Raw genomic sequence first — 90,186 nt, 5'->3', positions numbered from 1 at the left:
AAATATCGCTAAAATTCCGGCAACCACTTTATTATTTCTTAATAAGTCTAACATTTTACTCCATCTCCTTAAGATTAGTTATCTGATTATATTGTTCACTATTTCACATTTTTACAAGATCTTGTTTGTTTCTTACTACACTTATATAATATCACCATTTCCAACGTAATAAAGATGTTTGTGATTTAATTCACATTCAGTTCACAAAGTTATGTCTGATTGGTGAACTATTTACATTAATATCACTTCCTATAGGGAAACATGATTCATTTACCATTTCCTAACACGTAAAAAAAGGGTACTGAAAAGTTAACAGCACCCTTTTCTGATATTCTGTTTATAACTCATCATACTTAAAGTATGGAAAATAACTTGGTTTCTTTTGCCCACTTAAATCTTGTGTACATACCCCCACAAAGGTTCCTGTGAAGCGGATATAATCTGCATCATCATCCGACAAATAACTAATATCGATTTTACTGCCGATATCCTTCCATTCACTGTCTCCTTCTGCATAAGCAAACTGTAGCCATTGATGATTGACTTTTGCCTTTAACTTAATCTCCCCAATGGATTTTAACGAGATATCTTGATCCAATAGTTCATCATAAACGCCATGTTTGGATTCAATTATTCCGATACACTTTCCTAACGTTTCATGTGTCGTAATTCGGAGGTACACATAATCATCAGTATCATAATAAAAAATTAATCCAGCCATTTGTTGAAAGTTTTCTGGTGTATAATCAACAGCTGTTTCCACTTCCGCTGTGAAAGTCTCTAGTCTGCGCGCAAGCAGGCTTTGATGATGAAGAGAACTCATTGATTCCCCACCTTTTAAAGTTAAATATCCTGGTCGTTCCGTTAAGGAAAGCCATTCTTCACTAAATATTCTTCTTAAAGAGTTCCAGTACTTCTTTAAAGAATGACCTTGGAAATCATCATAGTTGCTCTCTTTTTCAAAAGGATGTGGCTTTAAATGAGGCGCCTCCACAATGGTCGATGGATTTGGTCCTCCTACAACGCGCAGCCAGTCATCTTCCGTCCAATAACATTTTTGGATCGCCGTTTCTCTCCCCAGTGTACATTTTTTATCAACTACTGGTCTTCCGCATAGATGTGCCATATACCACTCACCATTTTGTGTTTCCACTAAACTTCCATGACCTGCTTTTTGTAGTTGATTCTTATCGTCTTCGTTTGAAGTTAAAATTGGATTGGTTGGATCAATTTCGTATGGCCCGAATAAAGAGGTTGATCTAGCTACTGTTGCCGCATGCGTATACCAAGTTCCCCCTTCAGCTGTCACTAAATAGTAGAAGCCATTTCGCTTATATAAATGAGGCGCCTCTGTTAAACCAATCTCTGAGCCTTTAAAGATGTTGTGAATCGGCCCAACTAATCTTTTTTCTTCTACTGAATATTCTTGTAGCGCAATTCCAGCAAATGAATTGGTCCCTTTACGAAAATCCCAAATCATATTAAGTAACCACTTTCTACCATCCTCATCATGAAATAAGGATGGATCAAAACCACTGCTATTAAGGTAAACCGGCTCAGACCATGGTCCTTCCACATTTTCAGCTGTCACTAAATAGTTATGAGTATCCTTAAAAGCTCCCACTCTACTTTTCACATCTGTATAGATTAAATAAAACAAGCCATCTGAATAACTCAAACATGGTGCCCACACACCACCTGAATTGACATTCCCAATCATATTTAATTGGGATTCCCTTGTTAATGGATATGTTAGCAGTCGCCAATTAATCATGTCTTTTGAATGATAAATCTGTACGCCTGGAAACCATTCAAAAGTAGAGACAGCTAGATAATAGTCATCTTCGACTCTTAAAATAGAAGGATCAGGATGATAACCTGGCAAGACTGGATTGATTATTTTACTCATTTTATAACCCCTTTTCTTATAGATTCGTACATTCTTCAGATAATTGGAAAGGAATCTACAAATCTAGTACATTCCTTTACCTATTCTTTCTACTAAACTTATTTTTTCTCCGGCTGGTGTTGCTTGTGTCGGCGTAACCTCTTCCCTTTGTAAATTCGACGACATCTTAATTCCTCCAATCGTTTATTTTTGTTTACGCTTACAACGAATCAAAAATAAAACTATGTTACACCATTAATCCTTTCGCTTTCTTACCAATTTTATCTGGAGAAAGAACCTGCTTCTTTCGCTAACGCCTTCTTTCCTGCCTCCAATACTTCAATAATTCGGTCGACATCGTACACACTGCCTCGCCAAGTACCGCCACTAACTGCTTGTAGTGCTGCCCAAAGCCTTGTATCATCTGGCAAATCCGGGTCTGGTTTAAGATCTGGATGAACTTCTCGTGTTTCTAAAACATGTGTTGCTTCTTCTTTTGATAATCGCTGATCTCCTGTGCCAATAAAATTAACAGATCCTACCAAGTTTTCACAATCAACCATAATTTCGATTAAGTCTCCATCACGAAGTTTTCCGATTGGTCCATCGCTCAATGCTTCTGGGCCAATATGCCCGATGCAGGCCCCTGTTGAAACACCTGAAAAACGAGCGTCAGTTATTAGGGACACATATTTGCCAAAAGGTAAATATTTCAATGCCGAAGTTAATTGATAGGTTTCTTCCATCCCTGTTCCAGATGGTCCTCCACCCATTACAACCATTACATCTCCTGCTTTTATTCCACCAGTTTTTATCGCAGTAATAGCAGATTTCTCAGATGTAAATACCTTTGCTACTCCTGTATGTCTATAGATTCCATCTTCTCCTACTACCGATCGATCAATAGAAGTTGATTTGATAACAGATCCTTCAGGAGCAATATTCCCTTTTGGAAAAGTAATTGTAGAAGTAAGCCCTCTTGCTTTTGCTGTGTCTGGATCCATAATTACTTGGTCAGGATTGACTCCATCTGCTTCTAATAAACGTTTTCTTAATAGCGCTCTCCGTTCGGATTTTTCCCACCAATCTAAGTTTTCTCCTAAAGTCTGGCCAGTAACGGTAAGGACATCTTCGTGTAAAAGTCCTAATTTTCGCAAATGAAGCATCACTTCTGGTACACCTCCAGCAAGAAAAACACGTACTGTTGGATGATGATCTGGTCCATTAGGCAAAACACTTACTAAACGTGGAGTTTTGCGATTAATTCTTGCCCAATCATCAACTGTAGGTATTTTACATTTAGCAGCATATGCAAGTGCTGGAATATGTAATAAAAGATTGGTTGATCCACCAAATGCAGCGTGAAGAACCATTGCATTTTCGATTGCTTTATCTGTAATAATATCCTTTGTTGTAATATGATTCTTTTCCATTTCTAAAACTGCTCTTGCTGACTGCCTTGCCATTTCCGCCCAAATCTTTTGTCCAGATGGAGCAAGTGCGGAATGTGTGATGGCAATGCCTAATGCTTCTGCAATTACTTGAGAAGTTGCAGCAGTACCAAGAAATTGACAGCCTCCTCCTGGTGTAGCACATGCCAAACAGCCAAGCTCTGCAGCTTCTTTCAAGGTAATTTCTTTATTGGCAAATCGTGCACCAATTGTTTGGATTTTCCCTGCATCTTCCCCGATTGTTGGAGGTAAAGTAACGCCACCAGGCACAATGATGGTTGGTAGATCATGCATAGAACTAAGCGCAATCATCATGGCAGGAAGTCCCTTATCGCAGGTCGCAACGCCTATTACTGCTTCTCTAGTTGGCAATGAACGGATTAAACGTCGATAAACAATTGCTGCATCGTTTCGATAGGGAAAAGAATCAAACATCCCTAGTGTTCCTTGAGAACGACCGTCACAAGGGTCACTAACAAATCCAGCAAAAGGAACCCCTTTATGCACTCGAATTTCTTCTGCTGCCTCTGCCATTAAAATATCTACTTCCCAATGCCCTGTATGATACCCTAATGCAATTGGCTCTCCATTGTGATCCCGTATACCGCCTTTTGTGCCTAGAATCAGGACTTCTGTTCCTAATAGATCTTTCGGTTTCCATCCCATCCCTACATTTTGACTAAGTCCGAATAAATCCCCACTTGGCGAATCCTCCAACATTTGTGCAATAAGTGGCAGTGTTCCAGTCGGCCCCTTCGCATTCGTTCTTACTTCATAAAGGGATTCATTCTCGTTTTCAAAAATAAATGGTAATGTCATAACTTTATCCCTCCATCTTGTGTTTGTTTAGTAAACAAATAATCATTCCAAAAAGAAAAACTTGACCTTCTATTATAATAGTTTTGCCTGCTGCAAAATTTCTTTCACTTGCTGTTTCTTCTCTGCGCTTAGTGTTTTTGTAGGAGGCAAAACCTCTGTTGTAATATCAATACCACATAATTCGGATGCTTCCTTCACTACATTTACAAATGGGCTATCAATTTTATATAGTTGTGGCAAAATGGATAAATGTTTTTGGAAAGAAACTGCTTTTTCAAAATCTCCTGTTAAAAAGGCATTGTATATACCAACCGATAATTGTGGAGCAAAATTTGCACTAGCTGATATTGCTCCGTCTCCACCTAGCAGTAATGTATTAAATAGATGATCATCAAACCCGCAAAATACGGAGAAATTAGGATTCACCTTTTTGACCTTATCAATCATTTCGCGAATATGTCCGATAGAATCAATCGTTTCTTTAATGCCAACTATATTTTTATGGTTTAAAACAAGCTCTCCCACAAAATCAGGTGTTAAATCCTGTCCTGTTAGCGTTGGAAAATTATAAAGTAGAACCGGTAACTTTACAGATTTCGCAATGTCACTGAAGTATGTATATAAATTCTCTTCGGTCAAATTCCAGTAATACGGATTAATGGCAACAATTCCATCTGCACCTATTTGTTCCGCATGTTGACTGAGCTGGAGTGCCTCCCTAGTATTCGCACTGCCAATTCCAATTAACACAGGAACTCTTTTGTCAACATACTTAACAGCAAACTCAGCTATTGCTTTTCTTTCCTCTATAAACATTTGCGAAAATTCTCCACCAGTACCTAAAAAGAATAAACCGTTTACTTTTTCCTCTATTAGTTTGTCAATTAATAGCGCCATTTCTTTTTCTTTCAGATTTCCTTCTTTATCAACAATACTTGAAACTGGCGGAATAATTCCTTTAAAGTAATTTAGTTCGGTCATATTTCCCTCTCCACTCTTTTTTTGTTTTATATTATAAAACCCAATCCTACTATTTAGTCTATTCGAGTTGATTATAACATACAGCCCTCAAAAGTAAACACTTACATATAATTAATTTCGAATTTTTAATAATTTTAAAATAGACATTGCTATTTTCATATGGCTATATTAATGTAAAATTACTAGATTAGTTTGTTATAATAGCAATTAGTTAAATATTATAAAACGAATACGGAGAAGATATTATGCCAATCATTCAATCTGTGGAACGTGCCCTGCAAATACTAGACCTATTTAATGAGCACACGATCGAATTAAAAATCACGGAAATTAGTGACCAAATGGGATTACATAAAAGTACTGTACATTCCCTATTAAAGACGCTCCAGCAATCTCGCTATATTGATCAAAATCCCGAAAACGGAAAATACCGTTTAGGCTTAAAGCTCGTGGAAAGAGGTAATTTAGTTATCAATACTTTAAATATCAGGCAAATCGCCAATAAATATCTCGTTGAATTGGCACTAAGAACTGGCCAAACATGTCATCTAGGTATTTTAGACGGGAATGCAGGTGTATACATTGACAAGGAAGAAGGGGCTAATTCTGTTATTCGTTACTCTCGAATTGGACGGAGAATTCCCCTTCATTGTACTGCAATCGGAAAATTACTGTTATCCTATCAAAAACAAGAAATAATTGATTCCCTATTAGACGGCTATCCGTTTACGCAAGCTACAAACCGGACTATTACGAAGAAAGAAGATTTTCTTATTGAATTAGAAAAGGTGAGACATAACGAGTATGCTGTGGATGATCAAGAAAACGAACTAGGTGTCCGCTGTATCGCAGTACCAATTATTAATCAGCATGGACAAATACTAGCAGCACTTAGCATTTCTACATTAGTTTCTAGAGTAGGAGATGACATCCTTGAAGACTATATACAACTATTGAAAAAAACGGGAAAAGAGTTATCAGAAGAAATGCGGTATGGGGTTGCGATGAAATAAGAGACAGGCAGTTATTCCTGTCTCTTCCTTTTTATCCAAATAACTGTTTCTCTTTTTCTAACGCTTTTTTCATCCACTTCTTCGTTAAAGTAGCTGCTTTTACTTTTAAATTTAGATTTTCAGAGATGTGGATTTTATATTGTTCAGAAACAATGGATGCCTTCAATTGTTCCACTGAATCACATTCATTTTGAAACTCATTATATATGCAGCCATATTGTAAAAAATGATGTGTATCACTTCCGCCAACAACTGGAAGTCCTAATTTCCCCGCAAAATCCTCTAGTTTTTCTCGATAAGCTTTTTGACCTTGAGCATAAAGATCTTTTCCATTTAGATCAAGGGCATCCAAACGCTTAAGCTGTTCTGCCTTCAAATGATAAAGAGGGGTACTATCACGGAAAGCATGGGCACCAATTTTTAGAATATCATAATGTTCTGCTATATCCATTAACTTATCAAAGGCAAGAAAATTATCCTCACTCGTGTTAGTTTCTAATAAGCTTCTGATGGATAAAACATCCTTTCGATTACCAATAAGCAAAATATGACCAATCTCTTTCACATCTACTTCTATTCCTGGAAATAGCTTTAACCCATCTATCATGTAATAGTTATTCTCATATGGATAATGCGTATCCAGAAAATTATAAATATCTGTATATCTCCTTGTATTGAAATGCTCTGTCATCGCTATTCCTGTTAACCCAGCTTCTCTTGCCTCTTTCATCATTTCTTGAAAATATTCTGGCATAAAATCAGTTTTTTTGGAAATTTTCACATGACTATGTAAATCGATTCTCATTTATAACCCCTCCTACAGAAATAAAAAGACGAATGTATATAAAAATAATAGATAAAGCACAGACACCATTAAAAACAAATAATCTCTATATTGAAAATGAAGATGTGCAAGTTTGATTTTCTTTATCTCCGGCCGACTAAATGCATAAAAACTTCCTTTTGTTTCTAATGCTTCTACTGTTGTACGTGCTCTTTTTGCAGTACTAAGTAGTAAGGGATAAAAGGAAAGAACGGCTATCTTTGAAAAATAAATGATAGATCGCCAATAAAGAATTCCATGCTTCTCCGGTGCCTTTCCACGCAAACGAAAGGAAAGAAATACGTGGTGATATTCTTCTAGAAGACTAGGAAGCATACGATAGCCATAGGCAATACTAAAGGACACTTGTCCGGGAACTCCAATTTTCAAAAGTCCATTGCTTAATTTTTCAGGATCCATGGAGCAAAACACTGTGATACTAGCTAAAGAAATAATAGAGAGCTTTAAAGTCAGTGTTAATAGAGGAACAATGACTTGTAAATCCCCACCAAAAAACCAAGAGGCAATCAGTAGATATCCTCCCTGGCCAAGTAAACCGAGACAAAGAATGATAATTACTAAAGGTGTAACCTTGGACATAAAGGTTGTAATGGCCATAAATACAAACAACCCTATTAATATACTCTGATTATGAATAAACCACGGAGCAATTCCGAAATATAAATACCAGATAAATAGCGTCCGAGGATCAAGCTTTGCGAGAAACGTTTCATTATTTCCATAAGCAGTATGAAGCAGCTCAATCTTCACTTGCTCTACAGACAGTTTTTCCGTTAATTTTCTAGTATACTCCATTTAACAAGCGCTCCTTTGTATCGATTGATTGCACAAAGTCTGTGACAGTATAAGCTAAGTTTTTCTGCTTCATTCTTCTGCTCAATTCCAGAATTTGCGGAGGCTTGAGACCTGCTTTTTCTAGGAGGGTATGGTTACTAAATACGGATTCACGATTGCCATCATGGATAATCTCTCCTTCATGGAGAACGATAATTCGATTGGCCCATTCTGTGACAAGCTGCATATCATGTGTAGCAATAAGGACTGCTCCCACTTGCGCCTGTAAGGAATCAATTAATTTTGTAATATGCTTACGTGTCGCTATATCAAGATTTGCCGTTGGTTCGTCTAACAAAATAATAGATGGATTCATCGCTACTCCAATCGCAAGGGATGCTCTTCTTTGCTGACCACCACTCATTAATCGACTGTCCTTGTCCTGCAACTCTGTCAATTCAAATTGCTTCAACACTCGATCAACCTGTTCCTCGAATCCAGGAACCTTTCGCGCTTTTAAAAAGAACTCTACATCTCTTCTCACACAGTCTTCAATAAACATCTCTTCTGGATTTTGATAAATATATGTTACGACATCTGCCAGTTTTTCTGGCGAACAATGGCGAGTATTTTGACCTTGAACAAGTATTTCTCCTGTCTCTGGTTTTACAAGTCCTGTTAATAAACGCATAAGCGTAGATTTTCCTGCTCCATTGTTGCCGACAAATGCAATTAAATCATTTTTATAAATATCAATGTTTATGCCTTTCACTACTTGCTTTTTGGAGCGATCAACAAGTTTATGTGAAAAGCTTGCATCTCTTATTTGTATCAACCTTTCACGCTTCGTGAATTCCTTGTCATTTTCTATGTTATTCTTCCTCTCTCTTTGTGAAACGGTCTGAAAAAAAACTTCTGCCTCTTCCACTGTAACTGGCAATACCTCTTTTGAATATCCTAATTGATAGGCTGCTAACGTTACTTGTGGCGGATAAATTTGCCGTTGTAGCAACTCATTTACTTCTGTTAAAGCTTCTTTTGTTTCCTTATTCCAGACAACTTTCCCCTTATCCATCAGAACTACTTTGTTGCAATAATCCGCAATAAATTCGGTATGATGCTCAATAACAATGATTGTTTTCCCATACTCTTGATTTAATTTTTTTAAAATAGCATAGATTTGTGTAGCATGCTCTGGATCAAGCTGTGCAATTGGTTCATCAATAATAAGAATATCCGGGTCCAACGCCAATGCACCAGCTAAGGCTAACTGATGTTTCTGCCCTCCGCTTAATTGCCAAATAAATTCATCGTCATGATTCTTTAGACCAACTAAATCCAGGGCTTTTTTACCCCTTTCAAGATAATCCGCATACCCGAAGTTAAGAGGGGCAAAGCTCGCGTCCTCCAATACACGCGGACTAACAAGCTGATTTTCAAAATCTTGATAAACATATCCAACATGGGAAGAAAAATCAGTTACTTTATGCTCTGTCGTAACCAGTCCATTAACGGTAACTTTTCCAGAATAATCTCCTACATAATAATGAGGAATAAGGCCATTTATTAATTTACATAGAGTGGATTTCCCACTCCCATTACTACCAATAATGCCAAGGAAATCGCCTTGATGAACCGATAACGAAACATTATCTAATACTGGCTCCTCAACACCTGGATATTGAAAGGAAACTTTCTCTATTTCAATTTGAATGGTCATAACTGAATCCTTTCTTCATTACTTGCATTATTTTTCTTTTTCATTTTCTGCATGATACCTATAGTAATACCAGCTATGCATGCCGCAGCAGCAATGCTTACCCAAATAAACCAATCACCGTATGACTTTAGAAAATCTGCTTCCCACTCGACATTAAATCCTGCTTCTGATAAATATTCAAAGAAAAAGGCGAAACAAGCTAACACAATACCAACAAGAATCAATTTAGGCGTTACAATACTGCCCATAGAGTACTTCATTTTATTATTTCTCGGCTTCATGCCTAATAATGGCTCCATTTTCCCATATAAACGTGGCACTAAATATAAGGTTGGCAAGAGAGCAAAAAGGATTCCGGAAAATAATACATCATTTAAGAAAGCAAACCCTTCCACAATCACAACACTTTCCGCTAATCCAGGAACCGCCTCCAGCTCTTCTACACCTATCCATACTTTTCCAATATCAACCATTGAGCTTAATGCTTGATGAATGATGACACCTGTTATTGCAGCAATTCCAACCTGCCTTTTATTCTTTGGATCATTCACAAGGGATCCAGCAATAAACATGGCAAGAGAAAAAGTAATAAATTTTTCTAATTCCCCAAAACCACCAAATTGTCCTAGCATTATCTCACCAAAAACAACTTCTCCTAAAGCAGCTCCAATTGCAGCATATAAAGGATGAAATAGCATACATAAAGTCAATGGAATAAATGCAAAATACTCAACGGAAAATTCGACAGGACCAAGGTGAAAAGCAGGAATAAGTTCTGTAATCATGTTGGAGAGTCCATATAAGGACATAGATAAAATGAATACCATCATCTTTTGAGACTGTGTTAAAACATACCTATCTTTTAATTGATTCATATTATTTGCCTCCTTTATTTGAATACCTTTATCATAAAGCACAGAATTTAATGGAATATGGTAGACAAGTAAAAGGAACGTAAATTTATTATCGTTTTTTAACATTATGTAAAAAAATTATCAGGAATAATTTGTGAAGAAAAAAATGTGCTATATTAAGGTCAAATAAAGACGGAGGTTAGAGGTTATGTTTAAATGGAATACAAAATCAATGTCGCCAAGCCAATACAAAATTGCAGATTATCTTCAAAAAAACACGCATCAAGTTCTATTATTAACGGAACAGGAAATAGCTGAAGCAGTTAATGTTAGCATTGCATCTGTGTCTAGATTTTGGCGTATAGTCGGCTTTAAAAATTTAAAGGAATTTAAAGGAGAAATTGCTGCCCAGCTAAAGCCATCCCCTGCCAAGAAAATAGCAAAACTAATAAATACGGTCGATAAACAAGCTTTCCCATACCATACACTTAATGCTTCTATCCAACATCTCTATAAAACAATAGAGCAGTTTCGAGAAGATACTTTTAAAAATGCTGTTCACTCGATTATTTCCGCAAGAAAAGTCTATTTATATTGTCCTGGCCCTTCCTTAGGACTTGGAGAATTACTGAAGTATCGAATAGTTAGATATGGATTAAACTTTTCTATCCTTCATAAAGGAGGAAGTGAATTACTAGAAGACTTTACCCATTTTTCCAAAGAGGATGTAATCATTATATTTGGCTTTATCCGTTTGCTTCCAGAAGCACAGGCGCTTATGGATTATCGTAAGCAAATTGGCTATAAAATCATTATCATTACAGACCAGCTTATTTCAGAATTTACGACACAAGCTGATATTGTTTTATTTGCAAGTAGAGGAGATATCCGTGAGTTCCATTCGATGATTGGTCCAACCTATTTAATCGAGAATCTTGTCCTTGCAGTTGGAGCGGAGAATGAAGCAGCAAATCTACAAAGACTTGAGAAAATTAGTGAATTGAGGACTCAATATGATTATTTGCTGCCGAGATAAGCCTGCTATTACCAACATTAAAGCATTGTTATTCGCCGCCATTGCTTTTATTCCCTTTTATCTTTTGGAAAAGACCCCCATAAATCATTGACGCGGATTAGCATTCTTTCGATTTTCTGCTCATCATTTAAATCAGCTTGCCCGGTTATATTTTTTACTTCTTGTGATTTTCCCTCTTTCTGATACTGTAATTGGATGGAAAAATTATATATATTCTCTTTAGAATGTGTTCTTTCATATTCAATATTTTCTACCGCAAGTATATAGTTGTTTTTATGCGATTCTGTCATAAATACTGTTCCATATCTTGAAATGAAATCTTTGTATGCTGTTTCACTTGCAAAATAATCTTTATATAAACTCTCTTCATATTCAGTCAAGGCTGTGGATCTTTCTTTTCCGTCCTCCAGCTCTAGTATTTCTTTCAATGTATCATCTGGCCCTGTTAAGGCATTATGTAAAACAGCATCTACTGCCTGTATGTATTCATCTGTTTTCTCATCTACTTTTTCTGTACAGCCAATTAATAATAAAATAATAGGAAATAAAGCGATACTGAAAGCTTTATAATGAATTCTTTTCATCTCAACCCCTCCATGCTATTAACATATACGAATAGACAGATTATAAAGTTTCAAATATTTTCCTTTCTACGATTATTTAAGATGGTTAAAATAAAAAAGAGGAGTATTCATATTGAATTCCCCCTCTCATTACATTAGTTTTTATATTTTCTTAAAACGAAATATCAATTTCTTCTTATTATATAGAAAACGCGTGATTACCTATTCGTTTAACTACTGTTCTTGAGAAAATCCAATCACTTGTTGCAGTGTCTGGATTATAAAAATAGAGAAGCTCTTTGTTCTCTTTTCCATTTTTTAACGCTTCTTCTACTGCTTTACGTGACTCTTTATCTGCTTTTTTTTGGATTGAACCGTTCTGTACAGGTTGAAAGGCATTCTTTTCATAAATGACACTTTCTACTGAATCAGGAAACTGCTTATTTTCCACACGATTTAATACTACATCAGCTACTGCCACTTTACCGGCAAACGGCTCACCCTTCGCTTCTGCATGAACAAGACGGGCCAGTAAATTCTTTTCATTGTTCGTTAGATTTGCTGATTCATCAGAAGCTTTTACATTCTCCTTCTTATCAACAGCAAATTTTCTTGTTGATACATTTTTTGTTTCTTCTGTATTAATTGATGCTGCTACGGCAAAAGATGGAACATATATATAAGAACCAATAACTAAAGTAATGGTAGTTGCTATAAATAATAACTGTTTCATTTTTGTATACCTCCTGTTTTAACAGGCCCATATACAAGGCTAACAGGTTTGCAAGCAAAACTCATTACATAATTGTTGGAAAAGCTGTAAGATTTCACGGGATAATTGGGAGAAATAACTATATATTTACAATTAGATATTACTCGATATGACCATTTGCTCTGTTTTCCCGGATAAAATTGTGTAAATAGGAGAAGTTAAATGATTAGTACAACTTATTAAAAGTTAATTCTTTTCCCAATGGTTCTTCTACCCGCACCTTAAGAATTAATTCTCCTGTAAAAAAGAAAACTGATATCAGAAAAAAGCCGATATCAGTTTTCAATCTTAACTATTTCGAACTAATAATGCACAGCATTCTACATGAACCGTATGTGGGAATAAGTCCACAGGCTGTACTACTTTTAATGTATAGCCGAATGGCTCAAGCTGTTTGATGTCTGTTGCAAACGTATCTGGATTACAAGATACATAAACGATACGTTCTGGCTGAGAGCGTCCGATACGTCTCATTACTTTTCCACCTGCTCCAGACCGTGGTGGATCTAGCAATAGTAATTCTGGTCTGCCAAATGTTTCTAAAACTTGGGCTAATCCAGTTCTTGCATCTTGTGCTAAGAATGTAGCATTATCAATGCCATTATCGCCAGCATTACGTTTGGCTGATTCAATCGAGCTTTCTACAATTTCAATTCCTACAAGCTTGCCAACTCTGCTTGCAAAAGGAAGGGAGAAAGTACCTACACCACAAAAAAGGTCAATCATATTCTCTGATTTTTTTGGTTCTGCCATATCTACAGCTAAATCAACTAATTTTTGTGCTTGTGTTGGGTTCGTTTGGAAGAATGTATCAAACCAAACTCGGAAACGGTATCCATCCATTTCATCATATATAAAGTCTCTGCCTGCTAATGTATGGCTTTTTTCTGATTGTGTACGATCTGCCCAATCCGTATTTTCTAGCCACATAAAGCTTTTTACTTGTGGGAATTTTTCTGTAATGCGAGCAACTAAAATGTCCACTGCATTTTTTAAAGATCCATCTGGAGCTTCTGTTGCAAATAAAGCCAACATCATTTCCCCTGTAGCAAAAGACTGTCTCACCATCAAGTGACGAAGAAGTCCCTCGTGTGTATCTTTGTTATAGCCTTTTAATTCATGTTCTTTTACCCATGTAGCTACTTCAAGTGCTGCTTCCACCATTTCTTTTCCAGCAATAAGGCAAGTTTCTAAAGAAATGATTTTTCTAAAATTCCCTTGCTCATGTAAACCAAGAGAACCATCTGTAGCAAAGGTGAATTCCATTTTATTACGATATCTCCAAGGCTCGTCCATTCCGATAGTATCTTTTACTAGGCTGGGGTCAAATCCTTGCTCCTCAATTACATGTTTCACATGATTTGTTTTTTGTTGTAATTGTCCATTATATTCCCAATGCTGCCAGACACAACCGCCACATTTTTCAAAATGAGGGCATTCTGGTCCAATTCTTTCCGCATGGGCAGCTAATATTTCTTCTGGCATTGCCTTTCTATGCCTTCTTTGTGGCTGATCAACAGTAACTCTTACCTTTTCGCCAGGTAATGTTTGCGGAATTGTTAGCTTTAGTTTCTTCTTGTTTCCTAATTCATTTTCGCGCCAAACAACCGCCTGTCCAGCACCTTTTTCATCCACATTCTTAATATCTACAATCATTGTTTCCTTTTCAATTGTCGTCAAACGTTTTTTCCTCCTTAAACAATTTCACTAATCAAATGTATTTTAAAATGATTTATTTTTCATTGTTAGTTTACCTATTATATTTTTAACATACTTCCCTAGTATAAAGGACAATCATACATATGAAAATAATTTTTATTTTGTAGATATTAGGAAATTCCCACCAAGGCATATAGGAATTTAAAAGGGACGTTGCTCTTATCACAACGTCCCTCTTTCAAAACTATTTCAAGTTTCACTCCAATACTAACACATCATAACCCTTCAATCTTACCTTCTGATAAACCTTCTCTCCTGTTAAAATATCTGTCATTTCTTGTTTCACGTTAATTTCCTGAGACAAATGAGAATAATTCAACAAGAAGACAAATTCCTGCCCTTCTTTCTTGCGAATAGATAACTCTACACTTTCAGGTAACTCAAATTTATTTCGATAATCATTTATTTGTGTTTCTTCCATTAGTTTTTCAGCAAGCTCGATTGTAAAAACCCCACCAAAGTAATAACAAGTACCCTCGCCAAATTGTCGTTTAACTAGGCTAGGCTTTCCCTCAAAATAGCAGTTTGAAAATTCCCCAATCACTTCAGCATTTTCTGTTTCTACTATTAAAACCTCATAAAAATTGGTTGTTGTGATTTCCGTTTTTTCTTTATAAATTATCTTAGGAGTAGCTTCAAATTGCGCTTCCCTTGTAAAGTCTTCTACTGTAATTCCAGTAAGCTCTGCTAGATAACCAGGAAAAGCTTTCATATAAGTTTGACCCGTTTCATCCTTATATCCACTTCGACATCCTAGAATTAATTTGCCCCCTTGTTTTACGTACTCTTTCAACAATTCTGCTGTTGCCTCTGACACAATTGCTGCATGGGGATACACTAGTACTTTGTATTTTTTCAACTCCTGTATAGTAGAGTTTCTATTTAAATTATAAGCATCTACAGGTACGTGATTGTACTGCAACGCTTTAAACCAAGCATCTTTGCTTATGGAAGTAAATGGCCCACTCCACTTATCAAATTCCCCGTCCCACTCATTATCATAGTTGGTGACAATCGCTATCTCAGCTTGATAATTTGCTCCTACTACCTTCTCTCCAATTAGTTGAATCTCCTTGCTTACTTGCTCCACTTCTTTTATACGGCGGTTAGGCAAATTATGATAATCATTAATACCATGCCAATAAATTTCTGTTCCTTTTGTTGCCGTTCTCCAGCGGAAATACATCACTAAATCTGCACCATGAGCAATCGATTGATATGTCCAAAGGCGGAGCTGTCCAGGATTAGGTGACGGTTGTTCTAGTCTTGTTACCCAGCCACCGGGACCAGACTGCTGTTCAAAAATCGCGAAATTAGGTGAAATACTGCGCACAACACTTAAATTCCAGCTCCATTTTCGGTCGCGTAAAGGCTTCTCACTTTTATCTTCTAGCACCCTTCCAAAATTAGGGTAAGAATCATATGCATAGAAGTCTAGCACTTCGTTCGTTAGTTTATGATTATCGAGATGCTTAAACATTCCATTTGTTGTAACCCATTGATTAGGAGTTAATTTGCGAATGATGTCGCCTTGCATTTTTGCATAGGAAATGGCACTATCAGAAATGAATCTCTTTTCATCTAGCATTTGATGTGGATTCGGTGAATTTGAAACAGTTGACCTTGTTAAATAGACTTGATCCCAGTCTGTATACGTCTGATTCCAAAAAACCGTACCCCACGCCTCATTTAATTGATCTAACGTTTTATACTTTTCCTTCGTCCATTTTCTAAAAGCAAGATGATCTGCTTCCGAATAAAAAACATCTATTTCACAATTTAATTCATTATCAATCTGCCAACCCACAACTCCTGGATTACCACAATAATGTTTAGCCATTTCTGTAACGATAGCCGAACTCAATCTTCGATAGTTTTCCGAATTATAGTTATAATGTCGACGTGCTCCATGCTGGTATGGAATACCTGTTTGTGAGACATTCAACACATCCGGATACTTCTGTGTGAGCCATGCTGGTGGTGTTGCCGTCGGAGTACCAAGCACTGTTTTTAATCCAAATTTATGTGCCTTTCCAATCGCCCGATCAAATAAATCAAAGGAAAAAACGCCTTCTTCTGGCTCAAATATCGTCCATGCAAATTCTCCCATTCGAACATAGGTAAATCCTAAATCCTTCATTCGTTGAAAATCATCTTCCCACAGTTCCTCTGGCCAATGCTCTGGATAATAACAAACTCCAAGTGTTAATTTTTCTGCTGTCCATTTTTTTGTCATGACTTCATCTCCTATCTATTTCATTTATTCTTTTATCGAACCACCTAAAATACCGGAAATAAAGTGCTTTTGCAGGATGAGAAAAACGGCCATTACTGGGATTACCGAAATAGCTGTCCCTAACATTAATTGCCCGTAATCAATAGAATTAAGACCAGCTAAAGTGGATAAAGCTACTGGTAAAGTATAATTTTCCTGTGTCGTCATCACTATTAATGGCCACATAAAATTATTCCATTGATGGGTAAAAAGAAAAATCCCAACAGCTGCCAAAGCCGGCTTCATTGTAGGTAAAGCAATTTTGAAAAAGATAAAGAATTCACCTGCACCATCTATTCTCGCCGCCTCTATTAAGGAATCTGGTATCCCTTGCATATTTTGCCTAATCAGAAAGATAGCAAATGGATAGCATATTTGCGGCAATATAATCGCTTGATACGTATTAATCCAATCTATCGCTCCAAAAATCTGAAACAGGGGAATAATCGTAGCCTGATACGGGATCATCATCGCCAATAAAAAGGATGCAAAAATCAGATTACTACCCTTAAATGTAAATTTCGCAAAAGCATAGCCAGCTGCCGAGCATATTAATAAACTTACTACCACAAACACAATGGCAATGATAGATGAATTCGTTACTGCTTTCATAATATCGATGGAATTACTCAAATTTCGTAAGTTCTCCAGCAAATAATCACCAGGAATCAACTTAGGAGGAAAGGCTAATACATCGCCTGAAGGATTGGTTGCACCTACAACCATCCAATAAAAAGGTCCAATCGAAATGACAACACCAATAAGTAAAAATAGATGCATCAATATTTTTTGAATACGTTTCTGTTTTGCCATTAGTCATTTCTCACCACCTTAAATTGAATCCATGATAGAACGGCGATAAAGAGCACGATTACATAAGCAATGGCAGATGCATAGCCAAAGTTAAAGAAACTGAACCCTTGATTATATAGATAGTAGGTAATCGTTATCGTCGCATTATTTGGACCACCATTTGTTAAGTTGTACGGCTCATCAAATACTTGAAAGGATCCAATTGTAGACATAACAAAAGTAAATAATAGGACTGGCTTCAGCTGAGGAATTGTGATATAAAAGAATTTCTTTATCGTACTGGCACCATCTATACTAGCTGCTTCGTACAAGCTATGCGGAATATTTTGTAAACCAGCTAATAAAATAACCATATTATACCCGGTCCATCTCCATGTTGTTACAAGAATAAGAGAAACCTTCGCCCAAAATGGGTCTGTTAGCCAACGAACCTTCTCAAGTCCGATTGATGTTAACAAATAATTGATTAATCCATAATCGGTATTCAGTAATAATACAAAGATGATGGAGGCGGCAACTAATGAAGTAATTGCAGGTGTAAAAAATGCAACTCGATAAAAACCTTTCATTCTTAATAACCCAGAATTCAATACACTGGCTAAAATGACAGCAAGAAATAACATGATCGGAACCTGCACTAACAAAATAATAAAGGTATTGCCTAGCGCCTTATAAAAGAGCGGGTCACTGAAAAGCCGTGTATAATTTTCAAACCCAGAGAAAGTATAAACACCTGCTACCTTTGTTTGAAAGCTTAATAGAAAAGATGCAATAATAGGATAAACGGTAAAAGCAATAAACAATAAAAGAGCAGGACCAACAAATATATAAGGAACTGTCTTAGGCGTGATAAACTGTTTCTTCTTTTTTATTGTTATAGGATTCGTTCCTGTTTCCAGCATTTTATTATCCGCCACACTTATTCCCTCCTTTTTTAGAGGCTGCTTCAAAAATAGGTTCTATCTCTCAGCTAGCCTCTAATTTTGTATCAAGAATAGTTTTTAATTGCTTGATACCAATCCAGTTTGCTGTTCTGCTTGTTTTTTCCCATCTTCTAATATTTGTGCTGCTGGTTTGTCTTCTAGCAAAAATGCTTCCATTTGACTTGTCATAATGGATCTAAGCTCTAACTCTGCACTGCTGTGATTAACAGAAGGAATATCTATTACTGTATCAGCAAAATCTTTAAAGAATGTTTGGTTGTTAAAATATTCTTGTTCTTCGCTGAAAATAGGCTCTTCATATGCCGCTAATAAAGCTGGGAATAAACCTCTATTCGTAAGCGCCTTAATTTGTGAATCTACATCTGTTGATGCAAATTCAGCAAACACATATGCTGCAACTTTATTATCCGATTTACTTGGAATCGCCAAGGCTGATCCTCCATCATTAGAAGCTCTTCCTCCCCCTTCTTCAAAAGCAGGAAGTTGGAACATGCCCCACTTACCTGACAGCTCAGGCATTTGTTCAATCATCGTTCCACTCCACCAGACAGCACCAGGCTGTGTCGCAACCTCTCCATTTTTCATTGCTGCTACCTGTCCATCCCAGTTATTTGTATAGATAATTAATCCAGCATCTTTCATTTTTTGTAAAACATCAACTGCCTTTTTGGCGGCGTCTGAAGTAAGATCTAATTTATCATCCTCTGTAAAATAATAGCTTCCTTGCTGTTGTAACATGATTCGAAGCAGTCCATCACTATCTGTTCCTAAAAAAGCCTTGCCTGTATGGGCAACAACTTTTTTCCCTGCTTCAATATAGTCATCCCAAGTCTCAATACTTGCCGGATCTATTCCAACCTCTTCAAAAATATCTGTACGGTAAATGACACCAACTGGTCCTAAATCTCTTGGTGCTGCGATTATATTTCCATCCTTATCCTTTAACCCATCAATTTTTGATTTAGAAAATTCACTTTCATGTTTATCAAAACCTAGCGAACTTAAATTCGTAAATGCATCAGGAAAATCATCTGTGAATGAATGAATGCGGTTATTTTCTACCTGTACGACATCTGGTAATCCACTTCCGCCTGCTGAAAGACCTGCACTTACTTTTTGGTATACTTGATCAACACCAATATGCTCAACCTTTACATTTACATTCGGATATTTCTTATTAAATGCCGGAAGTACATCCTTTTCTAAATAGTTTGCTTCTAAGGCCCAAGCCCAAACTGTAATTTCCCCTTTTACATCTTCTGGATTATCTGGAATAGTTAAATCTTCTGTGCTCGTCGAAGAACTATTACTACATGCCCCTAACACCATTGTAAATAGGAAGAATAAAATAAAAGCATACTTTTTCCTCATAAAATCCACTCCCTTTAAGAAAATTATTTTACAAACTATTAATCTGCTTGTATATTTAAGAATGAGCAGATCATTAGTAAGCGCTTACTTTCTTAGTCCAAGTATATAATGATATCCAGCTTTGTTATGGTATAATTTCTATTATTATGGGATTTTAACTACCTTATCACTCTCTAAATTTTGACAATATTCAAGTGAATGGAGGAGAATCTAGTGGAAAATCGTCTAAATCTGAAGAATTTGGAGTATGTATGTAGCTTAATGAAAGATATATTAAATGTCTCTTTTCATGTACTTGATAAGAAAGGAACCTTAATCATAGACATTTCACCAAATGAATCATTTAACCCCCTTTATCCCTCTAAACAATCTTTTTTTAGACAAGTCTTTCGTAGGGAGGAAAAGAGAAGTCCTGGTCCCACTATAAGAAGCACTCCATTTTATGAAACCGTATTCTTTATTCCTATTGGCAACTTAGGAACCGTTATATTAGGTCCGGTATTATCTTCTCGACCAACTCAAGTGCTAATCGATGAATTGATTTCTAGCTATGGCAAAAAAGAGATGGAAGAGTCATTAAGGAAGTATTATCATTCTCTTCCTGTAATAAACCGCTCAAAATTAATTCAAGTTTCCAAGCTTTTTTACTTTTTATACCATAAAAAGATAGAAGACCAGGATATTATTGCTCCCGAAATGCAAATGGACAATCAATTAATCGATGAAAAAATGTGTAATAAACATATGTTAGAAATACATCAAAACTCCTCTTTTCACCATGATCCTATTGCTGAAAAAAAAGTCTATCAATATATAATGGATGGACATAAAGAAAAGCTTCTTCCTTATTGGAAAGCATTTAAAGAAAACACTTCTTTTGATTTTGGAAAACTTTCCAAAAAAAATGAAGTAAGAAACCAAAAAAATTTATCCATTGCAACCATTACACTTGCTACTCGTGCAGCCATTTCAGGTGGACTTCATCCAGAGATTGCTTATTCTTTAGGAGACAGTTTTATTCAAGACTTGGAAGAATTGCAAGATATAGAGGACATTCATCTTTTCACAGAAAATATTTTATATGAGTTTGCAAGTAGGGTAGAAAAAGCCAAAAGAGAAAATCACTCGAGACCCATCTTTCAATGTAAAAATTATATTTACAAGCATATCTATGAACCACTATCTTTACAGTCCATCGCAGAACATTTGAATATGAGCCCCAAATATTTGTCCAATTTATTTAAAAAAGAAGTGGGAATCCCAATCAGTGAATATATTCAGCAAACCAAAATTGAAGAAGCTAAAAAACTCATGACATTCGGCGAACACTCCTTATCCGATATTCACTCCCTATTAAATTTTACCGATCAAAGCTATTTCACGAAGGTGTTTAAAAGGAATACAGGAATTACACCTAAACAATTTATGAAGAAACCTGTTAGTTTTTAAAAAAATATAAAACGAAGGTTTGTCTATAAGTCGGCTATCTGACCTATTTGACAAACCTTATTTGTTCTTCCCTTTCTCTATGAAATCTTTTTTTTATCATTTTTTTCTCCCTAATGGGAATAATAATTTCACAAATACTTTCTCACATAAGTCAAAAACTTATTTATCTACAAGAGCCATTCCCATAACAATCCCTTTTCGGACCCATTTTTCCGAAAATAATGTTATACTAGTTAATGGCTGTAAGATAAATTTTAAAAAAAGTTGGTTATTTAGTTAGCAAAATCGGGTAGTTAGTTTTAAAGAAAAGTCTGGAGGTGTTCGTAGAAATTGATCCAATTTAAAGAAGTTACTAAAACGTTTCAAGATGGATTTAAAGCACTTAAAAATATTTCATTTCAAGTGAATGAAGGTGAATTGCTTGTTCTAATTGGACCAAGTGGTTCTGGTAAAACAACAACAATGAGGATGATCAATCGACTAATTGAACCTTCCAGTGGTTCCATTACCATTGAAGGAAAAGATATTTCCACTGAAGATCCGGTAAAACTCCGCAGAACTATTGGCTATGTCATTCAGCAAATAGGTTTGTTACCCCATATGACGATTAAAGAAAACGTCTCGCTCGTTCCGCGACTTCAAAAATGGAAAAAAGAACAATACATGGATAAAATCAATGATTTAATGAACATGGTTGGGCTTGATCCAGAAATTTTCGGTGATCGCTATCCGTCTGAACTAAGTGGTGGACAGCAACAAAGAATTGGTGTTATCAGGGCACTTGCTGCTGAGCCAAAAATAATCCTGATGGATGAACCATTCAGCGCCTTGGACCCTATCAGTCGAGAGCAGCTTCAGGATGAATTAGTTCGATTACAGCAAGAAATTCAAAAAACGATAGTCTTTGTAACACATGATATGGATGAGGCCTTAAAAATTGCGGATCGCATTTGTATTATGAAAGACGGAGAAGTCGTGCAACTGGATCGACCGGAAAATATTTTGCGTCATCCAGCAAATGAGTTTGTTCGTAATTTTATCGGAGAAGATCGATTACAAGAAAATATTTCTTTACCAAAATTGAAAAAGTTAATGATTACCCCCGTAAGTGCCGGCCAATCACGTGGTCTTGCTGAATCATTGAAATTAATGAGAAGAAAACGGGTAGATAGTCTTGTTGTGTCAGACAATGCTAATACCTTCCTTGGTATTGCTACTGTTTGGGAAGTACAAAAACGATACAATGAAGAGGAATTAACATTAAAAGATATAATGGACACCAATGTAAACACACTCAAACTGGATGAACCGACAGAAAAGGCTTTTCAACTAGTAAATGAATCCAAATATGGTTTTGTGCCAGTAATTGATAAGGATTCAAAAATTGTTGGGATTGTCAATCGTGCAAGCCTTGTTGAGTACATCGCTGATCAAATTGGTGAAGGAGGTTTGAACCATTCCTAATATAATTACAGAGACAATAGATGTCTTTATAAACCGTTGGCCAACAATTTGGAACTTAATTTTAGAGCATATGTACTTATCTCTTCTTTCGATTGCCATTGCAATTGTGATTTCCGTTCCTCTAGGAATTTATTTAACTCGCCATAGAAAAATCGCAGACTCCATCATCGGAGTAGCTGGCGTCTTTCAAACAATACCAAGTCTTGCGCTACTAGTGTTTTTAGTGCCATTCATCGGAACTGGTAAGCTTCCAGCCATTATTGCTTTAACTGTTTATGGCTTATTACCTATTTTGCGCAATACATATTTAGGAATTATCGGAGTAGAACGATCCGCAATAGAAGCTGGCGTTGGGATGGGCATGACCAATCGCCAAGTGCTGTGGATGGTTGAATTACCACTTTCCCTAAGAGTAATCATGGGAGGAATCCGAACCGCAACTGTCTTAATTATTGGTGTGGCAACGATTGCTGGACTCATTGGCGCAGGCGGTTTAGGAGATTTAATCTTCCGTGGGTTACAAACATATAATACTGGGCTTATACTTGCTGGTGCCATTCCTTCTGCTCTATTGGCGATTATATTTGATTATTTATTGAAAGTATTGGAAGCGGATGTAACGCCTCAAGGTCTACATGGTAGTAAAAAAGGAAATAAAAATAAAAGCCGTATTCGAATATGGATAATAGCAGCCATAATAGTCTTAGTCCCACTGTCAACTGTCATTGCAAATTTCAGCAATGGAAAAGGCGGAGAAGATACCATCACCATCACTGGTAAAAATTTCACCGAACAAGAAATTATGGTTTATGTGATGGGGCATCTGATTGAAGAGCATACCGATTTAAAGGTAAACTATGAATCTTTTCTTGGCGGGACAGCTCCAGCATTTGAAGGAGTTAACACAGGCAATTATGATATGTACATGGAGTATACAGGAACAGGATTATTAAGCATTCTAAAAGAGGACATGGTTAGTGATCCCGATGAAGCCTATGACATTGTAAAAAAGAAATTTAAAGAAGACTATAATTTAGTTTGGCTAGAGCCATTTGGTTTTAACAACACATACACTTTAACACTTCGAAAAGAAGACGCTGAAAAGTATAACATCCAAACTATTTCGGACTTAAAAAAGATGGCTCCGGAACTTACATTAGGCTCTGAACCAGAATTCCTTGAAAGAGAGGATGGTTATCCAGGTCTCATTGATACTTATGGGATAGAATTCAAAGATACCCAAGCAATGGACTCTGGCATTATGTATAGTGCGATTAAAAACGGAGATGTCGATGTAATTGATGCATTTTCAACAGATGGACGTATCCCTGCATTTGATTTAGAGGTTCTAGAAGATGATCAAAACTTCTTCCCTCCTTACTACGCAACACCAGTAATTAGAGCAGAAACATTAGAAAAACATCCAGAATTAGAAGAAGTATTAGGAATGCTTGTCGGAAAAATCGATAATGAAAAAATGCAAGAACTAAATGCACGTGTTGATATTGACAAAGAACAATATGAAGATGTTGCAGTAGACTTTTTGAAAGAGGAAGGTCTTATTGAATAATTAAAATAGTGGTTTGGACATAGCTATCCCCGAACAACCATATGGAAATCCTATGGTTGTTCGGGGTTTTATTAGTTTATAAAAGGTCTGTTTCAAATGGCTGTGATTCACCCTGCTTCGTCTTACCAATTCATTAAATTTTTTTATTTCCACAATAGTATATAGAAAAACAATCTTTTATAAACAAGTGGTATGGAGCGGATAACACTCCTATCCATTATTCAATCATTTCAAGAATTTCTTCGATATCATGGTTCTCCACATAAGATTTACTATCATTTAACATTTCATCTGTAAACTGAATTCCGCTCATAACAATATAAGGTTTATCTACATCACTTACGCGTGAAAGTTGCAGGACTGCATCGCCTTTAAATAATTCAAGTGGCAATATCTGCTGTGTTTCCGTATCATAAATCTGTAATTCTCCACTAGGAATCGTCCCATACATATAACTATTAATATAGATAATATAGCGCTCATCTAACCAAAGAGCTCCACTTGGATAATATTGTTCTCCTGAAGTAGCTTTGACATTGATTATTTCCTTTAGTCCATTTTCTTTAGAATAGACATAAAGCGCCCCACCTTCTTCCCATCCATATTGTGGTGTTAACAAGACTTTTTCACGAGTTGGCGAGTAATCAACAGGTTCCATCTTCCCAAAAGCATTATCATGCTCAAATATTTGTTCTGATCCATCCTCTTTGGTTAAAATCAAGGAAGTTTGTTCGACACTGTAGGATACATTACCATTACCACTATCTGCCTCTTCTGTCTCTTCTGTCTCTTCTGTCTCTTCTGTCTCTTCCTTCTCTTCTGTTTCCTTCCCATTTGATTCTTCTTTAACAATTGTCTCAGACTTTGCCTCAGTTGCCTTTTGGAAAGAATAATTACCAATTAATACAATTCCTGCTCCGATGATTAACACAGTAGCAACACCAATAATAAATCCAATCCATATATTTTTTTTCACGAATAATCCCCCTCTTTCCTCCTAGCATACTTTCCCATATTACCATACCATATTTTGTGTCATTGATTCTTATCATAGGAAATTATTTATGATGTATTCAATAAGGACCATCTCGTATAAAAATATGCATATAATCTATACTACAAAAAGAGAGGAAGGGAATGAACCCCTACCTCTCTTCTCCCATCCTATTAAAATCAGTAACTAATAAACATCTGATGATATTATTTAAAAGATGTCCCTCTGCTATCTTTTCTCATTCACCCAAACGATCATTTCACCTGGTTCGCGATTACACCAAGCATAATACGGAATCGCTTTCAATTGTACTTTCGTAGTACTGTCCTCAACTGGACGATACAGCTCGCTATTCCAATTGCTTTGATCTAGTCGTTCCGCTTCCCCAGTGGTAATGCTAACAACCCCTTCAAGCAATTCTGGATCATATTCTGCTTTTAACTCTGCATCTCTTGGTAAGATAATTCCATGTAAATTTTCTCCATTATCTACTTGCTCTAGACAATAAACCACTGGTCCACGTTGAATAGCAACTTTCCCAACATTATGGCGTACCTGTGGATTCGATTGGATACGTTCTGCTACCATTGGGAGAGATAATTCAATATGGTCATTTTCTTTCCATCTACGATCAATATATACATAACCATTCTTCATTAGTGGAAAATGATCTACTATCTCCCCATTTAGCTTCACCACTGTTCCTTTTGCCCAACCAGGAATGCGCAGTGCCATAGTAAAGGTTTCCTCCTTTTCTGGAGAAACAATCATTGATACATTTCCATCCCACGGATAGTTCGTTTGTTGAACAAGCTTAACTTGGTTATTTGCGATTTGAATAGTTGTCTCACTTCCCATATATAAATGGACAAATAGTTCTTTTTCCTTTTGTGAATAAATGTAATGGCCAATAGATGCAATTAACCTTGCTAAATTCGGAGGGCAGCATGCACAGCCAAACCACTTTTGGCGAACAGATTTCACATGCTTTTTATCCTTTCTTTTATCACTAGCTTCTGGTAAAACTTCTAATGGATTGACATAAAAGAATTTCTTACCGTCTAAATCCATTCCGCTAATGGTACCATTATAAAGAGCCAGTTCCATTACATCAGCATACTTATTATTTACTTCCAACTGTAACATACGGTTAGCCCAGAAAACTAAAGCAATAGAAGCACATGTCTCTGTATAGGACAAATCATTTGGCAAATCATAGTTGAAGGAGAAAGATTCACCAAACTCCATGGAACCAATGCCTGCAGTCACATACATTTGCTTTTGCGTGACATTATTCCAAAGTTCTTCACATGCTTTTTTCAGGGATTCATCTTTCGTTTTCAATGCAAGGTCGGTCATTGCTGTATACATATAAGTAGCTCTAACTGCATGGCCAACTGCTTCTTTTTGTTCTCTTACTGGCTTATGTGCCTGATGATAAGCATAATCGTCGTTAAACCAAAACGGTTTTGTTTCTTTTCGTTTCTCTTTCTCTATATCAAAATAGTGAGGCTGTTTTCCCCGTTCATCAATAAAATATTTACTTAAATTCAGATATTTTTCCTGCCCTGTTACATCATATAGTTTAACTAATGCTAACTCAATTTCTTGGTGTCCTGGATATCCCTTTAACTTATCTTCTTCCGGACCGAAAACGCTATCAATATGATCCGCATATTTACACATAATATCAAGGAATTGCCTCTTACCTGTAGCTTGAAAGTATGCTACTGCTGCTTCTATTAAATGTCCAGCACAATATAATTCATGATTATCACGAATATTCGTCCATCTGTTATTAGGCTCTTTAACCGTATAATAAGTATTTAAGTATCCATTTTCGTCTTGCGCTCTGCCTAATAAAGCGATTACTTCATCTGCCGTTTTCTCTAGTTCCTCATTTGGCTCATTTTCTAAACTATATGCAACAGCTTCCAGCCATTTAGCAATATCACTGTCTTGAAACACCATTCCATAATATTCGCCAGAAGATTCCCCTGCTGCAATTCGAAAATTCTCAATGGCATGGCTTGGGGAAGTATCTGGTAATCGATCATTCAGTGCATCCCATTGGTAAGGGATGACATGATTCCGTACAACCTCTAAATATCGCCCCCAAAATCGATCATTAATTTTCACTTTATTCGTTGCGATTTCTTCCACTTTCTTCACATTTAAACCCCTCTCCTATTATTCTTTTACTATTTTCTTAAATTGCTTTACTCATAGATTATATCTTCTGTGAATTTTGCAAAAATCCTTTTTTACATCTATTATTTATTCACTTGGATATCTACCTTCCAATAATGGAGAAACACTCTCTTCTAATTCTGCCAGTACATCATCTAGAGATTTCGCATCTGTCCAATATTGATCAAGTCCTTGTTCTAATTCTGTATTGATTTGATCCCAATTACCCCTTTTCCGATATAGTCTAAAAGAAGCTACCATCGCAAATAAAACGAATTGTTTAGAATATTAATAATATTATTATATTTATTACTAGAACGCAATATTTATATAACAAATCCGATATACTTAGTGCGATTAAGCACATATTTTTTGTAAGCACTATTTTATTATGATTCAATCTTTTTTTATTACAATCATGTATTTTTTTTGTAAATTTTCGTTATATCGATGCGTTGTTTGATAAAATAATATCTAAATCCGTATATCAGAAGAGGTGATACTTTGTTTAGAAAAATCATGAGGAAAATACAGCAATTTTCGGGCAGCTACAGTAAAAGCCGTCGTCATAAAAGATATAGCAGTAGTGACCGAAGAGGTTATCACAAACACAAAAGCTACAGCAGCTCTGATTATAGAAAACGCAATCCATACGGTGGGAGCCATTATTATAAGCGCCGGAAGCATAGTAGTAGTTAATACTAAAAAATCTTGTACTCAGATGTACAAGATTTTTTAGTTTATACATTTTTTTAAAGCTTCCCTCACACTTTTTAAATCATTTTCAATTTTATCCCCATTCGTATAAGGTTCGGAAATAGCTAACAATTTTTTAAGAAGCTTTACTGTTGCAGGATGCAACGTTAATTCCTCAAGCCATGTCCTTTTTTTGCTTTTCTTCCCTTTAAACTCTGAATACAATAAAAACAAAAGTATCTGTCCCAAATCATAGTAATCATCTTGACGATAATTACTCATTTCTTTCTCCTCATCTTCCACTTGCTTAGCAAGACCAAAGTCAATTAAATACACTATACCTTCTCTAACAAGAACATTTGGTGGTCTAATATCTAAATGAAAGATTTTGTGTTGATGAAGATAGTTAATAATAGAGAGAAGTTGAGTCATCAGGTCTAGCGCTTCTATTTCTGTGAACTTTTGATTTTGAAAAAATAATAAATCTTCTATATTATCTCCCTCTACATATTCCATCACATAATAATGTAGAGTTCCTATTTTAAATTCCTCGATTAGAGCTGGGACCGCGGGGTGCTCTATTTTTCTCAATAACGCTGCTTCATCCTTAAAACGTTCACACTCGCGCTGTTTTTTCCCTTTGCTTGGCCGCAATTGTTTCACTACATATTTCTTTCCTGAGCGTTTATCTGTGCACAAGTAAATCATCCCATATGCACCAAAGCCAAGACATTTATCGACTTCGTATATGTTTAAGGAGGTTCTATTTTTTAGTGGTTTATCAAAGATCCAACGATTTACATAACTCCATTTCAATATGGTTTATCCCTTCTGTTTAAATGTTCTACATTCCATTTTAACAAAAATAGTCCAAAAAAAGCACCAATCTATTAAGACTGGCGCTTCTATTACTATTTATCTAGCAAAACGATGATTTCCAATTGTAACCGTTACTTCTCGTGTTAAAATCCAGTCACTTTTGGCTGTTTTTGGATTAAAGAAATAAAGAGAACCATTTCCTTGGCTGCCTAAAGCAATGGCTTCATTCACCGCTCTTTTTGACTCTGCATCAGCAGCTTTATTTATCTCCCCATTTTGAACTGGAGTAAATGCATAATAGCCATTTGATTTTTCATAAATGACATTACGAATTGTATTTGGAAATTCGTTGCTTTTCACACGATTCAGAACAACAACTGCCACTGCAACCTTCCCAGCATAAGGTTCTCCAACTGCCTCCGCACGTACCAATCGTGCCATTAAATCTTTATCAGCCGGTGAGACTGTTGCATTTGGTAGAATCATATTTTGACCTATAATTAACGGTTTATTATTATTAGCCTTCATTAAATCACTGACAGGAATCCCAAATCCTGTAGCTACTTTCCAATAAGTGTCTCCAGATTGAATCGTCCGATTCGTTGCTGCCTCTGCTTCTTCTATTAATGTAAAAGCTGAAAAAGATAACACAATTCCAGCGGCTACTATTAGCTTCTTTAGTGTCTTCAAATTCTATTACCTCCTAGTAGTTGTTTCTGTGTCTACTACTAAGCTATCAGATGTAATATTTCTATTCATCGTCCAAAAAGTGGTAATAGAGAGATTGCTAGGTGAAAGCTTTGCTAGATAAGGAATGAGATTTTTGATGGAATTGTTAACCAATTGAGTTAGTTAGCTAGGGATTTCCTTAGGAGGGGAATTTAGGTAGGAATGTTACGGTTTGTTATTTGGTAGTAATATTCATAAATAGCATAATCCTGGTGAGCATAAAAAATAAATCTCTTTATATTTTATTAATTCAATAATTACCCAATATTTCACACGAGATTTTTTAATAGTTTTAATTGGAAAAGACGAACCCTTATAGATTCCGTCCATTTTCTTTTTAACGTTATGTTCTATAGTTTGAACATAACAAGATGTTACAAAATAGTTTAACATAGAGACCCCGAAAGAATTATAGGTCTTGCGACTTACTCTAATAGAGTTAAACAACAAATGATTCTGGCATTCGTGCAGCTTCATCAAAATTTCAATCAAACTCATCGTATAAAGTGAGACAAAAGCAACAAAGTAAATAGCTAGCTCATTTGTATTTCAATCCACTCACTCATATAGAGTAAGACAAGTAAGCAACAGCTTCAATATAGTGCCCCTATAATTTCAATCCACTCACTCATATAGAGTGAGACATCAATGCCCCAAAACTTACGACTAAACCACTTAATTTCAATCCACTCACTCATATAGAGTGAGACTGATTGTAGAACTAGTTCAGGAACCATTATTTCTATTTCAATCCACTCACTCATATAGAGTGAGACAGCAGCCTTGCATGGAGAGTAAACCAACATGAAAATTTCAATCCACTCACTCATATAGAGTGAGACGCACGAAAGCTTTTTGCGCGTTGTCTCCACCTTTATTATTTCAATCCACTCACTCATATAGAGTGAGACATAAAACGAATACAGTCTGCAAATTCCTCTTTTATTTCAATCCACTCACTCATATAGAGTGAGACGGTGCATTTTAAAATCATCATTCTCATGAACAAGTTATTTCAATCCACTCACTCATATAGAGTGAGACCTTCTCAACAAGCAGTGCAGAACGGTGGCGTTGGCATTTCAATCCACTCACTCATATAGAGTGAGACATTAATGTTTTTAACTGGACCTTTTGGTATACAATTTCAATCCACTCACTCATATAGAGTGAGACGCATGTAATTAATGATGAAGTATATAAACCATTATTTCAATCCACTCACTCATATAGAGTGAGACTTGACCGTCTTCAGGATAAGGAGTAAACGGGTCACTAATTTCAATCCACTCACTCATATAGAGTGAGACAATCCTGGTGGATAGTATTCGATATACTCTGTTGATTTCAATCCACTCACTCATATAGAGTGAGACTACACTAGAAGCTGTTTTCTTACAAAGCGGAACGGACATTTCAATCTATAAATGTCAACTATCAAATGTACATTTTCGCTCATTTTAGAATGTACATTTTTGATTCAGTGGACTTATATTCTCCCCCAACCTAACTACGGCTGGGGGACTATTATATTAAAAAATTCCTATTCCTAGCTGTTCTTCTAATAATGCTTTTTCTGTATTTAAACGATCTATTTCACTTTTAAGCTCATTTATTTCCTTGATAAATCTTTCGATTCTCGTTTTATCATCTATGCCTTCTTCATACCCAGTACCTTTCCATCTACACCATTCATTAAAATCATAAAGATCTTCTTCACAAAAATTTTCATTTAAACCTTTTTGATTGGAAGAGGAGCTATTAAGCCACTCCTCAACCAATTTAACTTCACATTTTACCCCATATGAACGAAAGAATTTTATGGCTGCTGTCGTATTCATCTTAGTGCTCTCCTTGTTTAGAATTATCTTTATTAAAATGGTCTTTTAGGCGATAGGAATCCCCAATAATATTGACCACTGTGGCATGATGTAGAACTCGGTCTAAAATGGCATTCGCTATTTTAGTATCTTGAAATATATCACCCCATGATTTAAAGCTAGCGTTTGTCGTTAAAATCGTGCTTTTCTGTTCATATCTCATATCGATGAGCTGAAAAAACAGCTTGGCATCCTCTGCGTCAATGGGTAAATAGCCAATTTCATCGATAATAAGGAGTTTATATTTCGCATAATGTTTAAGCCTGGTTTCCAATCGATTTTCAAGTTTTGCTTTTTTGAGATTGAGGATCAAATCATTACACTTGATGAAGTAAGTACTCGTTCTTTTTTTGGCAGCTGCGATTCCAATTGCGGTTGCTAAATGAGTTTTACCTACGCCACTGGTTCCTAAGAATACGATGTTTTCTTTTTGCTCAATAAACCGTAACGTTGTATAATCCAATATTTTTTGTTTATTAATCGATGGTTGAAAATCAAAGTCAAAGTCTTTTATTTCCTTCAAATGAGGGAAGGCCCCTACCTTAACCATAGATCTCACCATATTTACTTCTTTCATGTCGATCTCGTAATCTGTCAGTTTGACTAATGTGTCGGTAAATGACAGTTGATTATTGGTCATAAAATCAATGGTTTCATCTAGATGAACTAACATCTGTTTTAACTTTAAATACTCTAAATTCTGTACGAGTTTGTTATAACTGCTATTCATTTTTATACACCTCATTAATTGCCTCTAAATTTTTCCTTGCCAGCTCTTCTATATTTGTAGAATCTGGTAGCCCTCTTGCTAGAGTATCAACGTAATGCTCCGGCTTGTAGTTGATTTTCAACGGGCGAATTGGATGTTCGACAATTAAATCCGTGTTATAATAGACAAAGATATGGTTATCGTATATTTGTAAACTAAGCGTTTTCCCGATGTATCCAGGTGGTACTGAATACTGGTTGGATTTGAAGGTAATCATATTGGATGGATTTACTTTCACAAGTATACGATCAATTTTATAGGAATCTCTTATTCGTTCATGTGGTAATGGAGATAAGAGATTTCTTTCTTTTTTTAGTGCCAGTATTGGGATTTTCCCTGTTCCTTGATGGTAACTATTGTTGATACGATTACAGAGTGTTTGAACAAACTTATGCAGTTCCTCATAATCAAATTTTCCTTGATAAGCGTGAATCTCATCGAGTAATTTCATCGGAGCTTCTACCTTTGCTTTGGTCCGCGGTCTCCCAGCTATACAGGCTCTTACTTCAAACCCCATATCTTTTGAAAACTGAAAAAATCGCTCATTTACTTTTCCCTTTTGATATTCTGTTCGAGGCTCGTCCATAACCGTTTTCATATTGTCCGTCAAAATCGTTTTTGGAACTCCTCCAAACACCTCAAAACTTTCCGTAAGGAAAGACAATAATATACTCTGAGACTTGGAGATTGATAGGTTGAATGTTCGAAATCTTGAATGGGCAAGTAAGAGTACACATACGTTCACATAAAGGATTTCTCCATTATTGGTGATGTATTGGATATTTTCTTTCCAATCCAACTGTGCTTGTTCAGCTGGTGGCGTTTCAAAACGAATAACCTCACTGGTTAATTTTTTACGTTTCTCTGTTTCAAAGTATCGTTGAAACTCTGGTTTACTTGATAGGTATCTTCTAAACGATGATTGCCCACAATCTAGGCCGTGATTATCTTTCAAGTATTGCCATAGTACTCGTTTATAATAGAATTTCTGATTAGATTCTTCTGAAAGAAGCAACGCTATGACTTCATAGTATTTATCAATTTTCAATCTTCGGTTCCGGCTGCTTTTCGGCTCATAACCTTGTAGATATTTTTCAACTGTCCTCCGATCCACACCCATATCACGAGCTAATTGACTCTTATTGATTTTCATTTTTAGACTCTCCATCAATAATTTAAATTTTGGCAAATCTGCAAGACTATTAATTTCAATACTTGAATTTACATTAATTTGCATATGCATAATATTCCACCTCAAGAATATTATGCAGTTAACCATCAAAACTGTACATCCTTAAACAATCATTTCTGTACACTCTTAAGTTAGCATTTATATGAGACCTGAGTCGAAATTCTTCACTACATTCAAGTCTTATTTCAATCCACTCACTCATATAGAGTGAGACTTTTTTATTACCTTTAAGGGGGTGAAAACCTATGTAATTTCAATCCACTCACTCATATAGAGTGAGACTACATCTAAAGTTGTAAATTCGTCTGTTTTTTATTTCAATCCACTCACTCATATAGAGTGAGACACCCGTTACGCCAACAAACATTCCAACGTTACGTAATTTCAATCCACTCACTCATATAGAGTGAGACCGACATGTCCGAATTGGTGTAAACTCATTTCTAAATTTCAATCCACTCACTCATATAGAGTGAGACATTAGCAAAAATGACTACTATGATGGCATTGATATTTCAATCCACTCACTCATATAGAGTGAGACGTCAGCCGATTAAAAAGCATATTCCATTAGAAATTTCAATCCACTCACTCATATAGAGTGAGACTGTATCAAAGCGATTGATTTTAAATGTTAAAAAATTTCAATCCACTCACTCATATAGAGTGAGACCTTATTAAACGGTGCTGTATTCCATGTTCGTGAAATTTCAATCCACTCACTCATATAGAGTGAGACGTTTCTCTACACCTAAACCTTCTGCAATATCTTATTTCAATCCACTCACTCATATAGAGTGAGACGCAGATGGAAGCAGCAAAAGAACTTGGTATTACTATTTCAATCCACTCACTCATATAGAGTGAGACGTAGGATTGTTTTTAATTTCATTAATCACATATTATTTCAATCCACTCACTCATATAGAGTGAGACAAGAACGAAATGCATATATTCACCCTCGTGACTAATTTCAATCCACTCACTCATATAGAGTGAGACGATAAACGAATTAGATGAGTCTTATGCTGATGGAATTTCAATCCACTCACTCATATAGAGTGAGACGATAAACGAATTAGATGAGTCTTATGCTGATGGAATTTCAATCCACTCACTCATATAGAGTGAGACGGTTTTGAACGGTTATTGGAATATTCATATAGATATTTCAATCCACTCACTCATATAGAGTGAGACGTTTTTTAGGGTTTATGATAAAACAAAAGAAGTAATCATTTCAATCCACTCACTCATATAGAGTGAGACTCCCAACGAAATGCAAAGCTAAAGTCTCAATTGATTTCAATCCACTCACTCATATAGAGTGAGACAACCATTTTCTAATCGCATAAATGCAAGAAAAATCATTTCAATCCACTCACTCATATAGAGTGAGACTTCAATTCCTGCTAATTTTAGCGCATTTCTGTAAATTTCAATCCACTCACTCATATAGAGTGAGACCCTTCTCACTTAGAGAGGGGCTTAATTTTCATTTATTTCAATCCACTCACTCATATAGAGTGAGACATTTCCTCGATGCTTTTTAACTTTCCTAGTTTGTATTTCAATCCACTCACTCATATAGAGTGAGACAAGTAGAAACAACGGAAGTCCCATCATCATTATAGATTTCAATCCACTCACTCATATAGAGTGAGACTTACTTCTGGATGAAGCGAACAGTTTTCATCAATATTTCAATCCACTCACTCATATAGAGTGAGACGTTAGTTCTGATTATTTGGTTGGTATCACAGATATTTCAATCCACTCACTCATATAGAGTGAGACTTTCCAATATCCACTATTAAATCAGCAACAGTTAATTTCAATCCACTCACTCATATAGAGTGAGACAATGCAAAAATCACGTTTTGGAAGATGGTCGTTAAGTTAATTTCAATCCACTCACTCATATAGAGTGAGACTTCCTACTACTACTGTTCATTATGATGTGCCTGAAATTTCAATCCACTCACTCATATAGAGTGAGACGTAGATATGCCCAGACCTAGAAAATACGATTATAAATTTCAATCCACTCACTCATATAGAGTGAGACATATAAACATTCTGTAGCATTTGAACAAGTAAAAATTTCAATCCACTCACTCATATAGAGTGAGACTGAGAATGGTCAAGTTGGCTATGAACATGTTTTGACATTTCAATCCACTCACTCATATAGAGTGAGACCTTGTTCGTATTTAATATTAAAAAAAATGGAATTTCAATCCACTCACTCATATAGAGTGAGACGACTTGGTTCAATTTTTATGGCAAAGGACCATGTAATTTCAATCCACTCACTCATATAGAGTGAGACTGGTCGTGAGGTAAAAGTAGCGCAAGAAGGGGAAATTTCAATCCACTCACTCATATAGAGTGAGACAAGATGTCAACGTATGCGTTGATGACCATACAACGATTTCAATCCACTCACTCATATAGAGTGAGACACTTAGCAGCATCCAACTCCGTATTTTGCAATGATTTCAATCCACTCACTCATATAGAGTGAGACTGACAAGAGATTTATTCCTGACCATTTAAGATAAAAATTTCAATCCACTCACTCATATAGAGTGAGACATTTTCGAGTGTGTGCTACTAAGAGATATAGATCATTTCAATCCACTCACTCATATAGAGTGAGACTTTCCCACCAGTCCTAGTGATAGATATATTTGTATTTCAATCCACTCACTCATATAGAGTGAGACATTAACATGAGCCTAAAAAAGAAACTCCAAGCAGCTATTTCAATCCACTCACTCATATAGAGTGAGACTTGGATATAGTCAAGACATGATGGATGAGGCTATTTTATTTCAATCCACTCACTCATATAGAGTGAGACTTTGTGGTTGCTGCCCGATTCTCCTTTTGTTTTTATTTCAATCCACTCACTCATATAGAGTGAGACATTATTTGTTAAGTTCGATATATTAGCGCCTATTTATTTCAATCCACTCACTCATATAGAGTGAGACCTCATGATGTAAGCATGCGATACGCTCGAGAAGCTGATTTCAATCCACTCACTCATATAGAGTGAGACTGTTGCTTTTCCTGACACAGTGCGCTCAGTATTGTGATTTCAATCCACTCACTCATATAGAGTGAGACAATATAACAAGGTGTAACAGCTTTTAAACTATAAGATTTCAATCCACTCACTCATATAGAGTGAGACTACATTAGAAAAAACATTGTAATCTGACCTATATTTCAATCCACTCACTCATATAGAGTGAGACAACGATAAGATCATTTGACCGCCTGTTACATCAATTTCAATCCACTCACTCATATAGAGTGAGACCATATCATGAATCATACTATTGCTTATACCATTATTTCAATCCACTCACTCATATAGAGTGAGACGACACTTCCCTTGTTAGCTTAATGACTTACTTGTCAATTTCAATCCACTCACTCATATAGAGTGAGACTATTAACATCCCTAGTCGTCATAGTATCCTTTAAATTTCAATCCACTCACTCATATAGAGTGAGACCTCGTATTTGACCGCTTAGTTTTTCCGTCGGTACATATTTCAATCCACTCACTCATATAGAGTGAGACATGTAAATATGATTGATCACGACACATTTAATTTAATTTCAATCCACTCACTCATATAGAGTGAGACCAAACCGGTCTTATCCGTAAGCCAAGTCCTGTAAACTGTCACTTTATATCCTCTCAAATACCGTTGGAATTTTCAAATTCCTTCAGAATTGTTTATATACTTCTCTGGAATAATGTGCTAAATTTTTTGCATATTAGAAGGGGGAGTTTTTTTATGATCAAATTTCATGATTTTGGTATTAGCCTAGTGGAGTATGGGGAAAGAGGAAAAAAGAATGAATTTCCATTGTTTGATCAATGCCCAAACTGCAAATGTCATTCCCATGGGAATCTTCATCGTAACGGCTATTACTGGCGTTATGGAATAACTGATGAGACAACCGTACGGATCCCAATTTGTCGCCTAAGATGTTTACAATGTGAAGTGAATATCTCTATTCTTCCGGACTTTCTCATCCCGTATTTTCAACATACTATTCATACAGTTTTAGAACGAGTGAAGAAAATTCTTCAAAGGAAAAAAGCAAAAGGCAGCCGCCAATTAGTCAGGTTTTATCTAAATCGTTTCTTAACATGTATAAATTGGATTCATAGCTTCTTTATCAGCTTGGGGAAGATAAGTGGCATGTCGGAGGATATAAATAGCGAAGCCACAAAATATATGAAAATGATCCTTGATTTTGGCGAATCACCCTTCTTACGAAGGTCACGGGGTCACTTATCAAAATACTTTATGGCAAATTAATTCTATCATATTTAGGCGACTTTAAAAATATTCTTTGTCCCACATACCTTTTTCATAGTCAGAAAATATCGAAAAAAGTAGAATAATAACCATGGATGACCGGTCGTCCTTCTATGAAAAAGGAGGAAGATTCCATGAATGAAAAAGAGCGTGAACAAGTGGCCCTATTTCGGTATGGCCTAATAGCCCCCCTATTGAATGGGCAAGTTGATTCGAAGGAATATTTAAATGGAATGGAGGGAAAGGTTCATTCTGTCCCCCATTATGGAGAAAGGAAAATTGCAGAGAAAACAATGAAAGAGTGGCTTCTTCATTATCGAAGAAATGGATTTGAAGCATTAAAGCCCAAGAAGCGCTTGGATCGAGGGAATTCTCGAAGACTATCCCCTGATGACCAAGATCTTGTCCTTGAAATACGAAAAAAATCTCCCCATATGCCGGTTAGTGTTTTCTACGAACAACTAATCGAGCGTGGAGAGATACAAAAAAACCAAATATCTTACTCTACTATAATTCGATTATTAAAAAAACACAACCTTGTAGGAAAACAAATGGTGGCGATACCAGAAAGAAAACGGTTCGCTCACGAAAAGGTGAATGTGTTGTGGCAGGCTGATTTATCCCATGGACCTTATGTACCCGTTAATGGAAAAAAGACAAAGACATTTTTAATTGCCTATATTGATGACTGTTCTCGTCTTGTGCCGTATGCACAGTTCTTCTCGTCAGAGAAGTTTGATGGATTAAGAGTAGTCACGAAAGAGGCTTTAATTCGCAGAGGGAAACCTACCATCATTTATGCGGACAACGGTAAGATCTATCGATCTGAAACGCTTCAATATGCTTGTGCCCAACTCGGAATTACTTTAGCTCACACGCAGCCGTATGATCCCCGTGCAAAAGGGAAGGTAGAAAGGTTGTTTAAAACGATTCAAACACGGTTTTATCCGTTATTACAAGCCGATCCAGCTCATTCACTAGAAGAGTTAAATGAACGATTCTGGAGCTGGTTAGAGAAAGATTATCACCGAAGAGTTCATGCCTCTTTAGAGGGTAAAACGCCCCATGAAGTGTTTCAATCTCAACTAAAGGATATAACATTTTTGGAGGATTTGTCTATTCTTGAGACCATCTTCTTGAAACGAGAACACCGGAAAGTAAAGGCTGATGGGACGATTACGTTAAATAAAGAGCTCTACGAAGTACATTCCGTTTTATCGGTCATTCTATCGATGTGAGACTAGACGAAAATGGTGTCTATATCTTTGAGGATGATAAGAAAGTCGCTGAAGCAATTCCTGTATCCATGAAGGATAATGCGCATGTAAAACGGGCTCGCTCGCCATTTTCATTATCTCAAACAGCTGAAGTGAAAGGGGAACAAGACCATGTATAAATCCTTTTACTCTTTAGCTCAAGCACCATTTTCGAAAGATATACGCCCTTCGGATGCGTTTCCTTCCACTGATTATCAAGGGGCTTTAAACGCATTAAATTATTTACAGAAATCGAAGGGAATGGGTCTTCTTATTGGGGATCCTGGCGCAGGAAAAACGTTTACCTTACGGTCTTTTAAGGAGTCATTAAACCCTTCTTTATATCACGTAGTCTATTTTCCCCTTTCAACTGGTGGTGTAATGGATTTTTACCGTGGGTTAGTATATGGCTTAGGGGAGGAACCGAAGTTCCGTAAAGTCGATCTCTTTAGGCAAATTCAACAAGGCATTGAGCGAATGGCAGGGGAACGTAAGATCACACCTGTTTTCATTTTAGATGAAATGCATATGGCAAAAGATGCTTTTTTGCAGGATATAGCACTATTATTTAACTTTCATATGGACTCAACCAATCCATTTATCCTAGTTTTAGCTGGCTTACCACATTTAAAGACTCGATTAGCATTAAATCATCATCGTCCACTATCACAGAGAATGATTATGAAATATGAGATTCAGCCATTATCCAGAGAGGAAGTTTCCCATTATATTCATCATCATATGAAGTTAGCAGGAGCGAAGATGACCATCTTTACAGAAACCGCGGTAGAAGCTATCGCATCACGGTCTCAAGGTTGGCCACGGGTTATTAATACATTAACGATTAACAGTTTATTATTTGGCTCTCAACTAAAGAAAGAACTGATTGATGAGGAAATTGTCAGGTTAGCTATAGAGGATAATGGCTTATCATGAGGCGTGGAATATTAGTATTTGACCACCATCTTCAAGAATGGAGAGTACGGTTAGGACATCAGCCCCACTGGATAGACCAGGGTTATGCATTTGAGATACGGGTCCAAAACAGGTATCTCCATGCATACTTGGAGAAAGATTTTGATTGGTTCGTAACTCTGGAACACGAAGTAAGGTTTGTACTCCACACTTACGAGGTGTACAAAATTCGAATAAAAAAACAGGATTATATGCCAGTTGATGCCCCTTTTTAGGGGTTTTCTTTTCCTGAATTTAAGACGGAATAATTTGAACAAGATTTTGCACATTCCGAAATAAAGTGAAAAAAATAGCACATTATTTCAGATTTCCTCCCGGATTAATGTGGAAAAGAGTATCTGAAATATTGTGCTCGTTTACACAAGTCCGAATAATTTCAATCCACTCACTCATATAGAGTGAGACCAAACCGGTCTTATCCGTAAGCCAAGTCCGAATAATTTCAATCCACTCACTCATATAGAGTGAGACCCGCAGCATATCGGCTAAAAATTTGCGAGTAGTTATTTCAATCCACTCACTCATATAGAGTGAGACAAAAAAGGTTTTAGATATATTTGGTATTGAAATTATTTCAATCCACTCACTCATATAGAGTGAGACTTTGTAGATGGTTAGATTTAGCGACATACTCATTACTTATTTCAATCCACTCACTCATATAGAGTGAGACAATTATGTATATTGCAACTCCTAGAATTATCCACTATTTCAATCCACTCACTCATATAGAGTGAGACTAGACTACCTTTTTCTTTGATTGTACGAAATTTTATTTCAATCCACTCACTCATATAGAGTGAGACAGCTTGAACAGTATCCAGAGTTGGCAACAGATAAATTTCAATCCACTCACTCATATAGAGTGAGACAAGAAAAAGATTGTTAGTGATGCAGTATTTATCAATTTCAATCCACTCACTCATATAGAGTGAGACTAAGTCCTCAAATACACGCTCTTGAGTTGTGATAGATTTCAATCCACTCACTCATATAGAGTGAGACTTCATTTTCTAACTGTGCAATTCTTTCAGTCAATATTTCAATCCACTCACTCATATAGAGTGAGACAGGATTTGAGTGTTACATTTACAAAAATGAAAATGATTTCAATCCACTCACTCATATAGAGTGAGACATTAACTCCTATGTGATACCTATCAACTTCCATTTATTTCAATCCACTCACTCATATAGAGTGAGACTGCTCTAGAATTGGCTCTATCGTGGTGTAAGAAGGATTTCAATCCACTCACTCATATAGAGTGAGACTTCACATTAGGGGTGTAGGGGGGAGGGGTAGTATATTTCAATCCACTCACTCATATAGAGTGAGACTTATCACATCTAACGGCTACATCTACACAAGGTAATTTCAATCCACTCACTCATATAGAGTGAGACAGTTAACTCTTCCTTTGTAGTTGTTAATTCATTTATTTCAATCCACTCACTCATATAGAGTGAGACAGCGTTTATTAAACATATAGTGTTAATTTACACTCGAAAAAACGCTATTTTCCTAAAAATGATTAGGAACTTTAAGGTTTTTTTATAGAAAATAAAAAAACAGGCAAAAATAAGGTGCGAAACCTCTAGAAAATACATGTTCGCTTTACCTTCGCACTACAATATTAACGGTCCCTCCATATCCAACGAATCTTTCGCCCCAATATGGATTACCTTATTTTTATAATTATTACCCAACCGATAAAATCGAAGACTATCACTATTCTGATCAATAATACTTGTCAATTCTATTTTAAGCGAAGCAAACTGAGTAGCATCAACTATACATTCAAACACCGAGTTTTGAACTCTTTGTCCATAATTTTGACAAACTTTTGCTACCTGCCTCAATCTCTTTCTACCACTATTTGCTGTTGTACTTACATCATAAGTAATTAAAATAAGCATTTATAAACCTACTTCCACAGAAAAGAAGGATATTCATCCAAATCACCACGTAAATATCTAGCTAACAATAAGGCTTGGGCGTAGGGTACTAATCCCCATTGGATTTTTTCACCTAAGTATGGATGTGTGATTTTTTCTTGTTTTTTATTTTGCCATGCAGTTAAAAATTTTCTTCTTGCTTCATCCGTCATTAACACTGAATCATTTTCTTTTTTAATAAAATCTTTCTTATTAAAAATCTTTTTATTTATCAATGATAAAACAAACTTATCAACATATACGCCCCTTAATTCTTCCATGACATCTAACGCAAGTGAAATTCTTCCTGGTCGATCTCTATGTAAAAATCCGACATAAGCATCCAAACCAACACTTTCTAAAGCAGCTCCAGTATCATTTGCCAGCAAGGTATACGCAAAAGATAGCATTGCGTTCACATTATCAAGTGGTGGTCTTCGTGATCTTGAATGAAAGAAAAAGTCTTCTTTTTGCTGCAAAATCATTTGATCAAAAAGTCTATTATAACTTATTGCTGCTTTGCCCTCCAATCCTCTTAATCTTTCCAAATCATCACATTCTCTAACTTCCCTTATTAAAGAAGATAATTGTTTAGAAATATCTTTAAACTTAGGCACATCAATTCTTAATGGATAATCTCTAGTCATTCTTTCTAATATCCACTTACTATTATATATTTTACCAGCAATGAAATTTCTTGCTATTCGAGCCGAAGCGACTTCATCTGCTGATACAAAATACTGTTTTTTTCTCAGTACTACATTCCCATTACTATCTCCTATAACTCTAGCAAGAAATCGCCCAGTAGAAGATAAAAATACAATAGAAATATTCTTTTTAGAGCAATATGCCATAAGTGCTGGGCTCGCTCCTTTAAAGCCAACTGTGATAACTGATTCCAAATTATGCAAAGGTACTCTACCTAATTTCTCCTGATCTCGAAGTAAGACTATATTTTCGCCATCCAAAGACAAATACACATCTGGTTGAGTAATATACAATGTATTTAGTAATCTCTTCATTCAAATAATCTCCCCTCCAAATAGCCCTTAACCGAACGCTTTTGCATAATATTCGGTAAACAGATATTCTGAAGAGAACAACTTTTACAAAAAGAACCAGTTTTCACTTTTGGAGTATAGGATCTTTTGTAATAATCATACATTTCACTGACTATTTTTCTTAATTTCGTTTTATTATCGTCAGTAATAGGAACTCTTACTCTATGCTTAATCTCATTATAAAAAATAAAACCTTCTGTTACTTCACAAAGAAGCATCTCTTCTAGACAAAGTGCTTGGGCGGTTAATTGCATAATATCTGACTCATCTTTTTTTGGCATTCCCCTTTTATATTCAACTGGATAGGCCAAATACTTTCCTTCTTCATTAGTTAATTCTATTCCTTCATTACTCCGAACAAATTCTACCACATCGCATATTCCTGTAATTTTTAAATCATTGGATTTTATATGCATTGCTCGGACAACCAATTTATCTCCTCTTTTTTCTCGGATAAAAGGTTTATCTGCTTTCGTATGTAATGCATTCCCTTCTACAGTTTTTACATTTTCTTCCCATTGCTGTTCAATATGTATAAGTGCCCATTGCCTTCTGCAGAAAAGAAAATGTTGTATCCCTGAAAGCATTAAATACTGGTCTTCCTCATTATAATCCATCCATAATCTCTACTTTCAATCCTTCTAACTCTTCTACGTTAATATCATAATGATGAGCTTCTTTTGGTTCATCAACATTTGGTATAACTTTAAGTAAACGGTGAACTTTTGCAGAGGAATACTGACCAAGTTTTGAATTATGTTCCCACCAGCATACCTTTAAAACTTCCATGCTGCCTTCCGGACGAGCTGAAGATGAATCATTTTCAAATAAAGTTACTAAAACATTTTTTATTTTTTCAGCATCTTCGTGAGTGAAGCCAGTTTTTTCCGCTAATTGGGTATTTATGCTACCATAAAACACATATACCCCAAAGTCCACTCGATGTTTCATTCCCATAGTATCTGAACCTTTTGATGTACCTGGCTCCGAATTAACACTTTTTGTTATTTGCATGCTTGTTATGTCAATTGGATTAACACTTGTTGCAGTGTGTATAGATACCGGTCCTCTTACACCTACAGATACACCTTTGTCTGTTCCTCCTTTAAAAGCGAATACTTGTCCAAAGCTACGGACATCAAACCAAGTTCTGCATGCAGCTTCTGCAAATAATTCATTTTTATTATTTTTTGCTTTTAATGCTTGTTTCAATTCTTCATTGGCATCCGCTCTTTCTCTTAGACTACCAAAATCATCAACTTTTTTATCATTGGATTGTACGAAAACAGCTTCAGCCATATCAATCAAACGATTACGCATTTTTCGTTTAATTGCTACATCGGAAATTTCTCCATATCCGTCATAATTTTGCCTTGGTCTATTGCCATTTAGTGGATCTCCATTCGGATTTGCCTTTGTAACAGTTAGTACTACTGCAAAATCAATTTTATTCTCTAAACTAGCCATTTTTAAATTTCCCCTTCCGCTTCTAAAATTTCCTCTGTAACTAACTGCTTATCTTTTTTCTGAAGAATATCATGTCTTTGACTATAGAACCCTAATAGGTATTTTCCAGAAAGAGGCTTATTATTGAAATCTTCTGGATTTATCATAGAACCCACTTCATCAATTAATTTGTTATAAAACCATACTTTTTCTCCCAAGCGCGCTTGGTACGGTTGAAGTGCCTTTTGAATGGTTAGCCATGTTCTTTCTGGATGCTGTGCAAAAGAACTCATAAAACGGCGAGCATTCGTTGCACGATTATCGCCTTCTAAAGCTCTTCTTTCTAAAACATCTGCGATAGCTAAAAGCCTACCAAATAAATAATCACGATTAGTATTTGTTTTGTCTAGTGCCACTGAATATCCCTCCTCTTTTTTATTAAATAACGAACAGCAAATACTAAGTGTTTTTTCCCATTCCCAAGGCTCCATCAAAACAGGGTTAGATGCACGATAAAAGGCACTTCGAATAACATCCTCAGGTATAATTCGTCCGTCAATAATACATGGAAGCATTCTTTCCATCATGCCTTTTACTACTTTTTCATTCACTTTCGATCCATACGCAGCAAATGCAATGTCTTTTAAAGAAGATGCACCAAAGAATGAAATAACTTCTCCATTGTTATTTTTCCGATAGCGATGCTGCCAAGTGCAAGTTAAATGCCATTCTTTTAAATTATCTAAATAAGTAGATTTATTAATACTGCGGTAATATAACACAGCCATTCTTCCAGTTGTCGCTGAATCAAGCACCATAATTTGCACATTTTCATTCAATGATAAATCGCTTTTATATCCGCTTATTGCTTTGGAAACTTCTCTAGCACTGTGCTCAAATGTATAGGATCCGACTTTACTTTCTTCCTCTTCTTGAGTATTTTCTCCAGTAATCAATGCCCATGTATCTTCCAGTAAATCTGGAACTTCACTTCCCCATACAAGAAAAACTCTTTGATCAATAATTTTCGCTTGCTTATTGATTAGCCACTTAAGGGCATTATGGGCTTTTTGCGATACCTCATAGCTTATATTTACAGCTTCTGTCGGTTTTAAAAATCTACCTTTATAGGTAAAACCACTCGAATCATTTGCTGAAATTAATTTTGCTTTATCTCCAGCGTTTCTAATCTTATTTGCGTGCTTTTCAGTACTAGGTAACATTTTACCTGTAACGTAGCATAGTTCTTCCTTGCCAAGTAAATCTTGATAGAATGAAATAAACGAATTATATAATTCTATATCATCCCATGGTTTAGTTATTACTACACTAGGAGAATAAACACTAAACCTTATAAAAGCACTTTCTTGTCCACCTGTCACTGTAGAAAAAATTGGAGGTTTCTCACCAAGATATTCTTCCGTAGCTTTATCTAATTTGCTAATTAGCTGACCATTCTGATCTAACCAAAGTATTCTTTCCTCCACTAAATCTTTAATCAAACAACGTTTATTTAAATATTGGTAAATAGATTTTACAGTATTGGTAGCATATTTTGATTCAGCCCATTCTTTTAATTGTGCAATATAATAAGAAAATGGTTCTTCTTTTTTTATTTTTCCTCCATACGCTACAAAATCACCTGCTACATATGATAATTTATCATGAAGAGGATAAGGGGCTATAATAGAGCCTGCTCTACTAGCAGAATTTTCCGAACTTGGAATCAAGGTATTACCATTGGACTTATCTAATAACACTGCAGAATGAAAATTACCGTCTTCCGTAATCATTACTTCAATATGTGCTGTTTGAGTAGTATGAGAGACTGGGAGTAATGTATATTCTTGCCCATTTCTCTTTACTTCTTTTTTTCCTACCATCCCTAGGTTGTCTTCATACGTTTCGTATAGCTTTAACAACCAGCTCATTTAAATCACCTCCCCTCTTCTATTTGAGACCAAAGTAAGTCTACTGCTTCTACATTCGTTTCATCAAAATGTTTAACACCCATTTTGCGAATCTGACGAATATTAGTACATTCATCTGGACGAATAAATCGAATTACTCCATTTCTCATAACTGGATTCCATAATCGAGCTTCAAGTTGATCTGAACCTGTTTCATCTGGGTAATTCAATCCATGAAGCATTGTCCCAAGATGCATTTCATCCACGTCATCATAAAATCCTTTGCCAGCTCCAAATTCACAAGGTTCTACATATCCCTGGCATTCCCTTGTTCCTAAAAAAATATCCCTACGACCTCCAGCTTTTAGGGAACGTTTAAGAATGTTATGATGCTTATGCTCGTTACGATCAAATGCAAGATCTGGTCGATGGGGATTAAACACAAAATGACTTTTCACCTGATAACGAACATTTTTTAAATATGTGTAATTCGCCAAAGTATTTCCGCCACCGTACTCAATAGGACGAATACCTTTAGACTCCATTTGAATCGGGTTCATAATTCGAATTTCATCTATGATATGAAGTATAGTAGGCTTCCAGTAAACGCTTTCTATAATTCCTTTAATAGAATTATAGGTAGGTACACTATAACTCATTTTCTCTCCACCGATTTTTGTAAGTGGATCGGTAAATAATGCATAATTAGCAGTTAGTTCAAATTCTATTGAATTTCTCATTTAATTCATTCACCCCCCTTCCAATAGTTTTCTATTTCCAATAATTTCATTTTACTATATTTTTCTGAAAAATAAAATAATATTTCAAATCTTTTTTAATATATTATATGAACATTCTATGAACATTTATTTTTTTCTAGAAATATGCTATACTCACCCCTGTAAGTGTCGTCTTAAAGACGTGGATTGAAAAATATATTATATGAACAAGGATTGCAGGGGCATAAAAATCAAAAAGCCCCTTATCCTCAAAATTGAAGAAAACTATATCCACTTTCTCCACTTAAATCCAATCCATATTCTTCATTATAAAATCCTTCTTTTAAAACAGTTATTTTCCCCTCAAAGTAGTAAACTAATCCATCTGACTTTATTAATTGTTCCTTTTCATAACTAAAAATGTTAATAGAAAATTGTTGCGCTCTTCGAAGCGATCCTCCTAAATCTTCAATTGAATGATTCCCGTTTAAGTCCGCTATAATCTCTTCCCCCTCTTTATGAGGAACGAGTACAGTGGTTGTTACTTGATCAATCACCTCAAAATGCTTTGCAGCAGTTCCATAGCTATTACTTAACATCAGACTAAATTTTTCTTTACTAGTCGCATTATATCCCTTTAATTGTCCGTTTTTGTTTCTTCCAGCCATTAATAAATCTATTAAATTAGTATTATACTGTGGTAAAGAATAATTTAATTTTGTAGCAAATTGTTGATAAAAGCCTTGAAAGTAACGATTCATTGCTTTTTCAGATAAAATATTCCCACCAAAACTTTCTGGATTTTTATCAATTTCTTTAAAAACCGTTCTTGCCTCAACTTTTCCTATCTTTATTTCTGGTAATTTGTCAAGATTTTCCTCGATATGATCAACTACATAAACTTGTTTTATTCCCATTTCTCCATGACGGTTACAACGACCAGCAGCTTGGGCAATTGAATCTAACCCCGCAAGAGAACGAATTACACATTCAAAACTAACATCAACACCAGCTTCTATTAATTGAGTACTAATACAGATTACTTTTCTTTTTTGTTCCAATAGTTCTCTTACTTCCTCTAGTATTTCTTTTCTATGAAATGGGCACATTGAAGTACTTAGATGATAAATGGGAATGTCCAATCTTTTGACTTTTAATAGTTCATATAACTTTTTCACTACTGTTTTTGTATTTAAAATAACTAACATGCTTGTTATGTCTACTAATCTTTCTTCTATGAAACTAGCTAATCTTACATTATCAAATGAATGTTCACTTGCTAAATCAATAATATTCACACGTTTAAATGCTTCAATCACTTCTTCCATTTGACTTATTATTTCTGCATCTTTATTTATTGCTAGTTTATGTTCTACAAAATCAAGAGCAGGTTGTGTTGCTGTACAGAGCACTATACTACTTTGACCATAACTTTTTAAAAAATTTAATGCATGATTAAACAGAGATACACACGACGTTGGAACCTTCTGAACCTCGTCAAAAATAATAACTGACTCAGCTAAATTGTGCATTCTTCTTATATTTCTTGTTCCATTCGCATAGAATACATTTAAGAACTGTACCATCGTTGTAAAAATAATGGGGGAATCCCAATTATCTTTAGCAAGTTTTAATTTTTGATTTGCTCCCATTATTCCATCTTCATTTTCATCATCATAATTATCTTCAATTAGATTTGAGTGATGCTCTAGAATATTTGCATTATCATTTAGTATTTTTCTTACTTCTTCAGCATTCTGTTCGATAATAGTTGTAAAAGGAACGATATAAATAATATGTTTTTTATTATGCAAAATAGCATGTTTTAAAGCATATCGAAGACTGGCAAGCGTTTTCCCTCCACCGGTTGGTATAGATAATGTGTATATACCATCCGGCCTTTCTCCAAATTGATCACACTGCTCCGACATTTCTTTCCTTAAAATATTTATGGGTGAATTATTGTTGTTACTATTCTTAAAGTTATCTATTTTTTCAAGAACCTTTTTGTAATACTCTTGGAAGAGTTCATTATGATTCTCCACAGGTTGATAGTTTTTATTTTCTTCAAATAATCTTGTATTTGTTCTATCTCCATCAACTAACGCACTAAATATATATTTTGTTAAGAACATACACTTTTCTTCATTCGATATATTTTTATCCTTTTTAAGAAAATCCTGTAATTCTTGAGCTGCATGATTTACATATTGTTTAAATTCAGCCTGTTTTATTACCTTTTCAAAAAACTGTTCTTTTGATAAAGAAAACTCCAATAAATCAGATTTCCTTACTCTTTTTAAGAATTCTGAATTCAATTCTAAATCTATATAATCTTTTAAGTAGGAATGATGAGAAATAATCGCGTTTCCAACTATTTCTGCTAGAAGTGAAAAAATGCTTGTTTTTTTGTCTTTATGATACATTTCATAAAGTAATTTTCCTCCTGCAGTTGAATGGTCAACACTTCCCTTTCTTTGGGCATTTTTAGGATCATTTACTGCTGTCCAAATGTAATTTCTAAACTCCTTTGTATATTTCCCTAAGTCATGTAGCATACCGGCAAGACCCGCAATATGGGGGACACCCATTTTCATACCGATAGACTCTGCTATTTGCTTTACAGCTAGTAAGTGTTCTTCCACTGATTGGATTTCTCCGTCTCTCTCTCTAATGTGGGCAATAAACTCCAAATACAACACCTTCTCTTAGATCATAGTAAAAAACGAATACCTATATATCCTTTATTTTCCTATTCTTCTTCTAATATTGCAATTGAATTTTAAGAGTATATTAAAAAAGGGCCCAATCATAACACTGAATGGACTCTTTCAAAAATTAATCATATAAAAACAATAACCCAAACAATAATCAACAGTAATACCTGTTGATTATTTTAGTTACAATACAACTTAAATCTTAATCTACGTACTCAAGTAGAGTGCGACGTAATACAGGAGCAAATAAAGCGGACGCTGATGATTTCAATCCACGCACTCAAGTAGAGTGCGACTTTCTTTAAAATCTAATTCTTGTATTTTTTTATATTTCAATCCACGCCTCAAGTAGAGTGCGACTGAAAATTATCGTACTGATTGTATAAATAAGATATTTCAATCCACGCACTCAAGTAGAGTGCGACGCTTTATCAAATTCGGAAAAGGCACCACGTACTTATTTCAATCCACGCACTCAAGTAGAGTGCGACAGTAAACCTTTTTCAGAATTGGATGAAGCGTGGATATTTCAATCCACGCACTCAAGTAGAGTGCGACGCTCGAATTGATTTAATTGGCGATGTCTTAGCGGATTTCAATCCACGCACTCAAGTAGAGTGCGACTGATATTTTGGTGCGAATACGTGTGTTGGAAAAAATTTCAATCCACGCACTCAAGTAGAGTGCGACCCAACTCATTGCTATATATCAAAAATTAGATAAATTTCAATCCACGCACTCAAGTAGAGTGCGACTTTGGATAGGTACAGCTAGACCGTTGTTTAACAAGATTTCAATCCACGCACTCAAGTAGAGTGCGACATTCTTCTCGCAACGATTTACATGCTGGATCGATATTTCAATCCACGCACTCAAGTAGAGTGCGACAACTTCTTGCTTTTGATATTGTGTTTGCCCGAATATTTCAATCCACGCACTCAAGTAGAGTGCGACTTTGTATTTCATGATACGCTAACTCCTCTCTCATTATTTCAATCCACGCACTCAAGTAGAGTGCGACTTCTTCATAACTCCAATAACCTCTACACTTCTCAATTTCAATCCACGCACTCAAGTAGAGTGCGACCTCCAATCTAATTTCGTTAGCTGTAAAGGCACTTATTTCAATCCACGCACTCAAGTAGAGTGCGACAATTAAAGGGCAAATTTCTGCAGCATTCCGTGAAATTTCAATCCACGCACTCAAGTAGAGTGCGACACAATGTAAGCTACTTTGTGGAACAAACTGATGCATTTCAATCCACGCACTCAAGTAGAGTGCGACATAAAATGAGGATTTTAAAGGAGGGTAACAATTATTTCAATCCACGCACTCAAGTAGAGTGCGACATCAGTATATTCTTAAAGGTATCTTACTAGGAATATTTCAATCCACGCACTCAAGTAGAGTGCGACATACCAAGAATTAAAGATAAAGTCAAGAAAAAAGATTTCAATCCACGCACTCAAGTAGAGTGCGACAATGCATCATTATTACGATTATCGTTTACATAGTATTTCAATCCACGCACTCAAGTAGAGTGCGACTACATTTTTTATACTATTAATGTTTTTTTACACTTAAAATTAATATAAAACCGCTATTATTTCTGGTTTTTAATTTAAAAGGGATTTTTTTCACTTCAATCTACTTATATTGACAGTTTTTCTAGTGCGAATCTATTAATATTTTCATGTTAACATACTATTCGCACTGAATATATTATAGATTTTTATTGAAAATAAAAATCAAAATACTAATTCCCCTCAAAAATCATAAAAATTATTATATTATTTCTATTGTTATCCTCATCATATGTGCTAGTAAGTTCCCTAAAGTAATCAATCTTATCATTAAACCTTAATTAGGTTAATTAATCACTTTAAATTCCAAAAACCTCCCCAAATCTCCCATCCATTGTTCCCTCTCAATAAACAAAGCTTCTGCTCCCTCTAATGAAATTTCCTGAAAATAAATTTCCTCCCCAATCTTCATCTGCGCTACTAAAGATAAATCCACTGATATTACTTGCGCAATTTTCGGATATCCTCCTGTTGTTTGCCGATCCGCAAGTAAGATGATTGGATGTCCATCTGGCGGGAGTTGGATGGTTCCGACTGTTACGGCTTCTGAAAGCAACTCAAACTTTTCATCTAGCTTTATCTCTGGTCCACTTAATCTATATCCCATCCGATCAGACTGCGGAGTAACAGTAAATTTCCCAGCATAGAAATTTTTCTGACTATTAGTAGAGCACATAGAAAAATGGCTTCCTGTGATAAATCGAATCGTATGTTCATTTGACAATGTAATAAACTTGTTGAAATCTACAAACCACCTTGTTGTAATAAAGGGTTGATCAGTATCTTTCTTTTTGAGTTTATTATATAGATTTAAAGAATAATCGGAGATAGAATTAGTCTCTATTTTATCTCCAGCCTTCAGCGCCCTTCCATGATATCCACCTAACCCAGCACGTAAATAGGTACTTTTACTATTCATCACTTTAGGAATTGCAAAGCCACCAGCAATAGTAAGATAAGCACGACACCCGGATTTTATTTTTCCAAATCTCAAAACGCTTCCCTTTTTCACTAAAACTGGCCGCCATAAAGGAACTTGCTTCCCCTCTATTTCTGGTGACAAATTCCCGCCAGTAATAGCAATAAGGGCATCTTTTTCAAATGTCAATGTTGGTCCTAACAAAGTAATTTCTAAGCCAGCTTCCCCCTCTTTATTCCCAACAATTAAATTAGCAATTCTAAGCGAATAGGTGTCCATTGCCCCACTAACAATCACACCATGCTTCTGGAATCCATTCCTTCCTAAATCTTGGATACTCGAAAGCATACCAGAACTAACAACAGTAATTGTCATATGTTCTCCTCCTTCTGCTGAAGGAATTCTCTTTTAGAAATAGGAACAAATTTCACAATATCTCCAGCTTGTAGCAAACTAGGGGGATTTTTTTCTGGTAAAAATAACTCTAATGGTGTTTGTCCAATGAGCTGCCATCCCCCAGGTGTGGCGATTGGATAAACGCCTGTTTGCACTCCCGCAATTCCTACAGATCCTGAGGGAATTAATTGCCTTGGAGTTGAACGTCTTGGTGTAGCTATTTTTTCTGACATCCCGCCTAAGAATGGAAATCCTGGTGCAAAACCAATCATATAAACACAATATTCTCCGCCAGAATGAATATCTATTACTTGCTCTATCGAAAGCTGGTTATGCTTTGCAACTTCCTCTAAATCCGGACCATATTCTCCACCATAACATACAGGAATTTTAGTGACTCGATTATTTGTCGATTTCCCTACTTCAAGTTGTTCGAATACCTCTTTAAGTAGAGATTTCACGATTTGAAAGGGGGACAAATTATCAGACTTTTGTTTAAAAGATTCATAGATTACAAACGGTTGATAATATACTGTCACGTTTGTATAAGCAGGCACACATTCAATCAAACCTGAAAAAGGATGCATCTCTAAATAATTTGCCAGCATCTGCACTTTTTGATGGATGTCTGAATCGATCCTATTCCCAAATCGAACAATTATCGCAGAATCCCCAAATGGTTCTAAACATACATTATGATTATGCTTCGATGCATGAATCAGTTAACTCACCGCTTTCTTTTCCTAAACTATATTTTAAATCCTTCTTCTTTTCATATAATCTTAACATGCACCATCAGAAGAATTCTATATTTTCAGATTAATACCCATCTCTTAGAATGGAAACTATTTTTAACTTTTCTAATAAATTTAATTGATTGCTATTGAAAAATAAGCTCTTAAAAAACTAAAATAGAAGAAAATACCGGTATAGGGAGAAATAAAAATGCTCATTCGAAATGTCCAACCATCGGATTTACCACCATTATTAGAAATAGAAAATATCGCTTTCACTCCAGCAGAAGCAGCAACAAAAGAAGCCTTTATAAATAGAATGGAAACCATTCCTGATACGTTTATTATTATGGAAGAAAACGGAGTAGTTATAGGGTATGTTAATGGACCCGTTATCTCGAAAGCCTTTATAACCGATGACTTATTCGAAAGAACTGTTCCAAATCCTCCAAAAGGGGGCCATCAAAGCATTTTAGGCATTGCAGTCCATCCCAATTACCAAAGAAAAGGCATCGCTAGTATCTTGCTTAAAAAGTTAGAAAAAATAGCAGCAAAAGGCGAGCGATTAAGCATCACTCTAACTTGTCGCAAAGAGCTGATTACTTTTTATGAGAAAAATGGTTATCAAAATCAAGGTATTGCCGACTCCCATCATGCTGGCGTTCAATGGTTTAATATGATCAAGCAGTTAAAAAAATAAAAGGGGGACAACATTTATAAACAGTGTCTTCACACTTTATAAATGTTGTCCCCCTTTTTTGTATCACTTTATCTCCTCTACTGAATAAACCTGATTTAACACCTTAAGTGTTTTATTCTTAGCTGTTTTCACGACTTCCTCTGCAGTTAATTGATAATATTCTGGTCTAAACAATTCAATAGAAGCATGATCTGAAAAACCTTTTTCTTTTATAATTGAAAGAATGCTAGGCAAATCAATCACTCCATCACCAGGATATAGACGATCCTCATCTAACAAAATTCCCGGGTTAAAATCCTCTACGTCATTAATATGAAATAAGAATACTTTGGAAAAATCCGTATTTTTTAAATCTTCCATTGTGGAATTCATTGCATAAAACTGAAAGGTATCAAATACGATTCCAACATTTTCACGATTTACGGCTGCTACAATTTCATTAGCAAAGCTTAGTGTATTAACGGTTGCATGCGGATGGCCAATAAATTCAAGCGCTAGCTTTACTCCATATGGATTGGCTAAATCGGATAACTCGGTTAATGCTTTTACACAGCTTTGTTTAATTTCCCCTCTCTCTATTTTCTTTTCAGAGACCAATGGAACAACCACAATTCTATCGATATTTAACATTTGCGCATACTCTAGCATTTCTTTGTATTCTTCCAACAACGCTTTGTATTCTTCTTCCGTACGATTATTAAAATAAACTAGTGAATTGAGTGATAATGGCTTTAAGTGATGGGTTTGAAAATAATCTACTAAGTCTTGGATAGAGTGTGATTGTAAATATTCCTTCAATTTATCAATCGAACGAATTTCAATATAATCATAGCCGTACTTCTCTAATAATTGAAGATCAATCTCCAGACTTGAGTTCTCTAGAGTAGTACCTTGATTCATTCCTAGTTTCATCCTTTTCCCTCCATTTTGTTTAGAACATATAGTTAAATATTTGCTGGTTTAAGATTTTTCTTGTAAAAGCCAGGCTGTTCAAGGAAAAAAACATCTTCTTTCTTCCCTGAATTTTGTGCTTTCAGACAAGCTTCAGCAGTGACTTGAGCAATATAGCCATCCCATGCTGTTGGTCCATTTGGCTCACCCGTTTTTCTAATAGCATCTATAAAATCCTGCAATTCTGTATCATAGGCATCCATAAAACGCTCTTTCCAATCCATTAAAATATTGGAGCCAATTCCTCCATTTTTTCGAAAGGTAATGCTAGGCACTTCAGGTAATTTAGCTATCCCTTCTTCCCCTACAACCTCACACTGAATATCATAGCCATACTTGCAATTAACAGAGATTTCTACATTTATTACAATCCCTGATTTAGTTTCCAAAATAACAAATTGAGGATCTCTTAATTCTTCATGTGCGTAACGCGTTTTTTTAGGAAAAATAACTTGTACATATTTATAGTCATCATTCACTAACCAATGTAAAACATCAATTTCATGAATCAACGTATCTGTAATGGCCATGTCTGTCGAATAAGTTGTGTCAACCTCTGGATTTCTATGGGCACAGTGTAAAAGTAACGTCTCACCTATGAATTTATTATCAATAGCTTCCTTCAATTGTAAGTATCCACTATCATATCTGCGCATAAACCCTACTTGCACTAATCGCTTCCCATGTTTCATTTCAGCTTCAACAATTCGCATACAGCCTTCAATAGTTGTAGCAAGCGGCTTTTCGCAGAAAACATATTTTCCTGCTTCTATTGCTGCAATCACGCTTTCCTCATGTTCCGGTCCCCAGCTCGTCACCAACACTGCATCGACATCTCCCTCTGCAATTAGGGTTTTATCATCAGGATAAATAGCTGCATCTAATCCAAACTGTTCCATCGCAGATTTTGCGGATGCTTCCTCTATATCTGTGACTGCAACTATCTTTCCACCTGAGAGATTGTTAGTAATTCTTCTAATATGCTCCTTTCCAATTGCACCTGTACCAATTACCCCAATTCTTAATGTCATAGCAAATCACTCCTTTATTTGTAAGTCTCTAATAGTAGTTCATTACTTTGCACATGAACATAGCAATCTATTTTAGTCATCTTTACCCAAGTGACATATTTCTACAAACATTGGAGATAGAGGGACGGTTCGAGGCATCTGAAAAACTACTAGCTATTAATGATTGAAAGTAACCTCTTTCTAAAATTAGATATGGAAATTGTTTTCCGAGTCGGCCGCTCGCTTTCCATGGAGTGAACGCCTCTTCTGCAAACCAATAAATTTATTCCTTTCAAACCTCTAGACGTTAATTGAATTTCGATAAACTATACTTTTTCAGTATTCTAGGACGGTTCTAATGCGTCCTTCCGAAAGCTACATAGCATGTACCGTTATGGAATTAAAGCAAAAAAGGCTAAAAAAAACGAAAGAGTATTTCTTGTCATCGAGTACTCCTTCGTTTTGATATACTATTAATTAAACTCCATAGTAAAGCCATTTCTTTAAAATAGTTAGGCCTTATTAGGGAAGGGATCTAACTTAATTACATTACATTTCATTTATCCTAAAATAATCAAAATCAGCGTATCCACCTATTTCCTTTGACGCAAAATTAAATAATGCATATCGATATCCCATAAAATGATCTAATTTATATTTCATCTCTAGTTCATCACCAATTCTATTCCAATCCTTTTCATTCAAACTGTAATAGAAATATGCCTTATCTGCCTTCTCTTTAAAATCACAGTCAATCCTAAAGTAGATTTTATCTTGCTCCAATGGAACAGAGGCTATTATCTCAGGTGCTCCCGAGCTTGAGCTTACCATTGCAATAGATTTAGATTCTGCTGTTGCATATACTCCTACATATCCGTAATCCTTTTGAAAAGCAGCAAAGCCTGCAATATCACCATCTTTCATTCCCCTTACATCCATCGCAATACTTCCCGTGCATTTTGGTCCAAAGGTTCTTTGTGTAAGTGTATTCTTCGCTTCCTCTAAATTACTGCAAGTGCTGCCAGCGATTAATCGTAAATAGCCAGGACGAGCAGTTAAAGACCATTTTGTATTATCAGGATTATGGTTCCACTGCCATACTAAAGCAAGAGAATCGCTCATATAATTGAATTCATCTGATGAAACAATATAATTTTTACTTTCTTGTTCAGGAAAAGGTATAGGAATCTGTTTAGAAACTCTATTATTCTCACCAAATACCGGCCAGTCATCTTCCCATATTACTGGTACTAAACAAGGCATCCTTCCTGCAGCTCCATAATCACAAAATAAAAATCCATACCAATCACCATTAAGAGTATCAATAATCCCTCCCTGCGCAATTCCCATTGGATCATTCAATGCAATTCTACCTTCGTAATCCCCATCAATTGCACAAGCTCGATGCACTAGCTGAGTGCGATATCCATTTTTAGGCCAAGTAATGGTAAAGACATAATAGTATCCATTTACTTTTTGAATATGTGTTCCTTCAGCTAGCAATCCTCCCCCTTCCTTAACACCTGCTACTATACTGGCATTTGGAATGATGACTTTATTCAAACCGCCTTCTTTAATCGCTGTTGCATCCTCTGTTAATTCAGTTGCTCGAATATCTCCACTTCCATAAACTAAATAAACACGGCTATCATCATCAAATAATAGAGACATGTCATGGTAATATTTATTTAAAACCGAACGTTTCCATTTTCCACTTTCCATATCGTTTGTTTGAAAAATATATGTTTCATCTGTCGCCAAAGACCCCACAACTAGATAATAAATTCCTTGATGAAAGCGAAGAGAACTTGCCCAAGACCCTTTTCCATACTCACTCTTTCCATTTCTTAATGATTGTTCATCATTTGATGCTAAAATATCATAAACATAATGAACAATTTGCCAATGTAAAAGATCAGTGGATTTCATAATAGGCACACCAGGATTCATATGCATTGTTGTACTAGACATATAATATGTATTGCCTACTCTGATAATATCAGGATCCGGGATATCCATTTGAAGAATCGGATTTTCATAGGTAAGAGGTTCTTTTGCCTGAAAATTATTAAATTGGAAATGATTACTCATAATTCAATTCCTCTCTTCCCTTTTTGTCAGCAGTATTTTATTCTAAAAAACTCTCTATATTTTTTAAAGAAACATAAACGCCTATTAATGAAAGTCTTCATGTGTTTATGTTTCTTTAAATTAGATAACTTCACTATTTATTAAAGAATACAGGTTTACCTGTTTTAGCGGATTGATAAATTGCTTCTAAAATTTCTGTAACGACCAAAGATTCTTCTGGCTTAACAACTGGCTCTGTATCATTTAGTACCGCGTCAATCCATAGTCTTATCTCTAAATCTGCTGCACTCTCTTCTGTACCACTGAAAAAAGCAACACCCTCCGATTCTAAGGCTATTTTTTCCGTATATAACTTTCCATACTTTTCACCGTTTATTCGTAAACCATCTTTCATATCAGCTCCACCCTCTGTCCCAGAAAGAGTACATTTCGCCTCATCCTCATCCAAGCTATTAAGTGCCCAGCTTGATTCAAGTACGATGGTAGAACCATCCTCCATTTTTATAAAACCAAATGCAGAATCCTCTACTTTAAACTCATCTGGATTCCAAGCTCCCCAAGCATTCGCTGCATTTTCCTTCTTGCCTAGCTTGTAAAATGTGGATCCCATCACTACTTGTGGCTTATAATTGTTCATCATCCATAAAGTTAAATCTAACGCATGTGTTCCAATATCTATTAGAGGACCTCCACCCTGTTTTTCTACATCTAAGAACACACCCCAAGTTGGTACGGCGCGTCGTCGAATCGCATGTGCTTTCGCATAATATATTTCACCAAGCTCTCCATTGGAGCATAGTTTATGTAAATATTGACTATCTGAACGGAAACGATTTTGGTAGCCAATGGTTAGTTTCTTGCCTGTTCTTGTGGCTGCCTCTACCATTTTGAGACCTTCCTCTGAACTTATCGCCATCGGCTTTTCACACATTACGTGCTTCCCGGCTTCTAATGCAGCAACTGTAATTTCAGCGTGATAATTATTCGGAGTACATACATGGACGACATCTATGGATGAATCTTTTAGTAATTCATAGTAATCCTCGTATACTTTTGCCTCTTTCCCTCCATATTCATCAGCCACTTCTTCCGCTCTTTCCCTAATAATATCGCAAAAAGCTATCACTTCTACCGTTTCTAATTTAGCTAAACTTGGAAGATGCTTTCCTCTTGCAATCCCCCCACAACCGATAATACCTACTTTCAATTTTTTTGACATTACGTTTCCTCCTTACATTCTATAATTTGGGCAAATTCAACAATTTCGTTTAATGTGACCATATAAAAAATAGTATTCTAGCCTTTTTACTTACTTTCATTCTTTTTTCCAAAAGCTTAAAAGTGTTCCAATAAGCTTCTTATCCACCATCACCTATTACATAGTTGGCCACATCACATATTTTTTCTCGATCCAATAATCCTTCCTTATTATGGGTCGGTATTAGGCAGCACACTTTTCCATTTCCATACGAATGATACCAACCAGCAATGGACTTTCCATCCCATCTATTGAGGTAGACTGAGGAAAAATAGTGTTTTCTTTATCACAATGAACGAAATAATGTCCATCTATTAAATCTAAAGTTACATCAGCAGAAAGTATGTCATTATCTGTTGTACTGGTATAGCGGACCACTTGATGCTTAACTGGGTGATATTTAAATTAGCCACTAACCATCTCCATATACTTATAATTCAGAATGCCATGCCAGCCAGTCTCCACCTGTTTCTACATATTGTATGATGCCACTCGTTATTTCTTCTGTCATCCATGTATTCACTTTATCATCTGTTGGATTCACTCTGTTTTCTGAAAAAAGTATGCCTGCATCATTTTTTCTTGCAAGCTTCTCCAATAAGTTTACACTCTGACAAATCTCTAATTGCATTTCACCGTTTGAAAAATATGGAGATAATGACTCTTCTAAAGATTGTAGTGCTAATTCCTTACGGTGATAATAATCACCAACTATAGCTAAAATGGATGATAATCATAATGATTCCCTATCCTCTCCATGGCTTTCAATTACATACTATTGTCCGTATAAATATTAAAGCGCTATCAATCATTTTCTAATAATTCTAGGATAATTTTTAAATCATTAAATGTATCCATATATGCATATCTTCCACCCGTATATTCGCCTTTTTGAAGAAGAGGCATTTGATTTCTTTCCATCATAGCAACCTTTCCCTTCATCCCATTAATAACGAAAGCGATATGATGAGGACCTTCCCCATGTTCATCCAAATATTCGCGCCATGTACTTGGATTATGATCTGGTTCAATTAATTCAAGCTGAAGGGAACCCATATCAAAAAAGGCAAGTTTCGCGCGTGCTTGTGTTGGTTGTTTACGATATTCTGTTTGTGCAATAGCAGCCGTATCAGTCATTGACCAATCAGGTTTATCTATTCCAAAAAAGTCTGCATAAGCCTGGCTTGTTTTTTCAATATCGTGAACTAAAATACCTATTTGTGTAATAACGTTATTTCCTAGAATATTTTTATCCATGACTCATTCTCCTTTATATAAACTATTCGGTTCTTAGCCTTTTTATTTCACCTTTCAGCTCTTGCTCTTTTCTGCCTTTCCCTTCACACCTTCCTTTCAGCTTGAAAAATAGATAACATCATAATTTATGAGAACAATTAAGAGAATAGAATGTTAAAAAACATTTACTAGAACACTTTATTTTCATTAATTAAAACGTTTTTGAAAAACCTATTAATCTCGCTATTTCTTACCTATTAAATACTTTTTTACAAACGAAATATAACGCTTACATTTTTATTTGTCAATTTAGTTTTCTTAATATTATCATATTTTAAGAGAATGAATTTACACTTTATATATTTAAAGACTGTGAGTAGTGTGTGCTTACATATTTCTGACAAGTCTATCGGTTCATGTATGTCGTTTTCCTATATAAAATAAGCTATTTTCCTTTGTATACGTTTTGCCTAATAGAATAGATGAGCTTATTGCTACTTCATTTTCCGCCATAGCATAGCAATTTAATTATCATTTAATAAGTACAAATAGGAAGAGGCACCAGATTAGATTATCTTTATCTGGTGCCTTCAAGTTTAATACAATTTAGATTCTCCTTATATCCTAACTCATTCGAAATCACTAAAAGCAAAACCCACTACTTTCCTGTCTTCTCAGTAGAAGCCTCAAAAATAGACGTAACAGCTTCTTTTAATGCAGCATTAAATTCCTCTTCTGATTGGTTAACGTTTAACTCTTCGCTTAGCGCTCGAGAAAAACTTGCGATGATATTGTCGTTTTCCTTTAATTTTTGATTTGCTTCTTCTCTGCTGTATCCACCTGAAAGTGCTACTACTCGCACTACTCTTGGATGTGTAGTCAATTCTTTGTAAGTATTAGCAACTGTAGGGATGGACAGCTTAAGCATGACATTTTCATCTTCTTTTAGACTATTTAGATTTGTTAATAGTTCCTCTTTCAATATCGCTTCTGATTGCTCTTTATCTGGACTAGTAATATCCACTTCTGGTTCAATAATTGGCACTAGCCCTGCTTCCATTATTTGTTTTCCGATTTCAAATTGCTGATCCACTACTGCTTTGATACTTTCAGAATTTGCTTCCTTAATAACTGAGCGCATTTTCGTTCCAAAAATATGGCGCTCCTTTGCACGTTGGAGGATTTCATCTAAATCCGTGATCGGCTTCATCAATTGAACTCCATTTGAAGGTTCAGCTAACCCTTTATCAATTTTTAAAAAAGGAACAATCCCTTTTTTCTCTGCTAAATAATCAGCTGTATACATGCCTTCTATCTTACTATCCATCGTTTGCTCGAACAAAATGGCACCAAGAATATACTGAGAATCAAAAGCTGGAGATGTAATAATTCTTGTCCGCATTTGGTGCACCTTATCAAACATTTCTGCTTCATTTGTATAGGCACTTTCAGGTACTCCGTAATTCAACAATGCTTTTGGTGTACTGCCTCCACTTTGGTCTAATGCGGCAATAAACCCTTTTTGATTCTTCATTCTTTCCAATTGGTCGTTCATATATTTCTCCTCCTTGTTGTGAAATAGTGTTTATTAGAAATTATTCACTTAAGTTGAGGAGTTAAAACATTTTGTTGAAATATCTCATTCATTTATCAAAAGATTACTTTCTTGTATTTTTATACTTCTCATAAAACCGCTCCACTCGACCGCCACGATCAGAGAATTTTTGACGACCAGTGTAAAACGGATGGGTATCAGAGCTAATTTCCACTTTTATAAGTGGGTAGGTTTTTCCATCCTTCCAGATAATTTCTTCCTTAGAAGTTTTCGTTGATCCAGATAAAAATTGAAAGCCACTATTTACATCCATGAAAACAACTTCCTGATAAGTAGGATGTATTCCTTTTTTCATAATAAAGTCCTCCTCTATTTAATAGAATATACGTATCACCAACTTGACTTTTTCACACCAGGTATTTGTCCCTTATGAGCGTATTCTCTAAAGGCAATTCGAGACATTTTAAATTTTCTTAAATAACCTCTTGGTCTTCCCGTTACTTCACATCTATTTTTCAATCGTGTTGGGGAAGAATCTCTAGGTAACTTTCTTAATGCTTCATAATCCCCCTTTTCGATTAATTCTCTGCGAACGGCAGCATATTTCTCCACCTTTGCTCTTCTTTTTTTCTCTTTTACTACCTTGGATTTTTTGGCCACAATCTTTATCCTCCTTTATATAAATCGACATCATTACGATTTAACATGTGAAAATAACCCATCTTTCAGATGCATATTTATAATAAAACGAAATGGTTACGATTTGCAAGTTATTTGCTTTCACAAAACTATCTTGCTGCTACTTGCCAATGAAACGGATCGCTTAACTGTTGCCAATCTCCATAAAACTCTTCATCTGTTAATAAGCAATCTTCCAATTCTTTTTTTATCAGCTCCACGTTTAAATCCATTCCTATAAATACTAGCTTTGTATGCCTGTCACCAAATTTAGGATCCCAACTTTCCTTCAATCTTGGATTAACACGAAGAATTTCCATCTGTCTAGCTTCTGTTAGTGATGCAACCCAATAAGAGATGGGTTCAATACTTACAGACGGCCCAGCTTGTGATAAAAGTAGGGCTAAATTATTCCTTGAGGCACACCATGCTATTCCTTTTGCACGAACAATCGAGAGTGGCATCGAATGACACCAATCATTAAAGCGTTCCGAATGAAAAGGTCTTTTACTAGCATAAACAAAAGAGCTAATCCCATATTCCTCTGTTTCCGGTGTATGCATACTAGGACCAATATTCAATTCACGCAACCATCCTGCTGACTCACTAGCCCGGTCAAAATCAAATAGATTTGTATCTAAGATTTCTTGCGGTGTAATTTCACTATTAACGGTTCGAATAATTTTAGCAACAGGTTGTAAAGTTTTAATTACTTTCTCTAATTTATCTAAATCCTTTGGTGCAACTAAATCACATTTATTAAGAATAAGCACATCGCAAAATTCAATTTGGTCAATTAATAAATCAGCAACATTTCTGTCATCCCCTGCCCCAACTGCTTCTTTTCTATCTAAGAGTGAATCACCAGACTCATAATCATGCCAAAACCGATTTGCATCGACTACCGTTACCATTGTATCTAGTTTACAAAACTTTGTAAGATCAATTCCCATTTCTTCATCAATATAAGAAAAAGTCTGTGCGACTGGGATTGGTTCACTAATTCCAGATGATTCGATTAAGATATAATCAATATCCCCTTCCATCGCAAGCCTTTCCACTTCTACAAGTAAATCTTCTCTAAGTGTACAGCAAATACAGCCATTTGACATTTCGACTAGCTTTTCTTCTGTACGGGAAAAACCCCCAACTGTTTGCACTAGTTCACTATCAATATTTACTTCACTCATGTCATTGACAATTACCGCAACCTTCAACCCATCTCTATTATGTAAAATATGATTAAGCAAAGTTGTCTTCCCAGCACCTAAATAGCCACTTAACACTGTAACAGGTATTTTTTTCATTTTATCACTCTTTCATTCCGTTTTTTAAATCGTAATCATTACGATTTATATATTAATCTCTTTTGTGGAAAAATGCAAGTAGAAAATCAGGGCACTTGTTCTACCGTTTCCCTTTTGAAAATCAAAAAGGGAAGCAGACTATAACCGCCCCCCCTCGTTCCTTCATTTATTTGAGAAAATACTTATTGCTTTCTTTATATCTTGTTTGATAGTTTCTTTTGCTACTACGGTTAAATCGTGATAGAAGGGGTTCTCTTCTTTTTCTAAATATTCTTTTACAGCGTATGCACCGGCTTTGGCTGCATAGCTGTAGTAATTAATTTTTCTTACTCCCCTATTTATTACTGTTTTGTACTCTTCTTCACTTAAACCTGATCCTCCATGCATAACAACAGGTTTTTGAATATTTTCATAAATCCTTTCTAATCGATCAAAATCTAAATTTGGTTTTGTCACATAGATTCCATGGACGGTACCAAAGGAGGCAGCTAATGCATCAATATTCGTTTTCTCGACAAAGTCCTTTGCAATTGAAGGATCTGTATAATAGTTTGCTGCATTCTCTGATGCATGTGATTTTTCCTTATATGTTTCTTCTCCTCCAAGACCAGAGGAAGTCATCATACCAAGCTCTGCTTCAACTGAAACATTTTGTTTATGAGCATATTCCACTACCTCTTTCACAATTTGAATATTTTCCTCATAGCCTTTATGTGAGGCATCTATCATAACAGAGGTAAAGCCAATATCAATAGCCTGTTTCACCATTTCTAAATTAGTTCCATGATCAAGATGAACAGCAACTGGTACGGATGCTTTTTGAGCAAACTCTACTAAGATAGGACCCATTATTTCAAGTGGAATGATAGCATTATGCACCTCTGCGTGTGCAAGAATGATTGGCGCTCTTAGCTCCTCCGCCGCTTCTACTACTCCTCTAACAGATTCTAATGTTGGACAATTAAAAGCCCCGACTGCATAGTTCCCCTTATCTGCTTCTATCAAAAGTTCCTTTAAAGTTACTAACATAGTAGCCCTCCTCCTATATTTCCACTTTATTTCTCTTCGGGTATTCCTGATACATCTTTACTAATTCATCATATGCCTTTACACCTGATGTTCCATCCGCCTCGAATAACGAGGAAGCTGCTGCTGCAGTACCTAATTGCATTGCCTCCCATAAAGAAAACGCCTTCAAAGCACCATACAGTACCCCGGATACATAAGCATCTCCTGCTCCAACAGTGCCTTTGATTGAGCTATTATCAATAAGTAAAGATGGTATACTATGAATCTCTTTTCCATCAAATCCAAAACTTCCCTCTGGTGTATGGATAACAACCCAATCCTTGACACCTAATTTTTTTAAGCGATATAACACTTTTCTAATATTGTGTTCAATCAGCTTTCCATCCCCATTCCTTAATGCTATGCCAACACTATTACCTGCTTCTAGTTCATTTATAATGCAATAATTCGTGAATTTAAGACACGGTGGCACAAGCTTTTGATAGCGATCACTATTCTCACTGACAATATCAATAGACGTCTTGATTCCTAATTTTTGTACATTCCTTAACACCTTAGCCGTCTTTGTTCCATATTCTTTGTCTTCCTTATCTAGCCCATCTAATAATAAAATATAAGCGAGATGAAAAATTTTGGTGCGCAGCTGTTGATAATCTATTTTTGACTCATCGAAATAAAGACCGTTTCCTTTATAAGTAAAAAATGTTCTGCTAGTTGCATCTTGATAAACATCGGTAAATGGTGTATCTCCTAACACTTTCACTTGACTACTATCAATATTTTTATAGTGAGATAGTCGCTCTTTAAGATAGTCGCCCCTCTCATCCTCTCCTATCATTGCTAACGTATCTATAGGCAACTCTCCATCTATTCTTGCTAAAGAAACAGCACAGTTAGATACCGCTCCTCCTATGGATCGCATTACGCTTTTTATTGTCGTCAGCTCTGACTGATTAGGGTATTTTTCAATTTTTTTTATTTCGTCAACAGCAATTGTTCCAGCGATTGTTATTCCCTCTTTCATCTAATCCTCCCCCCTATTCTATGTCCATTTATGCTTTTCTTCTTTTAATAACATCTGCATAGACAGCAACTAGAATTACAACACCTTTTACAATGTATTGCCAAAAGGAGCTTACTCCCATCAGATTTAGCCCATTGCTAAGCACCCCAATAATAAGTGCCCCGATAACTGTGCCGCCGATTTTCCCATAGCCTCCTGTCATACTCGTGCCGCCTAACACAACTGCCGCTATCGCATCTAATTCTGCACCTTCTCCCGCTGTTGGTTGACCAGAAAACATACGCGATGCTAACACAATACCTGCAATTGCAGCCATTAATCCACTAAATGTATAAGCAAAAAATTGTACCTTTTTTATGTTTATTCCTGAAAATTTCGCTGCTTCCGCATTCCCACCCACAGCATACATGTGACGACCAAGTCGCGTTTTATTCATAATGAAGTAACAAATGATTAATAGAATTAAAAGGTAAAGCACAGGCATCGGCAATACACCACCAATATAACCAGATCCAATGAAATTGAAGGAATCAGACATAACTCTGACTGGCTTTCCATCTGTAATTACATAGGCCGCTCCCCTCGCTATATTCATAGTGGCTAGCGTAATAATAAAAGGAGGAATCACGGTTGTTGCAGCAACATAACCATTTAAAGCACCGATTAATAGCCCCACAAATAAACCAGCTAATACAGCTATAAATACCGGTGCCCCGAATGTTGCAATCATTAAAGTCGTAACTACTCCAGTTACTGCCATAATGGAGCCAACAGATAAATCGATCCCACCTAAAATAATAATCATCGTCATAGCAAGGGCTAAATATAGATTGGTGGACGTTTGTCTTAATACATTTAATAGATTATTAGAGGATAAAAAGTTGGGATTAATAATCGAAATAATAATACATAAAGCAAGTAACCCTATTAAAATACCTAAATTTTCCCGTATAAAGGTTATAATACTTGAACCTAAGTTCCATAAAAAATTATCTTTCTTTTTCTCCTTTAGTGCTGCTTGAGCCATCTTAATTACCTCCAGTAGCATAATGCATAATTACTTCTTGACTAAAGCTCTCTTTTTTCTCTAATATCTTTTGAATTTTACCTTTGTACATAATAGCTACTCTGTCACTCATATTAATAATTTCAGGAAGCTCAGAAGATATCATAATAATGGAAACCCCTTTTTGCACGAGCTGATTCATAATCGCATAAATCTCTGCCTTTGCACCGACATCGACTCCTCTTGTTGGTTCATCCAATATCAACACTTGAGGATTTGTCGCAAGCCATCTAGAAATCAATACTTTTTGTTGATTACCACCGCTTAAATTTTTTACTATTTGCCCACTATTTGGGGTTTTAATCGCTAATTCTTTAATAAAATCCTCTGCATACTGGTCTTCGATTTTCTTTTTTACGCGAAGAAATTTGATCACCTTATCCAAAACTTTTATCGTAATATTGTATTTAACAGACTGAATGAGAAACAGGCCTTCTTCTTTCCGATTTTCCGTAACATAGGCAATCCCGTGTTTAATCGCATCATTCGGGTTTTTTATCGTAATTTTCTTGCCGTCGCGATAAATTTCTCCTTCATCAAAGGGGTCAATGCCAAAAATACATTTCATCAGCTCTGACCTCCCTGCACCAACTAAGCCGGAAAAACCTAATATTTCGCCTTTATTTAATTGGAAGTCCGCATGATTCACATAATTTTCCCTTGATAAATTCTTTACTTCTAAAACTGTTTCTCCTACTTTAAAATAATCTCTAACATAATAGTTAGTTAGTTCTCTACCAACCATCATAGAAATTAATTGGTTCTCCGTCGTTTCTTGCGTACGAACGGTCCCAATATAGGTTCCATCTCTCATCACTGTAATTCTATCTGTTATTTCAAATAGTTCATTCATGCGGTGTGAAATATAAACAATCCCCACACCTTGTTCTGTCAAATTACGAATTGTTTTAAAAAGAAAATTCACCTCTTTTTCCGTTAAAGAAGAAGTTGGTTCATCCATTAAAATAATTCTCGCTTGAAAAGAAACTGCTTTAATAATTTCAATCATTTGTTGCTGTGCAACATTCAACTCACTAATTACACTCTTTTCCGATAGATCCAACTCAAATTTATCTAAAAGGTTTCTTGCATTGGAAAACATTGTTTTTTTATCGACAAACCCTGTTTTTGTTAAAGGTTCTCTTCCTAAATAAATATTTTCCGCTATCGTTAAGTATGGGACTAAGATAATTTCCTGATGGATAATGCTGATACCATTGTATTGAGCATCTTTAACATCTTTTATCTCTACTTCTTGCTCATCAATAAAAATTTTTCCTTCATCAATAGAATATATCCCACCAAGTATTTTCATAAGTGTTGATTTCCCAGCTCCATTTTCCCCTAAGAGAGCATGAACCTCTCCCCTATTTAGTTCAAACTCTACACCCTTTAAGGCATAAACTCCTGGGAAACGTTTAGAAACGTCCTTCATCTCTAATAATTTCGTAGACATAATCCCACCCCATTAAAATGTAGAAGGAGAATTCAATATAAGATCCATTTTAAAATTGCATATTTCTTCTCCTTCTATTTGTTCAGTCGCTAAGAATGTATATTCACATCATTTATTGCCAGCCATCTGTTCCGTATTCCTCCACATTGTCCTTATTAATGATGAAGGTTTCTACTGGAATTTTCTTTTCATAGTCTTCGCCTTTTAGTATTTTATAAGCGACTTCGACCGACTTTTCTCCAATAGAGATAGGCGATTGAGCTCCTGTTCCGATTAATGCTTCTCCATTTGCAATTGCAGTTTTCGCATCAGGTGATCCATCAACTCCATAAATGGCAATTCCTTCTATATTCGCAGCTTTAACAGCTGCTAATGCACCTAAAGCTGTTGGATCATTTCCACCCATTATAGCGATAATGTCAGAATGGGCTTGAAGGATATCCTCTGTCACCGTTAACGCTGTCTCTAAGTCTCCCTTGGCATCTTGCTGTGCAACAATCTCAAAATTTTTCCCTTCAATCGCTTCCATAAATCCTTCGATTCGATCATTAACTGAATTCATTGTTGGACTATCAAGGATAACTATGTTTCCTCCATCTGGAAAATTCTTCACTAAATCTTCTCCAGCAACTTTTCCGGCATTCTTATTATCTGAACCTACATAGCTCGTTATATATTCCATATCTTTCACTTCTGCATCGTAATTGATGATTGGGATATTCGCTTCCTTTAACATCGCTAATGCTGGTCTAATTCCTTCCCAATCAACAGGATTTAGAAAAATTGCGTCTATTCCTTGAGCAATCATATCTTCAATTTGATTAATTTGAAGCTCCACATCCATAGCAGGATTGGTCGTAATTAACTTATCTCCATTAGCTTCTACCTTATCTCTAATTGCTTTTTCTACTACTTGAAAATACGGGTTATATTGTGTCATCGACGTATAGCCAAATACATATTGATCCTTTTCACTACTAGATTCTTCACTCGTATTACATGCAGCTAACCCAAAAGTTAGTACCAATGTCAATAATCCAATCAAAAACTTCTTCATACATATCCCCCTTGTTTATAGAAGTAATTTTATATATTAAAATCACCATTGTGACTTAATATCCGGATGCCAAATACATTTTTAAGCGCTTACATTTAATGCGTATTTAGAAACACTTTTGATTTTCACCAAAACTAATCAAAGGCTATTTACTTTCTATTCACATTTCATTCCATTTATTCATTAAAAAAGTTTCACTCATAAAAGGAATTAGAAAATTATTGGTAGAGTTTTTTTAATAAAGATGGATTATATTGTAATATGCTAAATGAACATGTTCGTATAAATAACAATTAATAGAGAGGTTCTATCAATTGTTACTACATACGACTAATTCAACTCCACTGCTCTGAATTAACTTACAATATTCATTAGAGGGTGTTTTGTCTGTGATAATTCGATTTATGTTTTCAAGCGAGGTTATTTTGTGCATAAATTGAGTGTCAAATTTGCTATGATCTATAAGGAAGGTTATCTCTTTTGATTGCTTTATTACTTTTTGCTTAATCTCCACTTCAAAAATATTCGAGTTACTGAAACCTTGGTTAAGCGTGAAACCAGATGCAGCTAAAAAGGCTTTATCAAAAGAAAGATTGTTTAATGTTGAAATGGCAATTGGTCCATAAAGCGACGACGTGGACTCTCTTATCATGCCACCTAAAATAATTTTTTCCTTGTTTTTCCCATGAATTTTCGAAGCAACATTCATGGCATTTGTTGTGATGGAAAGCTTTGCATCAACAGGTAGGTTTTTAACAAAATATGGAGTGGTCGTACCTGCATCTACAAAAATGCCGTCCCCCTCCTGAACAAATTTGACCGCCTTTTGCCCAATGAGTTCTTTTGCCCTTCTGTTTAATAATTCTCTCTTATTAATGACAATATCTTCAAAAGCGAGAATCGCACCTCCATATGTTCGTTTCAAAAATCCTAATTTCTCCATTTTATCAAGATCCCGCCTAATCGTCATTTCGACCACGCCAAATGTTTCTGTAAGGTCTTGAATCTTGATCTCTCCTTCATTCAATAGAAGTTGATAAATTTTATTTTGTCTTTTATTTAATTGCTGCAAATTTTCCATATTATGCAGTTCTCCCTATTATGTTCTTCACACCAAATGTTTGAATCAAACATTTTTTTGTTAACTAAACACATAATAAACGGAATTGCTATTTTTGTAAATGCTTTCTTTTCAATTTTTTAAATTTTTTATTTGCGTAAACTCTAGTTGTAGTATGTACCCAAAAGAATCAACTTCCAGGAAAATTTTTCATGATTAATAAAGCGTGAGTAACTATACCCACGCTTCTAACCTTATCCGCTTAATCAACCATAAGTCTACTAACTGCCTCAAACCCTTTTGTCTTTTTAAAATTCATCTTGTGTTCAAAGTTTTCTAATGCATCGGAGCAGTCAATATTAGCAAAATTTAATCGATTTAGTTTTCCTTTGTCCAATTTCACAGAAAGAATAGTGATTTTTTCCATATATCCAGTTGCAGTGTTTAAACGATTATCTATTGCATGTATGTAGACCGTATGTAGTGGTAATAGCGCAAACATATCACGGGCAATTCTTAATATACAGCTACAGACATAATCTTGCTGAATATCATAAAACTTCCCCTTCGGCATTTGCTTTCTTGATAATTTTCCAGTCTTTGTTAAAGATAATTGTTCTTTTGGAACGACATCCTCCGCATTTACTTCAAATTCGATTTCCATTACTTTCGGATCACCACAACTGAATTCAAATCCACTTCCAAATTCCGTTAAATCATCCAACGGTGCAAATGCGTCAATGACTTGAAAATAAGTATCAATGTCTCCCTCCAACACCTTTGTAGCAATCTTTATATCGCGCTCCCAAGCAAGATAATCTTGTTTATCTTCCTCTCTAACAGCAATAACCTCTTCTTGTAACTTTTGTTCAGCAGATTGCCGATTAAAAAGCCTGGAAAGAACTCCGGGTTTATAATTTTGAAGCTTCTGTAAAGCTAGTTTTTCCTTTTCTCCCATTTCTCCATTTGGGAGATGATAAGGAGCATCTGAACCTCTTACTTTAATCCAATTAACAGGTTCATCTGCTTCGATATGAATGCTATGGATTCGCTCGATTGTATTTTCATAGGCTTCTACTGCAAGTCTTGCCTGCTCTAACTCATTCAACTTGTCTATTTCTCGTTGCCTTCTATTTATATCTGCCTGTCTTTGATAGGCAGACGACTTTCTACTTCTGCCACCTGAAGTGGTATAGGATAAACCAGTTCCTGGGATACTAGCAGTCACTCTACTTCCGGTTCGAGAGTTCACGCTATATCTAAGCCCTTTTACACCGGCGCTTACCCCAACACTCTTTTTTCCAACATTCACCCGAACACCAGGAGCTATTTTAAAACTCTTTCGAAAACCATAGCCCATACATAAAGACCTCCCTTTTTCCATATTATAACATAACGAAAAAGGAACTTCGATTTCACCTAATTAGATCAATGACACATTGCCTAAAGTCTAATATAAACAATCCCCCATTCAAATTTAAATGGGGGATGCTTTTCCTAGCTAACTTTTGATATGTATAAAAAATAGATATATTCTAGCAAACTATTATAATTCCTTTGATGATAATGGTAAGAATAGCTTAACCCCTCTTTTGTTAAACGGAAAAATTTTTAAATCTGCAATTAAATGACTGATATATCCACCAATACAAGTATAGTATACCCCCTGAATTCCAAGAGAGTTCTCTAAATCAGCGGCAATAATTCCAAAGAACACCACCCCTAAGATAGAGTGAGTGTAGCTTCGATGAGAAGTGAAAGATGCAATCATAATATAGATTCCTAGAAGAATAATCCATCTTTCCTCTACAGAAAGTCCTCCCATCAGAACGGTTATTCCTGTTATCGTTAGCATATGTTTTTGTTTAATTAAGGACGCGATAAACAAAATCAAAATACCTATCCCTACCCCCATCCACCTCTCTACTGCTGTTTTTTCGAAGAAACTATATAAAACCATAAGTATTCCGATTACTTGTGCAGACAGTTGGATCATTTGATGTGGTAAAGTAATTTTCCCACGGAGTTTCCCGTCAATATCCAAATCAGGCATTAATCCAGAAACAGCTCCTAAACCGACACACACTAATGTCTCTGTTGGTGTGGATTGCACTGTATGGGCAACAATAAATCCTGTTGCTGATCCAATTACAGCATGTGATGTTCCATTCAAGTTGATTCCACCTCTAATAGTTAATAGTTTTAATGCAACATTAACTATTCTACACCAAAACATTTGTTCTGTTTAGAGGGTTTTCAAAAAGAAAATGATAAGAAAAGAAAGGAAAATATAACTCCTTTAATAGATTTCTCTCCCTCACTTATGTTACACTTCATTTCAAAGGTGGTCATAATGATGCAGCAATTACAATTTGAATCTTCCTGGGACAAGCAAATTGCCCCTCAGGATCGAGATAATATAGAAAAATTCTTTAATGAAACAAAACATTTAAATAGCTCGAGTGTTATTTTTTCTCCTATCCGAGAAGCAATCAATCATAAAGAAGCGCTACTTGTCTCCGTATTGGTTCATAATTTTACGGAACATCCCCTTACCTTTCAAAATGCACCAATACAATACAGTGTTAATGATAACGTGATTGCAGAAAAAGAATTCACACTACCAGACCTAGTCATTCCTTCCCAAGTGAGTATGCCTTGGACATTTATTTTTCCAAAGGATAGTTATAGAGTTCAACATTCTTTTAAAAATGGACGATTAGAACTCAAGTAGATTGGGTTTGAATAGAACAAAATAGTAACTAAATGAGGACTTAACTAGATAAAGTGATTTACAAAAAAGTTTTTCAGGCACTATAGAAGGATATTAGTCCATCCCTCGTGCCTGATAAGGTATACGGAATTTATTTAATTTTCTTTATAGGTTAAGTTCCTAAACCTTTATAAGTAGCTGTACAGAGGGCTGAATTTCTTTTCATTTTCATGAAAAAGACTCCTATCTTTATTATTACAATAACTGTAAATGCCCTGTAATTTCATCCACATTGTTTCTATACCCTAAAATGGCTAAACAAGTATCTGTCTTTTCTCCATGAAACATAGTCAAGCCGCTGTCTGTTATTAATTTAACCGCTTCTCCCTTTTCGATGGCTCTATTTTTCACTTCATGTAATTTGTCTAGACTTTTGACGTAAACACATATTTTAGTCGAAGATTCGCTGAACCATTTTTCTAATATCGCTTGTGTATGCACATCCTCGCGCTTTATCATATCTAATACTAATCCTAAGCTTGCGTGACTACCTTGGGCTACATATTTCCCCTTTGTCATACACAGATCTTTTCGAACTACAATAACCATTTTTGTTTCTGTTGCCTTCCTCTCCAATTAACGTCACCCTCTATATATTATTCTTCAGAACTTTTTGTAATTTTCAAAATTCAAGCTCCGGTTGCTATACTATTCCGTGATAAATTTATTTGTTACTTGTTTAAGTAAAATCTTACCTAAGATGAAAAAAAGCCAAAAAAGCAAAAATCCCTTCACTTTTTTGGCTAATTATTTTTCTTGAATCTTAAGTGTCCTTTGCTAATCGAGTTTCACCCTCGTTTGAAAAAGCAATCGGTGTTACCGCCTTAGATTGATCTACATAAATAAATCCATCATAGCGGACTGAAACTTTTGACGGTACATAATTCCCATAATGTTCATATGCTGCCTCATAGATTACCCCAATGGCACGATGACCGATTGTATGCTCAAAAAAGTAACGATTTTCCTCTGTAAAGGTTAGGTATTTATTAAAGGAGCCAGCACGATGAAGTAGCTCTTCCCAGCTATTAAGTTGTGCAGGTGGAATATCCATTATTTTGTAGCGATCCCCCCATTTTTCTGCTGCAATGACGGTCCCACCATATGTACCAAAACCGACTGCATACACATTGGGTTCTCCAAATTTTTCTCTCGTGATTTGCCCAACATTCACTAATCCTTCTTGTTCCATACTAGTAGCTCTTGCATCACCAATATGCGTATTATGTTCCCAAACAATCCCCTTTGCTGCCTTCCCATAAAATTGGCTGACAATCTCTAAAGCTTCTACCATATGATAATCACGAATATTCCATGATTCGATATCGTCTGTAACCATTGCTTTATAATAGGCTTCTGCATTTTTGGACACTAGTCCATTGATTTGCAAATTAAGGTAGGACTCTTTATCCTCTTCCATGTATTTCCTTCTTTTCGATACAATAGAATTTAGAAGCTCTAAGACTTCCTCTCTACAGCTTTCTCCCAAAAAAGCCGCAGACATGCCATATTGCTCTGGCCTTTTGTTATAGGGGTGAAAACAAGTAATTGCTTGCATCGCTTTATCCAAATCTGGTGAATTTATTTTTTGTAAATAAGCAACAATTGTCTCCATCGATTCCCATAAGCTATACACGTCTATGCCATAAAATCCAACCTTGTCTTCTTCCTTTTTATCAAGATTATATGCTTTTAGCCACTCAATAAGGGGAATGATTTCTTCATTTGCCCACATCCATGCTGGCCATCTGTGAAACTGAGATAGTACTTCTCTAGCATGAGAATAATTTGAATGACCTTTTACATACTGGTTCACTTCATAACAAGACGGCCAATCTCCTTCTACTGCAATAAAAGTAAAGCCATGATCTTGTATTAATTTTTTTCTGATTTCTCCTCGAATGGTATAGAATTCTGCTGTACCATGGGTGGCTTCTCCCAGTAATATGTATTTTGCTTTACTAGCCTTTTCGATTAAACCGTTTAAATCCTCTATATCATGAAAAGGCTGACTATATTGTTGGATATTTTCGATTGTCTTACTGATTTTTATGACCATTTTTTGTGCACATCCTTTCAATGTGATTTTCCACTTCAATTGCTTTTATTTTGTTCATAAAGAAACAAGGTATTCACCTTTTAAATCACAAGAAGGAAAACAAAAAATCTATCTCCTTTTTCTGAGATAGATTTTTTGTGATGTAATTCACATAAGCAACTACAAATTAAGCTTCTTTTTTAAATGATTTAACAACAGCTTGCGTCTTCTCTGAAATATGATACCAATATGCTGCTCCTACAAATACAGCACCTCCAATTATATTCCCAATTGTTACTGGCAGTAAATTAGCAAACATTCCGCCAATGGTAACTGTCTCAGGATGAGGAATAATTAATGCAATAGATAATAATGTCATATTTGCAACACTATGTTCAAAGCCCGATGTAATAAAAGCAAAGAGACACCAAAAAATCATAATTAATTTTGCTGTTTCATCCTTTAATTTCACGGAACACCAAACAGCTAAACAAACTAAAATATTACAAAGAATCCCACGAATCAGTAATTCCATAAATGGAGCATTCATTTTTGCTGCTGCTCCGTTTGTGATGAAATCTGCTACTCCTCCAACCGCTAAACCAGAGTAACTAAATAATAACGCTACGAGAATAGAACCAATAAAGTTACCGATATAACTATATCCCCATACTTTTCCAGTATCTTTCCAAGTTACTTTATTCTCTAACATGCCGATTGCCATTACCATATTATTCCCAGTAAATAAATCTGCCCCCGCCATAATTACTAAACTCAAGGCAATCCCAAATGAGACACCCATTATAATTTTCGTCCCTGCAAATCCAGTTACGCTAAGCAAACCACCAATTGTAAAAATAAGAATAATTCCTAGCCCCACGAAAAATCCAGCTAGCATAGCACCTATTAAATACTTCTTTCTACTTACATGTAAGGCGTTAATCTTCGTTAATGCCGTGTTACTAAATGAATTAATAACCTCTTTCATCATGATACTCCTCTACAGAAAATTTTAAACATACTTACCTTATGAGACTCATTAATTGTTCTTCCATTCTTTCTATCAAAACTTCCTTCATAAAGGAATCGTACTTTAATGGATTACAAAGAATAACTTTGCCGCTGTTTTCCATTTTATTCTCCATTCTTTTTAATAACCTTCCAGTAAAAAGTAAGTACGGAACGACATAAATCCTGTTATCCTTTAATTGAAGCTTTTCCAATTCCTCAACAAACGCTGGCTTTCCTGCTGTTAAAAAAGCTGTATATACAGGGCCTCCTAATTTTTGACGGATTCCCTTACTCAATTCCTTCAGTTTCCGAATTGGTTCTGGATCACTACTACCTCTGCCCACCAATAGAATTACCCCATCGTTTTCTACTCGTTTTTCTTCTATTCTTTTTAAGACTAAATCAAGCATTTTTGGATGCAAATCAAAGGGGTTTGAAACATTAAAATGCACTTTTGGGAATTTTTTTTTCACAGTTTCCAATTCCTCTGGAATATCTTTTTTAAAATGGGCTGCCGTAAATAGTAGAACAGGTACCACTAAAATCTCTCTAGCACCAGCAAGAATCACTTTTTCCATCGTTTCATAAATAGTTGGTGAAGCCAGTTCTAAAAAAGCAATTTCTTGCATCGGTATGTTTACTTCTTTTTTTACTTCTTCTATAAACGCTATGAATTGATTATTTCCTTCTACGATTCTGCTTCCATGACCAATATATACTACTGCATCCATTAGCACTCACTCTTCCAATCCTGTTTATCTAGTTCTTGTTGAACCTGCTCATCTATCTGACTAAATCCCCGCATAAACGCATAATCTTTCACTGATTCGCCAATTGTAGCAAATAGAAGTTCTGTTGGATTCTTTTCACTAAAGGTTGGCCATTCTTGCAAAAATAAGTCAACAGATCGCTTATTTGGAAATATAACCGTTTCCCACTGATCTTCTGTCAATAAGCGCTCATTAACTTCATGAAAACGTTCATCTATTTGAATAAAATGACTAGGGAATGCAAGGAGATTATCAGAGAACGCTTGTTTTTCTATTCCCTTTTCCTCCCCAATAAAAATGGCGCTTTTTTTGTCATAGGATGATTTTATACTGCGTACCCCCCTTTTTTCTAATTCCTTCCGTGTTTTTTCAGATAGGTGTTCGATTTGTCTAGGAAGATCACGTAAATCATAACCTGCATCAAACAGTTGGGATAACACATAGCCAACACCTTCTACAGATGCAAAAATTAATCTATCTGCGTTTACTATCAGCTGTAATTCCTCATCCGAGTATGAATGAGGAATTGAATTTAACGTAGGGAACGAATAAGCTTCAGCGCCATTTTTTGTAAAATATCTTTCCAGCATACTTTCCTCTGAAGTGCTTTTTGCAATTAAGAGCTTCTTTTGATAAAAAGATTTCTTCTCAAACCAGGCTATCGATGATCTTAACTGAACAACATCTCCAATAATAGTTAGAGCAGGATTTCCAAGTTTTGCTTCCTTTACCTTTTCGACAATTGTAGTTAAGGTACCCTCAACTACTCGCTGCTTTCCTAATGTTGCCCACTCAATAACAGCTACTTTTGTATCACTTGCCTTACCTTGAGCTATTAAATTTTCACAAATCCCCGGTAAGCCCTTCACTCCCATATAATAAGCAAGCGTATCACCTATTGCTTCCGATTGCTTTGGTTCATGATGAACGGAAGCTTCATTTTTCTTACAAGCATGACCTGTTCGAATCGTAAAACTTGTACTATAATCTCGGTGGGTTACTGGAATGCCTGCATAAGCACTAGCTGCAATGCTTGAGGTTACACCAGGTACTATTTCAAAGGGAATATCGTATTTTGCTAGCGCTTCTGCTTCTTCTCCTACTCTTCCAAAAACAGAAGGATCTCCCCCTTTTAACCGGACAATATATTTTCCTTTTAACGCCTCTGCTATTAACGTTTCATTAATCTTTTCTTGACGCATAATATGATTGTTTGGTAGTTTTCCACAATAGATAAACGTACAATCCTTACTTGTAAAACGTAATAAGCGCGGATTTGCTAGGCGATCATACAAGACAACTTCTGCTTTTTGTAAACACTCTATCCCCTTTTTAGTAAATAATCCAATATCTCCAGGTCCTGCTCCGACAAATGCTACATACCCTTTGTTCGTATTCATCTCTTACACCATTATATAAATATAGTCATCTTTTATTTGTGTTTCATAAACCTCTACACAGCCATCATCCGGCTTTTGAACTTCCCCTGTAACTAAGGAAATTTTCCAATCATCGAGAGGGCAGAAAACATACTCTCCTGACACTATGCCCTCTGCTAATGGTCCATTTTGATTCGGACAGCTATTAGCAATTGCTCGAACTTCTCCATTGGAAAGTTGAAATAACGCTATTGATTTTCCTTTTAAATGAACTTCTTTACCAATCTGCTTAGGTAAATCAGCTAGTTTCATAATCTTCTTCCACTCTAAAGCTGCAGTCATCATGTATACCCTCCATTTTTGTTCTCTGCATTATCCTTTTATCACTTCATACATTTCTCTCTTCGTTTCATCGTTTAGAACAGCAGACCAAGCTTCTTCGTATGTTGTTTTTGCTTTTTCAAATCTGCTTACAAACTGTTTCATATTCCTTGCATTTAACAGTGTTTCTTTCACTGTTTCAATACCCATACGTTCTACCCATGGAGCCGTTCTTTCTCCATAATTAGCATTTTCTCGATAATACTGAACATAAGCCTTTGCCATCGTAATTACTTCTTCTTCTGTTTTCACCGTTGTTAAGCTATCACATTCACGGACTTCTGTTCCACCATTTCCACCGATATATAGCTGATAGCCATTTTCTACACAAATAACACCAAAGTCTTTTGTAAGAACTTCTGCACAGTTTCTCGGACAGCCTGTAACGCCCATCTTCATTTTATGAGGAGTATCGACCATTTCGAGTTCTTGTTCTAATTTAATACCGAGGCCTAATGAATCTTGTGTGCCAAAGCGGCAAAATCTAGAACCAACACATGATTTTACATTACGAAGGGATTTAGAATAGGCATAACCAGAACGCATTCCTAGATCTTCCCAAACATGCGGTACATCCTCTTTCTTCACTCCATAAAGTCCAATACGGCTTGCACCTGTAATTTTTACTAATGGTACATTATATTTTTTCGCTACCTCACCTATTTTCACTAAATCCTCTGCAGTAGTTGTTCCACCATACATACGAGGAATGATCGAGAATGTACCATCTTTTTGAATATTCCCTTCCATTTTTTCATTTACAAATCTGGAAGCTTTATCATCCTCATACTCCTCTGGAAACAGCATACGCATATAGTAATTTAATGCTGGACGACATTTAGAACATCCTTCCTCACTTGCAAAATCAAGCACCATTCGTACTTCTTTCGGAGATCTAAGTTGCTTTTCTTTTATCTGTGCTACTACTTCATCACGAGTAAGTGTCGTACAGCTACACATTCCTGTTTTTTGAATAGAAGCATCAAAACTGTCCCCAAGTGTATGTGCCAAAATGCCTTCAACTAGTGGTTTACATTTTCCACAAGAGGCCCCAGCTTTAGTGCAACCTTTCACTTCTTCAAAAGTAGACAATCCTTGCTCTAAAATAGAATGAACAATCGCGCCCTTTGTCACCCCATTACATCCACAAACTGTATCATCCGCACTCATACTTGCTACCATATCAAGTTCATCATCCTGCCCGCTCTTGCTTAAAACAGAAGAACTTGTATATTCGCTTATATCTGCTTGTTTTTTCAACATATTAAATAATCGATTTCCATCGGAAGCATCCCCGTATAAAACAATCCCAACAATTTTGTTATCTGTTACTAAAATCTTTTTATAAACTTTAGCAAACTGATCATGGACAATAATAGCTTCTGTATTTTCATCTTCATGGATTTTCCCACCAGAGAATAAGTCACATCCTGCCACTTTTAATTGAGTAGAAAGAATTGACCCTTGGTATCCTTTACTTTCTCTGCCTGTAATACAATCTGCAAGGGCAATTCCTTGTTCATAAAGTGGAGCAACTAACCCATAAGCAATTCCATTATGTTCTGCACATTCCCCTACTGCAAAGATAGATGGATCCGAAGTTACCATATAATCATTAACAATGACGGCACGATTTACATCTAATCCTGCTTCACGTGCAATTGCTACATTAGGTCGAATTCCAACCGCCATCACTACAAGATCACATTCAACACTAGTGCCATCTGTAAACTTTAACCCCTTAACACGATTTTCTCCTACTATCTCCGCTGTTTGCTTTTCCATCAAAAATTTCATACCTTGTGCTTCTAAATCTTTTCGAAGAAGATTAGCTGCTGCTGCATCTAGCTGTTGCTCCATTAAGGTAGGCAATAAGTGAACTACATGAACTTCCATTCCACGGTCAATCAATCCTCTCGCTGCTTCAAGCCCTAATAATCCCCCACCGATAACAATTGCTTTTTTATAATGCTTTGCTGTTTCCATCATTTTTTCTGTATCATCAATCGTTCTGAAACCAATTACTCCTTCTAAATCACTTCCAGGTATCGGTAAAATAAAGGCACTAGATCCTGTTGCAAGGATAAGTTCATCATATTCAATCGTTTTCCCTTTATCTGTGATCACATTCTTTTCTGCTCTATTAATCTTTATTGCTTTTTCCCCTGTTAATAGATTAATATGATTTTCTTGATACCAATTCCAATCATTAATATTGATCTCACTAACTGTTGTTTTTCCCTGTAGAACATTTGATAGCATTATCCGATTATAATTTGGATAAGGTTCATCCCCAATAATCGTTATTTCAAAAAGACTAGCATTTCTCTTCAGTATTTCTTCAACTGTCCGAACTCCTGCCATTCCGTTTCCAATCATCACTAATTTCTTTTTCATTTTTGTCCCTCCAAGATTCTACTAGTAAGACGGATTATTTGTGAAATGAATCACAATTTATTTCAAGAATAACATTACGCAAATATATTATTCCGTAATGATTTGAAGAACTATATTATTGTCTATCGTTGCATTTGCATTCATTATCTTCTTTCGCTAAACAAATAATGCAAAATGACCAAAAGAAGTATTTTTTATACATCTTTTATGGTTCCATTATATCTACTTTTCCAAAAAAAAAAGACTTTAAAATTGACGATTTCATGAACTTCTCTTTTCTTTACTACTTTTAACGATAGATTCATATATAAGAAGTGCATATTTATGTATCTATATTCACACCAAAACAGAACGATATAAAGGATGTTCCCATTAAATTCCTTTTTCTTTGAATAAAGTGATTTTGTTCACTTGGCAATAATCTACGGAAATTGCTATTAAAAGCAATCAAAGAATTTTAAAGCTGAAAAAAGCAGCCTCACCGTGCATAAAGCACAGGCGAGGCTGCTCCTTTTTATCTAATTTCCCCATTCGATTCGATTACTTCTTTATACCAATAAAAGCTTTTCTTCTTGATACGGCGAAGGTCATGCGTTCCTTCTTCATGCTGATTGATATAAACGAAACCATATCGTTTTTGGAATCCGTTCAACCAGCTTAGAAGATCAGTAAACGACCAAACACAATATCCCATTAAGTCTACTCCATCTGTAATGGCTTCTTGCATCGCGTTAATGTGAGCGCGGATAAAATCAATGCGGTAATCATCATTGACGATATTGCCTTCTTCCAGCTTATCAAAGGCCCCTAAACCATTTTCACTAATGAGAATAGGTAGATGATAGCGATTTGTAATTCTTCGAAGCGCTATCCGTAATCCTTGTGGATCAATATTCCAATCCCAATCTGTTCTTTCTAGATTTGGATTCTCGACTGTTTTATACACACCAGGTATTCCGGAATCCTGAGAAGTACCTTTTTTCCCAGAAGTGTTCATTTCAGCACTACCTACTCCGCCTTCTAACGGATTTTTCTCAAAGGTCGTTGTTTGATAATAGTTAAGTCCCATGAAATCAGGAGTACCTTCTCTTAATAATTCAAAATCCCCTTCTTCCACCTCAGGAGTTAATCCATTTGCCTCTAAATAGTTCCATGCAGCTTCTGGATATCTTCCCCAAGCATAAATATCCATCCACCAATGGCTATTCAATTCCTCCGCATTCTCTGCTGCAATAATATCTTCTGGTTTTGAAGTTAAAGCATATGCAGGAGAATAAGCAAAGCTAGGACCAATTTTTCCATTTGGAACGTATTTGCGGAATGCTTTGATAACACTAGCGTTCGCTAAGTTCGCATGGTGATTTACTTGATAGAATCTCTTTTCATCTGTTACTCCAGGTGGATGTACAGCCATTCGGTAGCCTAAGCCAGTGAAAATATTTTGCTCATTTAAACTAACCCAATATTTCACTCGGTCTCCAAACTGTTTAAATAATTCGATACTATAATTCGTAAAATCCTCAATAATCTGGCGAGATTCCCACCCTGCATATTCATCTTGAAGAACTTGTGGAAGATCCCAATGATAAAGAGTAAGAACTGGCTCAATATTATACTTGATTAACTCATTAATTAAATTATTATAGAAATCAATTCCCGCTTGATTTACTTCTCCTCTTCCTTCTGGAAAAATACGAGTCCAAGCAACGGAAAATCGATAAGCCTTCATTCCCATTTCAGCCATCAGCTGCACATCTTCTTTATAACGATGATAATGATCTACTGCAACATCTCCATTTGTTCCTTTAAATGTTTTTCCCGGAATCCTAACAAATTTATCCCAATTTGAAACTCCTTTGCCATCCTCATTCCATGCACCTTCTACTTGATACGCTGCAGATGCAGCACCCCAAAGAAAATTATTTGGGAACGCTTTCATTGATTGATGAATCACTTCGCTCAACTCCTTAAATTCTTAGAAATAATACTCCTATTATAGATATATATTCTTAGCTAACATCCTTTTTTCATCACTACACATTTAGATACTGTATAAAACCACGTATAAAAAGTATAGTTCATTATAAAATAAGTATATACATTTAATAACATTTTCGCAATACATAGCTATCATTAACTTAGAAAACCTTTACTCCCTCTATGAAAAATAGACATATTTTATCACTTATAAACCATAGGAAATCTTACGCAGAAACAATTTAATAAATGAAAGAATCATAGATTAGGAATGAAGCTTCCTTACTTAACATGAGCATGTATGAAAAACTTTTAGAATACAATATAATGAAGGAAAAGGAGGAGATATTTTTATGGAGTTTTCTTTATTTTGGGTAATAAACATTTTAATAACAGTTTATTTAGTTATAGATTCAAAAAAACAAGGCAAAAACCCTGTTCTATGGGGAATCATGGGCTTTCTGTTTGGAATCATTACACTTTCTATTTACTTGATTAGAACAGATCGAAAAATTTTAGGATGGATTTTACTCGTATTAGCAATAATATTCATGCTACTATTTATCCTATTTATCATCGCCATTTTGTTTATGTCTTTTTCTTACCTTTAATTCTCTAAATTAAAACCCAAATGGTGGACATATTTTATATGTTGTCCTGATTTTGGGTTTTAGATTAACCTATTATTTTAAGTTCTTCCTTTTTTAAATCGTCTATTCTATTTCTATAAAAAATTCCCCTCCCTCCTTATTACAAAAAAAGAGTCAGGATGTCCTTCTGCTATTCCTGAACTCTATATAGAAATTCTTATTCCATTTCTTCTTCTGTAAGCAATCTTGTTGCTTTTCCAATTGTTCCATCCTGGAGATTCCAAATGTCATTATGATCCTCAACCGCATTGCTAAAATCATTTTCCTGCCATCTTTCTAAAATAGATAGGTATAACCTGCTATTCTCATAAACATCAGTGTTTTCTTTTATTACTTCCAATAAGCGAGCAATTCTTCCTTGAGTTGGTTCTATAGAACCCCATTTTTCATCCGCATAAACTTTTGTATGGCTCATCTTATGAATAGCATCTTGGATTTCTAATTCTGTCATATTGTTAGGAAACTCAGAAATAAGCTCCAAATCCGCTTCTGGATCAGTGGAAGTAGTGGAATCATTATTATGGATTTCTTCACTCTTATCATCTTTCTCACTATTTACTGTCATCCTTTTTTCTGGCTCTGACTTTACTTCAAAGTCTGTATCATTACTAGAAAAAAAGTAAACCCCTGTTCCCACAACAACTAAACTAACGAAGATTATTATAGCGAATTTATTTTTCATTATGACCTTCCTTACATGTTTTATTTCAACAGCTGTTCAATAACTTGTGCAACTCGATGATCATATGGTTGAATTTCATCTGCAAGAGTTTCTAAACGTCTTTGACAATAAGCTTCCTTTTCTTTTAGATCATTTCCTCTTTTCAGTTCGGCTCCGATAATCTTTAACTGTTGAATCAATTCATCCATTTGCTCTTTGGTAGGACTGATTGCAGAAGTTGTTTCTGTAAAGTGACCTTTTTGTGCAGCATTTGCTAATTGCTCCTTAAAGAGATGCTGGTAGGTTGCGTAATGACTTTTACGATGTCCGTTTGCTCCTGAAGGATGAGGAAAATTAAACAAAATTGTTTTATTTTCAATCTTACCTTCTTCTACTAAGTATTGAAGTAAATCAGAAACTGCTTTTCCAGTAGGAATAATAACAGCATCTTTTAAACTGTTAAGTTCAGGGATTAACAGTTCATCTATCATTCTAGTAAAAATCGGATGTCCCATTAATTTTGGTTGACTTCCACTATAATTCTCTCCATTAATAAACACAGGGTATCTTAACACAGAAGATGTATGTAACAAGGAACTCTTCACATTAAATAATTGTTCACAACTATCAATGCCTAAATGTTTATGTAGTTCTATTCCATCAAGCATTTCAATGAGGTTCTTCCTCATTGCTCCACCAAAACTAGCATCGTATTTTGCATGATACTGTACTTGCTCCTCATCCTCTTTGTCCATATGATGGAGCACATAATTATAAGCCAACTCCATTTGCGTCCATCCAGGAGTAATTCCTAATATAACTACTTTAGCGCTTTTGTTAATATAATCGAAAGGGGCCCAATATACTTCTACCTTTTCATCCTTAGCGTACAAAAATCTCTCAGACATTAAATCTCTTTTTTCATACGTTTCTTTAAGTGGTGTTTTACACAACTCACTCCTATAATTTTCAAAACTCATTCTAGTTCCTCCTCCAATTTAACGATACTAATTATACCAATAAAAACCAATAACACTTTGCAAACAAAATGATAACACTAGTAAATATCGCTGTCAATATTTTTCATAATATGTTATTATATCGGTAAACTAAATGCTATAAAGGGGATAGGATATGCCCAATTCTATAAATGAAAGAATCAAAAATAGAAGAAAAGAATTACATTTATCTCAAGCTGAATTGGCGAATCAAATTGGATTAAAGCCACCTGCTATTAGCCAATATGAATCTGGTGCAAGAAGGCCTTCCTTTGAGATTATTCAAAAACTAGCATTTGCTCTAAAAGTAACGACAGAATATTTAATTTCAGGTGTAGATCAAGTAAAAGCACAGCATTCGATTAATTTATCTGATCGTTTGTTCCTAAATATCGTTAACTCCTTATCACCACAAGATAAAGAAAAATTAGTTGAGTATGCAGCTTTTTTAGCAACTGGTAGAAAAATTAAAATGGATATACTATATGAAACACCAAAAGAATATGCGGAAGCCATTTTAACAGAAAAAGTAGAAGAACCGTTACCCATTGATTTATATAAATTAGCAAATGAGTTAGGAATAAAAGTTTTGGAAGATGATTTAGAGGAAGCAGAAGGAATTTATATACAAAGTGAATTTCCCATTATTTTATTAGCTCGAAGAAAGAAACACGAGCACAGAGCTAGATTTACATTAGCCACACTTATTGCACATCATGTTTTGCCATGGCACCTAAAAAATAAATACTTTTCCAGAAAATATAGGAATAACCAAGATAAAAATCAGCAATTTGGAGTATCCTCTCTCCTAACACAAGAAATCGAAGAAATGGAAGCACATCAGTTTGCCTCCACCCTTCTTATTCCAACAAATCATTTAACTATGGAGTTCACAAACAAAGTTGTAAATATAGAGACCGTTCAGCACTTTGCAGAAAAATATCACGTTACGTTATTCATGTTTTTAAATAGATTAGTTGATTTTGCACCAGAAAAATATGCAGTAGTCCAATCAGATGGCTCAAATATTATGAAAAGATTCCAAGGAAATCGAGCGCTAGTATCTAAATTACATACTAATAGCATTGCCGCAAGCTTTTTTCATAAACCTAGTACACAAATAGAAGTAAGACGAAATGAAGTCCCAGCATCCTACTGGTTTATAGACAGTAAGATGAATGAAACGGTTATAGAGGAGTCTGTGTATAATCCTGATATGGGGAGAGTTTTGAGTTTGATTACTATTTTGGAGGAAAAATAAGAGCTGTCCAACCGTCCATTAATGACGGTAGGACAGCTCTTTACACTTATGACTAAACCGAAAGAGACTCCTCTGCTATGTCATATTATCCTAGCAATTAGACATCTTTGACCTGAAGCTTCGTTGTTTATCCGTCTGAAAATCAACTTTTTCTCCTCTTTTCTTTAACATAATATCCGCCGTTTTAGAAATAATAATAGTTAAAGAAAGGAGGGAAAAGTATGACCCAAAATAAAGAGAACTTAAATTCCATTATGAAACCAGATTTTGCAGGAACGGATGCACAAAAAGTAAAACAAGAAATTCAAAAAGATGTAAAAGCAGGAGATGGCGCAATGACTTCTAGGGAGGCAGGACATATGCGCGAGTCAACAACCCACGACTGATGTCACGGGCTTGTAAGGTCTTGCAACCTTTGGAATTTACAGCGGACAACAAGACCGATGTCTTGCCCTTCAAATCAAGCTAGAGATACTGTTTGGGCTCCAAGCAACCCGTTTGTATTAATATACCACAACTGTTTGCAGTAGTAGTATATTTCTTCTTTGCTTTTAAGCAAAGAAAGAAAATGTCGGACAATTGAGTTAGCAGAAGTTAATCCTACTAGCCCTCTAAAGGAAAACTAAAAATCTCTTTACACATTGTACAACTGTCTGTTCATCAAATCATCCAAGCTATCTAGGAGTAGTATGTTCCTATGATTAATATTAATCCATAATTTGATTACACTTTCTGCAGACTACATTTCACTAGAGATACTCAATAAGATTACATAAAAAAGACTGCCAAGCTTTAAAACTTAGCAGTCCATTATTTCTAATACACTTTTAATTAAAGAAACTCAATTGTTCCATTTCTTTAAATTTAATTTCCGTATCTGGTTCTGTACTATTAATTTCAGAAATTCGTTTTCCCATTCTCTCAATGAGTCCCACCACTAAAGCATTTCCCATACAAAAATATCGCATTCGCTCAGACATACCTTCTGTCCAATTATCTGGGAAACCATTCAGTCTTTCGCACTCAACTGGCGTTAGTATTCGTAATCTCTTTGTAGTAGGATCTTCAACTACATGACTACTTCTATTCACTGTTCCTTCACTAGTCAACATGGTACGGCCTGGTTTATCTAAGGGGTCTGGAAAAGCCATACCCCCTTCGGAAAATATATATTTATGGCCACTTGCAGCAGTTCTTTCAATCTTTTTAGGACCTTTTAAGTATTTAAACTTTTCTATTGCTGCTTCTTTCAAATAATATTTTTCGTCAACATTAGATTCAAGTATTTCTCCTAATGTCTTTGACTTTTCCTCTTGGGCCAAAGTTTCTTCTGTATAAACAATACCATTTCTCATAATCCCAGCATTTAAATATTTCATCGAGAATTCATCTGATACTTCAAGTATATCTTCTGGTAATTCTCTTAATTGGGCAGCATGCTTAGACGACGATTCCACTTTAATAGGAAACGGTTTAGCAAAAAAACCTTCTTTATGCAATATTTCTGCATCAGTAATTTTTTCTCTATCTTTAATATATTCAGTATCGTTTCTAATAGCAAAAATGAATACTCTCCGTCTTCGTTGTGCCTGTCCATACTCTGCAGCATTAATAACTCTCCATTCTACAGAATAGTTTAAATCTCGAAAACTTGCTAACATTATAGAAAAATCTCTTCCACGCTGTTTAGATGGAGATTTTAATAATCGATCAACATTTTCAAGCAAAACATACTTTGGTCTTAATTCTTTAAGGAAGCGAACTATTTCCCAAAATAAAACGCCTTTTTTCCCTTGAATACCTTGTTCACCAGATAAACTTCTTGCAACAGAATAGTCTTGACAAGGAAATCCTCCTACTAGTAGTTGGGCATTTAAGTATTTTAAACTATACTCATCAACAGTTGCTATATCTTTATTGGAGTGTATTCCTTGGTCCATAAATTGTCTTTGATAACAATTAAAGGCATCTTGAACCTTTTTTGATGGCTCCCATTGATTCCCCCATACTATTTCAAAATTCTTCGTTGCTTCTAGACCTAATCGAAAACCGCCTACGCCTGCAAACAACTCTAAAGCCTTAATCATTTATCGAACATCCTTTCGGTATAAAATATACCAAAAATATAGTAATATATAGGAAGAAATTACATTAATGTATGTTGTTGTTAATTTCTTAAAACTAAAACAATACTATTTTCATTTTATCACACTTTAAGAACAAACGCTCTGTTTGTATATCTAAAATAAATATTCTAAGGAGATATTATGTTATACAAAACCGAATCTGAATTACTAAGTAAAGCCAAAGAAGCCGAAGGTAAAACATTTGATCAAATAGATATTTATAATAGATTGTCTAATCGTAAATCAAAAGGTAGTTTAGGTCAAGTTATCGAAGAAAGTTTCTTTGGTTATAAAATTAATTCCGATGCTAGACCCGATTTTGAAGAATTAAGAGTGGAATTAAAAGTAACTCCGTTTAAAAAGAACAAAAATGGAAGTTTATCTGCCAAAGAGAGACTTGTATTAAATATAATAAACTATATGGAAGAAGTTGAAACTACTTTTCACACTTCTAGCTTCTGGGAGAAAAATCAAAAATTATTATTAACTCAACTTTCGCACCAAAAAAATAAGTGCAAATCGTTAGTTGTATTGCGTCTATGGTCTATTAAATATGTTGCTTGACAGTGTTTAATAAAATGAAAAAACACCTCATTCTTTGGTATAGTGTAATTGTCGAGAAAACACTACCATACAGAAGAGGTGCTCCCTATATGATAGACCAAAATAGCCAAAACAATCAACTACCAAAAGAAC

General features: G+C 35.5%; 75 protein-coding genes, 1 pseudogene and 4 CRISPR repeat arrays. Of the genes and pseudogenes, 15 read left to right on the top strand and 61 right to left on the bottom strand.

Features of this window, described 5'->3' with window-relative positions:
* Positions 1 to 337: 337 nt before the first annotated feature.
* The 3 genes from ACTQ5K_RS11525 to ACTQ5K_RS11515 form a co-directional block, all read right to left on the bottom strand.
* Positions 338 to 1,909 (bottom strand): glycoside hydrolase family 43 protein, encoded by a 1,572-nt coding sequence (locus tag ACTQ5K_RS11525; protein WP_048717197.1) that lies wholly within the window; start codon positions 1,907 to 1,909, stop codon positions 338 to 340.
* 260 nt (positions 1,910 to 2,169) lie between these two features.
* Complete coding sequence (locus ACTQ5K_RS11520; protein ID WP_048717196.1) at positions 2,170 to 4,158, bottom strand: YjhG/YagF family D-xylonate dehydratase; 1,989 nt, start codon at positions 4,156 to 4,158, stop codon at positions 2,170 to 2,172.
* A gap of 72 nt (positions 4,159 to 4,230) precedes the next feature.
* Positions 4,231 to 5,139: a dihydrodipicolinate synthase family protein gene (locus tag ACTQ5K_RS11515; RefSeq protein ID WP_048717194.1), complete on the bottom strand. Its 909-nt coding sequence runs from the start codon at positions 5,137 to 5,139 to the stop codon at positions 4,231 to 4,233.
* 245 nt (positions 5,140 to 5,384) lie between these two features.
* Here ACTQ5K_RS11515 and ACTQ5K_RS11510 point away from each other — a divergent pair, with 245 nt between their 5' ends.
* Entirely contained in the window at positions 5,385 to 6,152 is a 768-nt protein-coding gene (locus ACTQ5K_RS11510) for an IclR family transcriptional regulator (protein WP_031538824.1), read from the top strand.
* A gap of 31 nt (positions 6,153 to 6,183) precedes the next feature.
* Here ACTQ5K_RS11510 and ACTQ5K_RS11505 read toward each other — a convergent pair whose 3' ends face one another.
* Genes ACTQ5K_RS11505 through ACTQ5K_RS11490 form a run of 4 tightly spaced genes read right to left on the bottom strand, consistent with a single transcriptional unit; the run spans position 6,184 to position 10,365 of the window.
* Positions 6,184 to 6,957, bottom strand: coding sequence for a PHP-associated domain-containing protein (locus ACTQ5K_RS11505; RefSeq protein WP_031538823.1), 774 nt, complete (start codon positions 6,955 to 6,957; stop codon positions 6,184 to 6,186).
* A gap of 12 nt (positions 6,958 to 6,969) precedes the next feature.
* The gene (locus ACTQ5K_RS11500) at positions 6,970 to 7,791 is read right to left on the bottom strand and encodes an energy-coupling factor transporter transmembrane component T family protein (RefSeq protein ID WP_235252602.1); all 822 of its coding nucleotides are present in this window, start codon (positions 7,789 to 7,791) and stop codon (positions 6,970 to 6,972) included.
* Complete coding sequence (locus tag ACTQ5K_RS11495) at positions 7,778 to 9,490, bottom strand: ABC transporter ATP-binding protein (protein ID WP_031538821.1); 1,713 nt, start codon at positions 9,488 to 9,490, stop codon at positions 7,778 to 7,780. Before ACTQ5K_RS11495 ends, ACTQ5K_RS11500 begins: the two co-directional genes overlap by 14 nt.
* Entirely contained in the window at positions 9,487 to 10,365 is an 879-nt protein-coding gene (locus ACTQ5K_RS11490; protein ID WP_048717189.1) for a hypothetical protein, read from the bottom strand. Before ACTQ5K_RS11490 ends, ACTQ5K_RS11495 begins: the two co-directional genes overlap by 4 nt.
* A gap of 187 nt (positions 10,366 to 10,552) precedes the next feature.
* Here ACTQ5K_RS11490 and ACTQ5K_RS11485 point away from each other — a divergent pair, with 187 nt between their 5' ends.
* The gene (locus ACTQ5K_RS11485) at positions 10,553 to 11,380 is read left to right on the top strand and encodes a MurR/RpiR family transcriptional regulator (RefSeq protein ID WP_349205160.1); all 828 of its coding nucleotides are present in this window, start codon (positions 10,553 to 10,555) and stop codon (positions 11,378 to 11,380) included.
* A 47-nt stretch (positions 11,381 to 11,427) separates the two neighbouring features.
* Here ACTQ5K_RS11485 and ACTQ5K_RS11480 read toward each other — a convergent pair whose 3' ends face one another.
* The 7 genes from ACTQ5K_RS11480 to ACTQ5K_RS11450 form a co-directional block, all read right to left on the bottom strand.
* A complete protein-coding gene (locus tag ACTQ5K_RS11480; protein ID WP_349205159.1) occupies positions 11,428 to 11,964 on the bottom strand; it encodes a hypothetical protein in 537 nt (178 codons plus the stop codon).
* 178 nt (positions 11,965 to 12,142) lie between these two features.
* Positions 12,143 to 12,676 carry a cell wall hydrolase gene (locus ACTQ5K_RS11475; protein WP_048717185.1) on the bottom strand — a complete coding sequence of 178 codons (534 nt, stop codon included), beginning with the start codon at positions 12,674 to 12,676 and terminating at the stop codon, positions 12,143 to 12,145.
* 327 nt (positions 12,677 to 13,003) lie between these two features.
* Positions 13,004 to 14,371 (bottom strand): 23S rRNA (uracil(1939)-C(5))-methyltransferase RlmD, encoded by a 1,368-nt coding sequence (rlmD, locus tag ACTQ5K_RS11470; RefSeq protein WP_435406677.1) that lies wholly within the window; start codon positions 14,369 to 14,371, stop codon positions 13,004 to 13,006.
* A 259-nt stretch (positions 14,372 to 14,630) separates the two neighbouring features.
* On the bottom strand, positions 14,631 to 16,670 hold the full coding sequence (locus ACTQ5K_RS11465; protein WP_441993933.1) for a beta-galactosidase: 2,040 nt from the start codon (positions 16,668 to 16,670) through the stop codon (positions 14,631 to 14,633).
* A 24-nt stretch (positions 16,671 to 16,694) separates the two neighbouring features.
* Entirely contained in the window at positions 16,695 to 17,522 is an 828-nt protein-coding gene (locus tag ACTQ5K_RS11460) for a carbohydrate ABC transporter permease (RefSeq protein WP_031538815.1), read from the bottom strand.
* Positions 17,522 to 18,424, bottom strand: a complete 903-nt coding sequence (locus ACTQ5K_RS11455; RefSeq protein WP_441993936.1) for a carbohydrate ABC transporter permease — start codon at positions 18,422 to 18,424, stop codon at positions 17,522 to 17,524. The genes ACTQ5K_RS11460 and ACTQ5K_RS11455 overlap by 1 nt, the downstream gene beginning before the upstream one ends.
* Positions 18,425 to 18,523: 99 nt before the next feature.
* A complete protein-coding gene (locus ACTQ5K_RS11450) occupies positions 18,524 to 19,837 on the bottom strand; it encodes an ABC transporter substrate-binding protein (protein ID WP_441993932.1) in 1,314 nt (437 codons plus the stop codon).
* 213 nt (positions 19,838 to 20,050) lie between these two features.
* Between ACTQ5K_RS11450 and ACTQ5K_RS11445 the strand changes: the two genes are divergently transcribed.
* From ACTQ5K_RS11445 to ACTQ5K_RS11435, 3 genes are all read left to right on the top strand, one after another.
* A complete protein-coding gene (locus ACTQ5K_RS11445) occupies positions 20,051 to 21,286 on the top strand; it encodes a helix-turn-helix domain-containing protein (RefSeq protein WP_441993931.1) in 1,236 nt (411 codons plus the stop codon).
* Positions 21,287 to 21,616: 330 nt separating this feature from the next.
* Complete coding sequence (locus tag ACTQ5K_RS11440) at positions 21,617 to 22,750, top strand: ABC transporter ATP-binding protein (RefSeq protein ID WP_031538810.1); 1,134 nt, start codon at positions 21,617 to 21,619, stop codon at positions 22,748 to 22,750.
* Positions 22,751 to 22,820: 70 nt separating this feature from the next.
* Positions 22,821 to 24,320 (top strand): glycine betaine ABC transporter substrate-binding protein, encoded by a 1,500-nt coding sequence (locus tag ACTQ5K_RS11435; protein WP_081836684.1) that lies wholly within the window; start codon positions 22,821 to 22,823, stop codon positions 24,318 to 24,320.
* Between the two features lie 217 nt (positions 24,321 to 24,537).
* Here ACTQ5K_RS11435 and ACTQ5K_RS11430 read toward each other — a convergent pair whose 3' ends face one another.
* The 8 genes from ACTQ5K_RS11430 to istA all read right to left on the bottom strand — a co-directional run bounded on the left by ACTQ5K_RS11430 (position 24,538) and on the right by istA (position 33,640).
* Entirely contained in the window at positions 24,538 to 25,296 is a 759-nt protein-coding gene (locus ACTQ5K_RS11430; RefSeq protein WP_031538808.1) for a hypothetical protein, read from the bottom strand.
* A 246-nt stretch (positions 25,297 to 25,542) separates the two neighbouring features.
* Entirely contained in the window at positions 25,543 to 27,477 is a 1,935-nt protein-coding gene (locus ACTQ5K_RS11425) for a glycoside hydrolase family 127 protein (RefSeq protein WP_441993935.1), read from the bottom strand.
* A 114-nt stretch (positions 27,478 to 27,591) separates the two neighbouring features.
* Positions 27,592 to 27,765 carry a hypothetical protein gene (locus ACTQ5K_RS11420; RefSeq protein WP_284561228.1) on the bottom strand — a complete coding sequence of 58 codons (174 nt, stop codon included), beginning with the start codon at positions 27,763 to 27,765 and terminating at the stop codon, positions 27,592 to 27,594.
* A 474-nt stretch (positions 27,766 to 28,239) separates the two neighbouring features.
* The gene (locus ACTQ5K_RS11415) at positions 28,240 to 29,016 is read right to left on the bottom strand and encodes a serine/threonine protein kinase (RefSeq protein ID WP_235252381.1); all 777 of its coding nucleotides are present in this window, start codon (positions 29,014 to 29,016) and stop codon (positions 28,240 to 28,242) included.
* A gap of 99 nt (positions 29,017 to 29,115) precedes the next feature.
* Positions 29,116 to 29,709 carry a cell wall hydrolase gene (locus ACTQ5K_RS11410; protein WP_031539857.1) on the bottom strand — a complete coding sequence of 198 codons (594 nt, stop codon included), beginning with the start codon at positions 29,707 to 29,709 and terminating at the stop codon, positions 29,116 to 29,118.
* Positions 29,710 to 30,294: 585 nt separating this feature from the next.
* A CRISPR array of direct repeats spans positions 30,295 to 31,124; the repeat unit is 32 nt; unit sequence ATTTCAATCCACTCACTCATATAGAGTGAGAC.
* 156 nt (positions 31,125 to 31,280) lie between these two features.
* The gene (locus tag ACTQ5K_RS11405) at positions 31,281 to 31,589 is read right to left on the bottom strand and encodes a hypothetical protein (RefSeq protein WP_251627291.1); all 309 of its coding nucleotides are present in this window, start codon (positions 31,587 to 31,589) and stop codon (positions 31,281 to 31,283) included.
* A 1-nt stretch (position 31,590) separates the two neighbouring features.
* A complete protein-coding gene (gene istB / locus ACTQ5K_RS11400) occupies positions 31,591 to 32,358 on the bottom strand; it encodes an IS21-like element helper ATPase IstB (protein WP_251627290.1) in 768 nt (255 codons plus the stop codon).
* Complete coding sequence (gene istA, locus ACTQ5K_RS11395) at positions 32,351 to 33,640, bottom strand: IS21 family transposase (protein ID WP_441993930.1); 1,290 nt, start codon at positions 33,638 to 33,640, stop codon at positions 32,351 to 32,353. The genes istB and istA overlap by 8 nt, the downstream gene beginning before the upstream one ends.
* A gap of 131 nt (positions 33,641 to 33,771) precedes the next feature.
* Positions 33,772 to 37,254: a CRISPR direct-repeat array (repeat unit 32 nt; unit sequence ATTTCAATCCACTCACTCATATAGAGTGAGAC).
* A 153-nt stretch (positions 37,255 to 37,407) separates the two neighbouring features.
* Between istA and ACTQ5K_RS11390 the strand changes: the two genes are divergently transcribed.
* The 4 genes and pseudogenes from ACTQ5K_RS11390 (at position 37,408) to ACTQ5K_RS11375 (ending at position 40,384) form a co-directional block, all read left to right on the top strand.
* Positions 37,408 to 37,938, top strand: a complete 531-nt coding sequence (locus ACTQ5K_RS11390; protein ID WP_035416525.1) for a DUF6431 domain-containing protein — start codon at positions 37,408 to 37,410, stop codon at positions 37,936 to 37,938.
* Between the two features lie 134 nt (positions 37,939 to 38,072).
* Positions 38,073 to 39,334: pseudogene (locus ACTQ5K_RS11385) on the top strand (DDE-type integrase/transposase/recombinase).
* On the top strand, positions 39,327 to 40,130 hold the full coding sequence (locus ACTQ5K_RS11380; protein WP_047944128.1) for an ExeA family protein: 804 nt from the start codon (positions 39,327 to 39,329) through the stop codon (positions 40,128 to 40,130). Before ACTQ5K_RS11385 ends, ACTQ5K_RS11380 begins: the two are co-directional and overlap by 8 nt.
* A complete protein-coding gene (locus tag ACTQ5K_RS11375) occupies positions 40,127 to 40,384 on the top strand; it encodes a DUF5348 domain-containing protein (RefSeq protein ID WP_441993929.1) in 258 nt (85 codons plus the stop codon). Before ACTQ5K_RS11380 ends, ACTQ5K_RS11375 begins: the two co-directional genes overlap by 4 nt.
* Positions 40,385 to 40,542: 158 nt before the next feature.
* A CRISPR array of direct repeats spans positions 40,543 to 41,639; the repeat unit is 32 nt; unit sequence ATTTCAATCCACTCACTCATATAGAGTGAGAC.
* A 156-nt stretch (positions 41,640 to 41,795) separates the two neighbouring features.
* Here ACTQ5K_RS11375 and cas2 read toward each other — a convergent pair.
* From cas2 to pxpB, 9 genes are all read right to left on the bottom strand, one after another.
* A complete protein-coding gene (gene cas2 / locus ACTQ5K_RS11370; protein WP_441993928.1) occupies positions 41,796 to 42,086 on the bottom strand; it encodes a CRISPR-associated endonuclease Cas2 in 291 nt (96 codons plus the stop codon).
* Positions 42,087 to 42,094: 8 nt separating this feature from the next.
* On the bottom strand, positions 42,095 to 43,126 hold the full coding sequence (cas1c, locus tag ACTQ5K_RS11365) for a type I-C CRISPR-associated endonuclease Cas1c (protein WP_441993927.1): 1,032 nt from the start codon (positions 43,124 to 43,126) through the stop codon (positions 42,095 to 42,097).
* Positions 43,123 to 43,782: a CRISPR-associated protein Cas4 gene (gene cas4 / locus ACTQ5K_RS11360; RefSeq protein ID WP_441993926.1), complete on the bottom strand. Its 660-nt coding sequence runs from the start codon at positions 43,780 to 43,782 to the stop codon at positions 43,123 to 43,125. Before cas4 ends, cas1c begins: the two co-directional genes overlap by 4 nt.
* Complete coding sequence (cas7c, locus tag ACTQ5K_RS11355; protein WP_441993925.1) at positions 43,772 to 44,632, bottom strand: type I-C CRISPR-associated protein Cas7/Csd2; 861 nt, start codon at positions 44,630 to 44,632, stop codon at positions 43,772 to 43,774. Before cas7c ends, cas4 begins: the two co-directional genes overlap by 11 nt.
* Before the next feature lie 2 nt (positions 44,633 to 44,634).
* Positions 44,635 to 46,542, bottom strand: coding sequence for a type I-C CRISPR-associated protein Cas8c/Csd1 (gene cas8c, locus ACTQ5K_RS11350; protein WP_441993924.1), 1,908 nt, complete (start codon positions 46,540 to 46,542; stop codon positions 44,635 to 44,637).
* 5 nt (positions 46,543 to 46,547) lie between these two features.
* Positions 46,548 to 47,261, bottom strand: coding sequence for a type I-C CRISPR-associated protein Cas5c (cas5c, locus tag ACTQ5K_RS11345; RefSeq protein ID WP_441993923.1), 714 nt, complete (start codon positions 47,259 to 47,261; stop codon positions 46,548 to 46,550).
* Positions 47,262 to 47,509: 248 nt separating this feature from the next.
* The gene (gene cas3 / locus ACTQ5K_RS11340; protein WP_441993922.1) at positions 47,510 to 49,933 is read right to left on the bottom strand and encodes a CRISPR-associated helicase Cas3'; all 2,424 of its coding nucleotides are present in this window, start codon (positions 49,931 to 49,933) and stop codon (positions 47,510 to 47,512) included.
* A 416-nt stretch (positions 49,934 to 50,349) separates the two neighbouring features.
* A CRISPR array of direct repeats spans positions 50,350 to 51,505; the repeat unit is 32 nt; unit sequence ATTTCAATCCACGCACTCAAGTAGAGTGCGAC.
* Positions 51,506 to 51,827: 322 nt separating this feature from the next.
* Positions 51,828 to 52,835, bottom strand: coding sequence for a biotin-dependent carboxyltransferase family protein (locus tag ACTQ5K_RS11335; protein ID WP_441993921.1), 1,008 nt, complete (start codon positions 52,833 to 52,835; stop codon positions 51,828 to 51,830).
* Complete coding sequence (pxpB, locus tag ACTQ5K_RS11330; RefSeq protein ID WP_441993934.1) at positions 52,832 to 53,575, bottom strand: 5-oxoprolinase subunit PxpB; 744 nt, start codon at positions 53,573 to 53,575, stop codon at positions 52,832 to 52,834. The genes ACTQ5K_RS11335 and pxpB overlap by 4 nt, the downstream gene beginning before the upstream one ends.
* Positions 53,576 to 53,801: 226 nt before the next feature.
* Here pxpB and ACTQ5K_RS11325 point away from each other — a divergent pair, with 226 nt between their 5' ends.
* Positions 53,802 to 54,290: a GNAT family N-acetyltransferase gene (locus ACTQ5K_RS11325; protein WP_441993920.1), complete on the top strand. Its 489-nt coding sequence runs from the start codon at positions 53,802 to 53,804 to the stop codon at positions 54,288 to 54,290.
* 63 nt (positions 54,291 to 54,353) lie between these two features.
* Here ACTQ5K_RS11325 and ACTQ5K_RS11320 read toward each other — a convergent pair whose 3' ends face one another.
* From ACTQ5K_RS11320 to ACTQ5K_RS11230, 19 genes are all read right to left on the bottom strand, one after another.
* Complete coding sequence (locus tag ACTQ5K_RS11320; RefSeq protein ID WP_441993919.1) at positions 54,354 to 55,202, bottom strand: sugar phosphate isomerase/epimerase family protein; 849 nt, start codon at positions 55,200 to 55,202, stop codon at positions 54,354 to 54,356.
* Positions 55,203 to 55,234: 32 nt separating this feature from the next.
* Complete coding sequence (locus ACTQ5K_RS11315) at positions 55,235 to 56,272, bottom strand: Gfo/Idh/MocA family protein (protein ID WP_441993918.1); 1,038 nt, start codon at positions 56,270 to 56,272, stop codon at positions 55,235 to 55,237.
* A 528-nt stretch (positions 56,273 to 56,800) separates the two neighbouring features.
* A complete protein-coding gene (locus tag ACTQ5K_RS11310; protein ID WP_441993917.1) occupies positions 56,801 to 58,342 on the bottom strand; it encodes a glycoside hydrolase family 43 protein in 1,542 nt (513 codons plus the stop codon).
* Between the two features lie 133 nt (positions 58,343 to 58,475).
* Positions 58,476 to 59,561, bottom strand: coding sequence for a Gfo/Idh/MocA family protein (locus ACTQ5K_RS11305; RefSeq protein WP_441993916.1), 1,086 nt, complete (start codon positions 59,559 to 59,561; stop codon positions 58,476 to 58,478).
* A 222-nt stretch (positions 59,562 to 59,783) separates the two neighbouring features.
* Complete coding sequence (locus tag ACTQ5K_RS11300) at positions 59,784 to 59,978, bottom strand: hypothetical protein (RefSeq protein ID WP_441993915.1); 195 nt, start codon at positions 59,976 to 59,978, stop codon at positions 59,784 to 59,786.
* Positions 59,979 to 60,030: 52 nt separating this feature from the next.
* The gene (locus ACTQ5K_RS11295; protein WP_441993914.1) at positions 60,031 to 60,231 is read right to left on the bottom strand and encodes a hypothetical protein; all 201 of its coding nucleotides are present in this window, start codon (positions 60,229 to 60,231) and stop codon (positions 60,031 to 60,033) included.
* Between the two features lie 173 nt (positions 60,232 to 60,404).
* On the bottom strand, positions 60,405 to 60,857 hold the full coding sequence (locus ACTQ5K_RS11290) for a VOC family protein (RefSeq protein ID WP_441993913.1): 453 nt from the start codon (positions 60,855 to 60,857) through the stop codon (positions 60,405 to 60,407).
* Positions 60,858 to 61,494: 637 nt separating this feature from the next.
* Entirely contained in the window at positions 61,495 to 62,391 is an 897-nt protein-coding gene (locus ACTQ5K_RS11285) for a fructose bisphosphate aldolase (protein WP_441993912.1), read from the bottom strand.
* A gap of 103 nt (positions 62,392 to 62,494) precedes the next feature.
* A complete protein-coding gene (locus tag ACTQ5K_RS11280) occupies positions 62,495 to 62,746 on the bottom strand; it encodes a type B 50S ribosomal protein L31 (RefSeq protein WP_031537969.1) in 252 nt (83 codons plus the stop codon).
* 35 nt (positions 62,747 to 62,781) lie between these two features.
* Positions 62,782 to 63,051, bottom strand: coding sequence for a 30S ribosomal protein S14 (gene rpsN / locus ACTQ5K_RS11275; protein WP_441993911.1), 270 nt, complete (start codon positions 63,049 to 63,051; stop codon positions 62,782 to 62,784).
* A 128-nt stretch (positions 63,052 to 63,179) separates the two neighbouring features.
* Entirely contained in the window at positions 63,180 to 64,376 is a 1,197-nt protein-coding gene (locus tag ACTQ5K_RS11270) for a GTP-binding protein (protein ID WP_441993910.1), read from the bottom strand.
* 162 nt (positions 64,377 to 64,538) lie between these two features.
* Complete coding sequence (locus tag ACTQ5K_RS11265) at positions 64,539 to 65,405, bottom strand: class II fructose-bisphosphate aldolase (RefSeq protein WP_031537970.1); 867 nt, start codon at positions 65,403 to 65,405, stop codon at positions 64,539 to 64,541.
* A 13-nt stretch (positions 65,406 to 65,418) separates the two neighbouring features.
* Positions 65,419 to 66,429, bottom strand: a complete 1,011-nt coding sequence (locus tag ACTQ5K_RS11260) for a carbohydrate kinase family protein (RefSeq protein ID WP_031537971.1) — start codon at positions 66,427 to 66,429, stop codon at positions 65,419 to 65,421.
* Positions 66,430 to 66,457: 28 nt separating this feature from the next.
* Positions 66,458 to 67,456, bottom strand: coding sequence for an ABC transporter permease (locus ACTQ5K_RS11255; protein WP_081836651.1), 999 nt, complete (start codon positions 67,454 to 67,456; stop codon positions 66,458 to 66,460).
* A 1-nt stretch (position 67,457) separates the two neighbouring features.
* Positions 67,458 to 68,951 carry a sugar ABC transporter ATP-binding protein gene (locus ACTQ5K_RS11250; protein WP_031537973.1) on the bottom strand — a complete coding sequence of 498 codons (1,494 nt, stop codon included), beginning with the start codon at positions 68,949 to 68,951 and terminating at the stop codon, positions 67,458 to 67,460.
* A 112-nt stretch (positions 68,952 to 69,063) separates the two neighbouring features.
* Entirely contained in the window at positions 69,064 to 70,008 is a 945-nt protein-coding gene (locus ACTQ5K_RS11245) for a sugar ABC transporter substrate-binding protein (RefSeq protein WP_031537974.1), read from the bottom strand.
* Between the two features lie 310 nt (positions 70,009 to 70,318).
* The gene (locus tag ACTQ5K_RS11240) at positions 70,319 to 71,089 is read right to left on the bottom strand and encodes a DeoR/GlpR family DNA-binding transcription regulator (RefSeq protein ID WP_051640966.1); all 771 of its coding nucleotides are present in this window, start codon (positions 71,087 to 71,089) and stop codon (positions 70,319 to 70,321) included.
* Positions 71,090 to 71,330: 241 nt separating this feature from the next.
* Positions 71,331 to 72,428, bottom strand: a complete 1,098-nt coding sequence (locus tag ACTQ5K_RS11235; RefSeq protein ID WP_031537977.1) for a DUF4236 domain-containing protein — start codon at positions 72,426 to 72,428, stop codon at positions 71,331 to 71,333.
* A gap of 186 nt (positions 72,429 to 72,614) precedes the next feature.
* Positions 72,615 to 73,241 (bottom strand): metal-dependent hydrolase, encoded by a 627-nt coding sequence (locus tag ACTQ5K_RS11230; protein ID WP_031537978.1) that lies wholly within the window; start codon positions 73,239 to 73,241, stop codon positions 72,615 to 72,617.
* 180 nt (positions 73,242 to 73,421) lie between these two features.
* On the opposite strand from ACTQ5K_RS11230, the gene ACTQ5K_RS11225 reads away from it, so the two are divergent.
* A complete protein-coding gene (locus tag ACTQ5K_RS11225) occupies positions 73,422 to 73,802 on the top strand; it encodes an SLAP domain-containing protein (protein ID WP_031537979.1) in 381 nt (126 codons plus the stop codon).
* A gap of 234 nt (positions 73,803 to 74,036) precedes the next feature.
* Here the strand turns inward: ACTQ5K_RS11225 and pth2 are convergent, their stop codons facing one another.
* The 8 genes from pth2 to ACTQ5K_RS11185 form a co-directional block, all read right to left on the bottom strand.
* Positions 74,037 to 74,417 (bottom strand): aminoacyl-tRNA hydrolase, encoded by a 381-nt coding sequence (gene pth2, locus ACTQ5K_RS11220; protein WP_197030885.1) that lies wholly within the window; start codon positions 74,415 to 74,417, stop codon positions 74,037 to 74,039.
* 187 nt (positions 74,418 to 74,604) lie between these two features.
* On the bottom strand, positions 74,605 to 75,900 hold the full coding sequence (locus ACTQ5K_RS11215) for an erythromycin esterase family protein (RefSeq protein WP_051640967.1): 1,296 nt from the start codon (positions 75,898 to 75,900) through the stop codon (positions 74,605 to 74,607).
* 166 nt (positions 75,901 to 76,066) lie between these two features.
* Positions 76,067 to 76,867 (bottom strand): formate/nitrite transporter family protein, encoded by an 801-nt coding sequence (locus ACTQ5K_RS11210; protein WP_109768783.1) that lies wholly within the window; start codon positions 76,865 to 76,867, stop codon positions 76,067 to 76,069.
* A gap of 34 nt (positions 76,868 to 76,901) precedes the next feature.
* Complete coding sequence (locus ACTQ5K_RS11205; protein ID WP_031537983.1) at positions 76,902 to 77,621, bottom strand: sirohydrochlorin chelatase; 720 nt, start codon at positions 77,619 to 77,621, stop codon at positions 76,902 to 76,904.
* Entirely contained in the window at positions 77,621 to 79,060 is a 1,440-nt protein-coding gene (gene cobA, locus ACTQ5K_RS11200; RefSeq protein WP_031537984.1) for a uroporphyrinogen-III C-methyltransferase, read from the bottom strand. Before cobA ends, ACTQ5K_RS11205 begins: the two co-directional genes overlap by 1 nt.
* A gap of 3 nt (positions 79,061 to 79,063) precedes the next feature.
* A complete protein-coding gene (gene nirD, locus ACTQ5K_RS11195) occupies positions 79,064 to 79,381 on the bottom strand; it encodes a nitrite reductase small subunit NirD (protein ID WP_031537985.1) in 318 nt (105 codons plus the stop codon).
* Between the two features lie 30 nt (positions 79,382 to 79,411).
* The gene (gene nirB / locus ACTQ5K_RS11190; protein WP_031537986.1) at positions 79,412 to 81,817 is read right to left on the bottom strand and encodes a nitrite reductase large subunit NirB; all 2,406 of its coding nucleotides are present in this window, start codon (positions 81,815 to 81,817) and stop codon (positions 79,412 to 79,414) included.
* 514 nt (positions 81,818 to 82,331) lie between these two features.
* Complete coding sequence (locus ACTQ5K_RS11185; protein ID WP_435406671.1) at positions 82,332 to 83,756, bottom strand: glycoside hydrolase family 1 protein; 1,425 nt, start codon at positions 83,754 to 83,756, stop codon at positions 82,332 to 82,334.
* A 391-nt stretch (positions 83,757 to 84,147) separates the two neighbouring features.
* On the opposite strand from ACTQ5K_RS11185, the gene ACTQ5K_RS11180 reads away from it, so the two are divergent.
* Positions 84,148 to 84,405: a hypothetical protein gene (locus ACTQ5K_RS11180; protein WP_031537988.1), complete on the top strand. Its 258-nt coding sequence runs from the start codon at positions 84,148 to 84,150 to the stop codon at positions 84,403 to 84,405.
* Positions 84,406 to 84,601: 196 nt separating this feature from the next.
* Here the strand turns inward: ACTQ5K_RS11180 and ACTQ5K_RS11175 are convergent, their stop codons facing one another.
* Both ACTQ5K_RS11175 and ACTQ5K_RS11170 read right to left on the bottom strand, forming a co-directional pair.
* Positions 84,602 to 85,126, bottom strand: coding sequence for a DUF6241 domain-containing protein (locus ACTQ5K_RS11175; RefSeq protein ID WP_051640969.1), 525 nt, complete (start codon positions 85,124 to 85,126; stop codon positions 84,602 to 84,604).
* 20 nt (positions 85,127 to 85,146) lie between these two features.
* Positions 85,147 to 86,085, bottom strand: coding sequence for a uracil-DNA glycosylase family protein (locus ACTQ5K_RS11170; RefSeq protein WP_048719212.1), 939 nt, complete (start codon positions 86,083 to 86,085; stop codon positions 85,147 to 85,149).
* A 154-nt stretch (positions 86,086 to 86,239) separates the two neighbouring features.
* On the opposite strand from ACTQ5K_RS11170, the gene ACTQ5K_RS11165 reads away from it, so the two are divergent.
* The gene (locus tag ACTQ5K_RS11165; RefSeq protein WP_051640970.1) at positions 86,240 to 87,364 is read left to right on the top strand and encodes a helix-turn-helix domain-containing protein; all 1,125 of its coding nucleotides are present in this window, start codon (positions 86,240 to 86,242) and stop codon (positions 87,362 to 87,364) included.
* 221 nt (positions 87,365 to 87,585) lie between these two features.
* Positions 87,586 to 87,750, top strand: a complete 165-nt coding sequence (locus ACTQ5K_RS11160) for a hypothetical protein (RefSeq protein WP_192840971.1) — start codon at positions 87,586 to 87,588, stop codon at positions 87,748 to 87,750.
* A gap of 441 nt (positions 87,751 to 88,191) precedes the next feature.
* Here the strand turns inward: ACTQ5K_RS11160 and dcm are convergent, their stop codons facing one another.
* The gene (gene dcm, locus ACTQ5K_RS11155; protein ID WP_031537992.1) at positions 88,192 to 89,451 is read right to left on the bottom strand and encodes a DNA (cytosine-5-)-methyltransferase; all 1,260 of its coding nucleotides are present in this window, start codon (positions 89,449 to 89,451) and stop codon (positions 88,192 to 88,194) included.
* A gap of 180 nt (positions 89,452 to 89,631) precedes the next feature.
* Here dcm and ACTQ5K_RS11150 point away from each other — a divergent pair, with 180 nt between their 5' ends.
* Positions 89,632 to 90,054: a MutH/Sau3AI family endonuclease gene (locus ACTQ5K_RS11150; protein ID WP_441993909.1), complete on the top strand. Its 423-nt coding sequence runs from the start codon at positions 89,632 to 89,634 to the stop codon at positions 90,052 to 90,054.
* Positions 90,055 to 90,186: the final 132 nt, after the last annotated feature.

It is taken from the genome of Niallia sp. Sow4_A1 (assembly GCF_052116745.1).
In the GTDB taxonomy this organism is placed as follows: domain Bacteria; phylum Bacillota; class Bacilli; order Bacillales; family Cytobacillaceae; genus Niallia; species Niallia hominis.
This window is presented reverse-complemented; position numbering and strand designations above follow the sequence as displayed.

What these genes read in the sequence shown, in the direction of transcription:
- ACTQ5K_RS11525 (WP_048717197.1), bottom strand. Translation starts at nt 1,909, where the DNA reads ATGAGTAAAATAATCAATCCAGTCTTGCCAGGTTATCATCCTGATCCT.
- ACTQ5K_RS11520 (WP_048717196.1), bottom strand. Translation starts at nt 4,158, where the DNA reads ATGACATTACCATTTATTTTTGAAAACGAGAATGAATCCCTTTATGAA.
- ACTQ5K_RS11515 (WP_048717194.1), bottom strand. Translation starts at nt 5,139, where the DNA reads ATGACCGAACTAAATTACTTTAAAGGAATTATTCCGCCAGTTTCAAGT.
- ACTQ5K_RS11510 (WP_031538824.1), top strand. Translation starts at nt 5,385, where the DNA reads ATGCCAATCATTCAATCTGTGGAACGTGCCCTGCAAATACTAGACCTA.
- ACTQ5K_RS11505 (WP_031538823.1), bottom strand. Translation starts at nt 6,957, where the DNA reads ATGAGAATCGATTTACATAGTCATGTGAAAATTTCCAAAAAAACTGAT.
- ACTQ5K_RS11500 (WP_235252602.1), bottom strand. Translation starts at nt 7,791, where the DNA reads ATGGAGTATACTAGAAAATTAACGGAAAAACTGTCTGTAGAGCAAGTG.
- ACTQ5K_RS11495 (WP_031538821.1), bottom strand. Translation starts at nt 9,490, where the DNA reads ATGACCATTCAAATTGAAATAGAGAAAGTTTCCTTTCAATATCCAGGT.
- ACTQ5K_RS11490 (WP_048717189.1), bottom strand. Translation starts at nt 10,365, where the DNA reads ATGAATCAATTAAAAGATAGGTATGTTTTAACACAGTCTCAAAAGATG.
- ACTQ5K_RS11485 (WP_349205160.1), top strand. Translation starts at nt 10,553, where the DNA reads ATGTTTAAATGGAATACAAAATCAATGTCGCCAAGCCAATACAAAATT.
- ACTQ5K_RS11480 (WP_349205159.1), bottom strand. Translation starts at nt 11,964, where the DNA reads ATGAAAAGAATTCATTATAAAGCTTTCAGTATCGCTTTATTTCCTATT.
- ACTQ5K_RS11475 (WP_048717185.1), bottom strand. Translation starts at nt 12,676, where the DNA reads ATGAAACAGTTATTATTTATAGCAACTACCATTACTTTAGTTATTGGT.
- rlmD (WP_435406677.1), bottom strand. Translation starts at nt 14,371, where the DNA reads ATGATTGTAGATATTAAGAATGTGGATGAAAAAGGTGCTGGACAGGCG.
- ACTQ5K_RS11465 (WP_441993933.1), bottom strand. Translation starts at nt 16,670, where the DNA reads ATGACAAAAAAATGGACAGCAGAAAAATTAACACTTGGAGTTTGTTAT.
- ACTQ5K_RS11460 (WP_031538815.1), bottom strand. Translation starts at nt 17,522, where the DNA reads ATGGCAAAACAGAAACGTATTCAAAAAATATTGATGCATCTATTTTTA.
- ACTQ5K_RS11455 (WP_441993936.1), bottom strand. Translation starts at nt 18,424, where the DNA reads ATGCTGGAAACAGGAACGAATCCTATAACAATAAAAAAGAAGAAACAG.
- ACTQ5K_RS11450 (WP_441993932.1), bottom strand. Translation starts at nt 19,837, where the DNA reads ATGAGGAAAAAGTATGCTTTTATTTTATTCTTCCTATTTACAATGGTG.
- ACTQ5K_RS11435 (WP_081836684.1), top strand. Translation starts at nt 22,821, where the DNA reads ATGTACTTATCTCTTCTTTCGATTGCCATTGCAATTGTGATTTCCGTT.
- ACTQ5K_RS11420 (WP_284561228.1), bottom strand. Translation starts at nt 27,765, where the DNA reads ATGGTAGCTTCTTTTAGACTATATCGGAAAAGGGGTAATTGGGATCAA.
- ACTQ5K_RS11405 (WP_251627291.1), bottom strand. Translation starts at nt 31,589, where the DNA reads ATGAATACGACAGCAGCCATAAAATTCTTTCGTTCATATGGGGTAAAA.
- istB (WP_251627290.1), bottom strand. Translation starts at nt 32,358, where the DNA reads ATGAATAGCAGTTATAACAAACTCGTACAGAATTTAGAGTATTTAAAG.
- istA (WP_441993930.1), bottom strand. Translation starts at nt 33,640, where the DNA reads ATGCATATGCAAATTAATGTAAATTCAAGTATTGAAATTAATAGTCTT.
- ACTQ5K_RS11390 (WP_035416525.1), top strand. Translation starts at nt 37,408, where the DNA reads ATGATCAAATTTCATGATTTTGGTATTAGCCTAGTGGAGTATGGGGAA.
- ACTQ5K_RS11380 (WP_047944128.1), top strand. Translation starts at nt 39,327, where the DNA reads ATGTATAAATCCTTTTACTCTTTAGCTCAAGCACCATTTTCGAAAGAT.
- ACTQ5K_RS11375 (WP_441993929.1), top strand. Translation starts at nt 40,127, where the DNA reads ATGAGGCGTGGAATATTAGTATTTGACCACCATCTTCAAGAATGGAGA.
- cas2 (WP_441993928.1), bottom strand. Translation starts at nt 42,086, where the DNA reads ATGCTTATTTTAATTACTTATGATGTAAGTACAACAGCAAATAGTGGT.
- cas1c (WP_441993927.1), bottom strand. Translation starts at nt 43,126, where the DNA reads ATGAAGAGATTACTAAATACATTGTATATTACTCAACCAGATGTGTAT.
- cas4 (WP_441993926.1), bottom strand. Translation starts at nt 43,782, where the DNA reads ATGGATTATAATGAGGAAGACCAGTATTTAATGCTTTCAGGGATACAA.
- cas7c (WP_441993925.1), bottom strand. Translation starts at nt 44,632, where the DNA reads ATGGCTAGTTTAGAGAATAAAATTGATTTTGCAGTAGTACTAACTGTT.
- cas8c (WP_441993924.1), bottom strand. Translation starts at nt 46,542, where the DNA reads ATGAGCTGGTTGTTAAAGCTATACGAAACGTATGAAGACAACCTAGGG.
- cas5c (WP_441993923.1), bottom strand. Translation starts at nt 47,261, where the DNA reads ATGAGAAATTCAATAGAATTTGAACTAACTGCTAATTATGCATTATTT.
- ACTQ5K_RS11335 (WP_441993921.1), bottom strand. Translation starts at nt 52,835, where the DNA reads ATGACAATTACTGTTGTTAGTTCTGGTATGCTTTCGAGTATCCAAGAT.
- ACTQ5K_RS11325 (WP_441993920.1), top strand. Translation starts at nt 53,802, where the DNA reads ATGCTCATTCGAAATGTCCAACCATCGGATTTACCACCATTATTAGAA.
- ACTQ5K_RS11320 (WP_441993919.1), bottom strand. Translation starts at nt 55,202, where the DNA reads ATGAAACTAGGAATGAATCAAGGTACTACTCTAGAGAACTCAAGTCTG.
- ACTQ5K_RS11315 (WP_441993918.1), bottom strand. Translation starts at nt 56,272, where the DNA reads ATGACATTAAGAATTGGGGTAATTGGTACAGGTGCAATTGGAAAGGAG.
- ACTQ5K_RS11310 (WP_441993917.1), bottom strand. Translation starts at nt 58,342, where the DNA reads ATGAGTAATCATTTCCAATTTAATAATTTTCAGGCAAAAGAACCTCTT.
- ACTQ5K_RS11305 (WP_441993916.1), bottom strand. Translation starts at nt 59,561, where the DNA reads ATGTCAAAAAAATTGAAAGTAGGTATTATCGGTTGTGGGGGGATTGCA.
- ACTQ5K_RS11295 (WP_441993914.1), bottom strand. Translation starts at nt 60,231, where the DNA reads ATGCAATTAGAGATTTGTCAGAGTGTAAACTTATTGGAGAAGCTTGCA.
- ACTQ5K_RS11290 (WP_441993913.1), bottom strand. Translation starts at nt 60,857, where the DNA reads ATGGATAAAAATATTCTAGGAAATAACGTTATTACACAAATAGGTATT.
- ACTQ5K_RS11285 (WP_441993912.1), bottom strand. Translation starts at nt 62,391, where the DNA reads ATGAACGACCAATTGGAAAGAATGAAGAATCAAAAAGGGTTTATTGCC.
- ACTQ5K_RS11280 (WP_031537969.1), bottom strand. Translation starts at nt 62,746, where the DNA reads ATGAAAAAAGGAATACATCCTACTTATCAGGAAGTTGTTTTCATGGAT.
- ACTQ5K_RS11270 (WP_441993910.1), bottom strand. Translation starts at nt 64,376, where the DNA reads ATGAAAAAAATACCTGTTACAGTGTTAAGTGGCTATTTAGGTGCTGGG.
- ACTQ5K_RS11265 (WP_031537970.1), bottom strand. Translation starts at nt 65,405, where the DNA reads ATGTTAGTAACTTTAAAGGAACTTTTGATAGAAGCAGATAAGGGGAAC.
- ACTQ5K_RS11260 (WP_031537971.1), bottom strand. Translation starts at nt 66,429, where the DNA reads ATGAAAGAGGGAATAACAATCGCTGGAACAATTGCTGTTGACGAAATA.
- ACTQ5K_RS11255 (WP_081836651.1), bottom strand. Translation starts at nt 67,456, where the DNA reads ATGGCTCAAGCAGCACTAAAGGAGAAAAAGAAAGATAATTTTTTATGG.
- ACTQ5K_RS11250 (WP_031537973.1), bottom strand. Translation starts at nt 68,951, where the DNA reads ATGTCTACGAAATTATTAGAGATGAAGGACGTTTCTAAACGTTTCCCA.
- ACTQ5K_RS11245 (WP_031537974.1), bottom strand. Translation starts at nt 70,008, where the DNA reads ATGAAGAAGTTTTTGATTGGATTATTGACATTGGTACTAACTTTTGGG.
- ACTQ5K_RS11240 (WP_051640966.1), bottom strand. Translation starts at nt 71,089, where the DNA reads ATGGAAAATTTGCAGCAATTAAATAAAAGACAAAATAAAATTTATCAA.
- ACTQ5K_RS11235 (WP_031537977.1), bottom strand. Translation starts at nt 72,428, where the DNA reads ATGGGCTATGGTTTTCGAAAGAGTTTTAAAATAGCTCCTGGTGTTCGG.
- ACTQ5K_RS11225 (WP_031537979.1), top strand. Translation starts at nt 73,422, where the DNA reads ATGATGCAGCAATTACAATTTGAATCTTCCTGGGACAAGCAAATTGCC.
- ACTQ5K_RS11215 (WP_051640967.1), bottom strand. Translation starts at nt 75,900, where the DNA reads ATGGTCATAAAAATCAGTAAGACAATCGAAAATATCCAACAATATAGT.
- ACTQ5K_RS11210 (WP_109768783.1), bottom strand. Translation starts at nt 76,867, where the DNA reads ATGAAAGAGGTTATTAATTCATTTAGTAACACGGCATTAACGAAGATT.
- ACTQ5K_RS11205 (WP_031537983.1), bottom strand. Translation starts at nt 77,621, where the DNA reads ATGGATGCAGTAGTATATATTGGTCATGGAAGCAGAATCGTAGAAGGA.
- cobA (WP_031537984.1), bottom strand. Translation starts at nt 79,060, where the DNA reads ATGAATACGAACAAAGGGTATGTAGCATTTGTCGGAGCAGGACCTGGA.
- nirD (WP_031537985.1), bottom strand. Translation starts at nt 79,381, where the DNA reads ATGACTGCAGCTTTAGAGTGGAAGAAGATTATGAAACTAGCTGATTTA.
- nirB (WP_031537986.1), bottom strand. Translation starts at nt 81,817, where the DNA reads ATGAAAAAGAAATTAGTGATGATTGGAAACGGAATGGCAGGAGTTCGG.
- ACTQ5K_RS11185 (WP_435406671.1), bottom strand. Translation starts at nt 83,756, where the DNA reads ATGAAAGCGTTCCCAAATAATTTTCTTTGGGGTGCTGCATCTGCAGCG.
- ACTQ5K_RS11180 (WP_031537988.1), top strand. Translation starts at nt 84,148, where the DNA reads ATGGAGTTTTCTTTATTTTGGGTAATAAACATTTTAATAACAGTTTAT.
- ACTQ5K_RS11175 (WP_051640969.1), bottom strand. Translation starts at nt 85,126, where the DNA reads ATGAAAAATAAATTCGCTATAATAATCTTCGTTAGTTTAGTTGTTGTG.
- ACTQ5K_RS11170 (WP_048719212.1), bottom strand. Translation starts at nt 86,085, where the DNA reads ATGAGTTTTGAAAATTATAGGAGTGAGTTGTGTAAAACACCACTTAAA.
- ACTQ5K_RS11165 (WP_051640970.1), top strand. Translation starts at nt 86,240, where the DNA reads ATGCCCAATTCTATAAATGAAAGAATCAAAAATAGAAGAAAAGAATTA.
- ACTQ5K_RS11160 (WP_192840971.1), top strand. Translation starts at nt 87,586, where the DNA reads ATGACCCAAAATAAAGAGAACTTAAATTCCATTATGAAACCAGATTTT.
- dcm (WP_031537992.1), bottom strand. Translation starts at nt 89,451, where the DNA reads ATGATTAAGGCTTTAGAGTTGTTTGCAGGCGTAGGCGGTTTTCGATTA.
- ACTQ5K_RS11150 (WP_441993909.1), top strand. Translation starts at nt 89,632, where the DNA reads ATGTTATACAAAACCGAATCTGAATTACTAAGTAAAGCCAAAGAAGCC.